The 115,343-nt window shown below is 66.8% G+C and carries 99 protein-coding genes and 2 tRNA genes (1 of these 101 running past the window's edge); 58 read left to right on the top strand and 43 right to left on the bottom strand.

All coding sequences use genetic code 11. The annotated features are described in order from the left end of the window. Positions 1-1,032 carry the 5' portion of a type III PLP-dependent enzyme gene (locus J2S73_RS00505; RefSeq protein ID WP_306883465.1) on the bottom strand. 102 nt of this gene lie to the left of the window's left edge, so only the first 1,032 of its 1,134 coding nucleotides appear in the window; the start codon lies at positions 1,030-1,032; the stop codon falls past the left edge of the window. Positions 1,033-1,683: 651 nt separating this feature from the next. Here J2S73_RS00505 and J2S73_RS00500 point away from each other — a divergent pair. From J2S73_RS00500 to J2S73_RS00485, 4 genes are all read left to right on the top strand, one after another. After that, a complete protein-coding gene (locus J2S73_RS00500) occupies positions 1,684-2,349 on the top strand; it encodes an O-methyltransferase (protein ID WP_306883464.1) in 666 nt (221 codons plus the stop codon). A 103-nt stretch (positions 2,350-2,452) separates the two neighbouring features. Beyond that, the gene (locus J2S73_RS00495) at positions 2,453-5,083 is read left to right on the top strand and encodes a cation:proton antiporter (RefSeq protein ID WP_306883463.1); all 2,631 of its coding nucleotides are present in this window, start codon (positions 2,453-2,455) and stop codon (positions 5,081-5,083) included. A gap of 357 nt (positions 5,084-5,440) precedes the next feature. After that, positions 5,441-5,516 (top strand) — tRNA-Phe (locus J2S73_RS00490). Between the two features lie 85 nt (positions 5,517-5,601). Next, positions 5,602-7,263 (top strand): site-specific integrase, encoded by a 1,662-nt coding sequence (locus J2S73_RS00485; RefSeq protein WP_306883462.1) that lies wholly within the window; start codon positions 5,602-5,604, stop codon positions 7,261-7,263. Positions 7,264-8,027: 764 nt separating this feature from the next. Here the strand turns inward: J2S73_RS00485 and J2S73_RS00480 are convergent. The 3 genes from J2S73_RS00480 to J2S73_RS00470 form a co-directional block, all read right to left on the bottom strand. After that, positions 8,028-8,573, bottom strand: coding sequence for a recombinase family protein (locus J2S73_RS00480; protein WP_306883461.1), 546 nt, complete (start codon positions 8,571-8,573; stop codon positions 8,028-8,030). A gap of 141 nt (positions 8,574-8,714) precedes the next feature. Beyond that, positions 8,715-9,104, bottom strand: a complete 390-nt coding sequence (locus tag J2S73_RS00475) for a hypothetical protein (protein ID WP_306883460.1) — start codon at positions 9,102-9,104, stop codon at positions 8,715-8,717. A 295-nt stretch (positions 9,105-9,399) separates the two neighbouring features. Next, positions 9,400-10,257 carry a ParB N-terminal domain-containing protein gene (locus tag J2S73_RS00470; RefSeq protein WP_306883459.1) on the bottom strand — a complete coding sequence of 286 codons (858 nt, stop codon included), beginning with the start codon at positions 10,255-10,257 and terminating at the stop codon, positions 9,400-9,402. A gap of 160 nt (positions 10,258-10,417) precedes the next feature. Between J2S73_RS00470 and J2S73_RS00465 the strand changes: the two genes are divergently transcribed. Further along, positions 10,418-10,867 (top strand): hypothetical protein, encoded by a 450-nt coding sequence (locus J2S73_RS00465; RefSeq protein WP_306883458.1) that lies wholly within the window; start codon positions 10,418-10,420, stop codon positions 10,865-10,867. 369 nt (positions 10,868-11,236) lie between these two features. Here J2S73_RS00465 and J2S73_RS00460 read toward each other — a convergent pair whose 3' ends face one another. The 4 genes from J2S73_RS00460 to J2S73_RS00445 all read right to left on the bottom strand — a co-directional run bounded on the left by J2S73_RS00460 (position 11,237) and on the right by J2S73_RS00445 (position 15,980). Next, positions 11,237-13,018 (bottom strand): DUF6351 family protein, encoded by a 1,782-nt coding sequence (locus J2S73_RS00460; RefSeq protein WP_306883457.1) that lies wholly within the window; start codon positions 13,016-13,018, stop codon positions 11,237-11,239. A 75-nt stretch (positions 13,019-13,093) separates the two neighbouring features. Then, the gene (locus J2S73_RS00455) at positions 13,094-13,978 is read right to left on the bottom strand and encodes a LysR substrate-binding domain-containing protein (RefSeq protein WP_306883456.1); all 885 of its coding nucleotides are present in this window, start codon (positions 13,976-13,978) and stop codon (positions 13,094-13,096) included. Beyond that, complete coding sequence (locus tag J2S73_RS00450) at positions 13,978-15,024, bottom strand: YeiH family protein (protein WP_306883455.1); 1,047 nt, start codon at positions 15,022-15,024, stop codon at positions 13,978-13,980. Before J2S73_RS00450 ends, J2S73_RS00455 begins: the two co-directional genes overlap by 1 nt. Before the next feature lie 188 nt (positions 15,025-15,212). Then, positions 15,213-15,980 carry a GntR family transcriptional regulator gene (locus J2S73_RS00445; RefSeq protein ID WP_306883454.1) on the bottom strand — a complete coding sequence of 256 codons (768 nt, stop codon included), beginning with the start codon at positions 15,978-15,980 and terminating at the stop codon, positions 15,213-15,215. Positions 15,981-16,079: 99 nt separating this feature from the next. Between J2S73_RS00445 and J2S73_RS00440 the strand changes: the two genes are divergently transcribed. The 8 genes from J2S73_RS00440 (at position 16,080) to J2S73_RS00405 (ending at position 24,101) form a co-directional block, all read left to right on the top strand. Then, a complete protein-coding gene (locus tag J2S73_RS00440; protein WP_306883453.1) occupies positions 16,080-16,367 on the top strand; it encodes a UxaA family hydrolase in 288 nt (95 codons plus the stop codon). A 12-nt stretch (positions 16,368-16,379) separates the two neighbouring features. Continuing rightward, positions 16,380-17,561: a UxaA family hydrolase gene (locus J2S73_RS00435; RefSeq protein WP_306883452.1), complete on the top strand. Its 1,182-nt coding sequence runs from the start codon at positions 16,380-16,382 to the stop codon at positions 17,559-17,561. 188 nt (positions 17,562-17,749) lie between these two features. After that, complete coding sequence (locus tag J2S73_RS00430) at positions 17,750-18,712, top strand: Bug family tripartite tricarboxylate transporter substrate binding protein (RefSeq protein ID WP_306883451.1); 963 nt, start codon at positions 17,750-17,752, stop codon at positions 18,710-18,712. A 192-nt stretch (positions 18,713-18,904) separates the two neighbouring features. Further along, positions 18,905-20,407, top strand: a complete 1,503-nt coding sequence (locus J2S73_RS00425; RefSeq protein WP_306883450.1) for a tripartite tricarboxylate transporter permease — start codon at positions 18,905-18,907, stop codon at positions 20,405-20,407. Further along, positions 20,397-20,870 carry a tripartite tricarboxylate transporter TctB family protein gene (locus tag J2S73_RS00420; RefSeq protein ID WP_306883449.1) on the top strand — a complete coding sequence of 158 codons (474 nt, stop codon included), beginning with the start codon at positions 20,397-20,399 and terminating at the stop codon, positions 20,868-20,870. The genes J2S73_RS00425 and J2S73_RS00420 overlap by 11 nt, the downstream gene beginning before the upstream one ends. A gap of 127 nt (positions 20,871-20,997) precedes the next feature. Continuing rightward, positions 20,998-22,167 (top strand): mandelate racemase/muconate lactonizing enzyme family protein, encoded by a 1,170-nt coding sequence (locus tag J2S73_RS00415; protein WP_306883448.1) that lies wholly within the window; start codon positions 20,998-21,000, stop codon positions 22,165-22,167. A gap of 3 nt (positions 22,168-22,170) precedes the next feature. Beyond that, positions 22,171-23,106 carry a hydroxyacid dehydrogenase gene (locus J2S73_RS00410; protein WP_306883447.1) on the top strand — a complete coding sequence of 312 codons (936 nt, stop codon included), beginning with the start codon at positions 22,171-22,173 and terminating at the stop codon, positions 23,104-23,106. After that, a complete protein-coding gene (locus J2S73_RS00405; RefSeq protein ID WP_306883446.1) occupies positions 23,103-24,101 on the top strand; it encodes an Ldh family oxidoreductase in 999 nt (332 codons plus the stop codon). The genes J2S73_RS00410 and J2S73_RS00405 overlap by 4 nt, the downstream gene beginning before the upstream one ends. 120 nt (positions 24,102-24,221) lie before the next feature. On the opposite strand, the gene J2S73_RS00400 is transcribed toward J2S73_RS00405, so the two are convergent. Next, on the bottom strand, positions 24,222-24,893 hold the full coding sequence (locus tag J2S73_RS00400) for a FadR/GntR family transcriptional regulator (protein ID WP_306883445.1): 672 nt from the start codon (positions 24,891-24,893) through the stop codon (positions 24,222-24,224). A gap of 161 nt (positions 24,894-25,054) precedes the next feature. On the opposite strand from J2S73_RS00400, the gene J2S73_RS00395 reads away from it, so the two are divergent. From J2S73_RS00395 to J2S73_RS00340, 12 genes are all read left to right on the top strand, one after another. After that, positions 25,055-25,930, top strand: coding sequence for a fumarylacetoacetate hydrolase family protein (locus tag J2S73_RS00395; RefSeq protein WP_306883444.1), 876 nt, complete (start codon positions 25,055-25,057; stop codon positions 25,928-25,930). Further along, positions 25,927-26,706, top strand: coding sequence for an alpha/beta fold hydrolase (locus J2S73_RS00390; protein ID WP_306883443.1), 780 nt, complete (start codon positions 25,927-25,929; stop codon positions 26,704-26,706). The genes J2S73_RS00395 and J2S73_RS00390 overlap by 4 nt, the downstream gene beginning before the upstream one ends. Positions 26,707-26,839: 133 nt before the next feature. Next, positions 26,840-28,165 (top strand): metal-dependent hydrolase family protein, encoded by a 1,326-nt coding sequence (locus J2S73_RS00385; protein WP_306883442.1) that lies wholly within the window; start codon positions 26,840-26,842, stop codon positions 28,163-28,165. Continuing rightward, on the top strand, positions 28,162-29,208 hold the full coding sequence (locus J2S73_RS00380; RefSeq protein ID WP_306883441.1) for a branched-chain amino acid ABC transporter permease: 1,047 nt from the start codon (positions 28,162-28,164) through the stop codon (positions 29,206-29,208). The genes J2S73_RS00385 and J2S73_RS00380 overlap by 4 nt, the downstream gene beginning before the upstream one ends. Then, the gene (locus J2S73_RS00375; protein WP_306883440.1) at positions 29,205-30,227 is read left to right on the top strand and encodes a branched-chain amino acid ABC transporter permease; all 1,023 of its coding nucleotides are present in this window, start codon (positions 29,205-29,207) and stop codon (positions 30,225-30,227) included. Before J2S73_RS00380 ends, J2S73_RS00375 begins: the two co-directional genes overlap by 4 nt. A 44-nt stretch (positions 30,228-30,271) precedes the next feature. After that, positions 30,272-31,522: an ABC transporter substrate-binding protein gene (locus tag J2S73_RS00370; protein ID WP_306883439.1), complete on the top strand. Its 1,251-nt coding sequence runs from the start codon at positions 30,272-30,274 to the stop codon at positions 31,520-31,522. A 27-nt stretch (positions 31,523-31,549) separates the two neighbouring features. Beyond that, positions 31,550-32,341 carry an ABC transporter ATP-binding protein gene (locus J2S73_RS00365; protein WP_306883438.1) on the top strand — a complete coding sequence of 264 codons (792 nt, stop codon included), beginning with the start codon at positions 31,550-31,552 and terminating at the stop codon, positions 32,339-32,341. Beyond that, positions 32,334-34,547: an ABC transporter permease gene (locus tag J2S73_RS00360; protein ID WP_306883437.1), complete on the top strand. Its 2,214-nt coding sequence runs from the start codon at positions 32,334-32,336 to the stop codon at positions 34,545-34,547. Before J2S73_RS00365 ends, J2S73_RS00360 begins: the two co-directional genes overlap by 8 nt. Then, positions 34,548-35,396, top strand: a complete 849-nt coding sequence (locus J2S73_RS00355; protein ID WP_306883436.1) for a phosphoenolpyruvate hydrolase family protein — start codon at positions 34,548-34,550, stop codon at positions 35,394-35,396. A 59-nt stretch (positions 35,397-35,455) separates the two neighbouring features. Continuing rightward, positions 35,456-37,663 carry a flotillin family protein gene (locus J2S73_RS00350; RefSeq protein ID WP_306883435.1) on the top strand — a complete coding sequence of 736 codons (2,208 nt, stop codon included), beginning with the start codon at positions 35,456-35,458 and terminating at the stop codon, positions 37,661-37,663. A gap of 168 nt (positions 37,664-37,831) precedes the next feature. Further along, positions 37,832-38,269 carry an SRPBCC family protein gene (locus J2S73_RS00345; protein ID WP_306883434.1) on the top strand — a complete coding sequence of 146 codons (438 nt, stop codon included), beginning with the start codon at positions 37,832-37,834 and terminating at the stop codon, positions 38,267-38,269. Positions 38,270-38,312: 43 nt separating this feature from the next. Beyond that, on the top strand, positions 38,313-39,845 hold the full coding sequence (locus J2S73_RS00340; RefSeq protein WP_306883433.1) for an SRPBCC family protein: 1,533 nt from the start codon (positions 38,313-38,315) through the stop codon (positions 39,843-39,845). Positions 39,846-39,906: 61 nt separating this feature from the next. Here the strand turns inward: J2S73_RS00340 and J2S73_RS00335 are convergent, their stop codons facing one another. Beyond that, positions 39,907-41,364 carry an aminotransferase class V-fold PLP-dependent enzyme gene (locus J2S73_RS00335; protein WP_306883432.1) on the bottom strand — a complete coding sequence of 486 codons (1,458 nt, stop codon included), beginning with the start codon at positions 41,362-41,364 and terminating at the stop codon, positions 39,907-39,909. A 151-nt stretch (positions 41,365-41,515) separates the two neighbouring features. On the opposite strand from J2S73_RS00335, the gene J2S73_RS00330 reads away from it, so the two are divergent. Next, on the top strand, positions 41,516-41,968 hold the full coding sequence (locus J2S73_RS00330; RefSeq protein WP_306883431.1) for an Lrp/AsnC family transcriptional regulator: 453 nt from the start codon (positions 41,516-41,518) through the stop codon (positions 41,966-41,968). 28 nt (positions 41,969-41,996) lie between these two features. On the opposite strand, the gene J2S73_RS00325 is transcribed toward J2S73_RS00330, so the two are convergent. The 8 genes from J2S73_RS00325 to J2S73_RS00290 form a co-directional block, all read right to left on the bottom strand. Further along, positions 41,997-43,220, bottom strand: a complete 1,224-nt coding sequence (locus J2S73_RS00325; RefSeq protein ID WP_306883430.1) for a D-amino acid dehydrogenase — start codon at positions 43,218-43,220, stop codon at positions 41,997-41,999. An 8-nt stretch (positions 43,221-43,228) separates the two neighbouring features. After that, positions 43,229-44,008, bottom strand: a complete 780-nt coding sequence (locus J2S73_RS00320) for an SDR family oxidoreductase (RefSeq protein WP_306883429.1) — start codon at positions 44,006-44,008, stop codon at positions 43,229-43,231. Further along, positions 44,008-46,257: a molybdopterin-dependent oxidoreductase gene (locus J2S73_RS00315; protein WP_306883428.1), complete on the bottom strand. Its 2,250-nt coding sequence runs from the start codon at positions 46,255-46,257 to the stop codon at positions 44,008-44,010. The genes J2S73_RS00320 and J2S73_RS00315 overlap by 1 nt, the downstream gene beginning before the upstream one ends. Before the next feature lie 4 nt (positions 46,258-46,261). Beyond that, a complete protein-coding gene (locus tag J2S73_RS00310; protein ID WP_306883427.1) occupies positions 46,262-47,200 on the bottom strand; it encodes a dihydrodipicolinate synthase family protein in 939 nt (312 codons plus the stop codon). A gap of 4 nt (positions 47,201-47,204) precedes the next feature. Next, the gene (locus J2S73_RS00305) at positions 47,205-48,506 is read right to left on the bottom strand and encodes a TRAP transporter large permease (RefSeq protein WP_306883426.1); all 1,302 of its coding nucleotides are present in this window, start codon (positions 48,504-48,506) and stop codon (positions 47,205-47,207) included. After that, positions 48,503-48,973, bottom strand: a complete 471-nt coding sequence (locus J2S73_RS00300) for a TRAP transporter small permease (RefSeq protein WP_306883425.1) — start codon at positions 48,971-48,973, stop codon at positions 48,503-48,505. The genes J2S73_RS00305 and J2S73_RS00300 overlap by 4 nt, the downstream gene beginning before the upstream one ends. A gap of 54 nt (positions 48,974-49,027) precedes the next feature. Continuing rightward, positions 49,028-50,023 carry a TRAP transporter substrate-binding protein gene (locus J2S73_RS00295; RefSeq protein ID WP_306883424.1) on the bottom strand — a complete coding sequence of 332 codons (996 nt, stop codon included), beginning with the start codon at positions 50,021-50,023 and terminating at the stop codon, positions 49,028-49,030. 88 nt (positions 50,024-50,111) lie between these two features. Continuing rightward, a complete protein-coding gene (locus tag J2S73_RS00290) occupies positions 50,112-51,029 on the bottom strand; it encodes a LysR substrate-binding domain-containing protein (protein ID WP_306883423.1) in 918 nt (305 codons plus the stop codon). Positions 51,030-51,375: 346 nt separating this feature from the next. On the opposite strand from J2S73_RS00290, the gene J2S73_RS00285 reads away from it, so the two are divergent. The 6 genes from J2S73_RS00285 to J2S73_RS00260 all read left to right on the top strand — a co-directional run bounded on the left by J2S73_RS00285 (position 51,376) and on the right by J2S73_RS00260 (position 56,965). Beyond that, positions 51,376-52,332, top strand: a complete 957-nt coding sequence (locus J2S73_RS00285) for a hypothetical protein (protein ID WP_306883422.1) — start codon at positions 51,376-51,378, stop codon at positions 52,330-52,332. A gap of 141 nt (positions 52,333-52,473) precedes the next feature. Next, the gene (locus J2S73_RS00280; protein ID WP_306883421.1) at positions 52,474-53,691 is read left to right on the top strand and encodes an MFS transporter; all 1,218 of its coding nucleotides are present in this window, start codon (positions 52,474-52,476) and stop codon (positions 53,689-53,691) included. Positions 53,692-53,693: 2 nt separating this feature from the next. Then, a complete protein-coding gene (gene rfbF, locus J2S73_RS00275) occupies positions 53,694-54,512 on the top strand; it encodes a glucose-1-phosphate cytidylyltransferase (RefSeq protein WP_306883420.1) in 819 nt (272 codons plus the stop codon). Further along, complete coding sequence (gene rfbG / locus J2S73_RS00270) at positions 54,505-55,578, top strand: CDP-glucose 4,6-dehydratase (protein ID WP_306883419.1); 1,074 nt, start codon at positions 54,505-54,507, stop codon at positions 55,576-55,578. The genes rfbF and rfbG overlap by 8 nt, the downstream gene beginning before the upstream one ends. After that, complete coding sequence (locus tag J2S73_RS00265; protein WP_306883418.1) at positions 55,575-56,018, top strand: cupin domain-containing protein; 444 nt, start codon at positions 55,575-55,577, stop codon at positions 56,016-56,018. The genes rfbG and J2S73_RS00265 overlap by 4 nt, the downstream gene beginning before the upstream one ends. Then, positions 56,015-56,965 (top strand): NAD-dependent epimerase/dehydratase family protein, encoded by a 951-nt coding sequence (locus J2S73_RS00260; RefSeq protein ID WP_306883417.1) that lies wholly within the window; start codon positions 56,015-56,017, stop codon positions 56,963-56,965. Before J2S73_RS00265 ends, J2S73_RS00260 begins: the two co-directional genes overlap by 4 nt. Before the next feature lie 19 nt (positions 56,966-56,984). On the opposite strand, the gene J2S73_RS00255 is transcribed toward J2S73_RS00260, so the two are convergent. Continuing rightward, positions 56,985-58,112 carry a family 8 glycosyl hydrolase gene (locus J2S73_RS00255; RefSeq protein ID WP_306883416.1) on the bottom strand — a complete coding sequence of 376 codons (1,128 nt, stop codon included), beginning with the start codon at positions 58,110-58,112 and terminating at the stop codon, positions 56,985-56,987. A gap of 109 nt (positions 58,113-58,221) precedes the next feature. Continuing rightward, positions 58,222-59,595, bottom strand: coding sequence for an MFS transporter (locus tag J2S73_RS00250; RefSeq protein ID WP_306883415.1), 1,374 nt, complete (start codon positions 59,593-59,595; stop codon positions 58,222-58,224). 372 nt (positions 59,596-59,967) lie between these two features. On the opposite strand from J2S73_RS00250, the gene dctP reads away from it, so the two are divergent. From dctP to J2S73_RS00235, 3 genes are all read left to right on the top strand, one after another. Next, entirely contained in the window at positions 59,968-61,008 is a 1,041-nt protein-coding gene (gene dctP / locus J2S73_RS00245) for a TRAP transporter substrate-binding protein DctP (protein ID WP_306883414.1), read from the top strand. Between the two features lie 104 nt (positions 61,009-61,112). Further along, positions 61,113-61,661: a TRAP transporter small permease gene (locus J2S73_RS00240; RefSeq protein ID WP_306883413.1), complete on the top strand. Its 549-nt coding sequence runs from the start codon at positions 61,113-61,115 to the stop codon at positions 61,659-61,661. Beyond that, positions 61,658-62,962, top strand: coding sequence for a TRAP transporter large permease (locus J2S73_RS00235; protein WP_306883412.1), 1,305 nt, complete (start codon positions 61,658-61,660; stop codon positions 62,960-62,962). Before J2S73_RS00240 ends, J2S73_RS00235 begins: the two co-directional genes overlap by 4 nt. A gap of 75 nt (positions 62,963-63,037) precedes the next feature. Here J2S73_RS00235 and J2S73_RS00230 read toward each other — a convergent pair whose 3' ends face one another. Genes J2S73_RS00230 through J2S73_RS00200 form a run of 7 tightly spaced genes read right to left on the bottom strand, consistent with a single transcriptional unit; the run spans position 63,038 to position 70,331 of the window. Further along, a complete protein-coding gene (locus tag J2S73_RS00230; protein ID WP_306883411.1) occupies positions 63,038-64,018 on the bottom strand; it encodes an ornithine cyclodeaminase family protein in 981 nt (326 codons plus the stop codon). Next, a complete protein-coding gene (locus tag J2S73_RS00225; protein WP_306883410.1) occupies positions 64,015-64,869 on the bottom strand; it encodes an alpha/beta fold hydrolase in 855 nt (284 codons plus the stop codon). The genes J2S73_RS00230 and J2S73_RS00225 overlap by 4 nt, the downstream gene beginning before the upstream one ends. Continuing rightward, positions 64,866-66,320 carry a M81 family metallopeptidase gene (locus J2S73_RS00220; RefSeq protein ID WP_306883409.1) on the bottom strand — a complete coding sequence of 485 codons (1,455 nt, stop codon included), beginning with the start codon at positions 66,318-66,320 and terminating at the stop codon, positions 64,866-64,868. The genes J2S73_RS00225 and J2S73_RS00220 overlap by 4 nt, the downstream gene beginning before the upstream one ends. After that, on the bottom strand, positions 66,317-66,877 hold the full coding sequence (locus J2S73_RS00215) for a TRAP transporter small permease (RefSeq protein ID WP_306883408.1): 561 nt from the start codon (positions 66,875-66,877) through the stop codon (positions 66,317-66,319). Before J2S73_RS00215 ends, J2S73_RS00220 begins: the two co-directional genes overlap by 4 nt. Beyond that, complete coding sequence (locus J2S73_RS00210; RefSeq protein ID WP_306883407.1) at positions 66,874-67,851, bottom strand: TRAP transporter substrate-binding protein; 978 nt, start codon at positions 67,849-67,851, stop codon at positions 66,874-66,876. Before J2S73_RS00210 ends, J2S73_RS00215 begins: the two co-directional genes overlap by 4 nt. Before the next feature lie 51 nt (positions 67,852-67,902). Then, positions 67,903-69,192 (bottom strand): TRAP transporter large permease, encoded by a 1,290-nt coding sequence (locus J2S73_RS00205; RefSeq protein WP_306883406.1) that lies wholly within the window; start codon positions 69,190-69,192, stop codon positions 67,903-67,905. Beyond that, entirely contained in the window at positions 69,189-70,331 is a 1,143-nt protein-coding gene (locus J2S73_RS00200; protein ID WP_306883405.1) for an NAD(P)/FAD-dependent oxidoreductase, read from the bottom strand. The genes J2S73_RS00205 and J2S73_RS00200 overlap by 4 nt, the downstream gene beginning before the upstream one ends. 117 nt (positions 70,332-70,448) lie before the next feature. Here J2S73_RS00200 and J2S73_RS00195 point away from each other — a divergent pair, with 117 nt between their 5' ends. After that, positions 70,449-71,036, top strand: coding sequence for a helix-turn-helix domain-containing protein (locus tag J2S73_RS00195; protein WP_306883404.1), 588 nt, complete (start codon positions 70,449-70,451; stop codon positions 71,034-71,036). On the opposite strand, the gene J2S73_RS00190 is transcribed toward J2S73_RS00195, so the two are convergent. Next, entirely contained in the window at positions 71,033-72,037 is a 1,005-nt protein-coding gene (locus J2S73_RS00190) for an AraC family transcriptional regulator (protein WP_306883403.1), read from the bottom strand. The genes J2S73_RS00195 and J2S73_RS00190 overlap by 4 nt on opposite strands. Before the next feature lie 138 nt (positions 72,038-72,175). On the opposite strand from J2S73_RS00190, the gene J2S73_RS00185 reads away from it, so the two are divergent. Next, positions 72,176-72,622, top strand: coding sequence for a cupin domain-containing protein (locus tag J2S73_RS00185; protein ID WP_306883402.1), 447 nt, complete (start codon positions 72,176-72,178; stop codon positions 72,620-72,622). 37 nt (positions 72,623-72,659) lie between these two features. Then, a complete protein-coding gene (locus J2S73_RS00180; protein ID WP_306883401.1) occupies positions 72,660-74,147 on the top strand; it encodes a flavin-containing monooxygenase in 1,488 nt (495 codons plus the stop codon). Between the two features lie 45 nt (positions 74,148-74,192). Here J2S73_RS00180 and J2S73_RS00175 read toward each other — a convergent pair whose 3' ends face one another. The 4 genes from J2S73_RS00175 to J2S73_RS00160 form a co-directional block, all read right to left on the bottom strand. Further along, a complete protein-coding gene (locus tag J2S73_RS00175; RefSeq protein WP_306883400.1) occupies positions 74,193-76,931 on the bottom strand; it encodes a cation-transporting P-type ATPase in 2,739 nt (912 codons plus the stop codon). Between the two features lie 118 nt (positions 76,932-77,049). Then, a complete protein-coding gene (locus tag J2S73_RS00170; protein ID WP_306883399.1) occupies positions 77,050-77,382 on the bottom strand; it encodes a chaperone modulator CbpM in 333 nt (110 codons plus the stop codon). After that, positions 77,379-78,317 (bottom strand): DnaJ C-terminal domain-containing protein, encoded by a 939-nt coding sequence (locus J2S73_RS00165; protein WP_306883398.1) that lies wholly within the window; start codon positions 78,315-78,317, stop codon positions 77,379-77,381. Before J2S73_RS00165 ends, J2S73_RS00170 begins: the two co-directional genes overlap by 4 nt. Positions 78,318-78,461: 144 nt before the next feature. Further along, positions 78,462-79,100 (bottom strand): class I SAM-dependent methyltransferase, encoded by a 639-nt coding sequence (locus J2S73_RS00160; protein WP_306883397.1) that lies wholly within the window; start codon positions 79,098-79,100, stop codon positions 78,462-78,464. A 353-nt stretch (positions 79,101-79,453) separates the two neighbouring features. Here J2S73_RS00160 and J2S73_RS00155 point away from each other — a divergent pair, with 353 nt between their 5' ends. Beyond that, positions 79,454-81,586 (top strand): putative bifunctional diguanylate cyclase/phosphodiesterase, encoded by a 2,133-nt coding sequence (locus tag J2S73_RS00155; protein ID WP_306883396.1) that lies wholly within the window; start codon positions 79,454-79,456, stop codon positions 81,584-81,586. A gap of 322 nt (positions 81,587-81,908) precedes the next feature. Here J2S73_RS00155 and J2S73_RS00150 read toward each other — a convergent pair whose 3' ends face one another. Then, a complete protein-coding gene (locus J2S73_RS00150; RefSeq protein WP_306883395.1) occupies positions 81,909-82,394 on the bottom strand; it encodes a Crp/Fnr family transcriptional regulator in 486 nt (161 codons plus the stop codon). Continuing rightward, positions 82,391-83,101 carry a response regulator transcription factor gene (locus tag J2S73_RS00145; RefSeq protein ID WP_306883394.1) on the bottom strand — a complete coding sequence of 237 codons (711 nt, stop codon included), beginning with the start codon at positions 83,099-83,101 and terminating at the stop codon, positions 82,391-82,393. The genes J2S73_RS00150 and J2S73_RS00145 overlap by 4 nt, the downstream gene beginning before the upstream one ends. 221 nt (positions 83,102-83,322) lie before the next feature. Between J2S73_RS00145 and J2S73_RS00140 the strand changes: the two genes are divergently transcribed. From J2S73_RS00140 to J2S73_RS00095, 10 genes are all read left to right on the top strand, one after another. Next, on the top strand, positions 83,323-83,847 hold the full coding sequence (locus J2S73_RS00140) for a L,D-transpeptidase family protein (protein ID WP_306883393.1): 525 nt from the start codon (positions 83,323-83,325) through the stop codon (positions 83,845-83,847). Between the two features lie 21 nt (positions 83,848-83,868). Beyond that, complete coding sequence (dapF, locus tag J2S73_RS00135) at positions 83,869-84,756, top strand: diaminopimelate epimerase (protein ID WP_306883392.1); 888 nt, start codon at positions 83,869-83,871, stop codon at positions 84,754-84,756. A gap of 190 nt (positions 84,757-84,946) precedes the next feature. Continuing rightward, complete coding sequence (mtaB, locus tag J2S73_RS00130) at positions 84,947-86,158, top strand: tRNA (N(6)-L-threonylcarbamoyladenosine(37)-C(2))-methylthiotransferase MtaB (protein ID WP_370874397.1); 1,212 nt, start codon at positions 84,947-84,949, stop codon at positions 86,156-86,158. After that, positions 86,155-87,459 (top strand): signal recognition particle-docking protein FtsY, encoded by a 1,305-nt coding sequence (ftsY, locus tag J2S73_RS00125; protein WP_306883391.1) that lies wholly within the window; start codon positions 86,155-86,157, stop codon positions 87,457-87,459. Before mtaB ends, ftsY begins: the two co-directional genes overlap by 4 nt. Positions 87,460-87,637: 178 nt before the next feature. After that, a tRNA-Arg gene (locus J2S73_RS00120) sits at positions 87,638-87,714 on the top strand. 352 nt (positions 87,715-88,066) lie between these two features. Further along, entirely contained in the window at positions 88,067-89,272 is a 1,206-nt protein-coding gene (gene proV / locus J2S73_RS00115; RefSeq protein ID WP_306883390.1) for a glycine betaine/L-proline ABC transporter ATP-binding protein ProV, read from the top strand. After that, the gene (gene proW / locus J2S73_RS00110) at positions 89,265-90,476 is read left to right on the top strand and encodes a glycine betaine/L-proline ABC transporter permease ProW (protein WP_306883389.1); all 1,212 of its coding nucleotides are present in this window, start codon (positions 89,265-89,267) and stop codon (positions 90,474-90,476) included. Before proV ends, proW begins: the two co-directional genes overlap by 8 nt. 118 nt (positions 90,477-90,594) lie before the next feature. Next, positions 90,595-91,620, top strand: a complete 1,026-nt coding sequence (gene proX / locus J2S73_RS00105) for a glycine betaine/L-proline ABC transporter substrate-binding protein ProX (RefSeq protein WP_306883388.1) — start codon at positions 90,595-90,597, stop codon at positions 91,618-91,620. A 251-nt stretch (positions 91,621-91,871) separates the two neighbouring features. Continuing rightward, positions 91,872-92,447, top strand: a complete 576-nt coding sequence (locus J2S73_RS00100; RefSeq protein ID WP_306883387.1) for a cache domain-containing protein — start codon at positions 91,872-91,874, stop codon at positions 92,445-92,447. 60 nt (positions 92,448-92,507) lie between these two features. After that, a complete protein-coding gene (locus J2S73_RS00095; protein ID WP_306883386.1) occupies positions 92,508-94,160 on the top strand; it encodes a methyl-accepting chemotaxis protein in 1,653 nt (550 codons plus the stop codon). Between the two features lie 418 nt (positions 94,161-94,578). Here the strand turns inward: J2S73_RS00095 and J2S73_RS00090 are convergent, their stop codons facing one another. The 4 genes from J2S73_RS00090 to J2S73_RS00075 form a co-directional block, all read right to left on the bottom strand. Beyond that, complete coding sequence (locus J2S73_RS00090; RefSeq protein ID WP_306883385.1) at positions 94,579-97,824, bottom strand: efflux RND transporter permease subunit; 3,246 nt, start codon at positions 97,822-97,824, stop codon at positions 94,579-94,581. Then, positions 97,821-98,816, bottom strand: a complete 996-nt coding sequence (locus tag J2S73_RS00085; RefSeq protein ID WP_306883384.1) for an efflux RND transporter periplasmic adaptor subunit — start codon at positions 98,814-98,816, stop codon at positions 97,821-97,823. Before J2S73_RS00085 ends, J2S73_RS00090 begins: the two co-directional genes overlap by 4 nt. Positions 98,817-98,933: 117 nt before the next feature. Then, on the bottom strand, positions 98,934-99,137 hold the full coding sequence (locus tag J2S73_RS00080; protein ID WP_306883383.1) for a YgaP family membrane protein: 204 nt from the start codon (positions 99,135-99,137) through the stop codon (positions 98,934-98,936). 27 nt (positions 99,138-99,164) lie between these two features. Continuing rightward, positions 99,165-100,457 carry an NAD(P)/FAD-dependent oxidoreductase gene (locus J2S73_RS00075; RefSeq protein ID WP_306883382.1) on the bottom strand — a complete coding sequence of 431 codons (1,293 nt, stop codon included), beginning with the start codon at positions 100,455-100,457 and terminating at the stop codon, positions 99,165-99,167. Between the two features lie 213 nt (positions 100,458-100,670). Here J2S73_RS00075 and J2S73_RS00070 point away from each other — a divergent pair, with 213 nt between their 5' ends. Then, positions 100,671-100,973, top strand: a complete 303-nt coding sequence (locus J2S73_RS00070) for an ArsR/SmtB family transcription factor (RefSeq protein ID WP_306883381.1) — start codon at positions 100,671-100,673, stop codon at positions 100,971-100,973. Positions 100,974-100,991: 18 nt separating this feature from the next. Here the strand turns inward: J2S73_RS00070 and J2S73_RS00065 are convergent, their stop codons facing one another. Further along, on the bottom strand, positions 100,992-101,825 hold the full coding sequence (locus J2S73_RS00065) for a beta-keto acid cleavage family enzyme (protein ID WP_306883380.1): 834 nt from the start codon (positions 101,823-101,825) through the stop codon (positions 100,992-100,994). Positions 101,826-101,955: 130 nt separating this feature from the next. Between J2S73_RS00065 and J2S73_RS00060 the strand changes: the two genes are divergently transcribed. From J2S73_RS00060 to J2S73_RS00040, 5 genes are all read left to right on the top strand, one after another. Next, entirely contained in the window at positions 101,956-102,420 is a 465-nt protein-coding gene (locus J2S73_RS00060) for a carboxymuconolactone decarboxylase family protein (protein ID WP_306883379.1), read from the top strand. Between the two features lie 12 nt (positions 102,421-102,432). Further along, on the top strand, positions 102,433-103,359 hold the full coding sequence (locus J2S73_RS00055) for a sigma-70 family RNA polymerase sigma factor (protein ID WP_306883378.1): 927 nt from the start codon (positions 102,433-102,435) through the stop codon (positions 103,357-103,359). Between the two features lie 306 nt (positions 103,360-103,665). Continuing rightward, positions 103,666-104,481 (top strand): PRC-barrel domain-containing protein, encoded by an 816-nt coding sequence (locus tag J2S73_RS00050; RefSeq protein WP_306883377.1) that lies wholly within the window; start codon positions 103,666-103,668, stop codon positions 104,479-104,481. A gap of 231 nt (positions 104,482-104,712) precedes the next feature. Continuing rightward, positions 104,713-105,351 (top strand): hypothetical protein, encoded by a 639-nt coding sequence (locus tag J2S73_RS00045; protein ID WP_306883376.1) that lies wholly within the window; start codon positions 104,713-104,715, stop codon positions 105,349-105,351. 61 nt (positions 105,352-105,412) lie between these two features. Then, complete coding sequence (locus tag J2S73_RS00040) at positions 105,413-106,126, top strand: DUF4396 domain-containing protein (RefSeq protein WP_306883375.1); 714 nt, start codon at positions 105,413-105,415, stop codon at positions 106,124-106,126. A gap of 82 nt (positions 106,127-106,208) precedes the next feature. Here the strand turns inward: J2S73_RS00040 and katE are convergent, their stop codons facing one another. Both katE and J2S73_RS00030 read right to left on the bottom strand, forming a co-directional pair. Then, a complete protein-coding gene (katE, locus tag J2S73_RS00035; RefSeq protein WP_306883374.1) occupies positions 106,209-108,332 on the bottom strand; it encodes a catalase in 2,124 nt (707 codons plus the stop codon). Positions 108,333-108,456: 124 nt separating this feature from the next. Continuing rightward, on the bottom strand, positions 108,457-109,737 hold the full coding sequence (locus tag J2S73_RS00030) for a polymer-forming cytoskeletal protein (protein WP_306883373.1): 1,281 nt from the start codon (positions 109,735-109,737) through the stop codon (positions 108,457-108,459). Between the two features lie 413 nt (positions 109,738-110,150). Between J2S73_RS00030 and J2S73_RS00025 the strand changes: the two genes are divergently transcribed. Both J2S73_RS00025 and J2S73_RS00020 read left to right on the top strand, forming a co-directional pair. After that, a complete protein-coding gene (locus tag J2S73_RS00025; RefSeq protein WP_306883372.1) occupies positions 110,151-110,435 on the top strand; it encodes a (2Fe-2S)-binding protein in 285 nt (94 codons plus the stop codon). A gap of 226 nt (positions 110,436-110,661) precedes the next feature. Further along, entirely contained in the window at positions 110,662-111,684 is a 1,023-nt protein-coding gene (locus tag J2S73_RS00020) for an extracellular solute-binding protein (protein ID WP_306883371.1), read from the top strand. A gap of 61 nt (positions 111,685-111,745) precedes the next feature. On the opposite strand, the gene J2S73_RS00015 is transcribed toward J2S73_RS00020, so the two are convergent. Next, on the bottom strand, positions 111,746-112,576 hold the full coding sequence (locus J2S73_RS00015) for a patatin-like phospholipase family protein (RefSeq protein ID WP_306883370.1): 831 nt from the start codon (positions 112,574-112,576) through the stop codon (positions 111,746-111,748). A gap of 102 nt (positions 112,577-112,678) precedes the next feature. Further along, the gene (locus J2S73_RS00010; protein WP_306883369.1) at positions 112,679-114,373 is read right to left on the bottom strand and encodes an ABC transporter permease; all 1,695 of its coding nucleotides are present in this window, start codon (positions 114,371-114,373) and stop codon (positions 112,679-112,681) included. A gap of 361 nt (positions 114,374-114,734) precedes the next feature. Between J2S73_RS00010 and J2S73_RS00005 the strand changes: the two genes are divergently transcribed. Continuing rightward, on the top strand, positions 114,735-115,172 hold the full coding sequence (locus J2S73_RS00005; RefSeq protein WP_306883368.1) for a baeRF12 domain-containing protein: 438 nt from the start codon (positions 114,735-114,737) through the stop codon (positions 115,170-115,172). Positions 115,173-115,343 lie beyond the last annotated feature (171 nt).

The raw sequence follows: 115,343 nt of genomic DNA, 5'->3' as shown, positions 1-115,343 counted from the left end.
CTCGAGCGAGATCGGCAGCGGATAGGGCGTCTGCTCGTAGAGCACGTCCGCCGAATCGCAGGTCGGGCCGGCGATGACGCAGGGGGTGGCCTGCGCACCGTCGTGACGGGTGCGGATCGGGTAGCGGATCGCCTCGTCCATGGTCTCGGCGAGACCGCCGAACTTGCCGATGTCGAGATAGACCCAGCGGGTCTCGTCCACGGCGTCGCTCTTCTTCGAGATCAGCACGACCTCGGCCTTGATGACGCCCGCGCCGCCGACCATGCCGCGGCCCGGCTCGATGATCGTCTCCGGGATGCGGTTGCCGAAGTGCCGGCGGACGGCGCCCATGATGGCACGGCCGTAGGCCTCCGCCGACGGGATGTCCTTCAGGTACTTCGCCGCGAAACCGCCGCCGAGATTGACCATCTTCAGCTCGACACCGCGCTCCGCCAGGCTGTGGAACAGGCCGGCAGCCACCGACAGGGCACGGTCCCAGGCTTCCGTGTCGCGCTGCTGGGAGCCGACGTGGAAGGAGATGCCGTAGGGCGTGAGGTTGAGATCGCGGGCGTGGGTCAGCACGTCGATGGCCATGGACGGCTCGCAGCCGAACTTGCGCGACAGCGGCCATTCGGCGCCTTCGCCGTCGCACAGGATGCGGCAGAACACGCGCGCACCCGGGGCAACGCGGGCCACCTTTTCCACTTCCTCGACGCAGTCCACCGCGAAGAGGTCGACGCCGAGGGCGAAGGCCCGGGCGATGTCGCGCTCTTTCTTGATGGTGTTGCCGAACGAGATGCGGTCCGGGGTCGCGCCGGCGGTGAGCGCCTGGTCGATCTCGACCACGGACGCGCAGTCGAAGTTCGAGCCGAGCTCGGCCAGCAGCGACAGGATTTCCGGCGCCGGGTTCGCCTTCACGGCGTAGAAGATGCGGGTGTCCGGCATCGCATGAGCAAAACCGAGATAGTTTTGACGCACGACGTCCAGGTCGACAACGAGGCACGGCCCGTCAGGGCGGCGCGTGCGAAGAAAGTCCAGGATGCGATCGGTCATTGTCGCGACTCCCCCTCGTGAAGAGGTTGATCCAACCGAGCCGCACGCACGACGTCACGAACCGCGATGGAGACGGTCGAACGTAGCCGTTGGGCTCGAAGCCGGTCCGAAGACCGGCCATGCTCATTGCGCTGACCGAACCGTCGATGAGGGAAAACCCATCTCAATACGGATCGATCGTCGAAATGCCGCCGATTGGAACGGGAGATCCCGATCCGCACGCCTGGCAAGGATGTAGTCGCCTCTTCAGTAACCCCGGCCTTTGGAGAGCCGGCAGAGACCAAAAAAGCCCTCTACGTCGTTGCTTCAAGTCGCGCTGCAAGCGAAGTCGGCTTGCAGGGTCCGGTTTGCTCCGGAAGACCGGTCTTGCCCTGTCTTGTTATCGACTGACCGGCACGCGACCACAGGCACGTGCGAAATTGGGCAAGACGGCAAATAGGGAAAAAAGCCCGGCAGCGCAAGGGGAAATTCGCATCTGGCGCCAAATTCATCATGCCCTGGACACGCCCGCAGGCGTCCGGGTGGAACACCGTGGCCCTTCGACCTCAAAATGCCGCTCTTGGTCGCCATCAGGCCGGAAAGCGGCCCCGGGGCCGATTCGACGGATGCAAACCGGGCAGGACGGACCATGGCGGGAAGGGAGCTGGACAGATGAGCGAGACGATGTGGGCCGATGTCGACCGGTTCTTCGAGGACAGGCTCCTGGGGGCGGACGAGGATCCGGCGTTCGCGCTGGAGGCGAGCCGGGACCGGGGGTTGCCCGAGATCGCCGTGTCGCCGGGCCAGGGCAAGATGCTGATGCTGCTGGCCCGGATGAGCCGGGCGGCCAGGATCCTGGAGATCGGGACCCTGGGCGGCTATTCGACGATCTGGCTGGCGCGCGCGCTGCCGGCCGATGGCACCCTCGTCTCCTTGGAGATCGAGGCCGCCCACGCGGACGTCGCGCGCGACAACCTCGCCGCGGCCGGTCTTGCGGACCGGGTCGAGGTGCGGCTGGGTCCGGCCGTCGAAAGCCTCGAAGCGCTCGCCGGCGAAGGGCAGCGTTTCGATTTCATATTTGTTGACGCCGACAAGGCAGGATTGCCGGACTATTTCCGTTTGGCGATGGAGGTGGCGCATACTGGCACCGTTCTCGTGTTCGACAACGTCGTCCGCCGCGGCCGGGTTCTGGACGAGAGCGGCGGCGATCCGGGCGTGGAAGGAGTGCGCCGACTGACCGACCTGATCGCGGCCGAGCCCCGCGTCTCCGCCACCAGCGTGCAGACCGTGGGCGCCAAAGGCTATGACGGTTTCACCCTGGCCCTCGTGACGGGCTAGAAACATCCCGATCCGGAGCCGTGTCCGTTTCGCCCGCAGGGGCGTCCGAGCGGAAGAGGCTCCGGGTCCCGACCTGGACCCCGGATAACCAAGCGGCATCACAATGAGCCTGCCCTATGTCCTCGCCGCGGTCGCCGGCCTGCTGGTGATCATCGGCCTGACCGAGCCGCTCGCCCGGCGGCTCAAGCTGCCGCCTTCGGTGCTTCTGGCCGGGGTCGGCATCCTTTTGGGCGGCGGGGCGTCGCTGCTGCTCTATTCCAACGTGCTGTTCGGGCTCGACAACATCGCCGTCGTGTTCGCGTTCCCGCCGCTGAACTCCGAGGTCTTTCTCTACATTCTGCTGCCGGCCCTGCTGTTCCAGGCGTCGCTGTCGCTCGACGTCCGCCGCCTGATGGAGGACGCCGCCCCGATCTTTCTGCTGGCGGTGGTGGCCGTGATCGTGTCGACCTTCGCGATCGGCTACGCGGTGGCGCCGGTCTCCGGCGAGCCGCTGCTTCTGTGCCTGCTTCTGGGAGCGATCGTGGCCACCACCGATCCGGTGGCGGTGATCGCGATCTTCCGCGATCTCGGCGCGCCGGCGCGGCTGACCCGTCTGGTGGAGGGCGAGAGCCTGCTCAACGACGCGGCGGCCATCGCCCTGTTCGTGCTGCTGCTGGAAGCGCTGACCAGCGGCACCGACATCACGCCGCGCGCCGCGGCGGAGACGCTCGCCTTCTCCGCCGCTGGCGGCCTCCTGGCAGGGCTGGTCGGCGGCTGGTGCGCGCTTGCCCTGTTCAACGTCGTGCGCCACGTCCCGGCGGCGCTGATGACGATCTCGCTGGCGCTGCCCTATCTCGTCTACGTGGTCTGCGAACTTGCGCTGGACGTCTCCGGCGTGATCGCCGTGGTTGCGGCCGCGCTCGTGGTGGCCACCGGCGGACCGACCCGTGTCCCGCCGGACGCATGGACCCAGGTCAAGGCGATCTGGGATCAGCTCGCCTTCTGGGCAAGCTCCCTCATCTTCGTGCTCGCCTCGCTGCTGGTGCCGAAGCTTCTCGGCGGGGTCGATTTCGGCGATCTCCTGAGCCTGGTGGTGCTGATCGCCGCAGCGCTCGCCGCCCGGGCGGCGGTGCTGTTCCTGCTCGCGCCTGTGCTGACGCTGGCGCGGCTGTCGGAACGCATGCCGCCATCGATCAAGGCGGTCATCCTCTGGGGCGGCCTGCGCGGCGCCGTCACCCTGGCGCTGGCCCTGGCAGTGACCGAGAACACGATGCTGGACCAGGACCAGAAGCGCTTCATCGCGGTGCTGGCGACCGGCTTCACCCTGTTCACCATCCTGGTCAACGGCCTGTCGCTCAGGCCGCTGATCCGGCTCCTGCGCCTCGACCAGCTGTCGCCGTTCGACCGGGCGCTGCGCGACGAGGTGCTGGCGCTGGCGCTGGGCAACGTGCGGGAGACGGTGGCGACTGCTGCGGACGAATACGACATCGCGCCGGCGGTCGCCCGGGAGGCCGGCCGGCCCTACGACGCCCGGATCGCGGCCGCCAAGGCGGATGCGGACAAGGCGGCCGACATTCTCGACCGCGACCGGGTCACGCTCGGGCTGGTGGCGCTGGCCGACCAGGAGCGCTCGATCCTGCTGGAGCACGTCAACGACCGGACGGTGTCGCTGCGCATCGTCTCCCAGCTCATCGTCGATGCCGAACGGATGCGGGAGAACGCGCGCGCCAGCGGCCGCGTCGGCTACCGCCGCGCGGCGCGGCGTTCACTCGGTTATCCGATCGCCTTCCGGGTCGCGCTGCGGATCCATCGCTACACCGGCTACGACCGCTGGCTGATCACCGAACTGGCGGAGCGGTTCGAGCGGCTGCTGGTCAGCCGCATCGTGCTCGGCGAGCTGGTCCCTTACGTGCGCAACCGGCTGGCGCCGCTGCTCGGCGAGCGCGTCGGCGAGATCGTCGAGGACATCCTGGCGCTGCGCCGGGAATCGGTGGCCAAGGCGCTGGCGGCGCTGCGTCTGCAGTACCCCGACTACGCCAACGATCTGGAGCGACGCTTCCTGCTGCGCATCGCCACCCAGCACGAGGACCGCGAGTACCGCAATCTCTACCACGACCATCTGATCGGGGCGGAGCTCTACTCCGCGCTTCAGCGCGGCATCGAGCAGACCCGGGAGAGCGTCGAGCGCGGACCCCGGCTCGATCTCGGCATGCGCACCCGCGACCTGATCGCCCAGTTCCCGCTGTTCAAGGGTCTGACGCCGGACCAGATCGACCGGGTCGTCCGGTTGCTGCGCCCGCGCTTCGCGGTTCCCGGCGAGCGGCTGATCCGCAAGGGCGACCGGGGCGATTCCGTCTATTTCATATCGTCGGGCGCGGTGGAGGTTGCCGCCGAGGAGCGGCGCGTGCGGCTCGGCCGCGGCGATTTCATCGGCGAACTGGCGCTGCTCTATGGCGGCCGTCGCAATGCCGACGTGACGGCGCTCGGCTACTGCCAGCTTCTGGTGCTGGAAGGCGAGGCCTTCAAGAAGCTGGTGGATCGCTATCCGGAAATCGGCGCGGAGGTGGAGCGCGTCGCCCAGGCCCGGCTCGCGGCCAACCCGGCGACCGATCACGGGGTGGAGATCTCCGGCCCGGGCCGGCCGGACGGCGGCGGCAGCCGCGCCAGCTATGACGACGACGATGACGAGGAGGAGGATGCCTCCGCCCGCCGGTTCGCCGCGCTCATGCGGTGGCGCTCGCCCGGCGGAAGCTAGGGCAGTGTCCGATCAGGCCAGACCACCGGATCGAGACGAGAGGGCTCCGGGTTCAGCAGGCAGCGCAATTGCGTTCCGGACTGACATGTCCGAGCGACAGCAGGCGGCGCGGAATTCCATGTCGAACACGGTCTTGTCGTTCAAATCGAAGCCGTCTGAACAGGACCCGACTGCAGGGCGTTCCGATCTTGCGGATCGCCGGGACGGGCGGGCGTGCGCGACCGAATGGAACGGATTCCGGGTGTCGGCCGGCAAAAACGCCGATCGCCCTTGCAGGGGCTGGACAGGCCGGAGCCGACTTTCTATAAACCGTCGCTCTGAGGGATGCAGGCGGTCTCGCCTGCCGTGGTCCCGGTCGCCCAGGTAGCTCAGTTGGTAGAGCATGCGACTGAAAATCGCAGTGTCGGTGGTTCGATTCCGCCCCTGGGCACCATCATCCCCAAAAGTCCTTTCCGTTGAAATAGTTGAGTGATTTCCAGGGCATAGCCTCGCCCGACTGGTACACAAAGGTGGGGCACATGCTATGGGCGATCGTGAAGCCAGTGAGACGGCCCGAGTCCCGATTTCCCCTCTTCCGCAAGCGCATCCCGCAGGACGTCCTGCCGAAGCTTCAGGGCCGGACGCTGACGATCCAGGTCGGTGACACGTCGGTTCCCTGCCGGATCACCGAGAAGACCCGCGAGATCAAGGTGTCTCTCCGGACCGCCGAGCCGGGTGAGGCGAAGGAACGGCAGGCGGATATCTCCGCCCAGCTTGAACGGCAATGGCGAGCGATCCGGAACGGACCGCAGCGGCTCACTCAAAAGCAGGTCGTTTCGCTTGCCGGTGAGATCTACGGGCTGGTGGTCGATCGATACGAGGACGATCCAGAGACGCCGGAAAGGTGGGATGCCGTCATCGAAGGAAACCGGCTCGCCAAGGAAGGGCGCTGGCCGATCCATATCGGCTCCACGGATGCTCAAATCCGGAATGCCTATGAGCACACCTTCGGCCCGTTAGCGGACCTCGTGCTATCCAGGCGCGGCCTTGAGATCGACGACGACAGCCGCGACCGGCTTCTCAGGAGAACGGGCGACCTGCTTGACCGTGCGGCCGAACGGCTGAAGCGGAACGCGGAAGGGGACTATTCGCCGGACGAGGTGCGGAAGGGCTTCCCCTCCTGGACGTCGGCGGCACCGAAGCGTGCTGCGCCTGCGGCGAACACACAGGCCCGTGTGAGCCTTCAGAAGCTTCTCGACGACTGGTGGACCGAAGCCAAGGCGCTTGGCCTCAGTGGGGCGACACGGGAATCCTACAGCCATGCCGTGGGTAAATTCCGTAAGCACCTCAAGCACGACGATGCGGCACGGGTCACGCCTGAGGACGTGATCGCCTTCAAGGACGCCCGACTGAAGGAGGTCAATCCGAGAACCGGCAAGGTGGTCTCGCCGAAGACCGTCAAGGATTCCGATCTTGCCGGCCTCAAGACCGTGTTCGGGTGGGGCGTTCGGAACCGGCGTATCGAGACCAACCCGGCTGAGGGCGTCACCGTGAAGCTTCCCAGGGCGGCACGGAAGCGCTCCAAGAGCTTCTCCGACGAGGAAGCCCGCTTGATCCTTGACTTGTCCTTGGCCTACCGGCCCGGTCGCCGCGAGCGTCCGACACTAGCCGCTGCCAAGCGGTGGGTGCCCTGGCTGTGTGCCTACACCGGGGCTCGCGTCGGCGAGATGGTCCAGCTCCGCAAGCAGGACGTCCGCAGGGATGCCGGCGGGTGGTACATCCGGATCACGCCGGATGCCGGGTGGGTGAAGGACAAGGACATGCGGGACGTGCCCTTGCATCCGCATTTGATTGAACAGGGCTTTATCGAGTTCGTTGAAGGTGCGCCGGATGATCGCCTGTTCGTGACGCCCGACAAGGTCGGCGACATCACCGCATCATGGCGCACCACAAAGACCCGGCTGGCAGAGTTTGCCCGAAAAGTCGTGCCGGACCCGGACGTCCAGCCGAACCACGCATGGCGGCACCGGTTCGTGACCGAAGGAAGGCGTGTTGGCGTCCCGGAACGGGTCCTCCACGAGATCACCGGCCACGCACCGTCAAACGTCGGCGAGGCTTATGGTGAGGTGCCGATGAGCACGATGCGGGAGGGAGTTGAGCGATTTCCGGGCTACTGGCAGTATTATTCTGTATCGGCCTAAGCGATGTGCCCTTAGTCGCGCACCAAGGACGCCATTCAAGTGGACAGGTCAAACAGAAGCCCCCCTCCCGGCTGGGGCGATGACAAGCTAACAGCATACATAGAAAATTTCCGCGCAAACCAGTTCGCTACGTTTCATCACAAAAAAACAGAATTTGGCGACGCCTGTAATGTTGACAATCTATTTTTAAGATTTCTCGACGGGGCGATGAACCCGACTCCTTTTCCGCCAGTGAATTTCCTTTTGCGAGCCCACTCGTCTTTTCGGGCCTCTGTAAGTTCGGTTATGGGAGGTCAAGTTTATGAAGCCTATGCCATACTCCGCGTATGCTTAGAACAGGCCGCTTATGGCTTTTACATTGGATCTGACTCGGCTCGGTGGGAATTATGGGCGCAGAGAGGTGAGTCGAAGGAGAGTCGAGCCGCTGTTCGTAAAGAATTTACGGCCGGTAAAATAATCCGACATCTCAGAATGATGGCCCCGAATATCGCAGGAAAATATGAAAGACTATATGAGAGGCTTATTGACTACGGAGCTCACCCAAATGAGCAAGGATTCGTTTTAAGCTCAAGCATGGTTCGGTCTGAAGACATAATTCAGTTCAATTCAATATATCTTCATGAGGACGGGCATCCGCTCGAATTTGCTCTAAGTACCTGCGTCCAGGTTGGAATCGGAGCCCTTCAAATAGCGCAACTCATATACCCGACGCGCTTCATGCTTCTGGGAATTGGGGAGGAACTAACTTCGCTCAGAAGTCGGTATTAGCTCTGGTGGGCATTGGCGAGGCACCGGTAGACACTGGCGCGGCCGATCCCGAGACGTTCGGCGATGGCCGTTGCTCCGAGGCCTTCAGCCTTGAGCCGGGCGATCTCTGCCGTGTCGATTGACGGCTTGCGGCCCTTGTAGACTCCCCGCGCCTTGGCCTTCTCAATCCCCTCCATCTGACGTTCCTTCCGAAGGTTCGTCTCGAACTCGGCGAACACCCCGAGCATGTCCAGGAAGGCCTTGCCGGCTGCCGTTGAGGTATCGATGGGCTGCTCTGTGGCGACGCCCTTCTGCCGGAGGTCCCGAACGATGTCCTGAAGGTCCCCGATGGACCGGGCGAGCCGATCGACCCGCGTGACCATGAGCGTGTCGCCCTCCTTCAGGAAGTCCATCAGTATGCCCAGCTCGGTACGGTCCTTGCGGCTGGTCCCGCTGCGCTTCTCCTCCCGGACGCACTCACAGCCGTGCGCCTTGAGGGTCTCCACCTGGGAGGACAGGTCCTGATCGATGGTGCTGACGCGGGCGTATCCGTAGGTCGACATGGCGAGGCTCCAGGTGTCTCGTTTGGCTCTAGACCATCCGCACCTAGCGTCTCAGAATCCAAATATCAACCCTTATGGGACGCGGAAAGTGTCTCGCCGCGATGTCTCGCAGGGGTATACGTCATTGACACATCAAGACGGCTAACCTCGATTTCTTGCCCAACGGACTATTAAGAATATCAGCGAAAGAAGTATCGTTGATATAGCATACAGCAGAAGTCCGAAGAGGGCGGCTTCGTCGTAAGCCATTCGGGAAGTGCTATCTGAAGCAATTATAAAGCCTCCGATGCCAAAGAAAATTGATATCACGGATGCATATACGATCTCGGTGATTATATCTTTTTGGGACCGGTATAGTTTTTTAATCTTGTTCTCAGTCAGGAGGATGTAGCCAATGCCGGCGAGGAAGAGAAGTACTAAATGTGAGTAAATGACAAATGTGTTTCGGCTTGGTGAAATGAGGCCGAGTAGAGCTACTATTGGAACGCCGATGCCGAAAAGGCCGAAGACGACCCTATCATTCCTGCCCATGTTGTCCCCGTAGAACTTATACAGCTGGAACTCTAAACGCGCTGGTTAGCGTAACGTGCTCAATGTACAGCCTGTCTCAGCTGTGGCACGATCTTGCAAGTTCAGTCTGCGCAAAAACACCTATTCTCGCACACAAACAGCAACGGCCAGACACCCCCACCATGGGGGAACTGAGACGGCGCTCATAGTAACAAATGCCCTCTCAGATTTTCCCGCCGCATATTCCGGAAGTAGTCTGTGAGCCAGATGAAGCCGTCTGCCTGTACATTCTGGACAGCCAAGGGGTGTACAGACCTTACTCGTCTTCCTCGCCGAGGATTGCTTCAATTGCTTCGCGGTGTTCCTTGGCGTAGTCCTGTACGATGGCCCTCACGGCCGATGGACTGAAGTTGCCTAAGGCGGTGGCGAACAGGCTGGCGTTCTTGTGGAGGCTCTTGCCGAACTCCTTGGAGAGTCGCCGCTCGAAGTCGGCGATCTGCCGGTCCTCCCAACCTTCGTCCCGGTCGGCGGACGTGTCACTCAGGAAGCTCATGGCTTCCCGGTAGGTCATCCTTTCGGGCTTCTCACCGACAGCTTCGATGTCTTCGCGCATCTTCCGCATCTTCCCGACCTGGGACGTGGAAATGCCGGCCTCCTGGGAGACCTCCCGCTTCGACCCGACCCGCTGGGTCGTCATGCGCCACGCGAGGTTCATTCGGTCCCGCTTGGTGAAGGAGAGCTTTGCCTTCGTGTTTTCCCGAGCGGCTGCCCTGAGGGCGTCATCCACGGAACCCTCGAACGCCTGCACCGGTGCTCTGGTCACGCCGGCCTTCTCGTAGGCGGCGAGCCGGTGATGGCCATCAATACAGACCCACTGATCCTCCAGCCGCTTGACCAGGATCGGGTCGAGGGTCCGGTCCTCCGGCGGCTTCTGCTTGAGGGCGATCGCGAGGTCTTTGGCGTGCTGTTCGCGCTCCAGCTCGGTCCCTTCGTCAACGCGGTGCTGGAAGACGTTCTCCAGCGTGACGATGTCGGCGACCGGCAGGCTTTCCGGTGAGGTATCGCCCGGAACGACAATGGATTCCGCCGATCGAAGCAGGTCGAGAGCGACATGGAACGGCAGTTGCCGCAGGTCGTCGATGGTGCGGCTGGCGATGGTCTGCTGTCCGCTCATAGGGTCAGGTCTGGCCTCATTGCAGGATAATCCGGAGCCGCCTCTATGAAGGTCCGCCAAGCCTCCTGACAACCCCGCTACGTAGAGCACTCAGGACCGCGCGGGAGGTTGTCCTCCCTGTATAGTGTGCAACGGAACGAGCCTGTGTTTGGGAGATGACATGGCCGCCAAGCCCTACACCACGAAGCAGTTCGGCGACGCCTGTGAGCTGCTTGTTGCCGCCGAGCTAACCTTCGCCGGTATTCCGACCATGAAGGCCCCGGACTATTGGCCGGGCTATGATCTCGTGGCCCAGCCACCGGGCACGCTGCCGCAACGGATCTCCGTCAAGGGACGGACATTCTCGAAGGGCTCGGCTTTCGTCGACTACCGCAAGTACGACGTCTTCGACTGGCTGGCGATCGTGATCGTACCGAGGGAAGGGGCTGGCGAGCGAGGCATCTATCTGGTCCCCCGCGATGTGAGTGACGCGTGCGCCCGAACGTACAAGGGCAAAGGGGTAGTCGATGTCGCCGAGTTCCGCATCGACGAGGTGGCGGACCTGTTCGATAGCTACCGCAACAACTTCGCCCTGAGCCGTCCTGAGCCTTCGGCGGCCCGGCGTCGTTAGGTCATAGCCGAAGTGCTGTCTGTGGTTCGATTCCGGGGGCGGAATCCAACTGCCCGATCGGTTGCCGGCTGGTCGCACAACTGGTACACATACGCTGAAGAGGCTCCTCGGAAAAAGCCTTTTGGATCAATGGCTTGATGCTCTGATCGGCATAGTCCGCCCCTGGCACCATTTCCCCAAAAAGTCCTTTCCGTTGATGCAGGGCAGGCCGGCCTGAAGGCCTTGGACGACCGCTGCTGAGGGTGCTCGGCGACCGGCGCGCCGCGCCATCTCCCGCTGCCGAAACCCGGCCGGGTTGGCGCATGTGGCAGGCGGGGCGGGCCCGCCTGCCTTGACCGGTTGAAGCGTTGCGTCGGGCCGCGCAGGCGTCTAGCGGGCGCAGTTCCAGTTCTCCGCCTTCATCGGGCTGCCTTCGCCGGAATAGGTCACCTTCTCCGGGTAGGGGCAGAGCAGCTGCGTGGCGCCGTCAGGCTTGCCCCGGGTGGTCGCGATCAGACGATCGGGTGCGACACCGCCCTCGACCCAGTCGACCATGGCCGCCATCGCGTCGATTTCTTCCGGACCTACGCCGCCGCGGCAATGGAACATGCCCGGCACCATGAAGAGCCGGTAGGTGTCAGCGGTGGCGTTACCCATTTTGGACATGACGTCCTCGTAATACCCGATCCCCATCATCGGATTGAGCGCCGTGTCGGCCCAGCCGAAGTAGGTGAGCATGTGTCCACCAGCCTCGTGGAAGGCGCTCAGATCGGGGTTGGTCGTATCGAGAAGTTTGCGGATCGTCGTGATCTGGGAAGGGTCTTTGTCGAAGTCGAAAGAGCGCCAATCACGGTCAGGGTCGTCCGGCAGGAAGGCCATGTTTTCCATGAACGACCGGCCGTACTGGGCCTGGCGGCTCGGCCCATCACTGACCAGCCAGCCGTTCCAGCCGGAATTGCCTTTCGCGTCGGCACGCTCTGCGCTCACCGGCTGGCCCGGAAAGTAGGTCCTGCCGTTGCTCATCGTGCCGCCGTACACACGGCTGACGGCGTCGACCTGCGCCTGCGTCAGGCAGGAATCCGACGCCTCGCCGGTGCAGACGGGCAGGTCCGTCGCCGGATCGAATGCGCATTGGCGCGGATCCCGGATCAGGCCGTCCTGGGCGCCGTCGACCGCGTCGCATTTCTCGTAGACGACGTCGGACATCGTTTTCAGTTGCCCGGCGGTCAGCGTCTCGGCGCTCTCCAGCGCCAGGGTGTTCCAGACGAACTCGATCATGATGTCGGTGAAGTTCAGCACCGGAGCGCCGGCGACGATGCCGTCGAAGACCGTCGGGAAGCGCTGGGCAAAGACCAGGCCCTGCCGGCCGCCCGTGGAACAGCCATCCCAGTAGGAATAGCTGTCGGGCTGCCCGTAGTAGTCGGCGACCAGATCCTGGGCAGTGATTGCCGTGAGATAAATGGACCGGTAGCTGTAATCGACTTCAGCCGCCATGTCCTTGAAGGCGAACGTTGCCAGCGGGAACACGTTGGAATCGTGCCCGGTGTCGGTGTAGGCGGTGGCGAACCCCTGGGCGAGGGCGGCATCGCGGGTCGCGCCGCGGCTGCCTTGCCCGGGCTGGGTTCCCGCAAAGCCGCCGTTGCCGTGCATGTAGAAGCGGCCGTTCCAGTCGGTCGGCAGGTTCACCTCGAACCGGATTTCAGGCCGGATGAAGCCGTCGAGCCGGCAATGCTCCGGTGTCTCACCCGATGCCGGAACGAGTTCGGCGCCGAAGATCGTGTAATCGTAGGTGGTCAGGAATGCCAAGTCGTCGCAGGCCTTCGCCGGTCGCGCCGCGACCTCCGAGAGATCGACCGTCGCCGGCCCCTGCGAGAAGCTGTGCATGTTCTGGGCCGAGGCGATCGTCGGCACCAGCAGCGACCCGGCCGCTAGGCAAAATAACGCATATCTCGATTTCATCTCAGGCATTTCCTCAACTTTTTTTGTTCTGATGGCCTGAGGTTGAAACCGATTGTCGGCTTCGTCAATCGCATCATGCAATATAATGCCGAAATCTGAGATGGCCGGGTCCGGGCTGGCATCGGGGATCGTGTCGTCGGAAGGATGTCGGCGCGCCGTGCCGTGTGCGGGCGGGCGGACCGGACCCGACGCGACGCCGGCATTGGCAGGCACCTTTTCGGGCCGCAGGCGGCCGGTCAGCGCGACGACGGTTACTTTCGGCGATGAAATGCGCTCGCGCGAAGGGGCCTACGGCGCCGGCTCGGTGTCCGCGACGAGCCGGATGAACTCCTTCTCCGCGCTGGTGACGAAGCGCTCGCGGTGCTGAACCATCGAGAAAGTGCGGCGCGGGAAGGCGTACGCGATCTCGACGACCCGGCCCGCCGCGACGCTCGGTCCGACGACCAGCTTGGAGAGAACGGCGGCCCCGTGTCCGGCGGCGACGGCATTGAGCACCGCCTCGTTGGAGGGAAGGACCAGGGCCGCAGTCGCTTTGTCGACCCCGTGCTCGCGGAGCACCGTTTCGAGAATGGCGCGGGTGCCGGAGCCGCGCTCGCGCATCACCCAGTCGTCCGTGCGGAAGTCGAGGGTTGTCGCGTCCGCTCCCGCCCAGCGATGGCCGGGAGAGACGATCAGGCTCATCTCGTCTTCCGCGATCACGCTGGTGACGAGCGCGGGGTCGTCCACCTCGCCTTCCACCAGACCGATGTTCGCCTCGCCGGCCTTCACCCATCCGGCGACGGTCTCCGTGTTGCCCAGGGAGAGGGTGACGGAAAGGCCGGGGAAGGCCGTACGGAAGCGCGTCACGAGGGGCGGCAGCCAGTAGTTTCCGACGGTCTGGCTCGCGGCCAGCGACAGCGAGCCGATCTTGAGGCCGGCGAGATCGGACAGCACAAGTTCCGCCGCTTCCGCCCGCGCCAGGACGGCGCGCGCCTCGGCAAGGAAGAGACGTCCGGCCGACGACAGGACGATGCGCCGGCCGATCCGGTCGAACAGCTGGATCGCATAGCGCGATTCCAGCGCGGCGATGGCCGCGCTGGTGGCGGATTGGGTCAGGTTGAGATCCCGGGCTGCCTGGGTCACGTGCTCCCGTTCGGCGACCGCAACGAAGATCCGCAGTTGTTCGAGCGTCATCAGCCGAATTGCATCTTCAGTTCGAGGAGCCCCAGACTGAAGGCAGCGATAAACAAAGTCGACAGCAGTGCAAGTCCGAGCGGTCGGAAGCCCTTGCAGCGGATCGCCGAAACGTCGGCGGTGAGGCCGAGGGCGGCAAGACCGACAGTCAGAAGGGCCGTCGTCGCGGTCGCCATCGCCAGGCGGAACTCAACGGGAAGTTCGAACAGGCTGTTGATCGCCACGGCCGCGACGAATCCGACGATGAAGCCGGGGACCGCGGGCTGGCGCCCCAGGCCTGGATGATCGGCGTGGAGAAAGAAGCCGAGGGACAGGACCACCGGTGCCAGAAGCGCCACCCGGACCAGCTTGGCCGTGGTGCCGATCTCGCCCGCCTGGTCGCCGAGCTGGAAACTCGCCCCGACCACCTGGGCCACTTCATGGATGGAGGCGCCGGCCCACAGGCCGAAGGTGGCGGGATCGAGGTTCAGGAGCGGCGCAAGCAGCGGCAGCCCGATCATCGCAAGCGTCCCGAACAGGGTGATTGCGGCGACCGCGTAGGCCACGTCGCCCTCCTTCGCGCGCACCACGGTGTTCGCCGCAACGATGGCGGACGCCCCGCAGATCGAGGTGCCGGCGGCGATCAGGAGGCCCAGATGGTGATCGACCCGGAGGACACGCGCGGCAAGGACGGTAAAGACGAACGTCGCAGCGAGGGTGAGCGCCACGATCCCGACGCCGTCGAAGCCGATCGCAAGGATGTCGCCCAGCGTGAGCTGAAATCCGAGCAGGACGATCGCAAGGCGCAGAACCGGCCTCTGGGCGAAGGCGACGCCGGGGCGGGCGTGGACATCGAGGCCGACGATGTTGGTGTAGAGCGCGCCGAGCCCGACGGCGATGATCATCGGGCTGATCAGGCCGAGCGCCGGAAGACGGTGCAGATAGAACGCGCAGCAGGCCACCAGGCCGGCGATGAAGAGACCCGGGAAAATCGCGCGCAGACCCGGTCCGGACCAGGGAAGGCCCCTCAGGCGACGCTGGTCATGATGGGTCGAGGCGGATGACACCAAAGATCTCGGATCAATTTGCGATCCGGGGACTATTCCGTTTCGGTCCAGTGACTTCCAACGCATTAATTTTGTCACATTGATCGCCGGGCCAGATCATAGCGGCGGCGATGGAGGTACCGGCGGGATCCGGAACCGCGTGCCGGCCGGACAAGGCCGCGACCGGTCGGGGCGCGGCAAGCGGTGGGTCAGCGCATGTCGGAGGCGTAGTGGAGGTCGTCCGTCAGACAGAGGCTGCGCCGCCACTCCACCGCCGCGCCCATGACCGAATAGGCCGTCCGCTCGATCGCCAGCAGCGGCGTTCCGGTTTCGATGCCGAGCTGCCGCGCGGTTTCCCCGTCGGCGGCCACGGCCTTCAGCCGTTCCGACGTTCGCGCAATGCTGACGCCGAACTTCTCGGCGAAGATCCCGTAGAGATTGTTCGGCAGATCGAGGCGGTTCTCCATGCCGGCGAATGTCTCGGCCGGCAGGCTGATGTGCTCGGCGATCACCGGCCGGCCACCGAGGCTGCGGGTGCGCCGGATCCGGACCACGGTGGCCCCGGGTGGCAGGCCAAGGGCTGCGGCCTCTTCCGGCCGCGCCTCGCCGATCCCGGTGTCCTCCACCTCGCTCTCGGGAAAGACATGGCTGCCGTCGTCGCCGGTGATGCGGAAGAAATGAAACAGCACGCGCTCGTCGTCCTGACGGGCCACGAAGGTGCCGCGGCCCTGGCGCCGGACGATCAGGTTCTCGGCCGCCATGGCATCGAGCGCCTTGCGCACCGTTCCCTGGCTGACGGAGAGCGAGGCGGCGAGCTCCTGCTCGCTTGGCAGCATCGCTCCTGGGGCCCAGAAGCCTTCGGCCAGCCGGCGCGTCAGGAGATCGCGCACCTGCTTGTAGAGCGGCCGGAAGCCCGGAGAGCCCTCCGGATCGGCAACCAGCTGCGCCGTTTTCCCGCCTGCCTTGACCGCATTCATCGCTCGCAACTCACCGGCATTGACAACTGCTTTCCTATCTTATGTCTTATATAAGACCTGCCCAGAACCCTACACAATATTAGCGGGAGTTGAAACGAGATGAGCGCTCCGCACCTTCTGGTGCACGACAAGGCCGACAACGTTGGGGTCGTCGTCGTGGAGAACCTCAAGGCCGGCACGGACATGCTGTGCGTCGTCACCGAGGACAATTCGGACTTCCACCTCACGTCGAAGCACGACGTGCCGATCGGGCATAAGATTGCGCTCAGGGCGATCAAGGCGGGCGACACGGCGACCAAGTACGGTCAGGATATCGGCAAGTTCGTTCAGGATGTGGACGAGGGCGGGCACGTCCACGTTCACAACCTCAAGACCAAGCGCTGGTAGGGGGCGAGGCAGATGGCAAACGCATACGGCGATCAGACTTTCCTCGGCTACCGGCGCGAGAACGGGCGCGTCGGCGTCCGCAACCACGTCGTGATCCTGCCGGTCGACGACATTTCGAACGCCGCCTGCGAGGCGGTGGCGAACAACATCAAGGGCACGCTCGCGCTTCCCCACGCCTACGGACGGCTGCAGTTCGGCGAGGACCTCGACCTGCATTTCCGCACCATGATCGGCACCGGCGCCAACCCCAACGTGGCAGCCTGCGTGGTCATCGGCATCGAGCCCGGCTGGACCCAGGTCATCGCCGACGGCATTGCCAAGACCGGCAAGCCGGTGGCCGCGTTCTCGATCGAGCAGAACGGCGACCTGAAGACGATCATGGACGCTTCGCGCGCCGCCAAGGACTTCGTGCACTGGGCCACGGAGCGCCAGCGCGAGGAGTGCCCGATCTCCGACCTCTGGGTCTCCACCAAGTGCGGCGAGTCCGACACGACGACCGGTCTGGGCTCCTGCCCGACCGTCGGCAACATGTACGACAAGCTCATCCCGAACGGCATCTATGGCTGTTTCGGGGAGACCTCGGAGCTCACCGGCGCGGAGCATCTGTGCGAGGCGCGGGCGGCCAATCCGGAAGCGGCGAAGAAGTTCAAGGCCACTTGGCAGGCCTACATGGACGAGGTGATCGAGCCCTTCAAGACGAGCGATCTCTCCGAGTCCCAGCCGACCAAGGGCAACATCGAGGGCGGCCTCACCACCATCGAGGAGAAGGCCCTCGGCAATCTGGAGAAGATCGGCCGGGAGTGCTCCTATATCGACGTGCTCGAGCCGGCCGAGGCGCCAGCCAAGGGGCCGGGCCTCTACTTCATGGACACGTCGTCGGCGGCGGCCGAGTGCGTGACGCTGATGGCGGCGGCCGGCTACGTGGTGCACACCTTCCCGACAGGCCAGGGCAACGTCATCGGCAACCCGATCGTGCCGGTGGTCAAGATCACCGCCAATCCGCGCACGATCCGAACCATGTCCGAGCACGTCGATGTCGACGTCTCCGGCATCCTGCGCCGCGACATGACGATTTCGGATGCGGGGGACGCCCTGATCGATACGGTGGTTCGCACGGCCAACGGACGCGCCACGGCGGCGGAGGCGCTCGGCCACCGCGAGTTCGTGATGACCAAGCTGTACAGGAGCGCCTGACCAGAAACCGACGCCCGGGCCGGCCGCGGTCCGGGCGCTTTGTCGTCTGACGCCAGATTTCTTGCCAGCGTTCCGTCAGAGAGAGCGGCAACCGGATTTTCCCCGAACGGGGCAACAAGGGCATGCCCGGCGGCAACCCCGCCGGGCGCGCGAGAAAAACCATTCGATAGTCTTTGGGAGGAGACACGATGAAGACACGTCATCGTCTGATCGCGGCCGGCATCGCGCTGGCCTTTACCGCCGGCGCCGCAGGCTCGGTGCAGGCACAGGACTTTCCGAACAAGTCCGTGGACTACGTGATTCCGTTCGGACCCGGCGGCGAATCCGACATCTCGGCCCGCCTGCAGCAGCCTCACTTCAAGGAAATGTACGGGGAGGACCTGGTCATTTCCTACAAGCCGGGCGGCGGCGGCGCCGTTGGCTGGTCGCAGCTCAATTCGTCCGACGGCGACGGCTACACGATCATGGGCATCAACCTGCCGCACATCGTGATTCAGCCGGCCACCAAGGACGTCGGCTACACCACCGACGACGTGACCGGGATCTACTGGTTCCACTACACGCCCGACGCGATCGTCGTGCCGGCCGACAGCGACTTCCAGTCCCTGCAGGACCTGATCGACTACGCCAAGGAGAACCCGGGCAAGGTCACCATGTCCGGCTCGGGCAAGGGGACGGCCAACCACCTCGCCTCGATCCGCTTCGACGAGATGGCCGACATCAACACCACCTACGTGCCGTTCAAGGGCACGGGGGCTGCGGTGACCGCGCTGCTCGGCAATCAGGTCATGGCCGAGTGGGGTTACACGACCGTCGGTGCCCAGCAGGGCGACAAGGTCCGCATGCTCGCCGTCGCGATGGAGGAGCGTCATCCGTCGTTCCCGGACGTGCCGACCTTCAAGGAGCTCGGCTTCGATCTGGTCGGCGGGGCCTATCGCGGCGTCGCGGTTCCGAAGGATACCCCGGAGGAGCTGCGCCAGAAGTGGTCGGACATCATCGGTTCGATCAATTCCGACGAGAAGTTCAAGCAGCAGATGCTCGACGGCGGCTTTGCGCTGATCGACGTGCCCTACGACGAGGTCCCCGCCTTCATGGAGAAGCGCAAGGCGGAGTATCTGAAGGCCGCGAAGTCGGCCGGTATCGTCGACTGATCGGCGCTTTGCCGGATGCGTGATCCGGTCTCCCGGCGGCGGCAGTCAGCCGTCGGGAGATCGGACCCCAACCCGCCGGATCCCGCGGCCAAGGCCGGTCGCGGCAATCCCAATCACCCTTGATCGACAGTTTCCGTCGGGACTGCACGGGCTCGCCCCGTTCCGTCCGGCTGGCAGAGGGATGAGGCCCTGATGCTCGGAGAGCACCTGGCGCAGGCATTGACGCCCCTGAACGTGCTGTTGGCACTGGGCGGCGTCGCTGCGGGAACGATCATCGGGTCGATCCCCGGACTGACGGCCACCATGGCCGTGGCGGTCCTCGTACCGCTGACCTTCACGATGGATCCCGCATCCGCGCTCATCCTGCTCGGGGCGATCTATACCGGCGCGATCTATGGCGGGGCCTATTCGGCGATCCTGCTCAACACGCCCGGCACGCCGTCGGCGATCGGCACGACGTTCGACGGCTATCCGATGGCCAAGTGCGGCGACGGCAACCTCGCCGTGACGGTCGCCTGCCTCGGCAGCGTCGTCGGCGGTCTGGTGGGGGCGTTCTTCCTGCTGACCCTGTCGCCGCCGCTCTCCGAAGTGGCGCTGGCCTTCGGGCCGGTGGAATATTTCTGGCTCGCTATCTTCGGCCTTTCGCTGATCGCGGCCCTCTCGGAGGGCGCGTTGGCCAAGGGGCTGATGGGGGCCTCGCTCGGCCTGCTCCTGTCCTGCGTCGGCGTCGCCGAGATCAGCGCCGACGTCCGGCTGACCTTCGGCAGCCAGACCATGATCGGCGGCATCGAGGTCGTCTCCGCCCTGATCGGCCTCTACTGCATTCCCGTCCTGATCGATCTGGTCGCCACCCCCGACCGCCATCTCAAGGTGGAATCGGAGCAGCGCGGTTTCCGCCTGTCGGAGGCGATCCCGATCATGTGGCGCGAGAAGATCAACGTGGTGCGTTCCTCGGTGATCGGCACAGTGGTGGGGATCCTGCCGGGTGCCGGCGGCTCCGTGGCCGGTCTCGTCGCCTATGCCGAGGCGCGCCGCGCCGCCCGCCAGGGTCAGAAATACGGCACCGGCGAACCCGGCGGCGTGATCGCCACGGAATCCGCCAACAACGCCACCGTCGGCGGCGGCCTGATCCCGACGCTGGTGCTGGGCATCCCCGGTACGCCGCCGGACGCCATCATCCTCGGCGCGCTGCTGGTGCAGGGGGTGCGGACAGGACCGCAGCTGTTCGAGTCCCAGGGGTCGATCGTCTACACCTTCATCTACGGCCTGTTCCTGGCGACGCTTCTGATGCTGCCGGTCGGCCTTCTGGTCGGCCGCTATGCCTACAAGACGGTCGTGACCCTCCCGAAGGCGCTGCTGGTGCCGTCGGTGGCGTTCATGACGATCATCGGCTCCTACGCCATCCGCAACTCCGTCTCCGACGTGATCATCATGATCTCGCTCGGTGCGGTCGGGTGGGTGCTGGCCCGGTTCGGCATTGCCGCCTCGCCGATCGTGCTCGGGATCATTCTCGGGCCGATCGCCGAGCAGGGCTTCGTCCAGGCGTGGACGATCGGGTCCGCCACCGGCGACCTCGCCGGCATGTTCTTCGGACGGCCGATCTCGCTCGCCATCATCCTGTTCACGCTGTTCACGCTCTTCCTGCCGCTGTTGCAGGCCCGTATCCGTGCGCGGAGGATGCCCAATGCAGAGTGATGCCCCAACCACCGAAGGCCGCGACGTCGGCGGGCTCGTTGCCGCGATCGTCCTCGTCCTGATCGGCGCCATCGCGCTCTACGACACGACCGGCTATGCCGACATGGACTCCGTCGTGTTCCCGAGAACCGTCGCGATCGCGCTGATCCTGTCCTCGCTCGGCTACATCGTCTACGCGATCCTCCGCCGGCCGCCGGCCGAGGCGCACAACACGGGTTCGACGTTGCGGCGCGTCTCCCTGGTCGCCGTCATGCTCGTCTCTGTCGCCGCGATGCCGTGGATCGGTTTCGTGGCGTCCGGCATCGTCGCCTTCCTCTGCCTGATCCTCGTTGCCATGCACGACCCGTGGACCTGGCAGAAGGCGATCGTCTACCCGCTCGTCGGCATCGCCATCGTCGTCGGGTTCTTCGCACTGTTCCGCTACGGTCTTCTGGTGCCCCTGCCCAAAGGCCGCCTGTTCTGACATCCGAAGCGGGACGGGCCGGCCTTCCGGTTGCCGCCCGCCCGTTTCGCCCTTGGCTCCGACCACGGCGGGGATGCCGGCCTTCGCCGCCGCTCCACCATGGTCCAACCCGGCACGGGACTTTCTCATGCGCATTGTGGACATCCGCGAGCGATCGGCCTCCATCGAGTCCGACATCGCCAACGCCTACATCAGCTTCTCGAAGATGACCGTCAGCGTGGTCGCGGTCGTGACCGACCGGATCGTCGACGGAAAACCGGTCGTCGGCTTCGGCTTTTCCTCAAACGGCCGCTACGCCCAGGGCGGCATCCTGCGCGAACGGCTGATCCCGCGGATCATGGAGGCCGATCCCGACAGCCTGCTGGATGCCGACGGTCTCCTCGATCCGATCGCCGTGTCGAAGGCGGCGCTCTCCAACGAAAAGCCCGGCGGCCACGGCGACCGGGCAGTCGCCATGGGCGCGCTCGACATGGCGGTCTGGGACGCCACGGCGAAGGCCGCCGGCCTGCCGCTGTGGAATCTGCTCGCCGAGCGCTATTCCGGCGGCCGCGCCGACGAGACCGTGATGGTCTATCCCGGCGGCGGCTACTACTACCCCGGCAAGGGCCTCGACGCGCTGCAGGACGAAATGCGCGGCTATCAGGATGACGGCTATTCGGTCGTCAAGATGAAGATCGGTGGCGCGCCCCTGAAGGACGACGTGGAGCGCATCGAGGCGGTGCTGAAAGTGGTGGGCGGCGGCCACAACCTGGCGGTCGACGCCAACGGCCGCTTCGATCTGGAGACGGCGCTGGCCTATTCCAGGGCGATCACGCCCTTCGATCTGTTCTGGTACGAGGAGATCGGCGACCCGCTGGACTACGCCCTCAACGCGACCGTTTCCGAACTCTATCCCGGGCCCATCGCCACCGGCGAGAACCTGTTCTCCCACCAGGACCTGCGCAATCTGCTGCGCTATGGCGGGATGCGGCCCGACCGCGACTGGATCCAGCTCGATCCGGCGCTCTCCTACGGCCTGACGGAATATCTGACCGTGCTGCAGGTGGTCGACCAGATGGGCTGGTCCCGGCGCCGCTTCATTCCCCACGGCGGCCATCAGCTCGCGCTCAACATGGCGGCGGGGCTCGGCCTCGGCGGATCGGAGTCCTATCCCGGCGTCTTCCATCCATTCGGCGGCTTCGCCGACGACTGCGTCATCCGCGACGGGCGCGCCACCCTGCACGACACGCCCGGCCTGGGCGTCGAGCTCAAACAGGTCCTGCACGCCCACCTCCGCAGCATTCTGGAGCTCGACTGATCCATGGCCGACGTCGTCATCACCGAATTCATGGATGAAGCCGCGGTGGACCTGATCCGGGCCCGCCACTCGGTCCACCACGATCCGGCGCTCGCTGACCGACAGGACGATATTCCGGGCCTGATCGCGGATGCGCGCGCGCTCATCGTGCGCAACCGGACCCAGGTGACCGACGCGCTGCTCGCCGCCGGGCCGAAACTGGAGGCGGTCGGCCGGCTCGGCGTCGGCCTCGACAACATCGACATGGCGGCCTGCAAGGCGCGGAACGTGACGGTGTTTCCGGCAACGGGCGCCAACGCGATCGCGGTGGCCGAATATGTGATCGCCACGGCGCTTGTGCTGGTGCGCGGCGCCTATCGCTCATCCGAGCGGCTGGTCGGCGGGGAGTTTCCCCGGGCGGAGTTCACGGGCGGGGAGCTCTACGGCCGCCGTCTCGGCCTCGTGGGCTTCGGCGGCATCGCGCGCGAGGTGGCGTTCCGCGCCCGGGCCCTTGGCATGACGATCTCCGCCTATGATCCGTTCGTGGCGGCCGACGATCCCGTCTGGGAGGGCGTCGAGCGGGTCGACGACATCGACCGGCTGGCGGCGGACTCCGATGTCATTTCCCTGCACGTTCCGCTGACCGACGCGACCCGCAACCTGTTCGGAGCGAAGACGATCGCGGCCATGAAGGACCGCGCCATCCTCATCAACACGGCCCGCGGCGGCATCATCGATGAGCCGGCGCTGGTTGCCGCCCTCAAGGCAGGCACGCTGGGCGGCGCTGCGATCGACGTGTTCGCGTCGGAACCGCTGAACGCGGAGACGGGCGCGACCTTCGCCGACTGTCCGAACCTGATCCTTACCCCGCACATCGGCGGCCTGACCGACGAGGCCAACGAGCGCGTCAGCCACCTCACGGCCGAAAACGTCCTGAAAGCCCTGGAGGCGGGCCGATGAGCGGCAAGACCGTCTCCCTCGACGACGCGATCGCCTATGTCGCCCGCGTGCTCGAGGCCAACCGCACCAGCGGACCGAACGCCCGCCGCGTTGCCGAGGCGCTGGTGCTGGCGGAGGCCGACGGGCTGAAGGGTCACGGGCTGTCGCGGCTGGACTCCTACGCGGCGCAGGCGGCGTCCGGGAAGGTCGACGGGTTCGCCGTGCCGTCGGTGGACCGGCGCGCCAGCGCGGCGCTTGCCGTCGACGGAGCCAACGGCTTCGCCTATCCGGCGATCGATCTCGCCATCGACGGGCTGGCGGGTCTGGCTCCGGTGACGGGGGTCGCGGCTGCGGGTATACGGCGGTCGCACCATTGCGGCGCGGCCGGCCACCATGTGGAACGCCTGGCCCAAAAGGGGCTGGTCGCGCTCCTGTTCGCCAACACGCCCGAGGCGATCGCGCCCTGGGGCGGTTCGAAGGCCGTCTTCGGGACCAATCCGATCGCCTTCGCCACGCCGGTGGCCGGCGAACTGCCGATGGTTGTCGACCTGTCGCTGTCGAAGGTGGCGCGCGGCAACATCATGAAGGCGAAGCAGGAGGGCCAGCCGATCCCGGAAGGGTGGGCGCTCGGTCCCGACGGCGCGCCGACCACGGACGCGGAGACCGCCCTGAAGGGCACCATGGTCGCCATGGGCGATGCCAAGGGCGCGGCGCTGGCACTGGTCGTGGAGATCCTGTCGGCCGGACTGACCGGCGCCAATTTCGCCACCGAGGCGACCAGCTTCTTCGATGCGGAAGGGGCGCCGCCCGGAACCGGCCAGCTCATCCTCGCCTTCGATCCGAGGGCCTTCGGCGGCGACGGGTTCGCGGCCCGCATGGCCGCGCTGGCGGAGTTGATCGAGGCTCAGGACGGAACGCGGCTTCCGGGCCGCCGGCGCATCGCGAACCGGGAAAAAGCGAGGCAGGAAGGCCTTGTCCTGCCGGCGGCGATGCTGGAAAAATTCGGGCCGGTCTAGATGCCAGTTCCGGCCGGGTGTGCTGTCTCTGGACGACCACCGCGCGCTACGCCGGCACGGGGGCCAATCAACAGATCCCGCGCCGACGGCAGGTCGGACAAAGGTGCGATCCAGGGCCTGTCAGGGGCGTCCGAACAGGGTGATCTGGATCGCCTCCAGATGGACGCGCATGGCGGCGGCCGCGCCGTCAGCGTCGCGTCGGGTCAGCGCGGCGAGGATCTCCGCGTGGTGGTCGCAATAGTCGAGCCGGCGGTTCTCCGAGAAGGTCTTTTTCTTCAGCTCGATCCAGGTGTTGCGATTGCGGATCGTGCGCAGGATGTCGTGCAGGCTCATCAGAAGTTCGTTGCGGGCGGCGGCGAAGATGCGCTGGTGGAACTCCGCGTCCCAGTGCTCGAAGCGCTCGGTCTCCCGGGCGCGCGAAGCCTCCTCGTGCGCCTCGGCGATGGCGTCCAGATCCGCCCGGCTCGCCATGGTCGCGGCGACGGCCGCCGTCGAGGGCTCCACGATGAAGCGGACCGCCATAAGGTCCGCCGGGGAAACCCCGGTGGTCCGCTGGACGATCCGGGCGATGTCCTCGTGATCCCGGGCGATGAAGCTGCCGCGGCCGACGTGACGGCGGATGGTGCCGTCGGCGACGATGGCCTCGACGGCCCGCCGCACCGTGTTGCGCGCCACGCCGTACTCCGCGGCCAGGTCGCGTTCGGGCGGAAGCCGGCTATCGCTTGCCCATTCACCCGCGGCGATGCGTGCGCGCAGGGACGTCTCGACATCGGAGGAAATCAGCTTCGGCACGGCTTGGTCCAATCTGATCCAATCATGAGCCAATTAGCGGGAAACAGCCCCGTCCGCAAGAACGACACCGTCTATTTGCCAGAATCCGGTTGCGGATACGCGGGAAGTGTGCGGATATTGGCTCAACAAAAACGAGATTGGTTCAAATAGGGGGAGGGGCGATGAAGGTCGCAACGGTGTCCATCGCCGGTGAGCGGCGGGTCGGCGAGGTGAGTGCGGACGGCCAGTCGATCGCCCCGTTCGATCTCCCCGTGGCCGAAGCCGACGACGGCGTTCTGGCCTTGATCCGGCGGGCCGGCGAAACCGTTCCAACCCACTCTCCGATATCGTTGTCTGAGGTGCAACTGGAGGCGCCGATCCCGCTGCCGAAGCGGAATGTCTTCTGCGTCGGCAAGAATTATCACGATCATGCCCACGAGTTCGCGCGCTCCGGGTTCGACTCCTCCGCCGCCTCCGGCGCGGTCCCCGCGCATCCGATCATCTTCTCCAAGGTACCGCAGTCGGTGGTCGCCAACGGCGCGGACGTAATCGTCGATCCGTCGGTGACCCAGGCCGTCGACTACGAGGCGGAGCTCGCGGTCATCATCGGCAAGGGCGGCCGCGGTATTCGTGCCGAGGACGCGTTCGACCACGTCTGGGGCTACACCATCGTCAACGACGTGACCGCCCGCGATCTCCAGGGCCGCTACAGCCAGTGGCTGATCGGCAAGTCCCAGGACACGTTCTGTCCGATGGGGCCGTTCGCGGTCACCCGCGACGAGATCGACATCGCCGACACGGAGATCTCCTGCACCGTCAACGGCGAGCTGCGCCAGCAGTCGAACACCCGGCTTCTGATCTTCGACATCCCGACCATCATCGAGACGATTTCCGCCGGCGTGACCCTGGAGCCGGGCGACGTCATCGCGACCGGTACGCCGGCCGGCGTCGGGATCGGCTTCGATCCGCCCAAATATCTCAAGTCCGGCGACGTGGTGCGCGTGGAGATCGCCGGCATCGGCGTCCTGGAGAACACGATCGTGGACCGCCGGCCATGACCACGGTCCGCGTCTCGGGGCTCGCGATCGAAACGGAGGGGGATGGCCCGCCGGTCGTTCTGGTGCACGGCCTCGGGGGGACATCCAACAGCTTCCAGCCCCTTCTCGGTGCGATGTCGGGCTTTCGCCTGGTCCGGCCGGACCTGCCGGGCGCGGGCCGCTCGGCCCTTCAGGCCGGAAAGCCGTCCGTGGAGGCGATCGTGGACGCGCTCACCGCGGCGATGGGGCATCTCGGGATATCCCGCGCCCACTTCGTGGGGCATTCGTTCGGCACGCTGGTGGTCCAGCATCTCGCGGCCCGGACCCCGGAGCTGGCGGCGAGCCTGACCCTGTTCGGCCCGATCCTGGAGCCGCTCGATGCGGCGCGCGACCGGCTTCGGGCCCGGGCGGATCTGGCCCGGCGCGACGGCATGGACGTCGTCGCCGACCAGCTGATCGAAGGCTCGCTGTCGGGTGCGACCCGGGCCGACAACCCGCTCGCCGCCGCCTATCTGCGCGAGACCCATATGCGCCAGGACGCGGAAGGCTTCGCCCGCTCCTGCGAGGCGCTGGCGGGCGCCGAAAAGGCCGATCATCGGCAGATTTCCTGCCCGGCGCTGATCGTCACCGGCGACGAGGACGGGGTGGGCCCGCCCTCCGTGGCGCGCGAGCTGGGAGACTGCCTGGCACAGGCCAAAGTGGTGGTGCTCGACCGCTGCGGACACTGGACCCCCCTCGAAAGACCGCGAGAATGCGGTAGGCTCCTGTCGGAGTTCGTGAGGGGACTGCCGATCTAACGCCGGCAAGAAGACCGGCGGCCACGGTGCGACATCGGCGCAAAAAGCCGAGCGCCCGTCGGTCGAAACGAGGAAACGCTTGCAGTGTGCCGCCGAAGAATGCGGCTGCTGCCTCTATGGGAGGAGACCGTCTATGGCGGACGATGCGTTCGGCTGGAACGGCAATGGCAGCGGTGCCGTCCTGTTCACCAATGTGCGGGTGCTCGACGGTACGGGGGAGTATCCCTACACCGGCGAAGTCCTGGTCCAGGGCAACCGGATCAAGCAAATCACCCGCGGCTCGTCCCGCTTCGGCTCGCCCTCGGTGAGCGGCGGCGTGACCCAGATCGACGGCATGGGCGCGACGCTGATGCCCGGCCTCATCGACGCCCATCTGCATCTGTCCTGGAACAACGCGCCGGGCATCGATCCCATCCAGATGATGGAGCTGGAAGAGCACATGCTCGTCACCATGGAGATGGCGAAGCTGGTGCTGGACGCGGGCTTCACGGCCGGGCGGGGGGCGGCGGCGGCCAAGCCGCGCCTCGACGTGGTCGCCAAGCGCTTCATCAACGAGGGCCGCTTCCCCGGCCCGCGCTATCTGGCCGCCGGGCCGGAAATCACCACCGTGGGCGGGCTCGGCGACGCCGCGCCGTCCCACATTCCCCACGAGGGCCTCAATCTCGGCATGGTGGTGTCGGGGCCGGAGGAGGTGCGCCGCACCGTGCGGCTCCTGATCAAGTACGGCGTGGATTCCATCAAGCTCAACCTGTCCGGCGAGGAGATCACGGGCATGGGCGCGGAAGAGACGCCGATGTCGGAAGAGGAGGTGGCGATGGCCGCCTCCGAGGCGCGCTGCCGCAACCGCGTGCTGTCGGCCCACGCCCGCTCGTCCGGCTCGGTCAAGCAGTGCATCCGCCACGGGATCCAGAACATCTACCACGCCTCGTTCGCCGACGAGGAGGCGCTCGACATGCTCGAGGCCGCCAAGGACAAGCACTTCGTGGCCCCCGGCATCGCCTGGCTGATTCACACGGCCCGCCACGCCGGCGACTACGGGATCAAGCCCGGCTCGCCGGTGACCCAGCTCTACGAGCGCGAGCTGGAGATGTGCGTGGAGACCATGAAGAAGATGCACCGGCGCGGCATCCGGGTCTGCATCGGCGGCGACTACGGCTTCGCCTGGACGCCCCAGGGCACCAACGCCAAGGACCTGGAATATTTCGTCAACCTGCTCGGCTTCTCGCCGATGGAGGCGATCCTGGCCGGCACCAAGTACGGCGGCGAGATCATGAACATGGGCGATGAGCTCGGCATGGTGAAGGAGGGCTACCTCGCCGACCTGCTGCTGGTCGACGGCGACCCGGTCGCCGACGTGCGCATTCTGCAGGACAAGAGCCGTCTGCTGGCAATCATGAAGGACGGCAAGTTCCACAAGGCGCCGAAGATGAACGAGCAGCGGCGGCGGCTGAGCGCATGAGCATGCGCGACTCCGCCTCCACGGCGATCGCAGCGGCAAGCCTCGGCCGCAGGCCGCTCTGGGTGGGCCTGGCGCTCGTCGGCGCCGCCATCCTGGTCTGGCTGGTGGTCGGGCTGTGGCCGGACTGGCTGAACGCCATCCTCCTGTCGAAGAAGGCGTTCGTGAGCGCCATCCTCAACGGGCTGACGCTCGCCGGGCTCTATTTCCTGGTCGCCAGCGGCTTCACGCTGGTGTTCGGGCTGATGCGCAACGTCAACCTGGCCCACGGCTCGCTCTATCTGCTCGGCGCCTATATCGGCTACGAGGTCGCCACCCGGACCGGCTACTGGCTGATCGGGGTCGCGGCCGGCTTTCTGGTGCTCGCCGTGGTCGGCATCCTGATGCAGGTGATCGTGTTCCGCCGGCTGGAGGGCGATGACCTGCGCCAGACGCTGGTGACCATCGGCATCTCGATCGTCGCCGCCGACCTGATGCTCGCGGTCTGGGGCGGCACCACCTACCAGATCACGCCGCCGCTCTGGCTGGAGGGCGCGGTGCAGACGCCGATCCTGCTGGCCGTCCGCTCCAACGGCAGCCCGGTCTATCTGCCCTATCCGTTCTTCCGCCTGGTCGTGCTGTTCCTCGCCATCGCGATCGGCGTCGGACTGTGGCTGATGCTGAACAAGACGCGGGTCGGCATGATGATCCGCGCTGGCGTTGACGACCGGGCGATGCTGTCGGCCTCGGGCGTGAACGTCCACGCGGTCTTCGCCATCGTCTTCGCGGTCGGCGCCGGGCTGGCGGGTCTCGCCGGCGTCATTGGCGGATCCGCCCTGTCGGTCGCGCCCGGAGAGGACGTGCGCTATCTGCTTGCATCCCTCGTCGTGGTCATCGTCGGCGGCATGGGCTCCATCATGGGTGCGGCGATCGGGGCGCTCCTGATCGGCCTCGCCGAGCAGATCGGGCTGATCTACTTTCCCACCTACGGCGTCGTGCTGACCTTCGTCATCATGGTGGTGACGCTGGCGATCCGGCCCCAGGGCATCATGGGGAAAGCGCGATGACGCTGGTGGCCACCGACCGGACCCGCACGCCCGGCCTTCTGGAGCGCATCGGCGCGCCGCATCTGGCGCTGGGCGCGCTGCTCCTGCTCTATCCCGCGATCGCCTCCGACTTCTTCCTCACCCAGATCGGCGGCTTCTCGCTGCTCATGGGCCTGCTCGGCCTCTCGCTGATGCTTCTGGCGGGCTACGGCGGCATGGTCAGCCTCGCCCAGATCACGATTGCCGGCGTCGCCGCCTATTCCGTCGCGATCTTCGGCGAAAACAACACCGGCGTGCTCGGACTGGGCTGGCCGTGGTGGCTCACGGTGCCGCTGGCGGTCGGTCTCGCCGGCATCGTCTCCGCCCTGATCGGCGCGATTTCGGTGCGCACCGAGGGCATCTACACGATCATGATCACCCTCGCGATCGCGACCGGGTTCTACTACTTCACCAATCAGAACTACGCGATTTTCAACGGCCATTCCGGGTTCGCGGGCATCAAGGCCCCGGTCTTCTGGGGCATCAACTGGCGCGATCCGCTGCCGTTCTACTATCTGTGCCTCGCCGTCGCCGTGGTCTGCTACGCCGCCGTCCTCTACGGCGCGCGCTCCACCTTCGGACTGACGCTGCAGGCCGTGCGCGACAACCAGCGCCGGATGCGGGCGATCGGCTACGACGTGACCGCCCACAAGGTGTTCGCATGGTTCCTGGCCGGTATCATCGCCGGGCTCGCGGGTGTGCTCCTGGTCTGGTTCAACGGCCGCGTGTCGCCGGGAACCGTCAGCGTCCAGGCCGCCATCAGCGTGCTGGTGATCGCCGTGGTCGGTGGGCTCCGCCATCCGATCGGCCCGTTCCTCGGGGCCCTGATCTACGTGATGCTCGAGGTGTTCGCCATCGATCTGGTCGGCGCGGAACGCTTCAACACGCTGATCGGGCTCGTTTTCCTGCTCATCGTCTTCGTATCGCCCGACGGGATCCTCGGCCTATTGCGCCAGATCGGTCCCGGACTGGCGGACAAGCCGCTCCGCCCCGACGACTAGAGGGCGGAGACCGGAACCATAAAGAAAACGCAAGGGAGGATACCATGCAGCTACACAGAAGGACGGTTCTCGCGCTGGCGCTGGCCACGGGGCTCGCCGCTCCGTCGGTCGCCATCGCCCAGGACAGCGACACCATCAAGATCGGCGTTCTCGCCACGCTGGAAGGGGCCTTCACGGTCCTCGGCGAGGACGGACTGCGCGGCGCCATGACGGCGGTGGACGAAAACAACGGCGAAGTCGCCGGCAAGAAGATCGAAATCGTCCGCGGCTCGTCCGACGCGTCCCCCGACAGCGCCGTCCAGGCGGCCCGCAAGCTGGTCGAGCAGGAGGGCGTGAAGGTCCTTGTCGGACCGCTTTCTGGTGACGAAGGCATCGCCATCAAGGAGTACGCCAAGACCCAGCCGGACGTGACGTTCCTGAACGGCACGTCGGCCGCCCAGGACACGACGCTGCGCGAGCCGGCGGAGAACTTCTTCCGCTTCTCCACCGACGGCGCCCAGTGGATGGCCGGTCTCGGCGAGTATGCCTTCAATGAGAAGGGCTATCGCAACGTCGCCACCGTGGCGGAAGACTATTCCTTCCCCTACACCCAGGTGTTCGGCTTCATGGCCGAGTTCTGCAAGGAAGGCGGCAAGGTGCCGTCCAAGTCCTGGGTTCCGATCGGCAACAAGGACTACTCCTCGGTGATCGCCACGATCCCGGCCGATGTCGACGCGATCTACGTCGCGCTGGGCGGAGCCGACGCGGTCAACTTCCTCAGCCAGTACCAGCAGGCCGGCGGCACCGCGCCGCTCATCGGCGGTTCGATCACGGTCGACCAGACGGTGCTGACCAGCAAGGGCCGGATCCACGACATCCTGATCGGCACGCCCTCCGCCGGTCCGATCGCCGACAGCCTGGATACGCCGGCATGGAACGCCTTCGTCGAGGACTACAAGAAGCAGGACGGCGCGTTCCCGTCTCCGTCGCTCTTCGCCCACGGCTACTACGTCAACATGAAGGCGTTGCTGGCGGCCCTTGAAGAGGTCAACGGGGACGTGTCCGACGGCGGCGAGAAGCTGCGGGCCGCGCTTTCCGACCTGACCGTCGACACGCCGACCGGCGAAGTGTCCGTCGACGACAACCGCAACGCCATCGCCAACATCTACATCACCGAAGTGGCCGAGCGGGAAGACGGAACCCTCTACAACAAGCTCGTCGAAACGGTAGAGCAGGTGAACCAGACGCTCGGGATCCCGCAGGACGAGTTCATGGCCCTCGGCCAGGTCAGCCGGGACAATCCCAGCTGCGAATAGGCTGAGCGAACGGAAGCGACGAGGGCAATGACCGTGGCGGAACCTGGTCTCGCGACCCGCCTCCAGAGCACGGGCGCGCATGCGCTCGACCTCGACGGCGTCGGCCGTCACTTCGGCGCCCTCGTCGCGCTTTCCGGCATCACCATGCGGATCGGTGCCGGGGAGCGCCGGGCCGTGCTCGGCTCGAACGGGGCCGGCAAGACGACCCTGTTCAACACCATCACCGGCGATTTCCTGCCGAGCGAGGGGCGCATCCGTTTCTTCGGCGAGGACATCACCGATCTTCCGACCCACGAACGGATCCGCCGGGGCCTCCGGCGGACCTACCAGATCTCCCAACTGTTCGGCAGCCTGAGCGTCCTGGACTCCGTCTATCTGGCCTGCCGCGGCGTGTCCCGGCGGCGGTTCTCTCTCCTCAGGCCGCGGCGTGACGACGTGAACATGGCCCAGGCCGAACTCATCGTGCACGCCACCCATCTGGACGACGACCGGGAGCGGCAGGTGGCGACGCTGAGCCACGGTCAGCAGCGCCAGCTGGAAATCGCGCTGGCGCTGGCCGGCGCGCCCCGGTTCATTCTCTTCGACGAGCCTGCGGCCGGCCTCTCGCCGACCGAGCGCCGGGATCTGGTCGAGATCCTCAACGCGCTGCCGTCGCATATCGGCTACATCATCATCGAGCACGATCTGGACGTCGCCCTGCGGGTCTCCGACTACGTGTCGATGATGCACGGCGGCGAACTCTTCAAGGAAGGCACGCCGGACGAGATCGAGCAGGATCCCCAGGTCCAGGAAATCTATCTGGGAGGCGGCCATGGCTGATCGTGCCGCTCGCACCCCGGCTCTCAAGATCGACGATCTGCAGGTCTATTACGGCGAATCCCATGCGCTGCAGGGGGTCACGCTGACGCTCGAGGCGGGCGTTCTGGCGGTGGTTGGCCGAAACGGCATGGGCAAGACCACGCTGTGCAACACCATCGTCGGGCTCAAGGCCGCCCAGGGCGGATCGATCCGCATGTCCGGCCGCGAGATTTCCCGTCTCGAGCCGCACATGATCCAGCGGCTCGGCGTCGGCTACGTGCCCCAGGGCCGGCGGGTCTGGCCGAGCCTCTCGGTCGACGAGCATCTGCGCCTGGTCGCGCCGCGCAATCCGGACGCGAGCTGGACCGTGGACCGGGTCTACCAGACCTTCCCCCGGCTCGCCGAACGGCGGACCAGCGGCGGCTCGCAGCTCTCCGGCGGCGAACAGCAGATGCTCGCCATCTCCCGCGCCCTGCTCGGCAATCCGAAGCTCCTGATCATGGACGAGCCGACCGAAGGCCTCGCGCCGGTCATCGTCGAGCAGGTCGAGAGGATGCTGGTGGAGCTGGGCGAGGAGGGCGAGATGGCCGTCCTCGTGATCGAGCAGAACATCGGCGTGGCCACCGGTGTCTCCGACCATGTGGCGATCATGGTCAACGGGCAGATCAACCGGATCCTTGAGGCGTCCGCGCTGGCGGCGGACCGCGATCTCCAGCAGCGGCTGCTGGGGGTTGGACGGCATGCCGAGGAAGCCGCTCCCGAGCCCGAGCCGCACCCGTCCGGCGAAAGCGTCCAGGACACGCTTGCGGAGGTCTACCGGGTCGAGCGCGGCGGCACCAGCGGTCTGGTCCAGGGCGACGGCAACATGGCGCTCGCCTCGTCGCTGCCGAACCGCTGGGCGATGCCGGCGGAAAGCCTGCGCCGGCCAGCCGCGTCGGCTCGGGAGGAGGCGAAGAAGCCGGCGGACATCTTCGCGGTGCCCTTCTCCGAACGGATCGGCAAGACGGCCATCGTGGCGGGAACCTTCGATACCAAGGGGCCCGAGCTCATGTTCGTCCGCGACCGGCTCAAGGCGCTCGGCATCGCGGTCAGGACCGTCGACCTGTCCACGTCCGGCAAGCCGTCCCGGGCGGACGTCACGCCGCTCCAGGTTGCGAGCCAGCACCCGCTCGGCTCGTCGGCGGTGTTCTCCGGCGATCGCGGCGGCGCCGTCACGGCGATGGCGGAAGCGTTCGCGCGCTGGGTCGACCGGGAGCGGCACATCGGCGGCATCATCTCGGCCGGCGGGTCCGGCGGGACGTCGCTGGCCACGGCCGGAATGCGGGCGCTGCCGGTCGGCATTCCCAAGGTCATGGTGTCCACCGTGGCGGCCGGCGAGGTCAGCCAGTATGTCGGCGCGAGCGACATCCTGATGATGCACTCGGTCGCCGACGTGCAGGGGCTCAACTCCATCACCGAGCAGGTGCTGTCGAACGCGGCCCATGCGCTGGCCGGAATGATCGCGCAGATGCCGACGCGGGAGGCGTACGAGGCCAAGCGCAAGCTCGCCCGCCCGGCCCTCGGCATCACCATGTTCGGCGTCACCACGACCTGCGTGCAGGGGCTGGTGAAGCGCATGGAGGGCGAGTTCGACTGCCTCGTCTTCCACGCCACGGGAACCGGCGGCCGCGCGATGGAAGCGCTCGGCCATTCGGGCCTGCTGGCCGGGTTCCTGGACGTCACCACCACCGAGGTGGCCGACATGCTGGTCGGTGGGGTCTTCGCGGCCGACGAAGAGCGCTTCGGCGCCGCGATCCGGACGGGCCTGCCCTATGTCGGCTCGGTCGGGGCACTGGACATGGTCAATTTCGGTCCCCGGGACACCGTCCCGGAGCGGTTCCAGAGCCGGAAGTTCGTGATCCACAATCCGAACGTGACCCTGATGCGGACCACCCGGGACGAGAACCGGCAGATCGGTGAATGGATCGGCGAGCGGCTGAACCGGATGGAGGGGCCGGTCCGGTTCCTGTTGCCGGAAGGCGGCGTCTCGGCCCTCGACCGTCCGGGCCAGCCCTTCCACGACCCCGAGGCCGACGCGGCCCTGTTCGAGGCGCTGGAGCGGACCGTCCGACAGACCGGGCGGCGGCGGATCGAGCGGGTCTCCGCCAACATCAACGACGACACTTTCATCGATGCGCTCGCGGCTGCCTACCGCGCGATCGCATCGCCGGTGAGCATGAGGGCCTAGATGCGGTTTGAGCGAAGCGATCTCGTAGCGAGATTTCAGGAGATGAAGCGGGCCGGCCAGCCGATCGTCGGCGGCGGCGCCGGAACCGGGTTGTCGGCCAAGTGCGAGGAAGCCGGCGGGATCGACCTCATCGTGATCTACAATTCCGGCCGCTACCGCATGGCCGGCCGCGGCTCGCTGTCGGGCCTCCTCGCCTACGGAAACGCCAACGAGATCGTCGTGGAAATGGGCCGGGAGATCCTGCCGGTGGTCAGCCGGACGCCGGTTCTGGCCGGGGTCAACGGTACCGATCCGTTCTGCCTGTTCGACAGCTTCCTCGATCAGCTCAAGGCGATGGGGTTCGCCGGCATCCAGAACTTCCCGACCGTCGGACTGATCGACGGCACCTTCCGGGCCAATCTGGAAGAGACGGGCATGTCCTATTCGCTGGAGATCGATCTGGTCCGGCTCGCCCATGAGAAGGACATGCTGACGACGCCTTACGTGTTCTCCGCCGACGAGGCCACGGAGATGGCGAAGGCGGGCGCGGACATCATCGTCTGCCATCTCGGCCTGACCACCGGCGGATCGATCGGCGCCCACACGGCCCTGAAGCTGGAGGACTGCCCGGCGCTGGTGGACGAATGGGCGGAGGCCGCACTCGCCGTCAACCGCGATGCGATCGTGCTGGTTCACGGCGGGCCGGTCTCGTCGCCGGAGGACGCGGCCTACGTGCTCGCCAACACGGAGTACTGCCACGGCTTCTACGGCGCTTCGTCGATGGAGCGGCTTCCGACCGAGACGGCCCTGACCAAGCAAACGCGCAGGTTCAAGGCGATCGCCGAAACGGCCGGCAAACAGACAAGTTAGAGCAAAAGTGTCCGGCGCCCGGACGGGCGGAACGGACGCGGCTCGGGGAGGAGAAAGAGATGGACGCAAACACGTTTGGAACCCTGCTGCTCTGGCTGATTGCGGCAGCCATCGTCGTCATCGTGCTGGTCTATCTGCTGCGCTGGCTCTACCGGCGATCGACCAAGGAGACCGCGTTCGTCCGCACCGGCTTCCTCGGTGAGAAGGTGGTGGTCAACGGCGGTGCCTTCGTGATCCCGGTGCTGCACGAGATCACCCCGGTGAACATGAACGTGCTCAGGATCGCGCTCGCCCGCGAGCACGACCGGGCCCTGATCACCAAGAACCGGATGCGCGTCGACATCTCGGCGGAGTTCTTCGTCCGCGTGCAGGCGACCCGCGAGGCGGTGGGGGCCGCCGCCCAGACGCTGGGTCGGCGCACGCTGCAGGAAGACGGCATCCGCGATCTTCTGGAGGGCAAGTTCGCCTCCGCGATGCGGACCATCGCGGCCCAGATGTCGCTGGAGGAGCTGCACGAACAGCGCCGCGGCTACGCCGACCAGGTCCGCGAGCTTGCCGGCGAGGCGCTCGCCGCCAACGGCCTGGAGCTGGAAAGCGTCGCGATCGTCGATCTGGACCAGACCAGCCTGGACCATTTCGATCCGGCCAACGCCTTCGACGCGGAAGGCCTGACCCAACTCACCGAAGCGATCGAGAACCGCCGGAGGATGCGCAACGAGATCGAGCAGCGGTCGCTGGTCGATATCCGCAACCAGAACCTGGAGTCCCAGCGGAAGGTCTTCGAGATCGAGCGGGAGACCGAGTATGCCCGGCTCGAGCAGGAGCGGGAGGTGGAATCCCGCCGGGCGGTCCAGCGCGCCGAACTGGCCAAGGAGCGGGCGCTGCGCGAGCAGGAGGCCGAACAGGCCCAGCTGTCCTCCCGCGAAGCGATCGAGAAAGCCAGGCTTGCCCAGGAAACGGCAATCACCGAAGAGCGCATCCGCAACGAGGAGGAGACCCAGCGCCGGGAGATCGCGCGGCGCAGGGCGCTCGACGAGGCGGAACTGAAGACCCGCGAACTTACCGAGCGCGAGCAGATCGGTCTCGAACTCGCGCTGGAGAAGGCCCGGATCGATCGCGAGCGGGAACAGCGCGAGATGGAGATCGCGCGGCAGAAGGCCCTGGAGATCCTGGAATACGACCGGCAGATCGCGCTGGCCGAAAAGGCGACCTCGGTCACCCGGGCCGAAGCGGAGAAGCGCCGCATCGAGATCGTGGAAAACCAGCAGACCGAAGCCGAGCGCATCGCCCAGGAGCGGGCGGTCGACGAGGTGCGGATCGCCCGGGAACGTCATCTGGAGGGTCTGCAGATCGCCAAGCGGCAGGCCTTCGAGGAGGCGGAGATCGCCTCTGCGGAGGAGGTCGAGCGGGCCCGCATCGCCACCGAGCGCGGGCTCGAGGAAGCCCGGATCGCCAAGCAGCGCGACCTGCGCCAGCTCGAGACCGAGCGGGACAAGGCGATCGAACTGGCCGAGATCCTCAAGGCGATCGAAGTGGCGAAGAAGTCCCAGGAGCGCTCGTCGGCGCTCGCCGCCGCCGAAGCCGTGCGGGCCAAGGTCATTCAGGCGGAAGAGCAGGCGATCACCACCCGCGAACGGGAGATCGCCGAGCGTCGCAAGCTCACCGACCTGATTTCCGCGGCCAAGGAAGCCGAGCGGGAGGGACTGCGACTTACCGCGCGGGCGGATGCGGAGATGAAGGCGGCCCGAAGCCGCGCCGAGGCGGAGAAGATCACCGCGGAAGCGTCGGCGGAAGCGGAGAAGATCCGCGTGCTGGCCGCCGCCGAGCGGTATCAGGTCGATGCCAAGGGCGCCAAGCAGATCAACGAGGCGGAGAACGTCCTCAGCGAGGATGCCCGCGCCGGACGTCTCCGGGAGAAGCTCCTGGAACGGCTGGAGGGGATCGTGCGCGAGAGCGTGCGGCCGATGGAGAAGATCGAGGGCATCAAGATCCTCCATGTGGACGGGGTCACCGGCGGCGGCGACGGTGGCGGCGGCAAGAACGTCACCGACGAGGTGATCGATTCCGCGCTGCGCTACCGGGTCCAGGCGCCGATGATCGACAATTTGATGAAGGAGATCGGCATCGAGGGCGGCAGCCTCGGCCGGATGACCGACGTGCTCCGCGACGCCAAGGACATCGCCCAGCTCAGCAAGGGCAAAGGCAAGGGCGGCGATGCAAAGGGACAGGGCTCGGAGAAGGACGATGACTCGGACCGGGATCGGTAGAGCAAATCCAGGAAAAGTGGGGACCGGTTTTGCCGCGAGGGCTTTTCTCGCTCACGCCGGCTCGCTCGGCTCGCGGCTCCGCGAGGGCGGCCTCTCGGCCGGCGCGCGGTCGCGCGCTGGCTCCGCAATTCCGGCAAAAGCGGTTGCCGGTACTGGAGGCCATCGCCCATGACCAAGGTCTACATTTCCTCGGTCATCCCCGCGCCGGCCGCCGACGTCTGGCAGGTGATCCGGGACTTCAACGGCCTGCCGAGCTGGACGCCGTTCGTGGCGGAAAGCCGCATCGAGCAGAACGATCCGTCGGACCGGGTCGGCTGCGTGCGGAACTTCCGTCTCAAGGACGGCGGTCTGATCCGGGAGCGGCTGCTGGCGCTGTCGGACTTTGACATGTCCTGCACCTATTCGATCCTGGAAAGCCCGATGGGGGTGGAAAACTACGTCTCGACCCTGTCGGTCACGCCCATCACCGACGGCAACCAGACCTTTGCCGAATGGGAGGCGGATTTCGACGCCCCGCCCGACCGGGAACGCGAGCTGGTCCGGCAGATCGGGACAGGCGTGTTCCAGGCCGGCCTCACCGCCCTGAAGGAGCGCTTCCGGCGGTGAGATCCGGGCGGAGACATGCCGCACGGCCGGGGGCCGAGCCGTAATGGTGAGCATCGTCGAAAGCACGGTGATCGAGGCGCCGATCGAGGCGGTCTGGCGGGTGCTGCGCGACTTCAACAGCCACGTCCACTGGCATCCGGCGATCGCTGCGAGCGAAATCGAGGGCGGCCTGGCCCCGGATGCGGTCGGTGCGGTCAGGCGGTTTCACCTGGCCGATGGCGCGATGCTGCGCGAACAGCTGATCGATCTCGACGACCGCGCCCGCGAACTCACCTACTGCCTCATCGAGGGGCCGCTGCCGCTGTTCGACTATGTCGCCTCGATCCGGCTGCGGCCGGTGACTGATACCGGGTCGACCTTCTGGGAGTGGCGCTCGACCTTCCGTCCACCGCCGGGCGAGCGCGACGCGCTGACCGCGCTGGTGCGCGACCAGATCTACCGGGCAGGTTTCCGGGCGCTCGGACCGTATCTGGGGGCCGGGGCGCGGCCGTCTCACCCGGTCGCGCCCCGGCCTGCAGCTCCGGCCTCCGAACCGCAGCCGTCCCGTCCGGTGGAACGCCCCGCTCCGGCTCCTTCAGTCCAGTCCGGCCCGGACAACGAAACACAAGCGATCGTGGTCGATCGCTATGGCGGACCGGAGGAACTGGTTCCCCGCCTGGTTCCCGTCGCGCCGCCGGGGCCGGGCGAGGTCCAGATCCGTCATGCGGTCGTCGGGGTGAACTTCATCGACATCTACTGCCGCACCGGCTTCTTCGACCTGCTGCAGCCGCCGGGCGTCCCGGGCATGGAGGCTGTCGGCCGGATCGTCGCGGTGGGGGACGGGGTCCACTCCGTGCGGCCGGGCGACCGGGTCGGCTATGCCTGTCCGCCGGTCGGGGCCTATTGCGCGCTTCGGACCATGGCGCCGGATCTGATGGTGCGGCTGCCCGATGCGCTCGACGACGAGACCGCCGCAGCCGGTCTTCTGAAGGGGGTGACGGCGAGCTTCCTGCTCCACGAGGTGCATCCGGTGCGGCGCGGCGAGGTCGTCGTCGTGCATGCGGCCTCGGGCGGCGTCGGAACGCTTCTGACCCAATGGGCCGTGGCACTGGGCGCGCGGGTGGTGGCGACGGTCTCGACCGAGGCCAAGGCGGGAATTCCGAGGGCCGCCGGCGCGGAACGCGTCGTCGTGCGGGAGCGGGAGGATTTCGTGACGGCGGTGCGCGAGGTATCCGGCGGGCGCGGCGCGGATGTGGTGTTCGACGCGATCGGGCGGGACAGCTTTCAGGCGTCGGTGGACGCGCTTGCGGTCACCGGCCATCTGGTCAGCTTCGGCCAGGCGTCTGGGCCGATCGGCGACTGGGACATCGGCAGCTTCGCCTCCAAGTCGGCCCGCATCTCGCGACCCAACTACGGCCACTATACCGACACAGCGGAGAAGATGAGCCGGCACGCCAGCCGGTTCTTCGCGGCGCTGGAGGCCGGGATCCTCCGCGTGGCGCCGCCCACCCGCTATTTTCTCGACGACGCGGCGGGCGCCCATCGCGATCTGGAGAGCGGCCGGACCACGGGCTCCATCGTTCTGATCCCCGACTGATCCTTCGCCGGCTTAGAAGCTTGGGCGCCGCGGGGTTTTGGGCCGCGCCTCCGCGGAGCGCTCACTCGGCTGCGACGGCCTCTGCGGCTACCCGAAAGCGGGCCGTGGCGGGATCGGCGTCGTAAAATCGCGTATAGCGCTTCGCGTTTCGCGCCAGCCAGGCAACGTCCTCGATGAGGCCGTCGGCCTTCGCGTCGCTCATCAGATACGAAAGGTTGAGCCGAACCCAGCCGGGCTTCTCCAGTTCGTGGCCGGCCTGAAGCTGATCGAACAGGCGCTCGGAGGTGGCGCGATCGATCCCGAGCAGACGGTGACCGTAGGGTCCCGCGCAGGCGCATCCGCCGCGCGCCTGGATGCCGAGAACGTCGCTCAGCATGCGGGTGAAAAGCTGCTGGTGGACCGGGGTTCCGGCTGCCGTCGTCACCTGGAACGAGAAGATGGGCAGCCGCGGTCCGGCCGTCGGGGAGCCGAGAAGACGGATCTCGCTCACGTCGCGCCAGGCTCCGAGCGCCCGCGCGACCAGCTCGGTGTTGCGGGCGGCGATCCACTCCGCTCCGATGGCGTCCTTGACCATGACCGCGAGTGCGGCGCGGATGTCGCCGATCACGTTGGGCGTGCCTGCTTCCTCGCGCGCCTCGACGGCGCGGCTGTAGGCGTGGCCCCAGGGGGAGACGAAGGAGACCGAGCCGCCGCCCGGCGCGGTGGGGGTCGTCCGACGCACGATGCTGTCGCGCACGGCGAGCACGCCGGAGGCACCGGGGCCGCCGACGAACTTGTGCGGCGAGAAGACAATGGCGTCCTTCAGCGCGTCCGGCGCCGGCGCCATGTCCATGGGCAGGTAGGGACCGCCGCCGGCATAGTCCCAGATGGCGATCGCCCCGTGTGCCTTCAGGCAGCGGGTGACAGTGACCGTATCGGTCAGGATGCCGGTCACGTTGGAGGCGGCGGAGAAACTGCCGACGATCAGGTCGGCTCCCGCAGCCGCCTTGAGCGCGGCGGTCAGGGCCGCCATGTCGACGCCGCCGTCGGCCGCTTCCGGGATCTCCTGGACTTCCGCTCCGCATTCGCGCCAGGGCAGGATGTTGGAGTGGTGCTCGTAGGGGCCGGTCAGAACCATGACCCGCTCGCCGCTCGCGCAGCGGCGGGCGATGTCGAGCAGGCCGACGATCCGGTTGATGCCCGACGTCGCGCCGCTACCCGTGAAGATCACGTGGCCGTCGGCCTCGACGTTCAGCGAGGCGGCGATGGCCGCCCGTGCCTCGGCCCGCATCCGGGTCATCGTCTCCCCGCAGAACGAGGCTTCGGTGTGGCTGTTGGCGTAGAAGGGCAGGACTTCGTCGCGGACGAAATCCTCGATCTGCGCGAGCGCGCGCCCAGACGCCACGTAGTCGGCGTAGAGCAGCGGCTTGCGCCCGAAGGGCGTCTCGATCTCCACGCCTTCGCCGATCAGGCCGGCCCGGAGCGCGTCCACGAGGTTCGGGATCTGAAGCGACCGGCGAAAGCGCGCAAGCGGGGTCATGGGGGCGTTCCTTCGAATGGCGGTGAAACCGGCGCATCCGCCCTCAGGCTGATGCGATCCGACGAGGGTGCCCCAAGCGATTCGGAATTTTGGTCGAAATGACCCACAGATTTGATCTACCTTCGATGAAATGATCGAAGAAAGGCCGAATATGGATGAGATTGATCTGAAAATTCTGGCCGCGCTCCAGCAGGCGCCGGACCTGTCCCAGCGCGAGCTTGCCGAGCGGGTCAGCCTGTCCCAGAACGCCTGCTGGCGGCGGCTGCGAAAGCTGGAGGAAAGCGGGGTGATCGTCGGTCGGAGCCTCAGGCTCGACCGCAGCGCGCTCGGCCTGGATCTGATCGTCTTCGCGATGCTGCGCACCCGGAGCCATTCGGCGGACTGGCTGGAGAAGTTCCGGCGCCACGTCGCCACCATCCCGGAGGTGATCGATTTCTACCGGATCAGCGGCGACTACGACTACATGCTGAAGATCGCGGCCCGCGACATGGCGAGCTACGACCGGGTCTATCAGCGGCTGATCGAGAAGGTCGAGCTGGACAACGTCACCTCCTATTTCGCGATGGAGGCGATCTTCGACAATCGGCCGCTGCCGTTGCGCTGAGGCGGTGCCGGCCGGACCGGGGCGGTGGTCAGAGAACCGGGTTGGGCCGTTCGGCGACCAGCTCGGTCAGGATCCGGCCGGTTCCGCAGGCCTGGGTCCAGCCGTTGGAGCCGTGGCCGACATTGAGGAAGAGATTGGGGTACCGGGTCACCTCCACCCGGGAGGGACCATCCGGCGTCATCGGCCGGAAGCCATGCCAGTACTCGGCGGTGCCGAAATCAGCCGCATCGGGAAACAGGGCTGCCACCCGGTCGCGGAGGCCGTCGAGGGCCGGCTTCGGCATCGCCGGGTCGAAACCCGCGAGTTCGGCGACGCCGGCCGCGCGAAGGCGGTTGCCGAGCCGGGTGATCATGACCTTGGAATGCTCGTCCATCACCGAGGACCGCGGCGCGCCGTCCGGGTCGGTGATCGCCGCGGTCAGCGAATAGCCCTTTACCGGATAGATCGGAACGCGGATCCCGAGCGGGTCGAGCAGCTTCGGCGCCCACGGCCCGGTCGCGACCACCACGGCATCGGCATCCACCGGGCCGAGCGGCGTCTCCACACCCGTCACCCGGCCGGCATCGGCGCGGATCCGGCGGACCTTCGTGCCGAACCGGAAACGGCAGCCCCTGGCTTCTGCCAGGCGCGCCAGTTCGCGGCAGAACAGATGGCAGTCGCCGACCTCGTCGGTGGGAAGCTGCAGGGCGCCGGTGAGGGTCTCGCGCGACCGCGCCAACGCCGGCTCCACCGCGATCGCCTCGTCCGGCGACAGGAGCCGGTGCTCGATGCCGAGATCGGCCAGCACCTTCGCCGAGCGGGCGCCGCCCTCCGCCTCCTCCTGCGTTGCGAAGATCTGCAGCACCCCGCCGGTCCCGTGGTCGTAGGCGATCCCGGTTTCTTCGCGCAGCTCGACAAGACAGGCCTTGCTGAAGTGGGCGACGGCCTGCATCCGCGCCTTGTTGCGGGCGAACCGGTCGGACGTGCAATTGGCGACGAAGTGGGCGAGCCAGCGCCATTGGGCCGGGTCGAGCCGGGGCCTCAGCTTCAGGGGCGCGCTCTCCTTGGCCATCCACTTGAGCGCCTTCAGCGGCATGCCGGGCGCGGCCCAGGGACCCGCGAAGCCGGGGCACACGCCGCCGGCGTTGCCGAAGCTGGTTTCCCGTGCGACGCCGTCGCGGGCTTCCAGAACGGTCACTTCGTGGCCGTCCCTGGTCAGGTACCAGGCCGAGGTGACGCCGACGACGCCGGCGCCGATGACCACAATCCGCATCGCTGGCCTCAGTAGGTGCCGGGGTAGCTGCCGCCGTCGATCAGGAGGTTCTGTCCCGTCACGAATCCGGCGTGGGCGCTGCAGAGAAAGGCGAAATAGGCGCCGATCTCCTCCGGCCGGCCGTAGCGGCCGGCGGGGTTGCCGGCGGCGCGCTCGGCCCAAACCTCCTCGAACGACTTGCCCATGTCGTCCAGCATTCCGGCGATGTGTTCGCGCTGGGCATCGCTGTCGACGATGCCGGGCAGGATGGTGTTGACGGTCACGTTGCGGCTGACGGTCTGGCGGGCAAGGCCGGCCATGAAGCCGACCATGCCGGAGCGGGCGCCATTGGACAGACCGAGTTCCAACTGGGGGATTTTCACGCTGCGCGAGGCGATGTTGACGATCCGGCCGAAACCACGGTCCATCATGCCGTCGACCACCGCGCGGGTCATCAGGATCGGCGGCAGCATCATCAGGTCGACGGCCTCGATCCAGCGGCCGCGGTCCCAATCGCGAAAATCGCCGGGAAGCATGCCGCCGGCGTTGTTGAGCAGGATGTCGGGGTTCGGGCAGGCCTCGATCACCCGCGCCCGGCCGGCCTCGGTCGTGATGTCGGCCGCAATGGGCGTGACGGTCACGCCGGTTTCGTCCCGGATGGTGGCCGCCGCCGCCTCGAGCGCTTCTGCGCCGCGCGCCACGATGGTCAGGTCGACGCCCTCGCGCGCCAGCGCCTGCGCACAGGCATAGCCCATGCCCTTGCTCGCGCCGGTCAGGAGCGCGGAGCGGCCGCGAATGCCGAGATCCATCAGGCGGTCCTTTTCAAGGTGTCGGTCTCCGGCGCGATCCGGACCAGGGCGCTGAGCGCCGCGCAGGCCTGGCCGAGCGGCGAGGTCCGGCGGCTGGCGGTCAGAACGTTGGGGTTGCCGTTCCGCTCCACGCCATCGTCGCCCGGGGCGTACCATGCCCCGGTCGCCATGATCAGCACACCGGGTCGAAGGCTGTCGTCGAGCCGGGCGGTGGCGAGACAGGCGCCGCGCCCGTTCCACAGGCGCACGATGTCCCCGTCGGCGATGCCACGGCTGTCCGCATCCTCCGGGTTGATCGCAACCGGCGTCGGGCCGTCGTGGGGGAGCGCCTGGTAGAGCTGTCCGTGAAGCTGCTTAGCGGGCTGGTTGGTAACGAGGTGCAGTTCGTCGGGACCGGCCGCTCCTAGCCACTCGGCGGGCGCAAGCCAGGCGGGATGGGGCGGCACCGTTTCGTAGCCGAACCCGGCGATCGCGGGGGAGGCGAGTTCGATGCGTCCGGACGGCGTGGCGAGCGGGGCCCGGTCCGGATCGGCGCGGAAATCGGCGAGCAGGACTTCCGGCGTGGCGGGCGCCGGCACGCGCCAGAGCCCGTCGGAGCGGAAGGTCTCGAAGTCGGGGACGTTGATGCCTTCGGCCGCGCCGCGCGCCTCAGTCTGGGACCAGAGGCGCCGCAGCCACCCTTCCTCGTCGAGGCCTTCGTCGAAAGCCGCGCGGCAGCCGAGCCGGTCCGCCAGGTCGCGGAAGATGGCGAAATCGTCCCGTGCCTCGCCCACCGGATCGATCATGCGGGGCATCGCGACCACGTAGGGATCGCGCGAACTGCCGCCGATGTCGTTGCGCTCGACCGACGTCGTGGCCGGCAGGACGATGTCGGCGCGCTGCGCGGTCGGGGTCCACCACGGCTCATGCACGATGATCGTTTCCGGTCGCTGCCAGGCCTCTTCCAGGCGGCCGAGGTCCTGGGCGTGATGGAACGGGTTGCCGCCCGCCCAGTAGACCAGCCGGACGTCCGGATAGGTCACGCTGCGCCCGTTGAACGGGATGGCGTCGCCTGGATGAAGGAAGGCGTCGGCGAAGGCGGCGACCGGGATCCCCATGCCGTTCGGATTGGGCAGTCCGGGCATCGCGGGCACGTAGCCCTTGCGGGCGATCTCGCCGACCCCGTTCATCGAGCCGTAGCCGAAGGTGAAGCCGCCGCCGGGCTGGCCGATCTGGCCGAGAAGGGCGGCCAGCGCGATCAGCGCCCAGAAGGGCTGCTCTCCGTGCTCGGCCCGCTGCAGCGACCAGGAGGCGGTCAGCATCACCCGGCCCGTGCGTACCGTGTCCCAGAGCCGGCGGAGCTCGGCGACGTCGAGGTCGGCGATCTCCGCCGCCCAGTCCAGGGTCTTCGGCTGACCGTCACGGTCGCCATTCAGGTAGGCAATGAAGGTCTCCGCGCCACTGGTGTAGCGGTCCAGGAATTCCCGGTCCGCGCGTCCCGTCGCAACCGCCTCGTGGGCGAGAGCCAGGATGATGGCCGTGTCGGAGTTCGGGCGCGGGCGGATTAGGGTCGCGTCCAGTCCCGGCGGCACGTCGTCGGCGAACGGCGAGACGACGGTGAAGCGGACGCCCCGCGTCGCCGCCCTGGCCACCGCCTCGGGCAGATGATGGTCCACCGCGCCGCCGGACGTTATGTGCCAGTTTTTCGGGTTGAGGCCCCCGAAGGCGACCACCGCGTCTCCGGCTTCGGCGATGGTGTCCCAGGCGGTGGCGGCGCCGGAGACGGCGTCGGCGGAGCCCAGTACGTGCGGCAGGATGGCGTGGGCCGCACCCCAGCTGTAGTTGCCGACCTGATCGGTGAAGCCGCCGGCTGCCGCCAGAAATCGGCGCACCTGGGTGCGGGCATGATGAAACCGGCCGGCGCTGGACCAGCCGTAGGAGCCGCCGAAGACCGAGGTCGGGCCAAACTCGCCATGCACGCGGCGCAGCTCGCCGGCGACGAGATCGAGGGCGGTTTCCCAGTCGACCGGGACCATCGGCTCGCGTCCGCGGCCAGCTCCGCCGGCCCGAGGACCGTGCTTCAGGTAGCTTTCGCGCACATGGGGCCGGTCGATCCGATCCTTGGAATAGACCAGCGCGGGCCATGCGCCGATCATGTCCGGATCGGCGCCGCTGCCGGCAAGCGGCTCAGCGGCAACGAGGCGGCCGTCGACGACGGTCGCCTCGAACGCGCCCCAGTGGGCGAGGCCGATCTTGCGGACTTCGCTCAAGCGACTACTCGGCGGCGATCGCCGAGGGCACCTGAAGGCCGTACTTCTCGCCGAGCCCCAGCTTCTCGAATGCGTCCAGGCCCTGCTTGAGCACGTCGGCGGGCGCCGGCTGCAGCGGCTTGCGCAGCGGCCCGGCCGGCAGGCCGATGGCGCGCATCAGCGTCTTGATGGAGACCGGGTTGATGGTCGAGTAGGCGAAGTGGAGCATCGGCAGGTTGGTGAGCCACGCCTCGCGGCAGGCGAACGCGTCCTCGCCGGTCTCCCAAGGCTTGGAGATCACCGCCATTTCCTGCGGGATGATGTTGCCGGTCATGTTGGCCGTGCCGTCGCCGCCGAGCGCCATGGTCGGGATGACGAGACCCAGGTTCGGCGAGCAGCAGCACATGATCGCCATGTCCGGCTTGGCCGCGCACATCTGGGCGACCTGGCCGACGCGGGTGGTCGATTCCTTCAGTACGACCATGTTCGGATGCTCGGCGAGCCGGATCAGGTTGGTCCAGTGCAGGTCGGTCTTCACCCGGGGCGGGTTGTTGTAGAAGCCCATCGCCAGGTCGGTGCTGTCGAGCACTTCGAACGCGTAGTCGGTGATGGCGTCGTTGTCGGCGCAGATATAGGCCGGGGCCGCGAAGATCGCGCCGTCGGCACCCGCGTCCTTGGCGAACCGGGCGTAGTCGATGGTGGTGGCCGTGTTGTTGCCGGTGATGCCGTAATACATCTGCATGGTGCCCGGCTTCATCTTCACCGTCTCGGTGATGATCTGCTTGCGCTCCTCCGGCGAGAGCATGGAGACCTCGCCGGTCGAGCCCATGATCAGCACCGCCTCGGTGCCGTTCTCGGCATGCCAGTTCAGGAGCGTGCGGAAGCCCTCGAAATCGATGCTTCCATCGGCGTTCATCGGGGTGATCAGGGCGACGAACGAACCCTTCGGCTTGACGTGGGCCATGGCATTATCCTCCGGATGCGAAGAGGTCTGGGACTAGGAGTTTCGGCAACCCGAGCACGATGTCGGGGAACCAGAGCGACAGGACCGCGACCAGGATCGTGAGGCCGCAGATGGGCGCGGCGGCAAGCATCGCGCGTCCGAGCGGCGCCTCGGCGATCTGTGAGGCGATCAGGAGGCAGATGCCGTACGGCGGCGTGACCAGCCCGACCGAGAGCACGATGGTCGACAGGACGCCCATGTGCACGGGGTTCATTCCGGCCGTGTCGCCGAGCGCCTGAATGATGGGAAGAAAGATCAGGGTCGCGGAGATCGGATTCAAGACCATGCCGACGAGCAGCAGGAATGCGATCAGGAGCAGCATGATCAGGAACGGGCTGGAGGTCAGCCCGAGAATGAAGGCGACCACGATCTTGGATGCGCCGAGATAGGCGATCAGCCAGCCGAAGATCCCGGCGCCGGCAACCGTGAACATCGGGATCGAGAAGTCGACGACGGCGTCGGCGAGCAGCTTCGGCACGTCGCGCAGCGGCACGTCCCGGTAGGCGACGAGGGTCAGGAAGAGCGCCCAGATGACCGCGATGATGGCGCCTTCGGTCGGGGTGAAGAAGCCGCCGACGATGCCGCCCAGGACCAGCACCGGGATCATCAGCGGTGCGGAGCCGCGCACGAGCACGCGGCCCATCTTGCGCACGCCGGGGAACGGGTTCGCCGGATAGCCGAACTTCACGGCGAGCACGTAGGTGTAAATCATCATGAACAGCGCGATCAGCACGCCCGGCACGACGCCGCCGATGAACAGCGCCCCGATCGAGACGTTTCCGAACGCGCCGTAGACGATCAGGATGATCGAGGGCGGGATGATGACGCCGAGCGTGGACGAGGCGGCCGTGAGGGCCGCGGCGAAGGCGGGCGGGTAGCCGGCCTTCTTCATCGCCGGAATGAGGATCGAGCCGACGCTTGCGGTGTCGGCAGCGGCCGATCCGGACAGGCTCGCGAACACCATCGAGACGAACACGTTCACGTGGCCGAGGCCGCCGCGCACGTGGCCGACGGTCGCGTCCGCCACTTCCAGAAGCCGGTTGGTGATAGAGCCGGCATTGAGGATCCGGCCGAGCAGCATGAAGAACGGCACCGCCATCAGCGTGAAGGAATCGATGCCGGCGTACATCTGGTTCACGGCCGAGACGAGCGGCAGCCCTTCGGTGAGGATGACGATCGCCGAGGACAGGATCAGCGAGAAGCCGATGTTCACCCTGAGCGCGATCAGCACGAAGAAGGAGAGGAGGAGCAGGACCAGCGGGTTCATGCGCGCCGTCCCGTCACCAGCGACTGCAGCATCTCTGCAAGGAACACCAGCATCAGCGCGCCCGAGGCCGGCAGGGGCAGGAACATCCAGAAGCGGGAGATGCCGAGCGACTGGACCGTGCCGGTCGAGCGGACCTCGGCCAGCATCCAGCCGTAGCGCAGCAGCATGTAGGCCACGGCCACCCCGGCCAGAAGGCTGAGCCAGTCGGCGGCTGCCTTCATCCAGGGGCGGTTGTCGGGCAGAAGATCGACCACGTAATGGACCCCGCTCCTGAGGCCGACGGCGGCGCCCACGAAGATCAGCCAGGTGAAGAGCAGCTGGGCCACGTCGCCGGTCCAGATCATGGGGACGCCGAGCACGTTGCGGGCGAGCACCTGCAGCGCGACCGTGGCGATCATGGCGGCGAAGCCGAGCCACATGAGCCCGCGGGCGAGGATCACGACACCGTTGCAGAGGCGGGTGAGCACGTTGCTTGTCCCATTGGCCGCTCCGGACGCCCGGAGCGGCCCTGTCTCGAGGGATCAGTTCTTGAGGAGCTCGTATTCCTCGGAGAGGTCGAGTTCCTTCGCCAGTTCCACCTGGAGCGGGGCGAGGATCTCGATGAACGGCTCCTTCTCAGGGCGGGTCAGCTCGACGCCGTGGTCGGAGACCAGGCGGTCGACCAGCGCGCCGTCATATTCCTTGGCCTTCTCCACCCCGTAGGCGTTGGCGGAGACGGCCGCTTCCTGAACCACCTTCTGAAGGTCTTCCGGCAGCTTGTTCCAGGTCGGCTCGGAAATCGAAGTGTGGTTGACCTGGATGGTGTGCTCGGTCAGGGCCAGGTTCGGCGCCACCTCGTAGAGCTTGGAGCCGGTGTAGCCCGGCAGCGAGCTTTCCATGGCGTCGGCGACGCCGGTCTGCATCGCGGCATAGAGCTCGCCCCAGGCGACCGTCACCGGCAGCATGCCGAACGCCGACCAGGTCTTGGCGTCCATCGGCGACGGCGGGGTCCGCATCTTCAGGCCCTTCAGATCGTCGGGACCGTTCACGACGGTATCGGCCGTCGACATGTTGCGGGTGCCGGACAAGCCGAGCGCCAGCAGCTTCATGCCGACGCCGCGCTCCTCGTAGACCTTCTCGAAATGGGCCTGCACCGGGCTGCCGGGACCCACCTTTTCAAGCGCCTCGTCCATGCTGGTGAACAGGTACGGCATCGTGAAGATGGCGTATTCCGGGATCTGCTGGACGGCGTTGGACGTGGTGGAGATCATCAGGTCGATGGTGCCGAAGCCCATCTCGCCGATCACCGCCGGGTCCTGGCCGAGCTGACCGGAATCGAAGATCTCGACGGCGATCTGCCCATCGCTCTTCGCCTCGATCTCCTCCTTCATGGCGGCGGCCATGTCGTTGTAGGGATGCGGCGATTTCACCAGGGTGTGGATGCGCAGCGTGTAGTCCGCCGCGAAGGTCGGGCCAGCGGCGGCCAGAGTGAACACGCCCGCCGTCAGGGCGAGAAGGGTGCGTCTGCCAAGCGTCATCTGAATCTACCTCTGTTGAAGATTTTGTTGTTTGGCACGTATCAACTCGTGCCTGCGAGATAAAATCAAATACAAATCGCGGGTGGGGTCATGTGGAAATCTTATGGACCAGCCGCCCATAGTCCGGCCGGTCGGCGATCGTGGCCAGGAGTTCCTGGAGGAATCGGTCGGCGGGACGGGACAGAGGCATCTCGTTCGGCTTCAGGATCTGGAAGTCGAACGGGACGCGCGGTTCGAACGGGATCGAGATCAGCGCGGGGCCGAAGATCTCAGGCGTGATCGGGTCGACGATCGCGATCCCGATGCCCAGCGCGGCCAGTCCGCAGGCCGAATAGGAGGGCTGGGTTTCGGCCACGACGTTGGGCACGATTTCCGCCTCCGCGAACCGCTGAGACATGTGGCCGGACGTGATGGTGCGGTGGGTCAGGGCGACCAAGGGCGCGTCCTTGAGGTCCTGCGGCGTGAGGACGGCGCGCTGAGCCAACGGATTGTCGGGTCGCATGACGCAGACGCAATCGGTCCGGAAGGCGGCGAGAACCGAGAGATCCTTGCGGTCCGGGTGGGTCTGCCCGATCCCGAGATCGATCTGATGGGAGGCGAGGAGATCAAGGATCCGCGGCGAGGTGTGCACGTCGTGGGTGACGCTGACGCCCTGATAGCGGTCGATGAACCGCTTCATCGCGCGCGGCACGATGTCGAAGGAGGCCATCGGCATGGTGGCCACACGAAAGGCGGCGCGGCGGAGATCCCGGATCTCCTGGGCGACCAGGGCCAGTCGGTCGAGCCCGTAGAACATGCGCTCGACTTCCTGAAAGAACTCGTGGGCTTCCGGGGTCGGCTGTGCCTTGCCACCGAGCCGCAGAAGCAGCGGAAAGCCGAGATCCGCTTCGAGATCGGCGATCAGGCGGCTGACGGCGGGCTGCGACAGGTTCAGCGCCTGGGCCGCAGCGGTGATCGAGCCGTGCCGCATCACCATGCGAAAGGCGTTGACCTGCCTCTGGTTCATATCCGTTTTCCGAAGCTGCGCCGTCCGCCTTTCGCGCCGAGCGGTTCGCCGCATCGGTCACGGTCAGACGATGGCCCTTCGCGCGCCCCGGAACAAGTGGGCGGCTGTCGGCGCCTTTGGATTGCGATAGTCTTGAGCTGTTCAAGCATTCCCAGTCCAGCCGGAATTAAGAATACGTAATCATTCGGCTTGTTTTGTTTGTCGTGGAGAGGTGATAAGAAGAGACGGCTTTATGGGGGGAAGCTGGCCGCGTTTGCGGCTTGCCGTACGGCAGCATCGTTCGATGACGATGCCGGGTGCCACCCGTTGAGATCAAGATCTGACCGGCGCCGGGGTGGCAGCGAAAATGATTATCGTCAGTGCGTCTTCTGCAGAGTTCTTCCATTTCCTGCAGGGAATGGTGCTCTCCATTCGCGAAAAGCCCGAAGGGTCGGCGATTGCGCTCGGGTGCTTCGATCTGGGCCTGTCCGAACCTCAGAAGGTCTGGCTCGCAGAGCAACGCGTCGAGACCGTCGTTCCGGACTGGCCCTACGGACTGAGTGAGTCAGCCGGGGTGCCGCTGCCGTTCAAGGCGATCCTCTCCCGCCCGCTCCTGCCCCGCTACTTCCCGGGACACGACATCTACATGCACATGGACGCCGACGCCTGGGTCCAGGACTGGGAGGCGATCGAGCTCTACAGGGCGGGCGCGGCGCGCGGGCTGCTCGCGATCACGCCGGAAATCGACCGGTCCTTCATCTCCAACTACGGCACGGCGGACTCCTACCGGGCCTTCATCGTGAAGGTCTACACGGACCTGTGCGGAGCCGAGGCCGCCCAGAAATTCCGGAATTATCCGATCCTCAACACCGGTGTCTTCGCGGTGCCGGCCGGCTCTCCGATTTGGGACCGCTGGGCCACGCGGATCGAGGAGAACCTCCACAACGGCCGCAATTTCCACATCGAGCAGGCCTCGCTGAACTACGAGGTTTTCGAGCATCTCGATGACGATCTGGCCGCGGGGCTGGAGCTTCTTCCCGCCCGCTGCAACTGGGTCTGTCACCAGGCGCTGCCCAAGTTCGATGCCGAGCGCGATCGTCTGGTCGAGCCGTTCCTGCCGCACACGCCGCTCGGCGTCGTCCACCGGGCCAGCGACGACTTCAAGCAGAAGAAGACCGGGCAGATCGCGCTGACTTCGGGCGGGACGCGCGAGATGAACCTGAAATATCGCGAAGGGCGCTACGGCCTCGGGTCGTCCGACGAGCCGGAGCATCTTCAGCGGTGGCAGGACGCAGGCTTCGAGTGGACCGAAAAGCCCACCTAGCCTCAACAGATTGCGGAGGCCGGCACACCGATCGAACGACCCCATGACCCGTAGAGGCGGGAGACTTCCCTTCGACCGTGTGCCGTCGGCCGGTCGGAAGGGGCCGCGGGCCGCTCGGCCCGGCTCCCGAAAGGCATGTTGATGACCCAGACGACCACGCGCGCTTTTCCGATCGGCCAGCTTCTGCCCCTGTGCCTGCTTGTGTTCGTCGATGCCATGGGCTTTGCGATGATCGTTCCGATCCTCGCTTCCAATCCGCTGTCGGACAACCCGCTGCTGCAGTCGATCCTCTACGGCATCGCGGTTGGTATCTATCCGCTCGCCACCTTCTTCGCCGCGCCGCTCCTCGGTGTCCTGTCCGACCGGAAGGGGCGTCTGCCGATCATGCTTCTTTGCGGCGCGGGGCTGATCGCCAGCTACGCGGGGATCGCCATCGGATTCGAGGTCGGCTCGCCGACGCTGGTGATCGTCGGGCGTCTCGTCGGCGGCCTGACGGCGGCGACCCAGGCGCTTGCGCTGGCCGCCCTGTCCGATCTCGGCGATCGCGAGAGCAAGGACGCGCGCATCAATCTCGGGCTGCTGGCCTCCTCGCTTGGCTTCGTGCTCGGCCCGCTTCTGTCCGGTGTCCTGGCCCAGCTCGGCGGGTCGGCCCAGTTCGACCGGATTGCGCCGCTGGTGGCGGTCATGGCGCTGGCGGCGGTCACGCTGGGATGGCTCGCGACCAGCTATCCCGACAAGGGGGCGCCGGAGCGTGTGGAAGACAATCCGCTGGATTTTCTGGGCAGCGTGCGTGAGCTCCGGCTCGCCGTGGCCTCTCCGGTGCTCCGCCGGCTGTCGGCGATCTTCCTGCTGCAGCAGCTGGCCTGGGGCGGCTTCTTCTTCTTCATGGCGACCTTCCTGATCAGCCGCTTCGCGATGAGCAACTACGAGGTCAGCTATTTCATGGGCGTGCTCGGCGTCGGATTCTGCCTGAGCTTCGCCGTGGTGACGCCGCTGCTGCGCAAGGCGTTTGCGGCCTATCCCGTCGCGCTCGGCGCGATGATCGTCACCACTGTCTGCATCGCCGTCGCGGCCGCCGGCCAGAGTGCTCACTGGGAGTGGCTGCTCGCCATCCCGATTTCGACCGGCGTCGCCGTTGCCTACGGTGCCGTCATCTCGCTCTTCACCGACCAGGCGGACGGCAACGAGGGCGGCATTCTCGGCGTGACCGCGTCGATCAACGCGCTCGCCTTCGGGCTCACCTCACTCGCCGGCGGTGTCATCGCCGGCGGCGCGGCGGTCGGGCCGATCGTCTTCGCGGCAATTCTCATGGCCGCGTCGACCCTTCTTCTCACTGGACTGCGCAAAAACAGGGGCTGACCATGAAAACAGTACTTCTCGCCGGAGGTTTCGGAACGCGGCTGTCCGAATACACCGAAGATATTCCGAAGCCGATGGTGCCCGTCGGCGGGCTGCCGATGCTCTGGCACATCATGAGCATCTACTCCCACTTCGGGCACAACGAGTTCCTTCTGGCGCTCGGCTACAAGGCCGACTACGTCAAATCCTTCTTCGTCAACTACGAGACGCTGCACTCCGACTTCATCCTGGACATGGCGACGGGCAAGTCTCGAGCCGTTGAGCGTCCGGGCGTGAACTGGAAGCTCGGCCTGATCGACACCGGTCTCAACACCATGACCGGCGGTCGCATCAAGCGCCTGTCGAGCTGGCTGGCGGACGAGACCTTCATGGCCACCTACGGCGACGGCGTGTCCGACGTCGACATCAACGCGCTTCTCGAGTTCCATCGCAGCCACGGCAAGCTGGTGACCATGACGCTGGCGCGGCCCGCCGCGCGCTTCGGCATCGTGGAGTTCGAGGAGGGCGGTCTGGTGCGCTCGTTCCAGGAGAAGCCGCTGGACAGCGCCGGCTACGTCAATGCCGGTTTCTTCGTCATGGAGCCGGGCTTCCTGGAATTCATCGACGGCGACGACGCCATCCTGGAGCGCGACCCGCTGGAGCGGGCGGTCGCCGAGGGCGAGGTCATGGCCTACGTGCACAACGGCTTCTGGCGGCCGATGGACACCAAGCGCGACGTCGATGATCTCAACAAGATGTGGGACACCGACGAGGCGCCCTGGAAGCGCTGGTCGCTGGAAAGCAGCAGCGCCCGCAAATCGCGGGGGCACTTCGATGTTTGACGACATCTATCGCGGCAAGCGGGTTCTCGTCACCGGGCACACCGGCTTCAAGGGGTCCTGGCTCTGCGCCTGGTTGCTGGAGCTGGGTGCCGACGTCTCCGGCTTCGCGCTGCCCCCGGCCTACGAGAACAGCCATTTCGAGCTGCTCAGGCTGAAAGACCGGATGCGCCACATCGAGGGCGATCTGCGCGACGCCGACGCCATCAGCCGGGCGATCGACGAGGTCCGTCCGGAGATCGTGTTCCACCTGGCCGCCCAGGCCCTGGTGCGTCCGGCCTATGCCGATCCCAAGGGCACGTTCGACACCAATGTCGGCGGCGCGGTGAACCTGCTGGAGGCGATCCGGAAGAGCGACAGCGTGCGCACGCTCGTCTTCATCACCTCCGACAAGTGCTACCGCAACGTCGACTGGGAGTGGGGCTACCGGGAGACCGATACGCTCGGCGGACGCGATCCCTACAGTGCCTCGAAGGGCTGTGCGGAGATCGTCTTCGACGCCTACTGGAACTCCTTCCTGAAGGGGCAGCTGCGGGCGGCGACCACCCGGGCGGGCAATGTCATCGGCGGCGGCGACTGGGCCAAGGACCGACTGATCCCCGACTGCATCCGCTTCCTCAGGGCCGGAGAGACCATCGTCATCCGCAGCCCCGATGCGACCCGTCCCTGGCAGCACGTTCTGGAGCCCCTGGGCGGCTATCTGCTGCTCGGCCGCAAGCTGGAGGGGGACGATGGCGACGCCTTCTGCAAGAGCTGGAACCTCGGGCCGGGACATGGCGCGAACCGGATGGTCGAAGAGGTGGTCCGCAAGGTCATCGACATCTGGGGATCGGGCGAGCTGTCGGTCCAGCGCGACCCCAACGCGCCCCACGAGGACCACTGGCTGCAGCTCAACACCGACCGGGCGAGCCATTATCTGAAGTGGGAGCCGGTATGGGGCTACGAGGAATCGGTGGCGGAGACCGTCGGCTGGTACCGGGCGTGGAACGACGGGGCAGATGTTCCGGAGTTCACCGGCGGTCAGATCGCCGCCTACGAGTGGGCATGGAAGGAGCTCGGCCGCCCATGAGCGCGGAGCCGAGAGAGGGGGCGGGGTGGTCGTTGCGGCCGCTCCGCCAGTTTCCCGACGATCGCGGCGCCGTGCTGCACATGCTGCGCGCGACCGACCCCCATTTCGAGGCGTTCGGCGAAATCTACTTCTCGACGATCCGCCAGGGGGTGGTGAAGGCCTGGCACATGCACCGCTCCAAGACGGTGAACCTGGCGGTTCCGATCGGCGAAGTCGCCGTCGTGCTCTGGCATCCGGACGCAGATCCGCAGGAGCTCCGGCTCGGCCGGGAGACCTACGGTCTGCTGACCATCCGGCCGGGCGTCTGGTACGGCTTCAGGGGGATCGGGGCGGGCGAGTCCCTGATCGCCAACTGCGCCACGGAACCGTTCGATCCGGCGGAAGGCGACGACCTGCCGCCGGATACCGACCGGATTCCCTATCGCTGGGAGGCCGCGTGAAGGTTCTGATCACCGGCGTCACGAGCTTCGTCGGCTACCATCTGGCGGCCGGCTTCCGCGCAGAAGGCCACGAGGTGATCGGGGCGGTCAGCCGTCCGGGAATGCTGGAGGGGATCCGGGGCGAGCGGACCCGGCGCCTTGCGGCGGCCGGCGTGCCGCTTGAGCCGCTCGACCTGACGCGGCCGGAGGAGATCGCGGACCGGGCGCGGACCGTGCAGCCGGATCTCTGGATTCAGCATGCCGGATACACGAAGAACTACGCCGGCGCCGATTACGACCTGACGGCGGGACATGCGCTCAACGTCGCCCCCCTCGGCCCGATCTTCGCGGCGATGGTGGAGCTCGGCGGTGCGGTGATCGTGACCGGGACGGTGTCCGAATATGCCGACGGCGACGCACCGCATACGGAGGACGAGGCCTGTCTTCCCTCGACGCCCTACGGCCTGTCGAAACTGACCGAAACCCTGTTCGCGCGGCAGCTTGCGCTGCGCACCGGAGTACCCACCCGGGTGGCCCGGCTGTTTCTGCCGTTCGGCCCGCTGGAGGCGCCGGAAAAGCTGCTGCCCTCGGTGGCGGCCGCCCTTCGGGACGGGCGGGAGGTCGCGCTGTCGCCCTGTCTGCAGCGCCGCGACGTCCTGCCGGTCGAGGACGTGGTCGCGCTCTATCTCGCGCTGGCCGATGACCTGCCGCGGACGACGTTCGATCTCTTCAATGTCTGTTCCGGAGAGGCGCCGGCCCTCAGGGACGTGGTGCTGGCGATCGCCGACACGCTCGGGGCCGATCCCACGCTCTGCCGGTTCGGGGCGCGGCCGATGCGGCCGGGCGAACCCGACATCATCGTCGGGTCGACGCACAAGGCGCGACAGCTTCTCGGCTGGTCGCCCACTCCCTGGCGCGAAGCAGTGGAAACCTGGGTCCGGAGCGAGAGCACTTCCGCGACCACCTGAGCGGCAAGGGCGCCGGATCTCACAGCCGGATGCAGTTCGGGTGCTTGGTGTAGAGCTGGTGGATCACCATCAGATGCAGCGCCGAGCCGAAATAGGTCTCCGGCCGGAAGTTGAGCAGCTCGAGCGGGACCGGATTGCCGTCCGCGACGCAGTCGATCGCGGCGGCGATGATCCGGTAGCCGCTGTTGGTGAGGTTTCCGGTCCGCTGGCGGCTGACGGGATCGTAGATGCCGGGCAGGCCGCCGTTCTGCTCAAAGCGGTTGTCGATGATGTCGAGGATCTGCGGGTGCGCCGCCCATTCCACCGAGAGGATGTTGATGGGAGCCCGGATCGCATCATAGGAGGACCGCTTGGCGAAATTCTGCGCCGGCACTGGATGGTTCGGATCTCGGACCGACGTCCAGTCGCTCGGGTTCCACTCCGCAAGCACCCGTTCATAGAAGACCCATCCCGCCTCGATCGCCTGACGCCACGGCTGGTTGGGCGCGAGGTCGGCCACGATCTGCATCATGTCGAAGTGATAATAGGAGAGGTTGATCACGGGTCCGTCGGGCTGTGAGGGCGGCATGAAACCCTGCCTGCCCGGCAGCATGACCACGTAGCCCTGATGGTCGACCAGCACGGCGTTGCCGAGCGCCTGGGCGGTCTCGGCGGCAAAAGCGAGATAGTCGCCCCGGTTCCAGCGCTTCGCGGCGAGACTCAGCATCGCCGCGATGATCAGGTCGGCGTCGGTGGCGTTGTTGCGGTCGACGACGCCCTGATAGGGATCGTATTTCCAGGCGTGCAGGCCGTCGGGATTTCGCAGCGTCTTGCGGGTCCACTCCCACACCAGATCGAAGGTCTCCGGTGCGTCGGCGGCAAACGCGATCGCCATGCCGTAGGCCTGGCTTTCCGAGTGACTGATCCCGCCGTTCTCGGGGTCGAAGATGCGCCCGTCCGGTTTCATGTAGCGGGTGAAGAAGGGCGTGGCCTGATAGCGGTGCCAGTCGTAGAATTCCGGGCTCAAACGGGTGGCGACTCGGCCCTGGTAGAGGTCCTGGGCCGACAGCGGTGCGGGACCGAGCCCCGACCCCACCGCCACGGCTGCCACCGCCCAGGCGATCAGTCGGCTGGTCACCACGGAACGCAGCCTCGGAATGCGCGACATGTCAGCCCTCCCGGAAAGCGAAGCCCTGACAGTGTAGCAGCATTTGACGGTCTGAAAGCCTGAATGGCTGCCGCCGGAAAATGCATCCGGAGATTGATCTGGCCGGATGTCAGCCCGTCGGCCAGTGCGGATGATGGTCGTCGATCACGAACGGATGGGCGTGGCGCAGCGGCTCGTGGCGGTGCGCGTGGCGATGCGGCTCTCCGTTCTCCGACCCGTCGTGGGCATGCTGGTGATGATCGTCGTGAACGTGCGCATGAGTGTGCCGCATCTCGGCGTGTTCGTGCTCGATCACCTCCGGGTCGTGACGGGGCCACAGCACGGCGGCGACGAGCGTTCCCGCAAGCGCCCCGGCCGCCATGACCACGAAGGCGGTGTCGAGCCCGAGCCGGGCACCGATCCAGCCGGCCGCCGGATAGGTGACCAGCCAGCCCGCGTGAGACAGCGCAAACTGAGCGGAGAAGATCGCCGGCCGGTCTTCCGCGTGGGCGGAGCGGCGCAACAAGAGGCCGGACGGGGTGAGCACCAGAGCTGCGCCGGCCCCGAGCACCGACCAGAGCCCGAAGGCCACGGCCGGGTAGGGGTTGGCGGTCGCTGCCAGCAGTGTGGTGCCAAGCACCGCTCCCCCCGCCAGCATCACCGTCCGCGGCACCAGCCGGTCCAACAGGCGTGGCAGGGCGAGGGCCACAGCCATAGAGCCGAGGCCATAGGCGGCAAAATAAACCGCCACGTCCTGATCGGTGCCGCCGAGGACATCGCGGACATAGACGACGGTGTTGACGATCACCATGGCGCCGGCTGCGGAGACGGCGAAGCTCAGCGCCAAAAGGCCGCGCAGGCGGGGGGTCTTCAGATAGATCCGCATGCCGCGGGTTATGCGGGCATGGACCCCGCCTTCATGGGCCAGCCTCTGCGCGGCGGGCAATGCCACGGACACCACGAGCGCGGCGGAGGCCAGAAAGCCGATGGCCGTTCCCGCGAACAGCCAGTGGAAGCTGATGAGGCTCAGGAGCAGGCCGGCCAGCATCGGGCTGATCAGGGATTCCAGATCGTAGGCGAGCCGGGAGAGGGAGAGCGCGTTGGTATAGTCCCGCTCGTCGGGAAGGATGTCCGGAATGGTGGCCTGGAAGGTCGGCGTGAAGGCGGCGGAGAAGGACTGGAAGGCGAACACCAGGGCGTAGATCTGCCAGACCTCGGTCACGAAAGGGAGCAGGAGCACCAGCACGGCCCGGCAGAGGTCCAGCGTGACAAGGAACGTCCTGCGTGGCAGCCGGTCTGCGAAGGCACCGGCGATCGGCGCGATGCCGACATAAGCGATCATCTTGAGGGCGAGCGCCGTGCCGAGCACGGCCCCGGCGTCCGGTCCGGCGATATCGTAGGCGAGCAGCGCGAGGGCGACCGTGGTCAGCCCCGTGCCAACGAGGGAGAGCGCCTGCGCGGCGAAGAGGTGGCGGTAGGTCCTGTTGCCGAGTACCTGAAGCATGGGATCCCCGCCCTGCCGCGGACATCGGGGCCGGTCGAACGCGCCGACCGCGCCGCGCACCGAGGATGTTCGCTGGCGCGTCCCGCGTGCAGCCAACCGGGATCTGCCAGATTCCGGGATGCGGAAAGCATTTTGCAGCGCGGAATGATCGAATCGCGCCGCACACGCGACAATCCGGCACGACTCAAGTGTTGCAATATCCGCGCCGGTGGGCAACAGGTCGTGGTCAAGGTTCGCGGGCGCGCGCCGGGACAAGTCGGCTCCCGCCGCGCCGCCGTCGAGGACGCACCGGCCCGCAGACCAGTGAGTGCCACAGTCGTGTGCGCCGATGACGACCATCGGAGAGCGCGACCAACTCGGGAGGATCCGAACATGGCCTTCAAGACCAACCGCAGAACGTTCCTGGCCGGAACGGCCGCTGCCGCCGGCGTGCTTGCCATGCCGGCCGTTCTGCGTGCCGAGACGATCAAGCTGGACATCAGCCACTACCTGCCGCCGACGCACGGGTTCGAGGTGGACATGCTCCGCCCCTGGGCCGAGGAGCTGCGCGAGAAATCCGACGGCCAGATCGACTTCGAGATCCATGCCGCCAACAGCGCGCTCGGCAAGCTGCCGCGCCAGGCCGACCAGGTCCGCGCCGGCGTTACCGACGTGGCGCTGGGTCTCGCCGGCATTCCGCGCGGCCGGTTCCCGCACACTTCCATCATCGAGCTGCCGTTCGTTGTGGAGCGGGCCGAAGCCGGCAGCCGCGCGCTGTGGGAACTCTACCAGACCAACCAGCTCGGCGGTGAGTACGACGACTTCAAGGTGCTCGGTCTGATGACCCACCACGGCGCGCTGTTCCACACGGTGGACCGGCCGATCCGCGAGCTGTCCGACCTCAAGGGCCTGCGCATCCGCTCGCCCGGCCCGGCGGTCAACGCCATGCTCGAGTTCGAAGGCGCGAGCGCCATCGGCATGCCGCCCTCCCAGATCTACGAGGCGCTGCAGAAGGGCGCGATCGACGGCGTGGCCACCACCTGGGACCTGGTCGGCGCGATCAAGCTGAACGAGGTGCTCAAGTACCACACCGACGCCCGCGTCTATGCGGCCGCGTTCTACGTGGTGATGAACCCGCGCACCTATCAGAACATGCCGGAGAACCTCCGCACCCTGATCGACGAGACCACCGGCGAAGCCTGGCAGTCCAAGATCGGCCCCTGGTGGGACAAGTGGGATGCCGCCGGCAAGCAGGACGCCATCGATCGCGGGCAGGAGGTCATCGAGATCTCCGACGCCAAGCGCGACGAATGGCGCCAGCAGCTCGAGCCGATGATCGACTCCTATCTGGAGAGCCTCAAGTCCGAGGGCGTCGAGAACCCGCAGGAGCTCTACGAAAAGACCCGCGAGCTGGTGCAGAAGTACCAGTCCTGATCGCGCGGGACTGAAAGCCCGGCTCCGCTTGTCGGAGCCGGCCAACCGGATGGCCCTGGACCCGGTCCAGGGTCATCGTGCGTCTTAAGAGGCCTTCGTCCGCGATGAGTGAACTCGATCAACTGGACGGTGACATCCGTTCGACCGGCGGTATGCACCTGACGGCGACCCGCGCGCTCGCGCGCGTGACGTTCTGGCTGGGCCTGGCGGGGGTCGCCACGCTGATCGTCGCGATCGTGCTGACCTGCGCCGACATTCTCTGGCGCCGTCTGGTCGGGGGCGCCTTCGTCGACACCTTCGACATCACCAAGCTGTGCCTTGTTGCCGCGGCCTCCCTGTCGATCCCCTACGGCTTCACCCAGGGCGCCCACATCACCGTGGACATCGTCGCCGACAAGTTCCCGAAGCGTCTGCGCCACGTCATCGACATCGTCATTTCCGTCATCTCCGCCGCGCTGATGGCCTTCCTGCTGTGGCTCTCCTGGCAGGCGGCGATGCTCTACTACGCCTATGGCGACACGACCCTGAACCTGCAGCTGCCCATCATCTGGTACTGGGCGATCTTCATGACGGGGCTGGGTCTTGCGGTGCTCGCCGCGCTGGCCCGCGCCATCGATGCCGCCCTGTGCGGGCAACCGGAGCAGTCGTCTTGAGTCCCGAACTTGCCGGTCCGATCGGCTTTGTCGCCGTCATCCTCCTGATCGCGGTCCGCGTTCCGATCGCGCTGGCCATGGCGCTGGTCGGCGTGGTCGGATCGATCCTGCTCGGCGGATGGTCGAGCGCGACCTATGTCCTGTCCAACCTCCCCTACGAGGCGATCGCCAACGACGGCATGGAGGTGGTGCCGCTCTTCATCTTCATGGGCGTGTTCGCCACCTATTCGGGCCTCTCGAAGAACCTCTATGCCGGCGTCCAGGCTCTGATCGGCCACTGGCGCGGCGGCATCGCCATGGCGACCGTGGGCGCCTCGGCCGGTTTCGGCGCGATCTGCGGTTCCTCCCTCGCCACGGCAGCGACGATCGGCCGGGTGGCGATGCCGGAGATGCGGTCGCGCAACTACGCCGACAGCCTGGCCGCCGCCTCCGTCGCGGCTGGCGGAACCCTCGGCGTGCTGATCCCGCCGTCCATCATCCTGATCCTCTATGCGATCATGACCGGGGAATCGATCGGCGCCCTGTTCGCGGCCGCCCTGATCCCGGGGCTGATCGGCACCGTGCTCTACATGGCGGCGGTCAAGGTCCAGGTCATGCGCAAGCCGGAGCTGGGCCCGGCCGGCACGCGCTTCACGTTCAGGGAGAAGCTCGTCGCCCTGTCGCGGGTGTGGGACGCGCTGCTCCTGATCGGGCTCGTCATCGGCGGCATCTACGGCCGCATCTTCTCGCCGACCGAGGCGGCGGCCGTCGGTGCCGGCGGCGCGCTCCTGATCACGGCGCTGCGTGGCAAGCTGACGGGCGCGATCCTGGTCAAGGGCCTCGCCGAAACCGCCAGCATGACCGGCATGATCTTCCTGATCCTGATCGGGGCGTCGCTGTTCAACTACTTTATCGAACTCTCCAACCTGACCGGCGTGCTGACCGACGCGATCCAAGCGTCCGGCCTGCCGCCGCTTGGCATCGTGCTGCTGGTGATCGTGTTCTACGTCATTCTCGGCTGCTTCATGGACGCGCTGTCCATGGTGCTTTTGACGGTGGTGCCGCTCTACCAGCTTGCCACCGGCATCGGCTTCGACGGGGTCTGGTTCGGCGTGCTGGTGGTGACCGTCGCCGAAATCGGCCTGATCACCCCGCCGATCGGCATGAACCTGTTTGTCATCCAGGCGGTGACGCCGAACCTGAGCATCGGCACCGTGATCAAGGGGATCCTGCCCTTCATCACGGCCGACATCGTTCGGGTGGGAATCCTCGTGGCGTTCCCGGCGGTGGTTCTGTACCTGCCGCGCCTGTTCGGGTTCTAGAGCCTTTCCCGTTCACCGGAACCGGATCCGTCGGGCCGGCAACGGTCCGCGCGGATCGGCCCGACGAGCGGTCCCTCAGTCCAGAGGGGCCTCGACGCCGATGCCCCGCGCCTGCGCCTGGCGGTAGCAGAAGTCGGCACAGGCGAGATCCTGGGCCGCGATCCCGAGCGAGCGGTAGAGGGTGATCTCGTCGTCGCCCGTGCGGCCGGGCGCCGTGCCGGCCAGAACTTCCCCGATCTCGGCCCGCACATGGTCCTCGCCGAACAGACCGGTCTTGATGGCCTCGATCACCTCGCCCGCCTGGGCGAACAGCGAGGGGCGATAGTCGGCAAAGAGCGCGGACTTGGCGGCGAGCGCCGTGTCGATTTCCGTCTTCACCGGTACCGAGGCGCCGACCGCGTTGACGTGGGTGCCGGGCCCGATCCAGTCGCCGAACAGGACCGGCGTCTCCGAGGAGGTCACCGTGCAGACGATGTGGGCGCCGTCGACCGCGGCCCGGACGTCGGTCCCGGCGGAAAACGCCAGTGCCGGATGGCGGGCGCGGGCCTCGGCCACGAACGCCTCGGCACGCTCCGCCCGGCGGCCCACGACGCGGACCTCGCGGATCGGCCGGACGGCGGCCATGGCATCGAGATGATGGACCGCCTGCTCGCCGGTTCCGACGATTGCCAGCACCGAGGCGTCGGCGCGGGCGAGCGCCCGCGTGGCCACGCCGCTTGCGGCGGCGGTGCGCACGGCGGTCAGATGCCCCGCGTTCATCATCGCGACGGCCGCCCCGTGCTCCGGCTCGAACAGGACCATGGCGCCTTGATGCGAGGAGTAGCCCGAGGCGGGATTGTCGGGAAACAGGCAGACGAGCTTGATGCCGTAGGTGGCGGGATCGGTCATCGCGCCGGGCATCATGCCGAGCTTGTTCGCCCCGCCGACGGGCATGATCGTGCGCAGCGGCAAGGTCGCGCCGCCGTTGGAGACCGTGATCATCGCGTCCGCGACGATGTCGATCGCCGCGGTCATGGGCAGCAGGCCGGCGATATCGGTTTCGGAAAGAACGATCATTTGACCCGCACCGCTCCCTCGCCCCAGGCCTCGCCGGTCAGCGGCAGGCCGAGTTCGGTTTCCAGAAGCGACACGTAGAGGTCAGGCCGCACGACATAGGGGAAATGACCGCCCCAGCTGAAGTGGTAGGCAGTCCCCGGCTGCAGCAGCGCGCGCGCCTCTTCCCGTATCTCGGCGGTGATCAGCGGATCGTCGTCGCCCTCGATCGTCGCGATCCGGTCCTTTGGAAACGGGAGATCAGGCCGCGGCGGCGCGGTCTTGATGCCCTTCAGCCGGGATCTGAGTTCCGGCTCCGAGATGCGGCCCGACACCTCGCCGAGGAGCAGCTCCACCAGGTCCGCCTGCTCGGGATGAGTGGCGCCCCACTGGCCGAGGCCGATCGCGAACCCGGCGCGCAGTTCCTCGATGGGCGCGGTGTCGAGATCCGACGTGTAGGGCGGCCGAGAGCGGGCGGCATCGGTGGACACCAGCGTGTTCGCCGGCAACAGCCGCTCGACCTTGTCGGGATGGCGTGCCGCGAGAAACTGGACGAGCAGACCGCCGAGCGACGAGCCGAGCACGGTGGCGCGGTCGATCCCGCGCCGGTCCAGGAGCGTGGCCAGATCGTCGGCCCACTCGTCGACACCGCCGGTTGCCGGATAGCTCACGGCAACGATCCGGACCCGGTCCATCAGCGCGCGCATCTGCTGCCAGAAGATGTCGCCCCGGCCAAGGGTGCCGGGCACGAGCAGGAGCGCCGGACCCCTGTCTCCAACCTCCAGAACACCCCAGTCGCGTCCGTTGAGATCGTCGCGGGCTTCGGGATGCTCGCGGGAAAACGCGTCGCGATCGGCGATCAGCGAATTGGTCATGCGAACGGGTTCTCCACTTTGGGCCAGTAGGTCGGCGCGCGCCGTGTGTAGGGGATGTTGGCATAGTCCGGGGTGATCGCGCCCGGCGTCGCCACGTGGATCACCTCCGAGGCGATCGGCTCGAAGCCCGCATAGAAGTGCTGGGACGACTTCACGCAGACCGCCTTGCGCGTCGATAGATCGATGCCGAGACCTTCGAAGGCCTGAGGATGGAAGGTCTGGGTGCGGTTGTCGTTGATCACGATGTCGACGCCCCGGCATTCGAGCCAGACCGTTTCGCCGAGCGCGGACTCCAGCTTGCCGAAGCGCTGGGTCAGCCCGCTGGCGAGCTTCTTCACCGTCACCTCCAGGTCGAGCGGGTCGCCCGACATGGGACCGCACTTGCCGCCGAGGCGCAGCATCAGCGTCGCCCCCTCGCCCGCTTCCCGGCAGATGCGCACCGCCACCGGGTCCCAGTAGACGCCGGTCGCGATGCCGGTCATCCCGCGCTCCAGAATGGCGCGCAGCAGGAAGGTCGCGTCGCTCGGCGCGCCGCCGCCGGCGTTGTCGGCGGTATCGGCCAGCACCACCGGTCCCGCGGTCGCCGCCTCCACCCGGTCGAGCGCCCCCGCGATGTCCGGGTACGGCCGCGCGATCTCGGTCCGCAGCGAGAAGAGGTGGCGGCCGAGTTCCTCGGCAAGAGTGGCCGCCTTCTCCGGATCGCCGTCGGTGGTGGCCAGCATCCGCGCCCCGCCGCGCGGGTGGTCGCCCCACGGAAAGCCGTGGATCAGCGAGAGCGACAGGATGCCGTCTTCCGTCTCGCGATCGAGCAGGGTGTCGACGAACCCCCGCATGGGTTCGAAGGGCGTGTGCAGCGCGTGGATCATGCGGCAGTCGAAATCGCGCATGACCGGGTGCGTCCGGCCTTCGGCGGCGTCGGCGGCAAGTCGGAACAGGTCGTCGGCCCGATCGGGAATGTCGACGTGCGGATATTCCTTGTAGGCCACCAGAAGCGTGGCCTTCTCGACCATGGCCTCGGTCAGGTGGCTGTGGGGATCGAGCAGACCGCCGATCACCGTGTCCGGTCCGGCCACCTCACGGCAGTGGGCGATCAGGTCGCCCTCGCAGTCGTCGGTGCGGGTCGCGATCATCGCCCCGTGCAGCGACAGCAGGATCACGTCCACCGGCAGCGCGGCCTTCAGGTCGGTCAGGATCTCCTCGCGGAAGGCCTCGTAGACGGATTGCACCGTCGGCCCGGCCGGCTGGGCGTGGGCGGTCAGGCTTTCGACGACCTCCCATCCCTTGGCCTCGGCCGCATCCCGCCAGATCTTCATCTGGGCCGACCAGTACTGGACCGGGTGCCGGGAGGCATCCCCATGGGCGATCGCTCCCTCCTCGAAGCTCAGGTGACCGGTCGGCAACGGCGAGAACGAATTCGTCTCGGTGGAGACGCTGGCGAGAAAAATCTTCATGCGGGCTCGTCTTCGGCATGGTGCCGCTCGTCGGGCGGGGCACCGGTTACAAGATACTGAGTGAGGGAGGCGGCGAGGTGGACCAGGATGATCAGGAAAGCCGCGGGCACCGCCGCGGTGAACCAGATCATCGGCACGGCGAGCATTTCCGCCTCGCGGCCGAGGCTGCGCCCGAGAAAGCCGCGGGCAAGGGTCCAGTTCGGTCCGAACAGCGAATAGTAGAGCACCGGCAGCGCGAAGACGGTGACGCCGACACCCCGGATCACCGCCAGAAGCCGGCCGAGATTGCCGACGGTTCGGGCCAGCCCTGGAAACAGCGTCGGATCCGACCGCTCGTGGAAGGCGACCGAGGCCCCCAGCATGCCGGCCCACACCATGGCCCTTCGCGCCAGCTCCTCGGTCCAGATCGGCGGCGAATCAAAGATGTAACGGGCGATCACCTGATAGCCCGCCGACCCCGCCATCACGACGAGTGCGAGCACGGCCCCGATCAGCGCCAGCCGATTGAGACCGTCGGAGAGACGGGTGAGAGTGGCGACCGCCCGCACGCGCCTCACTCGCCCTTCGCGGCTTTCCACATTTCGACCTGTTCGGCGGTCAACAGCCCGCTGTCATAGGTCGTGGCGGACGCCTTTTCGAACGCTTCCCGGGCCTCCGGCGACAGCTCGGTGATCTCAACGCCGGCCTCCTTCAGCCGGTCGAAGGTGCCGCCCTGCTGCTTCAGCCAGTCCCGGTTGGCCTTGTTGGCCGCCTCGACGGCGGCATCGACGGTCTTGCGGTCGGCGTCGGACAGCCCCTGGTACCAGTCCTCAGAGGCGATCGCGACGCGCAGCGAGGGCGAGATCTTCGCGTCGGTGAAGTACTTGATGAAGTCGGTGTGGCCGAACAGCAGCGGCACGATCGGCGGGTTCAGATAGCCGTCGGCGACACCCGTCTGAAGCGCGTTCGGCACCTCCGCCCAGCTGACGATCGTGCCGGTCGTGCCCCAGGCCTTGTAGAGCTCGATCTGGCTCTCATCGAGCGCGCGCATGCGCAGGTCCGACATGTCCGACATCTGATTGACGGGATGCTTGGTGTTGAAGATGCCGACCGGCTGACCGACCGTATCGACGGCCAGCACGCGCACGCCGCTGGGCGTCAGCTTCTCGTTGATCTTCTCCAGCATGCCGCCCTCGTAGAGCGCGCGGTCGACCTCCTCCATGCTTTCGAAGAAGTAGGGAAGGCGCAGGCCGTAGATGAGATCGTCGACGGAGGTCGTGATGCCGAGCGGCGACATCGACACCTCCAGGAGCCCCTGGGAGACCTGGTCAAACAGTTCGTCGTCGCCACCGAGCGCACCGCGCTCGTATTCCTCGGCCTCCAGGCCGTTGGCGTTCAGATATGTCGTGAAGGCGTTCGCCCAGGCGTAGCTGCCGGACTCCTCCACGCTGGGCGGACTGTCCAGGGCGACCTTGATCTGGGCGAAGGCCGGGCCGGACGCCGAGAGGGCGGCGGCAAGGGCCGCCGCGGCGGCAAGACGGGTCATCTGCATGTTGGTTCTCCTGTTCCCCTTGGTTTTTATGATCGGTCCGGCGGCGGCTCCTCATCCGCCGCCGATAACTCCGAACGCCCGCGGTATCGCGAGACTGATCTCCGGCACCGCGATCAACACACCGAGCACCACGATCTCCACCAGGACGAAGGGCAGCACGGCGCGGGCCAGGCGCCAGTAGCTGGTCTTCGTCACCGCTGCGACCACGAGCAGACAACCGCCGAGCGGCGGCGAGACCAGCCCGATGCACAGATTGAAGCAGAGCACGATGCCGAGATGGACCGGATCGGCCCCCTGTTCGAGCGCGACCGGCGCAAGCAGCGGGACCAGAAGCGCCAGCGCCACCGGCACGTCGAGCACCATTCCGGCCAGGATGAAGAGCACATTGATCAGGAGCATGTACTCGACCGGCCCGAGCCCAAGCTCGGTCACGCCGGACGAGATCGCCTGGGGCAGACGTTCCAGCGCGCCGAGATAGCCGAGGGCGGCGACCGCGGTGATGATCATGAAGATCGAACCGGACAGGGTCACCGTGCGCCGCAGTCCCGCGGCGAGTTCCGGAAACGACAGCCCGTCATAGGCCCGTGTCGCGGCGAGGGCGACGAACACGGCGACGGCGGCGGCCTCCGTCGGCGTCATCCAGCCCAGCACGATGCCGCCGACGATGATCAGCGGCAGGAGCAGCGCCGGCGCGGACCGCAGGACCGTGCGGCCGAGCGGCGGCGCCTCGTGGGCCTCCATGCGCGGGTGGTTGTCCTTCCAGGCAAAGAACGCGTTCACGGCGAACAGGGCGCACGCCAGCAGCAGCCCGGGCAGGATGCCGGCGAGAAAGAGCGCGGTCACCGAGGTCTGCATCAGCGCGCCGTAGAAGATCAGGATGATCGACGGCGGCACGATGGGTCCGATGATCGAGGAGGCCGCGGTGATGGCGCTGGCATAGGTGTCGGAATAGCCGCGCTCGCGCATGGCCGGCACCAGCGTGTTGGAGAGGGCTGCGGCATCGGCGACGGCCGACCCGGAAATGCCGGCGAAGAAGACGCTGGTCATGATGTTGACGTGGCCGAGACCGCCCCGCAGCCGGCCGACCAGCGCCATCGACAGGTCGATCAGGGCGCGGGTCACGCCGCCCCGGTTCATGATCTCGCCGGCCAGGATGAACAGCGGCATCGCCATCAGCGCGAAGACGTCGATCTTGGAGAAGATCTGCTGCGGCAGGATCGCGAGATAGCGCCCCTTCTCCACCGCCAGGAAGGCAAGCACGGCAGAGCCGCCGATCACGTAGGCGATCGCCAGTCCCGAGGCGAGAAAGACGACCGCCGCGACCGGGACCAGCGCGATCATGCCGCCAGGTCCAGCCGTTCGGGCCGCAGGTCGGCCTCGGTGACGCCCTGATCGGCGATGTCGGCGGGGATGGGCCGCCCCTGCAGCACCGAAGCGGCAAGCCGGGCCAGGGCAGGGGCCGACTGGATGCCGTATCCGCCCTGACCGGCGAGCCAGAAAAAGCCCGGTACGTGCGGATCGAAGCCCACCACCGGCGTCTTGTCGGCGACGAAGCTCCTGAGCCCCGCCCATCGGCTCTCGATGCGCCGGACAGACAGATCGAACGCGGTCTCGACGCGGTCGACGCACAGGGCGACATCGTATTCGTCGGGCTGGGCGTCGCAGGGCGGCGACGGTGTCTCGTCGGCCGGCGAAATCAGGAGGCGGCCGGCGTCGGGCTTAAGGTAGAAGTCCTCGTCGACGTCCACCACCATCGGCCAGGGATTGGGGTCGGAGCCCTCCGGTGCGGCGACGGTCAGGGCGGTGCGCCGCTTCGGGACGAGGCCGACCGGCGCGGCCCCGGCGAGCCCGGCGATCTGATCGGCCCAGGCGCCGGACGCATTGACGACCACGTCCGCCCGGACCTCGCCGCGGCTGGTCTCGATCCGCCAGCCGGCACCGTCCCGTGTCAGCGCCCGCACGTCCGCATCGGTCAGGAGATCGCCGCCATGGGCGCGGAACCAGCGCAGGTAGCCGTGATGAAGCGCATGGACGTCGATGTCGCGGGCGCCCGGCTCGTGCATCGCGGCCGCGACATAGTCGGCGCGCAGAAGCGGGGCCATGGCGCGGGTCTCCTCGGCGCTCAGCCGGCGCACGTCGCCCAGCGGCGCCACCTCCGCGATGAGACGGTCGAGGCTCGCGAGCTGGTCCTTGCGGGCGATCATCAGGACGCCGCGAGGCGTGAGCAGGGGATGGTCGGAAAAGCCCCCGGGCGGGGCATCGAAGAACGGAGCCGAGGCCCGGCTCAAAGCCCGGATCGCCGGCGGACCATAGGTTTCCGTGAACAGCGCCGCGGACCGGCCGGTGGTATGGTAGCCGGGCTGTCCCTCGCGCTCGATCAGCACCACGCGCTGCGTCGCGGACAGCTCGGCGGCAACAGAAGCGCCGGCGATCCCGGCACCGATCACGGCGATATCGGCGGACTTGGACGGCTCAATCATCCGATCAGCCTAACAAAGCTTTTTCCGATCGGAAAAGGAATTTTTCCAATCGGAAAATCGTGATGGACGGGCCGGTCCCGCACCCGCTAGAACCGAAGGATGGTTGAGACGGCAAGCGTGAAATCGGTAGCGGACGCCCGCCGTGTCCGCATGGGAGAGCGGCTGCGGGCGCTTCGTCATGCCCAGGGGCTCACTCTTGTCGAGGTGGCCGCCCGCTCCGGCCTCGCCGTGTCCACGGTTTCCAAAGTCGAGCGCGGTCTGATGGCGCTGACCTACGACCGGTTTGCTCAGCTTGCCGATGGTCTCGGCGTCGACGTCGCCGAGCTTTTCTCAGAAGAAGGCAGCCGGTTCCAGCCGGGCCAGGTCGCCGTCGCCCGCAGCGGCGAGTTCGCCGAACATGTGACCGAAAACTACGTCTACGAAATGCTGTTCGCCGACGTGTGGAACAAGGCGATGGTGCCCATGCTGGGCACCCTGCAGCCGTCGGAACGCATGAACTTCGATCGGTTCGTCAGCCACAGCGGCGAGGAATTCGTGATGGTGCTGGAGGGCCGGCTGACCGTCACCTTCGAAGACCGGCCGCCGCTGGTGCTCGAGGCCGGCGACAGCGTCTATTTCGACAGCAATCGCGGCCACCTGTACGCATCCGCCGGATCCGAGCCGGCCCGCATTCTTGTCGTCTGCGCCAACGTCGACGCGCCCTAGGCCCGGTCCAGCGGCCGGGTCTCGCTCGGCAGACAGCCATATTCCCGGCGATAGAGGTCGGAGAACCGGCCCATGTGCGAAAATCCCCACCGGGTGGCGATGTCGGCGATCGGGGTCTCCGGGGGTCGCGTCAGGAGCGCGGACCTGACCTGCTTCAGCCGCTCGCGCCTGAGCACCTGGAGCGGCGTCATGGCGAAGGCGTCGCGAAAGGCGAGCTGCAGGGTGCGTCCCGTCACGCCGGCTGACGCAGCGATATCGCCGAGGGACAGCGGCTGGTCCAGGTTGGCCCGCATATAGGCGAGGGCGCGCTTGACGTGGCGCGGATGCAGCCGGTCGCCGGGCGTGTCGATCAGGTGGCGCACGTTGCTGGGCTGGAGAGCGAGCAGCGCGCCCATCAGCTCTTCCTCGCGCATCCGCTGCCAGGGATCGCCCGGACCGGTGAACGCTTCGCCCCGGTCGGCGGCCTGGAACAGGGCGCGCACCCGGCGTCCCCAGAGGCCCATGCCGGGCCGCGTGAAATCCAGCTCGGGATCGAACAGGACGGAACCTGCCAGGGCGTGACCGGACAGCGTCTCGACCAGGCCGGTCAGGGCCGCCTTGTCGATCTGGATCAGGATCTTCTCGCAGCCGGAATGCCAGCGCATGGCGGTGTGACGGTCGGCGTTGAGCAGGCTGGCCCGCCGCGGCGTGGCCTCGAGGTTCTGCCCTCCGTGCCGGATGGTTGCCTCGCCGCGGATCGGAATCTGGATCAGGTAGAACGATCCCAGCTCGCCCGGCTCGATCGAAACGTCGGCGCCGTAGCGGATGTAGTTCAGGGACAGGGTCTGGCCGCGTACGTGATTGTGGCAGGCGTCCAGGCGCTCGTCAGCGCGGGTCTGGCCGAGGCTGTGATCGCAGAAGGTCCGGGCGACGAAGCTGCGCGCCTCGTCGAGATCGCTGCTCGCAAAGTGCGGAAACGCACCAAGCGGGACAGGTCCGGGCCTGATCTCGGTCGTTGCCATGCAAAAATCATGCGGAGCTGGCCAGCGGCGTGTCAAGCGGCCGCAGCTGCACGTGCGGATTGATTCGTTTTCCGGATACCGGGCGCGCGCATTGCGCCGTTAGGTTCGACCCACAACCAAAAAGGGGAGCCTTCATCCATGAAACTGCAAGCAGGCGTTACCAAAGCCCCCGACGGGCTGAACGACACCGCGTGGAACGTGGTCGGTCACACCTACACGCCGAAGCTTCTGTCGGACAACGCGTTCGTGTGGCACGCGGTCATCCCGGACGGAACCTTCGTGCCGCCGCACATTCACACGACCCAGGACGAATGGATTGTGGTTCTGGACGGAGAGCTCGAGCTCGAGTTCGGCCCGGACAAGCACGTCGCCAAGGCCGGCGACACGGTGCGCATGCCGCAGAACGAGGCGCACGGGATCTTCAACCGCTCCGGCGCCACCGCGACCTGCATCTTCGGGGTCGCCCCCGCCGGCCGGCTCTACGAGCTGTTCACCAAGCTCGATAACGTGACCGACCCGGCCGAGCTCGTGCGCATTTCCGCCGAGCACGACGTCGACTTCCTTCCGCCGCCCGACGCCGCCTGAGCACCCGGCCCAGCGCAGCGCAGACGGAGGACAGGACATGGTGACGAAAAAGAAGGTCGCCGTGATCGGCGGCGGCGTGAGCGGACTTGCGTCCGCCAAGGCGTTCAAGGAGCGGGGCCACGAGGTCCACGCCTTCGAGCGCAGCCACGACATCGGCGGGGTCTGGGAGCCGTCGCGCTCCTATCCGGGCGTGCAGACCCAATCGCCCAAGGATCTGTACCGTTTTACCGACCATCCGATGCCGGATGACTATCCGGAGTGGCCGAAAGGGCCGCAGGTGCATGCCTATCTGCATTCCTATGCCGACAAGCACGATCTGAAGCCGCTCTTTCATCTCAACACCAACGTGGCGTCGATGACCCGCCGGGCGGACGGCAAGCCGGGCTGGACGCTGACGCTTCAGGGTCCCGACGGGGAGCGCTCGGAAGACTTCGATTTCGTCGCGATCGGGACCGGACAGTTTTCCGACAAGAACATCATCTCCCATCCCGGCCAGGACGACTTCGTGGCGGCCGGCGGCAAGGTGATGCACTCCTCGGAATACACCGATCCGGAGATCGTGCGCGGCAAGCGGGTGATCGTGCTCGGCGCGTCCAAGTCGGGCACCGACATCGCCGTGAACGCGGCGCAGAACGGCGCGGAAGCCGTCACGCTCGTCTATCGCGAGAATGTCTGGCGGGTGCCCTATTTCGTGGGCGGCATCAACTTCAAGCGGCTGCTCTACATGCGGGCGCAGGAGAGCCAGTTCAACGGCTGGGGCCGGGGGCCACTGGCCCGGGCGCTCGCCGCCGCCACCAAGCCGCTGGTCTGGGCCAACTTCCGGGGCCTGGAAACGCTGCTCAAGCTGCAGCTCGGGCTGAAGAAGTGGGACATGGTGCCCGACACCCCGATCGAGAAGGCGGTGTCCTGTTCGCTGCCGATCGTGACGCCCGGCCTGTTCGAAGCGTTCAAGGACGGGTCGGTGGTGCCGGTGCGCGGGACGATCGATCGCTACGAGGTCGACACGGCGGTGCTGACCACGGGCGACCGGGTGAAGGCGGACATCGTGGTACTGGCGGTCGGCTGGAAGCTGGGCGTGCCCTATCTCGATCCCGCCTATCGGGAGAAGCTGATCGAGGCGGACGGCCAGTACCGGGTCTACCGGCTGTCGGTGAACCCGGACCTGCCGGAGATGGGCTTCGTCGGCTTCAATTCGTCCTTCTGCAGCGTGCTGTCGGCGGAGATGATCGCCAACTGGCTGGTGCGCTACGCCGATGGCCAGCTGGCCCATCAGCCGACCCGGGCGGAAATGGAGGCGGACATCGAGGCCAACCTCGCCTGGCGCCGTGCCGAACGGCCGGCGGCTCAGGTCTATGGCGGCCTGTGCTCGGCGCCGTTCCACTTCCGCCATTTCGACGAGGTTCTGGCCGATATCGGAGCCAGCAAGCGCAAGCGGTCCAATCCGATCGCCGAGCAGTTCTCCTATCCGAACGCGTCCGCCTACGGCGACTTCCTGGCGTCGGCACCCCAGTACAGGGTGCAGTAGATCTGGTGCCGGCCGGGTCGGGTTCCCGGCCGGTGACTGTCCGCGTCAGGGTCGGGAGATCCGGGCCGCGATCCGCTTTTCCAGCTCCACGATCGCCAGCAGCGCGATCCCGATGGCGATGATGAGCGCGCCGTCGGCGAGGCCGATAGGCCGGCTGTCGAACACGGCCTGCAGCGGCGGCAGATAGGTGAATGCGAACTGGCCGACCACCACGATCGCGACCCCGATCAGCACCGCGCGGGTACCGAGCACGCCTTCCAGCGTGATCGAGGCGCCGTGGACGTAGCGCACCGAGAACAGATAGAAGATCTCCATCACCACCATGGTGTTGACGACCATGGTGCGGGCGGTTTCCACGTCGTGGCCGTTGAGGGTCGCCCAGGTGTAGATGCCGAAACCGCCGGCGACCATCAGCCCGGAGACGAACAGGATCCGCCACAGGAGCCGTCCGGAGATCAGCCGCTGGCCCGCGGCGCGCGCGGGGCGCGACATGGCGCCGGCCTCCGTCGGTTCGAAGGCGAGCGTCAGACCGAGGGCGACGGCCGTGATCATGTTGATCCAGAGGATCTGGACCGGGGTCACCGGCAGGGTCAGCCCGAACAGGATGGCGAGAATGATGGTCATCGCCTCGCCGCCGTTGGTCGGCAGCGTCCAGGCGATCACCTTGGTGAGATTGTCGTAGACGGTCCGGCCTTCGCGTACGGCGGCCACGATCGAGGCGAAGTTGTCGTCGGCGAGCACCATTTCGCTCGCCTCCTTCGCCGCCTCCGTCCCCTTGTTGCCCATGGCCACGCCGACATCGGCGCGCTTCAGGGCCGGAGCGTCGTTCACGCCGTCGCCGGTCATGGCGATGGTGGAGCCGTCCGCCTGCAGGGCCTGCACGAGGCGCAGCTTGTGCTCCGGACTGGTGCGGGCGAAGACTGACGCCTGACGCGCCTCCGCGGCGAAGGCGCCGTCGTCGAGCCCGTCCAGGTCGCGGCCGGTGACGGTGCGCGGATCCTCGGCAAGGCCGAGCTGGGTCGCGATCGCGCGCGCTGTGGCGGCATGGTCGCCGGTGATCATCTTGACCGAAATGCCGGCGCGCCGGCACTCCTCGATCGCCGCGACAGCCTCCTCCCGGGGCGGATCGATCAGGCCGACGAAGCCCAGCAGGCAGAGGTCCCGTTCGACGCTCTCCGGTGCGATGTCGCTGGTGCCGGCCGGTGCGACGGTTCGGGCGAGCGCCAGGACCCGCTCGCCGTCGGCGGCGAGGTCCGCGAGCCGCGCCTCCCAGTACTCCCGGTCGATCGGACGCGGGCCTTCCGGGCTGGCGGCGCTGTCGCACATCTCCAGAAGCCGCTCCGGCGCCCCCTTCACGTAGATGGTCGGCTCGTATCCCTCCCGCCGGTTCAGGGTCGCCATGTAGCGGTGACGGGAATCGAAGGGGATCTCGTCGAGGCGGGCAATCTCGGCCCGGGCGGCGTCGGGCTGGTGCCCGGCCTTGGCGGCGAGCGCCACGAGCGCGCCTTCCATCGGATCGCCGACGACCTGCCAGCCGGCCTCGCCTTCCCGCAGATGCGCGTCGTTGCACAGGAGGCCGGCGAGTGCGAGTTCCTCCAGCACCCGGAAGGTGGGCGGGTCGATGGAGATACCGCCGACCACAATGCCGCCGTGCGGGGCATAGCCGGTGCCCTCGACCGTGAAGCGCTCTTCGGCGGTGACCACGTCGCGGACGGTCATCTCGTTGCGGGTGAGGGTGCCGGTCTTGTCGGAACAGATGACGGAGACCGAGCCCAGCGTTTCGACGGCCGGCAGCCGCCGGATGATGGCGTTGCGCCGGGCCATCCGCTGCACGCCGACGGCAAGCGTGATCGTCATGACGGCCGGCAGGCCTTCCGGGATCGCCGCGACGGCCAGGCCGACGACGGCCATGAAGGCGTCGTCGAGGCCGTAGGTGATGACATAGACGGCGTAGGCGAACACCAGCGCCGAGACCCCCAGAACGGCGAGCGTGATCTGGCGGGCGAACTGGTCCATCTGCCGGATCAGCGGCGTGGCGAGCTGTTCCACGGCGCCGATCATCGCACTGATGCGCCCGAGCTCCGTCGTCGCACCCGTTGCCACCGTCACGCCGATGCCGGAGCCGGCGGTGACGAAGGTTCCGGAAAAGGCAAGGTCCAGCCGGTCGCCGAGAGCGGCGGAGGCGTCGACGGCTTCGGTGGTCTTGTCGACGGGCACCGACTCGCCCGTCAGCGCGGCCTCGTCGATCCTCAGGTTGCGGGCCCGGATCAGCCTGAGGTCGGCCGGGACCCGGTCGCCGGCCTCCAGAAGGACGATGTCACCCGGCACGATCTCGTCGGCGGCGATACTGAGCCGCTGCCCGCCGCGCAGGACGGAGGCGTGCGGGTCGATCATGCTCCGGATCGCGTCCAGCGCCCGTTCGGCCCGGCCTTCCTGGACGAAGCCGATGACGGCGTTGATGACCACCACCGCGAAGATCACGCCGGCGTCGGTGCCGTGGCCGATCAAGGCGGAGACGACCCCGGCGGCCAGAAGCACGTAGATCAGGAGATTGTGGAACTGGAGCAGGAAGCGGACCAGTGTGCTGCGCTGGCGTGCTTCGGGGAGACGGTTCGGACCGACCTCCGCCAGGCGGCGCGCGGCTTCGTCCGCATCGAGACCGGCGCGGGAGGACGACAGACGGGTCAGCGTCTCTTCGACGGCCAGCGCGTGCCAGTTGGCGGCATCCGGCGCGGCGCGCGCGCCGTGTGTACGGCCTTGCTCGTGAGGTGTGTGCGACGTCATGGATCTGCTTTCGAGGGACCGTCGATGCGTATGCTGCATCTGCGAAGACGGGATGAAAAGCGCTCAGATCGGATAGGTGGCAAATGCCGCAGGCGGACGGGCGGAGACGGAACGCCGTTCAGCCGGTCCGGTCCGGCTCAAGCTCACGCCGAATGGCGTCCCGGACCGTCTCCGGCTGCCGTTCAATCGCGCCGGCCAGCCGCTTGAGTTCGCCCCTCAGGCCGTGGACCTGGTCCAGAAGCGACAGGATGACGGGGACCGCCTCTTCGCCCACGTCCAGCTCGTCGGTCAGGTGACACACCAGCCGCACCCGGGCGACGTCGATCTCGGTGAAGGTGAGCACCGCCTCGCCGGTGGCCGGGATGATCCATCCTTCCGCCACCCAGCGGCGCAGCCGCTCGACGGACAGGGTCTCCACCGTGGCGACGACCTGATCCTCGGTATAGCTCATCGGCCCGCCTCCATCGACTTGCGGGGATTGTAGCCGTGGCCCTCGCGCCAGCGTTCCATGAAGGCGGCGAGCTCGTCGTCGATCGTCTCCGGCAGGCGCACCTGGAGGCGGACGAGCTGATCGCCGTGGCCGCCGCCCTGGCGCCGCTTGATCCCCTTGCCGCGCAGCCGGAGCGTCTGTCCGCCGCTCGCCCCCTTCGGGACCGTCATCGTCACCCGGCCAGTCGTCGTCGGCACCTCGACCCTGGCGCCGAGCACGGCCTCGTCGAGGGAGATCGGCAGGGTCAGGACGATGTCGTCCCCCTGGCGCTCGAACTGCGGATGCGGCCGGACGCTGATCTCGACATAGGCGTCGCCGGCAGGGCCGCCGCCAAAGCCGGGTCCGCCCTGGCCTTTCAGGCGGATCGTCTGTCCGTCGCGCAGGCCCTCCGGAACTGCGATATCGAGGGTCTTGCCGTCCGGCATGGTGACCCGCTTGGTCGCGCCGGACACGGCCTCCAGGAAATCGATCTCCAGATGATAGCGCACGTCCGGCCCGGGCATGCGCACGCGGCCCCCGCCGGCTCCTCCTCCCGCCTGGGCGCGGCGGCCGAAGATGTCGGAAAAGAAGTCCGACATGTCGCCGAGATCGTCGTAGCCGGCCGACGAGGCGTAGTGATGCCCTGCACCCTGATCGGCGAAGTCGCGGTAATACTGGTGCTGGGGCCGCTCGTCGCCGCTGGCGTCGATCTCGCCGCGATCGAAGCGGCCGCGCTTGTCCGGGTCGCCGACTATGTCATAGGCGCTCGCCACCGCCTTGAAGCGGTCGGCCGCGGCGGCGTTGCCCGGGTTGAGATCCGGGTGAAACTGCTTCGCGAGCTTTCGATAGGCCTTGCGGATCTCGTCCTGGCTCGCGTCCGGAGCGACGCCGAGAACCTCGTAGGGATTGTCTGCCACGGGCTCACCTTCCCAAAAATGGCCGGCCGGATGCTGCCGTCACTTAAGGGGTCAGTTAGGAGATCGGGCGGGCCTTCGTCCAGAGGGTGCGTGCGGCGACGGCGCCGCAGGACGCGCCGGAGCGCCGATACGCCTGGTTTCCGCTCAGGCCGCCTGAGACCGGATCAGGCGGCTCGGGATGCCGGCTGCGGCCAGACGGTCGACCGTGTCGTTCGCCACCGCGGGCGATTGCGTGAGGACAAAAGCGGTGTCGGGGGCCAGGGTGACAGGGTCCACCGGATGCAGTTCGACGACCAGGCCTTCGGGGGCCGCCCGGGCGAACCGGTCGACGACGTCGGGACCGTAGATGCGCCAGTGGCCGTGCTTGTCCTCCCGGGCGCGGCCATATTCGCGGGTCGCCTCGACGCGGGCGGGATCGGGCACGGAGAGAAAGACGAAGCCCTCTTCCCGGACGACCCGGTGCAGCTCGGCAACGGCGGCGATGTCGTCTTCCACGTGTTCCAGAACGTGGTTCACCACGATCACGTCGTAGCAGTCGTCGGGCCGTTCGATCGCCTGGAGATCCAGCTCGGTTTCCGTTCCGAACTCCGAAATTTCATGGGCGACAAACCAGTCGGGCTCCACGACCTTGTCCGGGCTGAACTGGAGGGCGGACAGCGCCGAAAACCGAGCCGGATCGAGCGCCTGGAAAGCCGTACGATAGGCGCGGTGCCGCTCCAGCGACCCGCAGTCGGCGCAGCGCGGCGGCGACCCGTCGGGTGACAGCCTTTCCTTGGGGCCCAATACAAATCGGGTTCCCTGGCAGATGGGACAGACCTGGGTATCCGGTTCACTGATCAATGTTTCGACTTTCGAGGACAGGATCGAAGCTTACAAATACGTAATGCTGCTTGCGCGAGAGGCAAAAAAAAGCGCTTCTAGACATGATTTTTCACGGATGGCCTGTTCCATTTTTCATAAATTGCCGCCATATTCGTACATTCGAATGGAAGCGCACGGCCTCCGCGAACAGGCGGTTGACCGTAGGCGACCGGACTCTGCGGCGGATATGATATCGGCACATATAGGGGTCCGGCTTCGCTTGGAAGTGCTGCTGCTTTCGATTGCCCACCTGACAGACCATTAGCGACCCGCTTATGACACATGCAAAGGGTGACCTAGCTGACGCGCCGAAAGAACTCGGCGAGCTGGAGTCCGTCGCTGCCGTTCTCCGTTCTGTTCTGGGCGGAGCAGGCGCGGGAATTGCTCTTGCCGCGGAAGGTCGTGTCTGGGTCGGTGTGAATGCCGACAATCCGCAAGTCGCCGGCAAAATCGAAGCGGCGCTTGTCCTGAAGCCCGAGGCCCCGGAAGAGGCGGCAGCGGACGGCTCCCTTCTGGTGAGCGACATGCAGCTGACCGATGAGGGCGCTTCGGTCCGGATCGCCGTCGACGGCGATGCGGAGGATGCCGGGAACAGCCTCGAGCGGGCGTTGCCGAGCATCGGCGCCCTCGTACGTCAGGTGGTTGGCAAAGTTCAGGAAATCGGGGCCCTGCAGCGCACCGTTTCGGTGATGACCCGGTTCGAAACGATGTCGCGGACCGGGCGGTGGCAACTGGACCTGGACTCCCGGGCCCTCACCTGGTCCGACGAGGTCTACCGCATCTTCGATCTGAAGCCCGGCGACCCGATCTCGCTGGAACGGGCCTTGAGCTTCTATCCCAAGGAGGCGCAGGCCAACCTCCGCGGCAAGTTCGAGGAAGCCATGCAAACCGGCGCCGGCTTTACGCTGGCGATGCCGGCCGAGACCGCGTCCGGGACGCGCAAGTTCGTCCGCGTGATGGCGGAGCCGGAGCAGGTCGACGGCGGAACCGCCTCCCTGTTCGGTGTCATCCAGGACGTGACGGAAGAAAAGGAAGCCGAGCGCCGGCTGTGGTGGACGGCCAACCACGATCCGCTGACGGGATTGCCGAACCGCATGCTGTTCCAGGATCGCCTCAGCCGGGCAATCGAACACGCAAAACGGTTCGACGAGGAAATCGGGCTCGTCATCTTCGACGTCGACAACTTCAAGATGGTCAACGACGTCTACGGCCACGAGGCCGGCGACCTGCTGCTCAAGCACATCTCCGACGTGCTGCTCGACACCATTCGCGCCACCGATTCCATCGCGCGCCTGGGAGGTGACGAGTTCGCGGTCATCCTCGGCGATCTCAGGGGCGAGGGCGATGTCTATCCGCCACTGGAACGGCTCAGCCAGGCGACGGACTTCAAGTTCGACTATCGCGGCACGGTCATTCCGGTGCGCATGAGCATGGGGGTTGCGTTGTTCCCGACCCACGGCGAGAGCGGCGAGGATCTCTACCGGAACGCCGACATTGCCTTGTTCCGGACCAAAAACAATCACGACCGGCGGATGACGCTTTACGAGTCCCGCTTCGGCTATGAGCTGCAGGCCCGGGACGAGCTGCTACGGGACGTCCGGCAGGCACTCGAGGCCGATCTGATCGTTCCGTTCTACCAGCCGCTGTTCGACCTGGAGACCGGGGCGATCGTCGGTGCGGAAGTTCTCGCGCGCTGGCGACGGGCCGAGGGGACCCTGGAGGCGGCGTCGTTCATCGCCGCCATCAACGACTACGAGACCGCGCCGCTGGTGGGCGCCGGAATCCTTCGCCAGGCTGCCGCCGACATGGCCGCCTACAAGGCGGAGTTCTCCGACTCCGTGCCGTTTTCGCTGAACGTCTCACGCAGTCAGGTGCGCAATCCGGAGTTCGTCGCGCTGGTGGCGGCCAGCCTGAACGACGACGAGATTGGCTTCTCCGATTTCATTCTCGAGATTTCCGAGGACGCCGTCGTCGAACGGGATCACTTCCAGGTCGCGGACAGTCTCGCCGATCTGGCCGAGAAGGGGCTCGGCTTCGCGTTCGACGATTTCGGCAACAGCTTTTCCTCGCTGATCCACATCAACTCCTATTCGGTGCGCCAGGTGAAGATCGACCGGAAGCTGGTCGACGACATCAATATCGATTCCCAGAAGCTCGCGATTGTGGACGGGATTCTGCGGATCTGTTCGTCGCTCGGGATCGATGTGGTCGCCGAATGCGTGGAACGCGAGGATCAGGTGCGCGCGCTTCGCCAGCTCGGCGTCCGGCATGCCCAGGGTAATTTTCTGGCTCGGCCGATGACGTTTTCGGACTTCATCGATCTCAACCGGTCCGGCCTGCGCAGCGGTTACGAGGTGAGCCCGCATCTGCTGTCCCATACGGGCAAGCCGGCCAACCCGAGCTGCTGACGCAAATCCCAGGAAAAGTGGGAACCGGTTTTCCGTCCGGGATTTGCGTTGAAAGAGTAGCGCTCACGCCAACTCGCTTCGCTCGTGGCTCCGCGAGGGCGGCCGTTTTTGGTGTCCCGGTCGCTTCGCTCCGCGCCTCTTGATCGGCCGGCGCGCGGTCGCGCGCTGACCAGCAACGCCAGGAAAAGTGCGTAGTGGTTTTCCGCCCGGGCGTTGCGCAGGAAAAGACAAATCCCAGGAAAAGTGGGAACCGGTTTTCCGTCCGGGATTTGCGCTGGAAAAGACGGATCCCGGGAAAACGGGAGCCGGCGATCCGGTGCCTCTACTCGTCCCGACCGCCGTTCAAGAGCCGGTCGACCTCCGAGAGGCGGGTGCTGACGGCGTCGAGATCCTGGGTCATGGCCATGAGATTGCGCGACAGGCGCTCCTGGAGGTCGCGGGCTGTCTCCGGGTACTCGATCAGGATGCGGCGGAACTGGGCGCGGCCCAGGAGGATCACTTCCGAGGGCGCCGTTGCCACCGCGCGCACGCTGGGGCGGTTCTCCAGAAGCAGCGACACACCGTTGATCATCCCGCCGGGACCGAGCGCGTCGCGGCGCGGGCGGGTGCTGCCGGGATCCGTCACGGCAATGGCGCCGCTGGCCACGACGCCCGCCCCCGGTGCAGCGGAATTCATCTCGAACAGCACCTCGCCCGGACCGAGATGCCGGGTTTCGCTGGAGAAGGCGAGCAGGCGCAGGTGCTCTTCCTCAAGCCCCGCGAGCATGGGTGTCTTGCGCATCACCGCGATGTCGCGGGACAGGCTCATACGGCGCTTGCCTCGCCGCCCGGTTGCGGGACAAGCTTGTAGCCCCCGCCCTCTGTGACCAGCAGCTCGGCGTTTGACGGATCGCGCTCGATCTTCTGGCGGAGCCGGTAGATGTGGGTCTCCAGCGTGTGGGTGGTGACGCCGGAGTTGTAGCCCCAGACCTCGTGCAGCAGTACGTCCCGCGTCACCGAACGCTGGCCGGCCCGGTAGAGATATTTGAGGATCGCGGTTTCCTTTTCGGTCAGCCGCACCTTCGAGCCGCGCTCGTCGACGAGCAGCTTGGCGGCGGGCCGGAAGCTGTAGCGCCCGATCGCGAAAGTCGCGTCCTCGCTCTGCTCGTACTGGCGCAGATGGGCACGGATCCGGGCCAGGAGCACCGCGAACTTGAACGGCTTGGTGACATAGTCGTTGGCACCCGCCTCGAGCCCGAGGATCGTGTCGGAATCCCCCTCTTGGGCGGTCAGCACGATGATCGGCGCCTTGAAGCCGGATTTGCGCAGCAGCTTCACCGCTTCGCGCCCGTCGATGTCGGGCAGGCCGACATCCATCAGGACGACGTCGGCGCGCTCCTCTTTTGCGGTTTCGATTCCCGCAGTAGCGTTGGCGGCCGTGAAAATCTGGAACTCGTCGTAAAGGGCGAGTTGCTCGGCGAGGCCCTCCCGGAGGTCCTCGTCATCGTCGACGATCAGTATCTTGCGGGCGGTCATCGAACGTCCTCTGGTGCGCCGGCATGCCCAACGAATCATCAAGAGAGGCATAGGCCTATGCAAGTCCTAATATGCGAAAGGACAACGTGCGTCGCACAAGTCAAGGCCCGGTAGGGGCACCCGTCGTACCCGGGCTCCGGTCGCGGGCCAGAAAGAAGCGGCCGGCGCAGCCGATCCTGGTGCGTCGGCGTCCCGGAACGACCACCCAGGGACTCCTGTCGGTGGACGGGAGGACCCTTCCGTGCGCCCTCGGCAGCGGCGGACTTGCGGTGCGGAAGCGCGAGGGAGACGGTGCCACGCCGATCGGTCGATTTTGGCTGAAGGCGGCGCTTTTCCGCGCCGACCGGGTGGCCCCGCCGGCGGGCGATCTACCGATCCGCGCGACCCGTGCCGACGACGGCTGGTCCGACGATCCCGGCTCCGCCCTCTACAACCTGTTCGTCCGGCTGCCCCAGACGCTGTCGCACGAACGCTTGATGCGGACCGACCATCTCTATGACGTCGTCGTGATCACCGACCACAACCGGACGCCCAGGGTTCGCCGGCACGGCAGCGCGGTGTTTCTGCATTGCAGCCGGGAAGGGCTGACGCCGACGGCCGGCTGCGTCGCCCTGCCCCGCGAAACCTGGCGGCGGCTGGGGGCACATCTCGTCCGCAACCGGCCGATCGACATCGACGCCGTGGCCCGTCCCGTGCGGCGCCGGCGCGCGCGCCCCTTTTTCCGGCGCACGAGATCGGCCATATAGCCGGGAAACAGGACGCGACCCATGACCGCCTCGATCCCCTTCGTGAAGATGAACGGCCTCGGCAACGACATTCTCGTGGTCGACGGACGGACCGTGCCGACGGGACTGACCGCCGACGCGATCCGCCGGCTTTCTCCACGGGCCGGCGGCATCGGCTTCGATCAGGTGGTCACCCTGGAGCCGGATCCGGCCGGGGCGGACGTGTTCATGCGGATCGCCAACGCCGATGGCGGCGAGGTCGAGGCCTGCGGAAATGCGGCCCGGTGCATCGCCGACCGGCTGTTCGCCGAGACCGGCGCGGCATCCCTGTCGATCAACACGCTCGGCGGCCGCCTGTCGGCCCGCAGGCGGGACGACGGCATCGTGGCGGTTGACATGGGCCACGCCCGCTTCGGCTGGCAGGACATTCCGCTCGCCCGCCCGGTGGACGACACCATGGCGGTCGGCGGGGTCGCCGCGGCGGAGGCCGCAGGCCTCGGTCCGGGATCGGTGGCGAATGTCGGCAATCCCCATATCGTGTACTGGGTCGAGGATCCGGACGCGATCGACCTTGCCCGGCTCGGACCCGAGATCGAGCACGACGCGCTTTTTCCCAACCGTATCAACGCGACGCTCGCTCACGTCGTCGACCGCGCCCGTATCGATGTCCGCGTCTGGGAGCGCGGCGCGGGTCTGACGCGCGCCTGCGGCACCGCGGCCTGCGCCACCGCGGCATTGGCTGCGCACACGGGACGGACCGGACGCCAGGTCACGATCGGCCTGCCGGGCGGCGATCTGGAGATCGCGATCGGCGATGACCGGTCCATCCTGATGGCCGGCCCTGTCGCCACCGATTTCACCGGCGCGCTCGATCCCGTGGCCGGCACCTTCGTTTTCGACGGGACCCCCGAGCCGGCCGCCGCGGGTTGACACGACGCAAGCCGCCGTCGAGACCACTAGTCGAGCCGCTCGCCCATTGCAGTCGGCCGAAACGAGAGATCAGGGTTTGACCGTTCCGACCACAGCCATCGAGGCGCCTGAGAGCGACCCGCCGGCCCGGCCGACCGCCGGTGTCGACGTGGTGACGCTCGGCTGCCGGCTGAACACTCTGGAATCGGAGATGATCCGCCGCGGGGCCGAGGCGGCCGGCCATTCCGATCTGGTCGTGGTGAACACGTGCGCCGTCACCAGCGAGGCCGTGCGTCAGGCGCGCCAGACCGTGCGCCGGCTCCGCCGGGAACGCCCCGGCGCGAAGATCGTGGTGACCGGGTGTGCGGCGCAGACCGAGCCGGAGACGTTCGCGGGGCTCGATGCCGTCGATCTGGTGCTCGGCAACGACGCCAAGACGGAACCGGAGACCTGGCGCGATCTCGCCCGCTTCGGGGTCGATGCCGGCGAGCGGGTGCGCGTCAACGACATCATGAGCGTGCGCGAGACGGCCGGCCATCTGGTCGACGGCCTGGAGGGCCGGGCCCGGGCCTTCGTCCAGGTTCAGAACGGCTGCGACCACCGCTGCACCTTCTGCATCATTCCCTATGGACGCGGCAATTCGCGCTCGGTGCCGATGGGCGCGATCGTCGACCAGGTCCGCCGCCTTACCGACAATGGCTATCGGGAGGTCGTGCTGACCGGCGTCGACCTGACCAGCTACGGCCCGGACCTGCCCGGCACACCGAAGCTCGGCGATCTGGTCCAGCGCATCCTGAAGCTGGTGCCGGATCTGCCACGGCTGCGGCTGTCGTCGATCGATTCCATCGAGGTCGATCCGGCACTGATGGAGGCGATCGCGGGCGAGCCCCGCCTGCTCGGCCACTTTCATCTGTCGCTCCAGGCCGGCGACGACATGATCCTCAAGCGGATGAAGCGCCGGCACCTGCGCGACGATGCGATCCGGTTCTGCGCCGATGTCCGCGCGCTGCGTCCCGACGTGGTGTTCGGCGCCGATCTGATCTCCGGCTTCCCGACCGAAACCGACGCGATGTTCGACAACACCCTGGCGCTGGTCGCCGATTGCGGGCTGACCCATTTGCACGTCTTCCCCTTCTCGCCCCGGCCCGGAACGCCGGCGGCCCGCATGCCCCAGCTGTCCCGCCAGCTGGTGAAGGATCGCGCGGCGCGACTGCGCGCGGAGGGCGAGCGCGCTTTTGCCGCCCACCTGGCGACGGAGATCGGGCGCGTGCGCCAGGTGCTGGTCGAACGCGACGGGCTCGGCCGGACCGAAGGCTTCACTCCGGTCAGCCTGCCCGGTCGGGCGGGCGACCTCATTGCCGCGCGCATGGTTGCGGCCCGGGATGGCGCGCTCGTGGGCGAGCCGATGGCGGAGGCGGCATGAGCAGCGACCAGAAGGGCGGCCTCTGGCGCCGCATGTTCGGCCGGCGCGCCGAGGACCAGGAGCCTGCGCCCGAAACCGAAGCGCCGGAAGATGCGGCAGCCGCGATCGAAACCGAGGATCCGTCCGGGGGCGAGCCTTCCGGGGAAGAGCCGCGCGGCCCCGACCCGGACGACGCGATCGTCGAACCGGTCACGTCCGGCTTCGAGCCCGAGGCAGCGCCCGAGCCGGTGGACGCGGAGCGCGAAGCCCCGGCGGACCCTCCCGCCACGGCTAGCGAAGGCCCGGACCCGATCGAGACGCGCGTCGGCGAGAGCACGGAAGCGGATCCGGACCCCGAGCCCGAAGACGTCCTGACGCCCGCCGAACCGGAAACCAAGGCCGGCTTCTTCCGTCGCCTGATGAGCGGGCTGGACCGGACCTCGTCGTCGCTGACGGAAGGGGTCACCGGCCTCTTCACCAAGCGCAAGCTGGATTCGGAGACGCTGCAGGATCTGGAGGACGTCCTGATCCAGGCGGACCTCGGCGTCGAGACGGCCATGGCCGTGACCGACCGCCTGTCGGAATCGCGTTACCAGAAGGGAATCGAGCCGGACGCCCTGCGCAGGATCCTCGCCGAGGAAGTCGCCCGGGTGCTCGAGCCGGTCGAGAAGCCGTTCGAACTCGATCGGACCAAAAAGCCGTTCGTGGTGCTGGTGGTGGGCGTCAACGGCACCGGCAAGACCACCACCATCGGCAAGATCGCAGCCAAGCTGGTCCGCGACGGGCGAAAGGTGGTGCTTGCCGCCGGCGACACCTTCCGCGCCGCCGCCGTCGAGCAACTCAAGATCTGGGGCGAGCGGACGAAGAGCCACGTGGTCGCCCGGGAGACCGGATCCGATGCGGCCGGCCTCGTCTACGACGCACTCGAGGACGCGGCCGCCGCGGGTGCCGACGCGCTCCTGATCGACACCGCCGGACGTCTGCAGAACCGCACCGAGCTGATGGCCGAGCTGGAGAAGGTCGTCCGCGTCATCAAGAAGAAGGTGCCGGACGCGCCCCACGCCGTGCTTCTGGTGCTTGACGCCACCACCGGGCAGAACGCGCTCAACCAGGTGGAGATCTTTTCCAAGGCGGTGGGCGTGACCGGGCTCGTCATGACCAAGCTGGACGGCACGGCCCGCGGCGGCATCCTGGTGGCGATCTCCGCGCGGCACCAGCTGCCGGTCCATTTCGTCGGCGTTGGCGAGGGGGTCGACGACCTGGCGCCGTTCTCCGCCGACGATTTCGCCACCGCGATCGCCGGCCGGCCCGAGGGCGGCTAGGGCCGTTCCACCCACGCTGATGGGTTCTGGTGGAAACGGCATCCGGCGACCTTCCGACAGAAATCGGCGGTTCGGGCCAGCATGGCGTTGATGCCTGCGTCGGCTTCTTATATGGAAGGGGCTCGCGCGTGATTTGCCGCGTGGCACTTGCGAAGCGCGGGATCTATTTCCGCGCCGGGCACCCGTAGCTCAGCTGGATAGAGCGCTGCCCTCCGAAGGCAGAGGTCATAGGTTCGAATCCTATCGGGTGCGCCATACCCTGACATGTCCGAGACCCGTCCGACCGGCTGCCGCAATTGGCCGGTTCGAGGCCGGTTGCGTGCTTGCAGCGCATGCTGCGTCGCTTCGTCGCTCGTGTCCGGACCTGCAGGGGTGGAGCCGGTGTCTCACCCGTGACGCGCGGCAAAAGCCGGAAATTGGCTTCGGATCAGGAACCTTTCGGATCTGCCGGCGTTGGCCGATGTAATCCGAAAGTCTACGTTGTCCCTGAGTTTCCCTTTCGGTTCACATTTCATAATCGAGCGGTTGACAAATCGGCCTATTTTGCGGCTTTTTCCCGGTGCCGATCCGGCAGCAGCCATAACGCGTATACGTGAGGATCAACCACTTGGGTGAGAGCGACGCGCTCGTCGTAAAAGATCTGTATAAAGTCTTCGGAGATGATCCGAAGGAAGCGATCAAACTGCGCGAGCAGGGCCTCAGCAAAGACGAAATCTTCGAGAAGACGGGTATGGTGCTGGGCGTCAGCGCCGCCAATTTCACTGTCCGCGAAGGCGAAATCTTTGTCGTCATGGGCCTGTCCGGCTCCGGCAAGTCGACGCTGGTGCGGATGCTGAACCGCCTGATCACCCCGTCGGCCGGCCAGATCATCGCCAACGGCAGTGACATCGCCGCGATGTCGGAGACCGAACTGCAGGAGTTCCGCCGCAAGCACATCGCGATGGTGTTCCAGTCCTTCGCGCTCCTGCCGCACCTGACGGTGCTTCAGAACGCCGCCTTCGGTCTGGAGCTGTCGGGCGTCCCCATGGGCCAGCGCAACGAGCGCGCCCGGGCCGCGCTCGCTCAGGTCGGGCTCGCGGCCAACGAGAACAGCTATCCCAACGAACTCTCCGGCGGCATGCAGCAGCGCGTGGGTCTGGCCCGTGCGCTCGCCAACGACCCGACGATCCTGCTCATGGACGAGGCCTTCTCCGCGCTCGATCCGCTGATCCGGAGCGAGATGCAGGACGAACTCCTGACGCTGCAGGCCGAACACCAGCGCACCGTCGTCTTCATTTCCCACGATCTCGACGAGGCGATGCGCATCGGCGACCGGATCGCGATCATGGAGGGCGGCGAGGTCGTTCAGGTCGGGACGCCGGACGAGATCCTCAACAACCCGGCCAACGACTACGTGAAGTCGTTCTTCCGCGGCGTGAACGTCTCCAGCGTCCTGACCGCGCGCGACGTGGCGCGGAAGCGGCAGGTGACGGTGGTCGAGCGCGAAGGCAACCTGCGCAGCGTGCTGCAGCGGATCGCCGACGCGGACCGGGACTTTGCCTACGTCGTCGACAAGAAACAGCATTTCCACGGCGTGGTATCCGTGGCGTCGCTGGAGGCCGAGCTCAAGAAATCCGAGCCGCGGATCCAGAACGCCTTCCTGCCGGAGGTGACGCCGATCGAGGCCGACACCAAGATCGGCTCCATCATCGGCACTGTTGCCCAGGCGCCGTGCGGCCTCCCGGTCGTGGACGACCAGGGGCGCTATCTCGGCGTCCTGTCCCGCGCGCTTCTTCTCGAGGCCCTGGACCAGGAGGGCACCGAAGATGCCTGAACATGCCATGACCAACGACGGCGCCGCCGGCCCGATCGTTCTCGCCCAGGACAGCTCCAATCCGTGGGCTTCCGGTGGCGAGGGGACCGGTTCCGAAGCACCGGCCGGCGCCGGTGGCGGCGACGCGGGCGCGGACGCCGGCTCGAACCCCTGGGGCGGCGGTGGATCCGACACCGGCGGCGGGGCTCCGGCCAGCGATGCGACGCCGGACTGGCTGACCCAGGCCGCCCCGGCCGAAGAGCAGAGCTTCGATATCCTGCATCCGTTCGACCACGCGGTCATTCCGCTGGACGTTTGGGTGGAAAACGTCCTCGACTGGGTCGTCGCCAACCTGCGGCCCGTGTTCCAGGCGATCCGCTGGCCGATCGACGGGGTCCTCTCCGGGGTCGATGCGGCCCTTCTGGGCACGCCCGCGCTGGTGATGCTGATCATCATCGGCCTTCTGGCCTGGCAGGCGGCCGGGCCGCGCCTCGGCATCGGGGCCGTCGTGTCGATGATCTTCGTCGGGCTGATCGGCGCCTGGGAGGAGGCGATGATCACCCTGTCTCTGGTGATCACGGCGGTCTTCTTCTGCACCCTGATCGGCCTGCCGACGGGCATATGGCTCGCCCGCAACGACCGGGCGGCCCGGTCGGTGCGACCGATCCTCGACGCCATGCAGACCACGCCGGCCTTCGTCTATCTCGTTCCCATCGTCATGCTGTTCGGCATCGGCAACGTGCCGGGCGTGGTGGTGACCATCATCTTCGCGCTGGCGCCGATCGTGCGCCTGACCAACCTGGGCATCCGCCAGGTTCCGGTCGATCTGGTGGAGGCGGCCCGCTCGTTCGGCGCGTCCGACCGGCAGCTGCTCTACAAGGTGCAGCTTCCGATCGCCATGCCGACCATCATGGCCGGTCTGAACCAGACGCTCATGCTCGCGCTCTCGATGGTGGTCATCGCGTCCATGATCGCCGTCGGCGGTCTCGGCCAGATGGTGCTGCGTGGCATCGGCCGGCTCGACATGGGGCTGGCGACGATCGGCGGCATCGGCATCGTCATCCTGGCGATCATCATCGACCGGATGACCCAGTCGCTCGGCGTGTCCAAGCGCGACCGCGGCAATCTCGCCTGGCACGACACCGGCCCGGCGGGGCTCGTGAAGCGGCTGGTGCGCAAGGGCGATGCGAACACCGACGCCGCGGGTGCGCCGGAAAAGGCCTGACCTGACACCGTTTCTGCGGACCGGGTGCGCTCGTGCCATACGGGTCGCCTTCCGCCGAACTCGCAGGGCGCGCCTTCCGGGCGCGGCCCTCTCTTTCACCACTGCAAAGGAGATCGACATGACCAAGCCGATCCGCAAGACGACCCTCAGGAGCCTGGCCGCGTCGGCCGGCATCGCCGCGCTTCTTTCCGCCGGTGCCGCCACCGCCCAGGACGCGCAGCCGGGCGAAGGCGCCAACGTCGTGCCGCTCAAGTCATCCATCGCCGAGGAGACCTTCCAGACCCTCCTCGTCATGAAGGCGCTCGAAGAACTCGGCTACGACGTGGAAGACATCAAGGAGCTCGAGTACGCCGCCGGACACGTGGCGATCGCCAATGGCGACGGCACCTTCATGGCGGACCACTGGGATCCGCTGCACGTCGACTTCTTCGAGGAAGCCGGCGGTGACGAGAAGATCTACCGTGAGGGCGTCTACTCGCAGGGCGCGCTGCAGGGCTACCTGATCGACAAGAAGACGGCCGACGAGCACAACATTACCAATCTCGGCCAGCTCAAGGATCCGGAGATCGCCAAGCTCTTCGACAACAACGGCGACGGCAAGGCGGATCTCGCCGGCTGCACGCCGGGCTGGGGCTGCGAAAAGGTGATCGAGCATCAGCTGGACGAGTTCGGCCTGCGCGACACGGTCACCCACAACCAGGGCTCCTACTCCGCCATCATCGCCGACACGATCACCCGCTACGAGCAGGGCGAGCCGGTGCTCTACTACACCTGGACCCCGTACTGGGTGTCGGGCGTCATGGTCCCGGGCAAGGACGTCACCTGGCTGAACGTTCCGTACTCGTCGCTGCCGGGTGAGCGTTCCGACGTGGACACGGCGCTTCCGGATGGCTCGAACTACGGCTTCCAGGCCAACAATCAGCGCATCATCGCCAACAAGGCGTGGGCGGAAGAGAATCCGGCGGCGGCCGAGCTGTTCTCCATCATGAAGCTCTCCGCCAACGACATCAGCGCCCAGAACCTGCTGATGCAGCAGGGCCAGGACAGCGAGGCCGACATCGAGCGCCACGCCGACGCCTGGATCAATGCGCACCAGGACACCTGGAACCAGTGGCTCGACAAGGCGCGTGCCGCAGCGCAGTAAACCGCGCATCGCATGACCTGAAAAAGCCGGCGGCAACGCCGGCTTTTTTTTGGCCGGAGGTCCCGGTGACGATGGTTCGAGAGTGCCGATCCCGAGCGAGCGGGTGCCCTTGGTGCAGTGCACACAAATTCTGAGTCTGCGGATGGGTCGTTGCGCCTGCAACTAAAAGTGTCGTCGGAGTCCAGCTTCACGCAAGGCACGCTGATTAGCGCTTACTAATTCGCGTCTTTTACAGAAGAAGGGAACAACTGATGAAACGCTCATTGCTTGCCGGCGCCTGTGCTCTGGCCCTCCTCGTGTCGCCTGTTGCAGCGAACGAATTCGAGGCTCCGCTCAAGGAACTGGCCAATTCGGAAATCATCGCGATCGCCGCGGCCCCGGAAGTCATCGCCGCCGTGAAGGCTCAGAATGCAGAGACTGCCGGCTATGATCAGGCGACCATCGACGCCGCCGACGCCACGTGGCGGGAAGAGGTTTCCGCGAGTTCGAGCCCGATGATCGACGCGGTTCTCGCCCGCCCGGCCTCCTCGTTCCTCGCGGCCAAGAAGGACGGGTCGTCGGGCCTCTACACCGAGATCTTCGTCATGGACGCCAAGGGCCTGAACGTGGCTCAGAGCGACGTCACCTCCGACTACTGGCAGGGCGACGAGGCGAAGTGGCAGGAGACCTACGGCAAGGGTGCGGATTCCCTGCACCTGTCCGACGTCGAGCTCGACGAGTCCTCCCAGACCTACCAGAGCCAGGTCTCCGTACCGGTCGTCGACGAGAACGGCGACGTCATCGGCGCGCTCACCGTGGGCGTGAACGTCGAATATCTGATGATGTAGTCCGGACGGTCGCACGGCGGCCGATTGATCACGACCTCCTTCCGGCAGGCGGAGAGAGTTATGTCGAACGAGAAGACTGGGGCTGCGCCGGGCGCGCATGCCCCCACAAAGAGGAAGACGCTTCGCACCCGCGTGGCGCTGGTGGTGTTTGCGGCCGTGGCCGTCGGCTTCATGCTGACGACGGCGCTCAACTATTTCAACGAGTCCAGCCGCAAGGAGGCCGACCTCGTTGAGACGCACAAGCAGATGACGTCCCTGTTCGCCGCCCAGCTTTCCGGCGCCGTGCGGTTCGGCAAGGCGGAGGCAATCGACGAAGCCGCCGACAAGCTGATCGCCAGTGAAGGAAGCTATGCGGACTATGTCGCGTCCGTCGCCGCGGATGGCGCGCCCATCACGCAAGTCGGCCAGGATGCGACCGGAATTGGGCTCGTGGTCGCCGAGCGGGCTGTTGCCGAGAAACAGGTGGTCAATCTCGTCGACGGCGTCATGCATTTCACGGCTGCCCCGGTGTATTTCGGGGCGGACGATGCCGTGATCGGCAGCGTTGTCGTCGCCTGGGACAACAGCGCTTCGTGGGCTGCGCTCCGAAACCGGTCGTTCCTCAGCATCGGCGAGGCGATCATCATCGCCATCGTCGTGGCGCTTCTGATCGACTTCGCCATGCGGCGTTGGATGAGCCGTCCGATCGCAGGCGTCGTCGCCATGATGGATCGGCTCGCCTCGGGTGACACCGACTTCGAACCGGAGGGAACCGAGCGGAACGACGAGATCGGCACGATGGCCCGATCCGTGGCCGTGTTCCGCGAGAACGCGATCGAACGGCGTCGGCTCGCCGAGGCCCAGGAGATCGAGCAGCGCGAGCGCGAGGCCCGTCAGCAGCGGACAGATGCCCTGATCGCCGGCTTCCGCGAGGAAATCCGGGGCCTGCTGGGCCAGATCGGCACCAACATGAGCCAGATGCAGTCGACCGCGTCGGAGCTGATGGGCATTGCCGATACCGCCAGTGACGGGGCGTCCGGGGCGGCGGCCGCCTCCCAGTCCGCCTCCGACAACGTCCAGAACGTCGCCAGCGCGTCGGAAGAGCTTGCGGCTTCGATCGGCGAGATCGGGCGGCAGGTCGCCGACACCAACGACGTGGTGGCGCGTGCCTCGGAAGGCACCCGCAGCACCAACGAGAAGATCTCCGGGCTCGCGGAATCCGCCCAGAAGATCGGTGAGGTGGTGGAACTCATCTCCGACATCGCCGCCCAGACCAACCTCCTGGCGCTGAATGCGACCATCGAGGCGGCCCGGGCCGGCGAACACGGGAAGGGCTTCGCGATCGTCGCCGCCGAGGTGAAGACGCTGGCCAGCCAGACCGCCAAGGCGACCGAGGAGATCAGTGCCCAGATCGCCGCGGTCCAGACCTCCACCAATGACTCCGTCGCCGCGATCCAGTCGATCAGCGACATCATGGAGGAGGTGATCCGCTGCACCGCTGCCATCGCGGCCGCAGTGGGACAGCAGGGTCAGGCGACGGCCGACATCTCGCGCAACGTGGCGGAAGCAGCCTCGGGCACCCGGGACGCCGCCGAGCGGATTTCCGGGGTGACGGCGGTTGCCGCCCAGACCACGGAAGCGGCCGCCGCCGTGGAAACGACGTCCAGCGGCGTCGCATCGCAGACGGACGAACTGCGGAGCGTCGTTGACCGTTTTCTTGCCGACGTTGCCTAATCCTCAGCCGCGTACGTCTGCAAGAAGCGAGCGACCCGGGCATCCCACGCAATGCCCGGGTCGTTTTGCGTTACGGGCCCTGATCTTCCCGAGGGCTCGGGAACCCTCGGGCCGGCTCTCTCGTTGAACCATTAAGATACCTGACGCCGATGCCCTATTCGTCCCGCGTTTTTAGGTTGTTTTAGGCAAGGCTCACGCAAGCATTGGCTGGCAATACTGATCGTGTTGAAGCAACGGAGCCCGCGACGCCCCCTCGGCGCGGATCCGGCAAAAAAAGACCGCAGCGCCTGCTTCCCCCTCCAGGCGCGCGGTCCAACAACCCGGACGTCGCCCGTGTCCCCTCCCCCACGTGGCGCGGCGTCCTCCTCAAGGCCCGGACCAAGCAGAAGTGCGGTCCGGGCCTTTTTCTTTTTCGGCGTCAGACAGATGTCTCGGGCGGGCTCGCCGAAGGGGTGGTCGCCGGATCCCGTCCGCCGCGCAGTGCCACGTAGATCGCCGGAATCACCAGCACCGTCAGCAGGGTCGAGGACGCCAGCCCGAACAGGAGCGAGATCGCCAGACCCTGAAAGATCGGATCGGTCAGGATCACGGCTGCGCCGATCATCGCCGCAAGGGCGGTCAGGAGGATCGGCTTGAACCGGATGGCGCCGGCTTCCAGCAGCACGTCGAGCAGCGACCGGTCCGGCGCGCGGGTGTGGCGGATGAAATCGGCCAGCAGGATCGAGTTGCGCACGATGATGCCGGCCAGCGCGATGAAGCCGATCATGGAGGTCGCGGTGAACGGAGCCTGGAACAGCCAGTGCCCGATCATGATCCCGATCAGGGTGAGCGGGATCGGAGTCAGGATGACCAGCGGCAGCTTGAACGATCCGAACTGGGCCACGACCAGGATGTAGATGCCGAGAATGGCGACGCCGAACGCGGCCCCCATGTCCCGGAAGGTCACCCAGGTCACTTCCCACTCACCGTCCCACAGAAGCGTCGGGGTGCTCTCGTCCTCCGGCTGGCCGTGCAGCTTGATGGCCGGCTTCGGCACGTCGCCCCAGTCGATCTCGTCGAGGGCGTCCCGGACGGCGAGCATGCCGTAGATCGGCGCCTCGTACTCCCCGGCGAGCTCGGCCTGCACCATCTCCGCCGCGCGACCGTTATGCCGGAAGATCGGATAGGACGCCGACTCGCGGTGCACCTCCACCACGTCGCCGAGCTCCACGATCGAGCGGTCGCCGGGCAGGGCGTTGGCGGCGACGGGCGTGGCCAGCGTGCGCTCGTCGACGACCTTGCCGCTCTTGTCGAGCGCGACGGTGATCGGGATCGGCTGCCGGCCGCCGCCGCGATGGGAATAGCCCACGGTCCGCCCGCCGAACAGCGCGCCGACGGTGTCGTACACGTCGGCCTGCTCGACCTTGTAGTATTCGAGATTGGCCTGATCGATGGCGACGCGGACCCGTTCGGCCGGCGTGCCGAAGGAATCGTCCACGTCGACGATGAACGGGACGCTCTCGTAAGCTTCGCGCACCTTGGCTGCGACCGCGCGCCGGGTCTCCGCGTCCGGACCGTAGATCTCGGCCAGAAGCGTCGCCAGAACCGGCGGACCCGGCGGCGGTTCCACCACCTTGAGCGATGTGCCGGCGGGCATGTCGAGCCCCTCGAGCCGCGCACGCATCTCCAGCGCGGTCTCGTGGCTGGTGCGGTCGCGCTCCTCCTTCGGCAGGAGATTGACCTGGACGTCGCCCATTTCCGGCGCGCTGCGCAGATAGTACTGGCGCACCAGGCCGTTGAAATTGAACGGCGCCGACGTGCCGGCATAGGTCTGGAAAGAGACGGCCTCCGGCAGGTCCGCCAGCCGGTCCACGACCTGCTGCAGGACCCGGTTCGTGTCCTCGACGGACGAGCCTTCCGGCAGATCGACGACCACCTGCAGCTCCGTCTTGTTGTCGAACGGCAGCAGCTTGACGGTGACGTCCTTGGTGTAGAGCAGCGCCATGGAGGCCAGCGTCGCGATCCCGACCAGGATCAGGAACAGCCAGGCGCGCACCCGGGTGCGGATGATCGGGCGGGCGACCGCGATATAGACGCGGCCGAGGGCGCTCGTCCCGCCGCCGTGGGTGTCGCCGGTGTGTGCGTGCGGCTCCTTCGGCCCGAACTTCATCATCAGCCAAGGCGTCAGGATCACGGCGACGAAGAACGAGAAGACCATCGCCGCCGACGCGTTGGCCGGGATCGGCGCCATGTAGGGACCCATCAGCCCGGACACGAACAGCATCGGAAGCAGCGCGGCGATGACCGTCAGGGTCGCCACGATGGTCGGATTGCCGACCTCCGCGACCGCCTCGATCGCCGCCTGGACCCGGGATCGTCCGTCGCGCATCGCCCAGTGCCGGGCGATGTTCTCGATCACCACGATGGCGTCGTCCACCAGGATGCCGATGGAGAAGATCAGCGCGAACAGGCTCACCCGGTTGATGGTGTAGCCCATGATGTTGGCGGCGAAGAGGGTCAGCAGGATCGTCGTCGGGATGACGACCAGCGTCACCATCGCTTCGCGCCAGCCGATCGCGAAGCCGATCAGCACCACGATGGAGACGGTGGCCAGGCCCAGGTGGAACAGGAGCTCGTTCGCCTTCTCGTTGGCGGATTCGCCATAGTCCCGGGTGATGGCGACGTCGATGTCCTCGGGCAGGATCTGGCCGCGCATCAGGTCGAGCCGGTGCAGGATCTCCTCGGCGATGACGACGGCGTTGGTGCCGGGGCGCTTGGCAATCGCCAGCGACACGGCGGGGACGCGTGAAAGGTCGCCGCCCTCGCCCACACGCACGTCGTTGACGCGTACCTCATTGGGGCTGGTGGCAAGCGTCACCTCGGCGACGTCGCGGACATAGACCGGGCGGCCGTCGCGGGCGGTCAGGAACAGGTTGCCGATCTCCGGGCCGGTCTGCAGCGTCTGCCCGGCCACGAGCGCGCGCTGCTGCTGCTCCTCCCGCACCCGGCCGATCTGGACCGACTGGTTGGCGCCGCGGATCTTCTGGGAGAGTTGCTGCAGCGTCACCCCGTAGAGGGAGAGCTTTTCCGGATCCGGCTCCACCCGCAGTTCTTCCGGCTGCTCGCCCACGATGTAGGTGAGGCCGACATCCGGCAGCTTGGCCATCTCGATCTGGAGTTCCCGGGCGAGACGGGTCAGTCCGTTCTCGGTCCAGCGCCCGGCCGCCTCCGGCTTCGGCGTCAGCGTGACGACGACGATGGCGACGTCGTCGATGCCGTGACCGACGATCAGCGGTTCGGGAATCCCGACTGGAATCCGGTCCATGTTGGCGCGCACCTTCTCGTGCACGCGCAGGATGGCCGCGTCCTGGCTGGTCCCGACCAGAAAACGGGCCAGCACCACCGCCCCGTCGTCCTGGGTGCGCGAATAGACGTGCTCGACCCCGTCGATGCTCTTGATGATCGTCTCGAGGGGTTCGGTGACCAGCTTGACCGCATCTTCCGCCTTCAGACCGTTGGCCTGGACGTGGAGCTCGACCATCGGCACGGAGATCTGCGGCTCCTCCTCGCGCGGCAGCGTGATCAGGGCGACGATGCCGAGCGCGAACGAGGCCAGCAGAAAAAGCGGAGTGAGGGGCGATGTGATGAAGGCCTTGGTCAGGCCGCCGGCAATCCCGAGCTTCATGGCAGCACCACCTGATCGCCGGCGTGCAGTCCGGTGAGGATCTCGATGCGCTCCGCACCGTCGATGGTGACGGGCTCGCCGATGATGACGGCGACATCCTGCTCGCCGGCCTCGCCGGCAATGCGCACATAGTCGATGCCGTGGACCGTCTTGATGGCCCCGGGCGGCACGGCGATGACGCTGCGCTTGCCGACGGGAATGCGCACCAGCGTGCGCTCGCCCACGAAGTAGTCGCCGAGGGTCGTCACCTCGACGTCGGCGATGACGCGCCCCTCCTCGATTTCCGGATAGACCTTGGCGACCCGCCCTTCCTTGGCGGCGCCGACCTGGGCCGCCTGCGCCGGCGACAGGCCACGCTGTCCGATCTGGACCGCCTGACCTTCCTCGATCTCGGAGGCATGCCGCTCGGGAAGGGACAGCCGCAGGAAGTAGCCGCCGCTCGCGATCCGAGCGATCTCCTCGCCGGCGAGAACGACGGATCCGACCGTCAGGGGCACGGTCAGCACCCGGCCGCTGGCCGGGGCGAGCACGTTGCCCTCCCGTGCGCGCTGTTCGATGACGGCCTTTTCGGCCTGGGCGGCGGCGACCTGATTGACGATCACGTCATAGGCGGTCTGCGCCTCGTCCAGCCGGCTCTGGGCCGCGACGCCGCGTTCGAGGAGCTGCTTCGCCCGGCCGAGTTCGGTCCGGGCGTTGGTCATCTGGGAATCCAGCGCCTTGATCCGGGCCTCGGCGGCGGACATCTCGATCGCGATCTTGTCGTCGACCACGACCGCGATCACGTCGTCCTTCCGGACCTGGCTGCCCTCCGTCACGCGGATCTCGCGGACGGTTCCGCCGATGCGGGCGCGGGCCGGCGTCACGGTCCGGCTCTCGACGCGGCCGAAGACGGCCTTCATCTCCGGTACGACGACCGGTTCGATCACCAGGTTTGCCGCGGCTGCGGGAGTTGCCGCCAGCAGGCTCAAGGCGAGAAGGGACGCGCGCATCATCACGAACTCGGCGTTGTCCGGTCCGGCGGGTGCCGGAACGGGCGAGGGATGGGGCCGGCGCGGAGCCGGCATTGCGGAAAGAGGGGCGGCCGGACGCGGGTCGGTCCGGCCGGCCGGTCACTGGAAGGCGCAGCCGGTCTTGATGCCGAGCCGCTTGAAGATGATGGCGGCCGGGCAGAAGCCGGTCATCGAGGCCTGGATCAGGTTCAGACCGACGAAGGCCGTCAGCAGGTACCAGTACGGCGACACGGAAAAGCCGAGCGCCAGCGAAACGAGGATCACGAAGCCGGCGAACATCATCACGGCGCGGTCAACGGTCATGTCAGTCTCCAGGTGTTGGCCGAAAGTCTATTCGGCGGGTTCGATGTGGATGTCCTTGAGCTTCTTCACGCCAAGAAGGTCCAGGGCGAGATTTTCGTAGAAGGTCTCGCTCTTTCCCTGGCGCACCTTGTGCAGGAAGTACTTCTCGAAACCGATCTTGGCGGCGTGGACCCAGCGGCCCTGGGAGGACCAGTTCACGTTGCGCGGCGGGAGCTGCGGCTGGGCGACGAACGCGATGCCGCTGTCGCCGAAATCGGCCAGACAGACCGCATTCCAGGTGGCGACGGCACGGGGCTCTTCGCCGGCCACGAGGGCCGCGATGTTGTGGGCCGTGGCGGTGACCATGGATTCGATCATGAAGCCGGTCTTCGGAACTCCGACGGGCAGCGGCGTCTTGCCGACCGGCGGAATGGCGACACACACCCCGATCCCGAAGACGTTCGGGAACGCCGGGTTGCGCTGGTGCTTGTCGATCTGGATGAAGCCGCGCGGATTGGTCAGCCCGTCGATGCCGGCAACGGCGGCCACGCCGCGAAACGCCGGCAGCATCATCGAGTAGGCGAACGGCAGCTCGTGCTCGGCCTTGACGGCCCCGTCGTCGCCGACCTCCTCCACGTGCATCACCCCCGGGGCGACCTTCGCCGTTCGGGCGTTGGTGATCCACTTGATGTGATGCTCGCGCATGGCGCTCTCGAGGAGCCCCTTGGTGTCGCCAACCCCGTCGAGGCCGAGATGGCCGACATAGGGTTCGGGCGTGACGAAGGTGATCGGCACCTGGTCGCGGACCTTCGCCTGCCTCAGCGCGGTATCGAGGACGAACGCGAACTCGTAGGCGGGTCCGAAACAGGACGCGCCCTGCACCGCGCCGACCACCACCGGGCCGGGCTTGCGGACGAGCTCGTCGAATGCGGTCCTGGCGCGCTCGGCATGGTCGACCATGCAGATCGACTGGGTATTGCCCTCCGGGCCGAGCCCTTCGATCTCGTCGAACGCCAGATCCGGCCCGGTGGCGATCACGAGATAGTCGTAGCTGAGCTCGGTTCCGTCGTTGAGCTCGATCCGATTGTCTTCCGGATGCACGCGCCTGGCGCCTTCGGGGCGGAAGCCGATGTCGCGCTTGGCGAGAATCGGCGCCAGCTCGACGGTCACGTCCGCCGTTTTGCGCCAGCCGACCGCGACCCAGGGATTGGACGGGACGAAGGAATAGGTCGGCCCGTTGTTGATGATGGTGACGTTGCCGCCGCCGCGAAGCTTGTCCTTGATCTCGTAGGCCATGATGACCCCACCGAGACCTGCACCAAGTATGACGACCTCTGTCATGGCCGTTCCTCCCTACGGTTCTGCGTTTTTTGGGCAGTTAACCAGCGTCCAGCTTGCGGCCTTTCGCGCGGCGTATCCTTGAGCGAACGCAACGTCCGGTGTTGCGGATTTGGCGGGTCGGACGGGGCGCGGCCCATGACCGATCCGCCGATCACCGTGGAGTTGCATATAACATTAGAGAATGCTAAATTCAATACTATGAATGTAATGGACATGAAGCCTGCCGCCGGCGAGGCGGCCGAACTGATGCGCAGCCTCTCTCACCCGCAGAGGCTCCTGGTCCTGTGTGCGCTCGGTCGGGAGGAAAAGTCGGTGAGTCAGCTCCGGGCGGAGCTCGATGTGGCGCAGGTCCCCATGTCCCAACAGCTCATGCGGCTGAGGGCGGACGGGCTCGTGGAATCCCGCCGCGAGGGCACCACCCAGTATTACCGGATCACCCGGCCGGAAGTGCTGATCATCGTCGACGCGCTCCATTCGGCGTTCTGTCCGCCGCCGGCCGCGGGGGAGGGCGTTTAGGAACCTCGGGGACGGCGATCAGTCAGCCTGCCACGCCCGGCGCAGGTCGTCGGCGGTGGCGAGCTCCAGGCCGCCTGCCGTGACCAGCTCAGCCGTGGCGCGGACGATCGACGCGTTGTCGGGCGCGGTCGTTCCGTCCGGAAGGTGCAGATTGTTCTCGAAGCCGACCCGCATGTGGCCGCCGAGAAAGGCGCCGGTGGCCACGCAGGCCGCTTCCCGGGGCCCGAACGCACAAACGCTCCAGTGCCCGAACGAGGGCTGGCCCGGTGCCAGGAAGGGCAGCAGGTCGGCCGGCGCAGAGCGCTGTCCGGGCGTGTAGCGACCGAGCACGTAAAGGACCGGCACGTCTGCGGCCGCCAGAACGCCCCGATCGCGAAGGGCGGCCAGCCGGACCGCGTCCTCCGGCGCATAGAGAATGATCTGCGGGACGATCCGCTCCCGCGCCATGAAGGTCATCAGGTCGGCGAAGGCGGGAACCGCGGCCTCGTCGGGGCAGATCTCGCGGAGCGCCAGCGAGGCCGCCTCGGGCCGGAGATCGCGCACCAGGGCAATCTGCTCTTCCGGCGAATAGATGCCGAGCGCCTCGGTCGTGATCTGGACGACGAGACGGTCGCCGACGGCCTCCCGGATCGCCGTCGTTGCCGCGCGATAGGCGTCGGCATCGAGGAGGTGCCCGCCATTCCCGTCGCGGACGTGGACGTGGATCATCGCGGCGCCTGCATCCGCGGCCGCTTCCGCCGTCGCCGCCAGATCCGAGGGCGTCAGCGGGATGGCCGAATGGTCCGCCCTGGTCCTCCGGCCCCCGTTGGGAGCGAGCGCCAGCGCGACGGGTGACCTCGGTTCGCTCGTCATCCTTTCCGTCTTCGCCTCCTTCTGGCGCCCGCATGTCACAATCGGCGCATTCGTCTCGTCATGGTCGTGCGCGCCGAGCGCCACGGCTCCGGCCGTTCGGACCGTGTCGATACCGACTGGAGAACGCAAGATGCATCCCCGACTGAACTTTGCCGAAGCCTCCCCCGAAGGCCTCAAGGCCATGCGGACTTTCGAATCCTATGTCCGCAATTGCGGTCTGGAGACCAGCCTGATCGAGCTGGTGAAGACCCGCGCCTCCCAGATCAACGGCTGCGCCTACTGCATCCACATGCACACAAGCGACGCCCGAGCGGAGGGCGAGAGCGAGGAGCGGCTCTATCTGCTGTCCGCCTGGCGGGAGTCCCCGCTCTACACGGACCGCGAGCGGGCGGCGCTGGCCTGGACCGAAGCACTCACCCGGCTTGCGGAGACGGGTGCACCGGACGAAGACTACCGGGCCATCGAAGACGCCTTCACCGAAAAGGAGCGCGTGGATCTGACCTATCTGATCGGCGCCATCAATGTGTGGAACCGGCTGGCGGTCGGAATGCGGGCGATCCACCCGGTGGCGACGGCCTCCGCCGCGGCGGAGTGACGGACGGGCGGAATGACTCTGGAGCCACAGGAGGGATCGGTGTCCACGCCGGCACTTGATGCGTTCGAAGCCAATCGGGTCCGCCTGTTTTCGATCGCCTACCGGATGCTCGGTTCGGTTGCCGATGCCGAAGACGCGGTCCAGGACGCGTTTCTGCGCTGGCACGGTGCCGACACGGAAAAGGTCGCGGAGCCAGCGGCCTATCTCACCCGTGTCGTCACCCGGCTCGCACTGGACCGGCTGAAGAGTGCAAGCCGCAGGCGCGAAACCTATGTCGGCCCGTGGCTGCCCGAACCGATCGTCGAGGACCCCGATCCCTCGGCGGACCTCGATCCGGTCGGCGAAGGTGTCTCCATCGCGCTGATGCTGGCGCTCGAGCGGCTGTCCCCGCTCGAGCGTGCGGCCTTTCTCCTGCACGACGTCTTCGACATCGGTTTCGACGAGGTCGCGACGGCGCTCGGCCGGACGCCCGCCGCCTGCCGCCAGCTTGCCAGCCGGGCCCGGTCGCAGGTGCGCTCGGAGCGGCCGCGCTTCGTTCTCGACGCCGTTGATCGGGACCGCATCGCCGACGCCTTCTTCGCGGCGGTCAGAAGCGGCGATGCAGCTCACCTGCAGGCTCTTCTCGCCGAAGACGCAACCCTGCGGACGGACGGGGGCGGCCGCGCCCGGGCGGCCCTCAACGTCATCGCCGGCCGGGACCGGGTGGCCCGCTTCTTCGCCGGGCTGGCGAAAAAGGCGGGCGCCGGGCCGCCGCGCTTCGTCCGGCCGATGCGGATCAACGGGCTTGCCGGACGCTTTTCGGTGGAGGCGGACGGGGCCCGCCAGACGATGGCGCTCGACATCGAGGACGGGCGGATCCGTGCCGTGTACGTGACGCGCAATCCGGACAAGCTGCGGCATCTGGAACGGTTTCTGCCGCCCGGCCTGGCGGAGGAATGAGGCCATCCCGGACCGGCATCGCCCGATGCCTTGAAGATTTCTTCTCAGAAATTTTGGAACAACGGTCTGAATTCGTCGTTAGCCGACACGACAAAGCGAGCGCATTGCTCGCAAGTCGAAGGATAGATTGAGATAGGTTAAACCGATCTCATCAAGGGAATTCATATTCCAGATCCGGAATATGCGAAATTTAGCTGAATTGGAAGTAAACCGTGGTCCGGTCAAGGCGGCCGGTCGATGGTTTGCGCCCGAAATACCTCGCCCTAAGAGGAAGCCGATTCACATTTGTGAAAAGGAGGCATGCATATGTTTTTGAAGACCACGTCCGTCGCCGCCGTCGCGCTGTTCGCCGGGATGAGCGTTCCCGCCATGGCGCAGAGCGACAACTCCAACATGAACTCGGGTGACTGCAGCGTCGTCAATCAGCAGATCGAGCAGCAGTTCGCCAACAATCCCGAGCAGCGGGCCGAGTACAGCGGTCAGATGATGCGCGATCTGCGCGAGCTGCGGGATGCGGCCCAAACGCTCCAGGCCTACGGCAAGACCGAAGCCTGCCAGTCGATCGCCGATGCGGTTCACGACATCACCGAGAATCCCGGGGATGCGAAGCAGTCGCGGATGGACCAGACCGGCAATCAGCAGTCCGGGAACCAGCAGAACGCGCAGACCCAGCAGCAGGCCAGCAACAGCCAGCAGCAGAACATGAACGCTGACCAGGCTCAGGCCCAGGGTCAGCCGACCTTCCAGAACGCCACCGCGATCGGAGAGATGGACGGTCAGGTGCGCGCCGACAACATTCTCGGCGCCGATCTGCGCAGCCGCGACGACGAATGGATCGGCGAAGTCGACGATCTCGTTCTCGGCAACCAGGGTCATCCGACCTATGCGGTCGTGACCTATGGCGGCTTTCTCGGCCTCGGCGAAGAAGCCTCCGCGGTTCCCTTCGAGATGATCCACGTCGCGCAGGGCGATGAAGTCTACTACCTGCCGATGTCGGAAGAGCAGCTCGAAGACGCGCCGCGCTTCGATCAGGGCAATTTCGAGTGGACCCGTGACGAACAGTGGCGCACCCAGAACGACGACTACTTCAATTCGCTCGGCAACGAGCAGAACGCCGGGTAAGCGTCCCGCATGATCATGGCGCGCGGTCGCTGATCGGGCCCCAATCGGGCCGATCGACCTGATCGCCGCGTCGAAATGGACCCGTCGGCCCTCGGTCGGCGGGTCTTTCGCCGTCCGGGGCCATGGCGGCAGAAGCCGGACGAGCGGGAAACCTCTTCGTCCTCGCATCGTTGACGGGGCAAGCTCCGCCAATTGCGTCAGGGACGGCGATCCTCTGGACAGGAGGAAATCATGAGCAGCGACGCCAAAGACAGGAAAGCGCAGGCCCGGCGGTTTATCTCCGGCGCCCGAACCTACTCCGAGGAGCTGGGTCTCGATCTGTCGCGCAACACGCCCTCGCCGCTGTTCCGCTGGCTGGTCGCCTCGTTGCTCTTCAGCACCCGGATTTCCGCCGATCTCGCCATGTCCGCTGCCGAGGCTCTCAGCCGGCAAGGCTGGACCACGCCGCAGAAGATGAAGGCCGCGACGTGGGAAGACCGCACCCGCGTTCTGAACGAAGCCGGGTACGCTCGCTATGACGAAAGCACGTCAGAGCGGCTCGAAGACTTGTCCGACAAGCTGATCCGGGACTATGGCGGCGATCTGAGGAAGCTCCGCGAAAAGGCGGACGGCGATCCGGCCACGGAGCGCCGGCTCCTCAAGGAATTCAAGGGGATCGGCGACACCGGCGTCGACATCTTCTGCCGGGAAGCGCAGCTCGCATGGCCCGAACTGCATCCCTATGTCGACCGGAAGTCGCTCGAAAGCGCGCGGAAGCTGGGGCTGGCGGAAACCGGCGAGGATCTCGCCAAGCTGGTCGATCGGGAAACGTTTCCGCGCCTGCTCGCTGCGCTCGTCCGCGCGGACCTGTCGAAACAGAACCGGTCCTGATCCTGCGGCCTGCGCGGTGCGCGCGGTCGCCATCTGGCAAGGTTCAAAAAAGGAGACCCGAATGGTCCCGATGTGGCTTCACTGGCTCGCAATCGTCTCGGTCGCAGCCGGCATCGTCTGCGCCGTCTGGATCGCGCTCGACGAGCGCAAACATCCGCAGCACATGTGGATCATGAACCTGGTCTGGCCGCTGGTGGCGCTGTCCGGCAGCCTCTTCGTCCTTTGGGCCTATCACCGGATCGGCCGCAATGTTTCCTCGGGCGAGGGCGGCCAAGAGGGCGGACACGGCGATAGCTCCTTCCCGGTCTCCGTCGGCAAGGGCACCTCGCACTGCGGCGCCGGCTGCACGCTGGGCGACATCGTCGCCGAATGGCTCGTGGTGCTGGTTCCGGTGATCGCGGTCTGGTTCGGCTACCGCTCGATCTTCAGCGAGAAGATGTTTGCGGTGTGGATCGTCGATTATCTGTTCGCGTTCGGGTTCGGGATCGCCTTCCAGTACTATTCCATCAAGCCGATGCGCGGACTGTCGCCCTGGCAGGGGCTCGTGGCCGCGGTGAAGGCCGACGCGCTGTCGCTGACCGCCTGGCAGGTCGGCATGTACGGCTTCATGGCGGTCGCCCATTTCTGGCTGTTCGGAGCGCTTTTGGGAGCGAAGCTCGAGGTTGTCTCCATCGAGTTCTGGTTCATGATGCAGATTGCCATGATCTGCGGCTTCGTGACGGCCTATCCGGTCAACTGGTGGCTGATCCGCTCCGGCATCAAGGAAGCGATGTAACTCCCGGGCCAGCACCGCAGGACACAAAAAAGGCCGGCCGTGAATTGCGGCCGGCCTTTCTTTTTGCGGAGGCGACGATGGATCAGGCCGAGGCTGCGTGGGCCTTCGGTTCGCGCTCCCAGAAGCGCACGCCGCGGCAGGCCTCGACGAACCCCTTGGCATCGCTCCCCGACGTCAGCGCGAAGAAGCCACCGTCCAGTTCGTCGACGCCGGCGCGATCGAACAGCGACGTCGCCGGCTTGTTGTAGGCGATGAACTTGGCGTGGGCGAAGGCGTCGGAGACGAAGTCCTTGGCGGTGGCCTCGTTCTCCAGCGTCTGGACGCCCTCGGCGCTGGTGAGGATCGCGACGGCATCGTAGAGCAGCGAAGGGCCGCCGTTCACCTTCTGCTGCGCCTCGATCCAGGTGCCGTCGGAGGCCTCGACGCCGCCGACCTCCGGGGCGACGAACTCGATCAGGGCCCCTTCGGCCTCGAGCGCCTGCTTCAGGCCCTTCACCAGATCGATATCGACCCCGTCGGTCACCAGGCAGCCGACCTTGCGGCCCTTGAAGCTGTCCGGTCCGTTCAGCAGGATGGAGAGCTTCGGCGAGGCTTTCAGGTCGGTCTTGGTCGGCTTCGCCGCATCGGCGGGCGCGGGCATCTCCTTGAGCCGCAGGCCGCCGGCGACCTTCTTGGCGAGATCCTCGTCGATGTTGAGGAGATGCGACACGACCCGGGCGCGGATGGCCGGAGTTTCCACCTTGGACAGCTCGAAGATCAGGGCATCGGCGATGTGCCGCTGCTCGGTCTCCGTCTGGGAGATGTAGAACTGGCGGGCCTGGCTGTAGTGGTCGGCGAACAGCTCGGCGCGGACACGCCGTTTCTCCCCTTCCATCGGCTCGGGATGGGAGCGGAACCCGCGCTCCGGATCCTCGCGCGGACCGCCTTCTTCCGGACCCCACGAGTTCGGCTCGTAGTTGGCGCGGCCCTTCGGGTTGGTGAAGGCCATGTGGCCGTCCTGCTGGAAGTGGTGGAACGGGCAGCGCGGCGCGTTGATCGGCAGGTGGGAGAAGTTCGGACCGCCGAGGCGCTTCAGCTGGGTATCGAGATAGGAGAAGTTGCGGCCCTGCAGCAGCGGGTCGTTGGTGAAGTCGATCCCGGGAACGATGTTGGCGGTATGGAAGGCGACCTGCTCGGTCTCGGCAAAGAAGTTGTCGACGCAGCGATCCAGCACAAGGCGTCCGACCGTGCGGATCGGCACATCCTCCTCGGGAATGAGCTTGGTCGCGTCGAGCACGTCGAAGTCGAACTTGTCGGCGAAATCGTCGTCGAAGAGCTGCAGGCCCAGCTCCCACTCCGGATAGTCGCCCATCTGGATCGCGTCCCACAGGTCGCGCCGGTGGAAGTCCGGGTCGGCGCCGTTGAGCTTCAGCGCCTCGTTCCAGACAACCGACTGCATGCCGAGCTTCGGCTTCCAGTGGAACTTCACATAGGTCGACTTGCCCTCCGCATTGATCATGCGGAACGTGTGGACGCCGAAGCCTTCCATGAACCGCAGCGAGCGGGGGATCGTGCGGTCGGACATGATCCACATGACCATGTGCATCGCTTCCGGCATCAGCGACATGAAGTCCCAGAAATTGTCGTGGGCGGTCTGGGCCTGGGGGAAGCCGCGGTCCGGTTCCTGTTTGGCGGCATGGATCAGGTCGGGAAACTTCATCGCGTCCTGGATGAAGAACACCGGGATGTTGTTGCCGACGATGTCCCAGTTGCCTTCCTTGGTGTAGAGCTTCACCGCGAAGCCGCGCACGTCGCGGGCGAGATCGGCCGAGCCCTTGTTGCCGGCAACGGTCGAGAAGCGGACGAAGGCGTCGGTCTTCTCGCCGGCGCGCTGGAAGATGTCGGCCGAGGTGATGTCGGAAAGCGACTCGTAGGTCTCGAAGAAGCCGTGGGCGCCGTAGCCGCGGGCGTGCACGATGCGCTCGGGAATGCGCTCGTGGTCGAAGTGGAACATCTTCTCGCGGAAGTGCTGATCCTCCAGCAGGGTCGGGCCGCGCGCGCCGGCCTTCAGCGAATTCTGATCGTCGGAGACGGGCATTCCCTGCTGGGTGGTCAGCGGTTTGACGTCGCCGCCCGCGACCTGATGGGTCTCGCCGCCGGTGCCCCTGAGCACCTTCTGGTCGGCGAAGGCGGTATCCTTGAGTTCGGATGCCTTGGAAGTGGCCATCTGCGGCTCCCTGGTTTCGTCGGAAGGTCGACTGTCGGAGCCCCTCAGCCCTTGACCTGTTCCAAAGAAACCAAGGAAGGCGGGACGACGTTCCCGCACCTCCCGCCGATTTTCGCGGCTGCGGCTATTGCGCCTCGCCGCCCGGTCGGAGCCTGACCCACGCCTCCGCCATCATGGCGCCGATGCCGGCCAGCAGGACCAAGAGTGCCACGAGCCCGCCGACGAACGGGATGAACAGCACCAGAACCAGCACGATCGTGCCGGCGATCAGCCAGCCGATCTGGCTGCCCACGCCGGGGATCCCCGGCCCGCGCAGGGCGCGGCGCAGCAGAAGTCCGACGGCGAGAGAGGCGGCAGCGAGGCCGAACAGCTTGATCATCGCAAGGGCCGGCAGCAGCGCCAGGCCGGCAGGGAGACCGAGCACCGAGACGATGAGCGTCATCGAGAGGACGAGTCCTCCGAGGACCACGGCCACGCCGAGCCCCAGACTGGCCAGGGGCCGGTCCAGCGCCCGGGTGGCGGCGCCCAGACCGAGACCCGGAAACGCCGCCTGAATCAGGCTCAGCATGGCGATCACGCAGATGAGCCAGGAGACGGCGAGGACCAGGCCGATCCCGATCAGGGCGAGCCCGATCTTGCGCAGATCCGGCAGGTTCAGTTCCTTGCGGGTGATCTCCCCGTCGATCTGCGCGCCTTCGGCGATCTGAGGCGGATCGGGGCTTCGATACTCCAGTCCGCCACGCAACTGCGCGTTTTCGCCGATCACGATGTGTTGGGCGATCACGTCGATCCTGGTTTCGAAGGTGCCGTTCAGCACGATGCGCCGTGCGGCCGCCTTGAGGGAGCCGGCCATCCGCCCATCGATCTGCAGCGTTTCGGCGGCCAGCCGGGCGTCCCCGGTGACGGTGCCCGAGCTGGTGATTGCGATGCGCCGGGCTGCGGCGATCATGTCGTCCTGGACTTCGCCGGAAATGGACAGCCGGTCGGCCACCGAGATCAGGTCGGAGGCCGCCCCGCTGACGAGCGACACCTCGTAGCCGGCGATGATCGCGGTCCCCACTTCCGCTCCGTCGATCGTCACGTCCTGGCCGGCGGCCACCACATCGTTGCGCACGTCGGCGGAAATCGTGACGGAGCGGCCGGCCAGGAACTGCATGTCGTCCCTGCTCGCGGAGAGCACCACCTCCTCGCCCGTGCCGGGGACCGTCTGTGCATGGGCCGCCGCGCCGCCGGAAAGGGCGGCGACGATCACCGCGCCCGCCTGAAGGGCCGCCGCAACCGCTTTGCGAATGGTCAGCCCCCGGCAGACCGCACGCCTCAGCCGTCCGTCGGGCTCCACGTCCGGCCGGTGCCGCCCACCCCGGTGCGTCGGTCGGAACCCCTCGTCAGCCCGCTTCGGTGCCATTGCCCCATCTCCGATGATCGGCCGCGCGATCCGGCACGTCTCAGCCTGGGTCGACCATGACTCCACTATCCGTCCGCGCACAATGGCGTATTGCACCATGCCGCTCCGCCGTGTCCGGCATCGTGGCCGGTTGTGGGCCGATCTTGATCGCGACACCTTGTCTCCCCATGTCTTCTCCTACCCGTGGTAGATCGCGGGAACTGCCGGGTCGGCTCCGTTGTATTTTCAGCCGAATTCATAATTTAGAATTATTTTAACTTGAAATCGGCCGCCTGCCGGCATCTTAGATGCGATTTGTTCTAATTTAGACTTGTCTTTTTCTTCTTGACGAGAAGGCGGTGGCTTGTGTTTTCTCAGGTCACTGAATGCGGCCGGGCAATCGCAGGTTGACCGGTCGGAGTGTTGAGGCGTTCATGATCGTTTGCTCCTGCAACGCATTGTCCCACCACGATATCCGTGAGGCGGTCTCACGGGTCCGAGCGGTTCGTCCGGTCGGCCCGATCACCGTCGGCCAGCTCTATCGTGCGCTCGGCAAGCGTCCGAAGTGCGGGAACTGTCTCAGCCACGCCACCGAACATGCCCGCCTGCACGACACCGCCGGTGGCGGCGAATGCTGCAAGTGCCCGGGTGCGCGCTGCTGGAGCTGCGAGCGGGTCGAGGCGGCCGACATTCTCGATGTCGACGGCGCCGCCGCCTGAAGATCTTCCGTCCTAATTGGAGCTGCGTGAGTCGGGATTAATCGCCGATAGGGGCGTATTGTTTTCCGAAACAGGTTTAGCCGGGTAGTATATTTTAATTATTCTATTTACTGTCTTTTCGGTTATTGTTGACTTTGCTGGCTAATGCACAACATTCCTCCGCGGGAGGCCGCTGGCGATAGGTCGAGCGGTTGCTTTCTGTGTGAATTCGATCCAGGAGGAAACAATGCTGGGCAGTACTCTGCGGCTGACGGTTGCCGCGGCCATCGTGGCGTCGATCCCCGCCGCGGCCGCCGCGCAGGGCGAGGTGAACATCTATTCCTCGCGCCACTACGACAATGACGAGCAGCTCTACAGCGGGTTCGAGGAAGCCACCGGCATCAAGGTCAATCGGATCGAGGACAGCGCCGACGTTCTCATCGAGCGGATGAAGAGCGAGGGCCGCAACAGCCCGGCCGATGTCTTCATCGCCACCGACGCCGGCCGTCTCTGGCGCGCCGAGGAGGCGGGCCTCCTGCAGCCGGCCCATTCCGAGCTGATCGCCGAGCGGGTGCCCGAGCATTTCCGCCATCCGGACGGCCTTTGGACCGGCTACTCCAAGCGGGCGCGGATCATCTTCTACGACAAGGACGGCGTGGAAGACGTGCCGGAGACCTATCAGGATCTGGCCGACCCGAAATATGAGGGCATGGTCTGCACCCGGTCCAGCTCCAACATCTACATGCTGTCGCTGCTCGCCTCCATCATCGAGAATGAGGGCGAGGACGCGGCCGAGGAATGGGCGCAGGGCGTCTGGAACAACCGGGCCCGCGATCCCCAGGGCGGCGACACCGACCAGCTGCGCGGCATCGTCTCGGGCGAGTGCGACATTGTGCTGGCCAACCACTACTACTTCGTCCGCGGCGTCGCCGGAGACGTGTCGGGCCTGACCGGGAGCACCGACGAGATCGGCGTCGTCTTCCCGAACCAGGACACGACCGGCACCCACGTGAACATTTCCGGGGCGGGCATGGCGGTGAACGCTCCCCATCCGGACAACGCGCTGGCCTTCCTGGAATATCTGGCGAGCGCCGACGCCCAGGAATATTTCGCGGCCGGCAACTATGAATTCCCGGTGTCCTCCGACGTCGAGAACGCGGGTCCGGTGGCCGATCTCGGCACCTTCAAGGAGGACGAGATGAACCTGTCGAAGCTCGGCGAAAACCAGGCTGCGGCCCAGGCGATCTACGACCGGGTCGGCTACAAGTAAGATCGGCCCTTGCCGATTGTTCCATCTGGGCCGGGCGCCGAAAGGCGCCCGGCCTTTTTCGTCACGCAGCCTTCCGTTGGGCCCGCAGGAAGGCGTGGCCGTCGTCGCAGCCGAGCTCGAACGTCCGGCGGACACCGTCCGGATCGCTGAAATCGGCCTTGTCGGTCGGCACCTCTTCGGACGGATAGACGTAGACGCAGCCGTCCCGCTCGGGGATATGGCGGTAGCGCCGGGTCAGGAGCATCAGACAGGTCTCCCCGTCCTTGCAGTCCGGGCGCGGCGCATTGTCGATCACGCCGCCGTCGATCACCTTGTCGCCGTCCCAGTGGCGGATCGGAAACAGCGGTGGCACCGCGGCGGCCGTCACGATCAGGTCGACGAGCCGTCCGTCCCGTGCCGCCTGGCGGCCATCGACGATTATCGGCTCGGCGCCGGCCCGCCGCGCATAGAGCTGGTGCGGCGAGGAGCGCCAGTGCAGATCGAGTTCGTAGACGGCGATGGTCGCAACGGCGCCGAGACGTCCGGGTCCCTTCAGCGGACGGGCCAGATGGACGGAGAATGCGGGCCCCTCGGCCACTGCCTCGACAGCCTCCTTTTCCGCGAAGGTGGACTCCACGATGTCGCGATAAAGCGAGTGGTGCGGAAGCACGTCCCTGTGATCGGTGATCGCTTCCGGATCCATGTTGGAATCGCGCCGGGAAAACCGGTCCGTCATGATGTCGAGCAGGCGGTTGGCGAGGCCGGCGGTGTAGACGCTGGCGGACAAGGCGCCGCCGCTGACCGCCGCGATCCTGTTGGGCCTGAGCCCGATATCCTCGGAGACCGCGGACAGAAATCCACCCTGCCAGAAGCAGCGGGTCCCCCCGCCGCCGAACGTGACCGCTTCGTACATGATGTCGGGCTCCCCGTTTGCGTCAGGGGAGGAAACCGCCAAGGTGGTGGAAAGATCCGTCCGGGGTTCAATCGGAAGGCGAACCGGCTGGCGGCATCGCTGCTACCGCGCGCCGGGGCGGCTCCTGGCGATCTGGCGGCTGAGCAGGATCACCGGCAGAAGCCCCACCGCCATAATTACCAACGACGGGGTCGAGGCCTCGGCAAGCCGCTCGTCGGAGGCGAGCCGGTAGGCCTGGATCGCCAGCGTGTCGAAGTTGAACGGCCGCATGATCAGGGTTGCCGGCAACTCCTTCAGGATGTCGACGAACACGATCAGGGCGGCCGTCAGCATCCCGCCGGAAATCAGCGGCAGGTGCACCCGGAACAGGGTGGCGCCGGGTCCGGCGCCGAGGGTCCGCGCGGCGGCGTCGATCGATGGCGTGATCTTGCCGAGGCTGGCCTCCAGCGTGTTCAGCCCGACCGCCATGAAGCGGACCATGTAGGCGAAGACCAGCGCGGCGATCGTGCCGGTCAGGAGCAGGCCGGTGGAGATGTCGAAGGTCGCGCGCATCCAGGAATCAAGCGCGTTGTCGAAGGTGGTCAGCGGGATCAGCAATCCGACCGCGATGATCGAGCCGGGCAGCGCGTAGCCAAGGCTGACCAGCCGGTTGGAGAGCGTGGTCATGGCGCCGGGCCGCATCCGGGCGGCATAGGCCAGGATCAGACCCACCAGGACGGTCGCTGCGGCGCCGCTTCCCGCGAGCGTGAAGGAGTTCAGGATCAGCCCGACATACCGCTCGCCGAACAGGGCATGGGCGTTGAGCCAGCTCAGCCGGCCCAGGATCAGGAGCGGAAGGACGAACCCGAGCAGGATCGGCAGCACGCAGGCGACGGTGGCGAGCCCCGCCCGGACCCCGCGCAGCTGGTATTCCGGCAGCGCGTCGAACCGCCGTCCCGTGTCGAACCCGCGCCCGCCGCGCTGGATGCGCTCGATCAGGAAGATCAGGAGAACCACGCTGACCAGCGCCAGCGAGAGCTGCGCGGCTGCGACCCGGTCGCCCATGGAAAACCAGGCGCGGTAGATGCCGGTCGTGAAGGTCTGCACGCCGAAATGGGCGACGGTGCCGAAGTCGGCGAGCGTTTCCATCAGTGCCAGCGTGATGCCGACGGCGATCGCCGGACGCGCCATCGGCAGGGCGACCCCGAGGAAGGATCGCCAGGGCCCGCGCCCGAGGGTTCGCGCCACTTCCAGCGTACAGGCCGACTGGTTGAGAAAGGCCGTTCGGGCCAGCAGGTAGACATAGGGATAGAGCACGAGGGTGAACATCAGCGCCGCGCCCTCAAGCGAGCGGATCTCCGGGAACCAGTAGTCGTTCGGTCCCCAGCCGGTCGCGGCGCGCAGCCAGGTCTGCACAGGCCCCGGATGCTGCAGGAAGTCGGTGTAGGCGTAGGCGACCACGTAGGAGGGGGCCGCGAACGGCAGGATCAACGCCCATTCCAGGACCCGTTTGCCGGGAAAGCGGCACATGGTGACCAGCCAGGCCGTGCCCACGCCGGTGACGAACACGCCGCAGGTCACCGCCAGCACGAGCAGCACGGAGTTGCGCACATAGGTGGGCAGGACCGTCGACAGAAGGTGGCCCCATGTGCCGGAGTCCACCCCGAAGGCCGCCGCGACGACGGCCACCAGCGGCGAGAGCAGCAGGATGGACAGCGCAAGCGACGTCCAGGCGAGCCAGCCGACCCGGGCCATCGGCCGCGCCTTTCTCCGGCCGGATGCCGGCGTGGCGACGATCTCCTGCGCCAAATCGGTCAACTGAAGCTCCGTACGCGGGTCGGCCACCGCAGCGCCAGGGCGGACGCGGAACCGACGGATCAACTCGCGAAGAAGGGCTACATAGCGGCGCAGGGAGGCGGTGAAAAGCAAAAGGATCCAGGCTTTTACTGGAATAATTAAAGACTGGACGACCTTCCGGACGATGCGCAGAACCCGCCCGCGAGCCCGGCCGACGGAACGACATGTCTCCGACCGCATTGGTAGGGGAAGCCGCTGCCCGGTCCGTCCCGATCCGGCGCGGCGCAATCCCTCCGGCTTCGCGCCCCAGGTGCGGCGCGCCGCGCGAAGCGGAGACCAGAGAGAATGACCTCGACGACGAGGCAACCAGGAGAGTGAGTCCATGAAGGTTCCGCACGACACGCGTATCGTGGTGGCCGACGGCTCCCGCGCCCTCTTTCTGCGCAATGCGGGCGATGACGCCATGATCGATCTGGCGGTCCTCGAAAACGAGGAGCACGACAATCCGCCCACCCGGGAGCAGGGAACCGACAAGCCGGGCCGATTCAACGACGCCGGCCCCGGTCGCAGTGCGGTGGCCGATACCGACTGGCACGAGCTGGAGAAGGAGCGGTTCGCCCATCATCTGGCCGAGAGGCTCCAGAAGATGGTTCACAATCATCCCGAGACGAAGCTGATCCTGGTGGCGCCGCCCAAGGTCATGGGCGAGATGCGGCCGGCTCTTCACAAGGAAGTCACCCAGTGCGTGATCGGCGAGGTGACCAAGGACCTGACCAACCATCCGGTGGCGGAGATGGAGAAGATCCTGAAGGCGGACTGATCTGCGCCTGACGATTTGTTTTTTGGGCCGGCCGGTACCTATCGGCCGGCCCTGTTTCTTAAGGGTGATTCGGCGCCGATCAGGCCGCGCGGACGCGGGAGACGAAGGCGTCGACCTGGGCGCGCAGCGAGGTGGCCTGGTCGGAGAGGTCGGAGGCGGCCCGAACGATCT

Origin of the sequence: Amorphus orientalis, assembly GCF_030814015.1 — a bacterium.
Taxonomy (GTDB): domain Bacteria; phylum Pseudomonadota; class Alphaproteobacteria; order Rhizobiales; family Amorphaceae; genus Amorphus; species Amorphus orientalis.
Note: the sequence above shows the minus strand (reverse complement) of the source record. Positions and strands in the feature narration are given on the sequence as shown.

Bases quoted from the DNA above. Each gene is read 5' to 3' on its own strand.
- J2S73_RS00390 (WP_306883443.1), top strand. From the start codon at position 25,927: ATGACCACGGTCCGCGTCTCGGGGCTCGCGATCGAAACGGAGGGGGAT.
- J2S73_RS00375 (WP_306883440.1), top strand. From the start codon at position 29,205: ATGACGCTGGTGGCCACCGACCGGACCCGCACGCCCGGCCTTCTGGAG.
- J2S73_RS00190 (WP_306883403.1), bottom strand. From the start codon at position 72,037: ATGGCAACGACCGAGATCAGGCCCGGACCTGTCCCGCTTGGTGCGTTT.
- J2S73_RS00180 (WP_306883401.1), top strand. From the start codon at position 72,660: ATGGTGACGAAAAAGAAGGTCGCCGTGATCGGCGGCGGCGTGAGCGGA.
- J2S73_RS00405 (WP_306883446.1), top strand. From the start codon at position 23,103: ATGAGCGGCAAGACCGTCTCCCTCGACGACGCGATCGCCTATGTCGCC.
- J2S73_RS00325 (WP_306883430.1), bottom strand. From the start codon at position 43,220: ATGCGGATTGTGGTCATCGGCGCCGGCGTCGTCGGCGTCACCTCGGCC.
- katE (WP_306883374.1), bottom strand. From the start codon at position 108,332: ATGGCCACTTCCAAGGCATCCGAACTCAAGGATACCGCCTTCGCCGAC.
- J2S73_RS00150 (WP_306883395.1), bottom strand. From the start codon at position 82,394: ATGAGCCTGTCCCGCGACATCGCGGTGATGCGCAAGACACCCATGCTC.
- J2S73_RS00240 (WP_306883413.1), top strand. From the start codon at position 61,113: ATGAGTGAACTCGATCAACTGGACGGTGACATCCGTTCGACCGGCGGT.
- J2S73_RS00055 (WP_306883378.1), top strand. From the start codon at position 102,433: ATGACTCTGGAGCCACAGGAGGGATCGGTGTCCACGCCGGCACTTGAT.
- J2S73_RS00475 (WP_306883460.1), bottom strand. From the start codon at position 9,104: ATGGGCAGGAATGATAGGGTCGTCTTCGGCCTTTTCGGCATCGGCGTT.
- J2S73_RS00335 (WP_306883432.1), bottom strand. From the start codon at position 41,364: ATGACCCCGCTTGCGCGCTTTCGCCGGTCGCTTCAGATCCCGAACCTC.
- J2S73_RS00295 (WP_306883424.1), bottom strand. From the start codon at position 50,023: ATGACGCTTGGCAGACGCACCCTTCTCGCCCTGACGGCGGGCGTGTTC.
- J2S73_RS00025 (WP_306883372.1), top strand. From the start codon at position 110,151: ATGATCGTTTGCTCCTGCAACGCATTGTCCCACCACGATATCCGTGAG.
- J2S73_RS00355 (WP_306883436.1), top strand. From the start codon at position 34,548: ATGCGGTTTGAGCGAAGCGATCTCGTAGCGAGATTTCAGGAGATGAAG.
- J2S73_RS00365 (WP_306883438.1), top strand. From the start codon at position 31,550: ATGACCGTGGCGGAACCTGGTCTCGCGACCCGCCTCCAGAGCACGGGC.
- J2S73_RS00440 (WP_306883453.1), top strand. From the start codon at position 16,080: ATGAGCGCTCCGCACCTTCTGGTGCACGACAAGGCCGACAACGTTGGG.
- J2S73_RS00320 (WP_306883429.1), bottom strand. From the start codon at position 44,008: ATGGATCTCGGCATTCGCGGCCGCTCCGCGCTCCTGACCGGCGCGAGC.
- J2S73_RS00465 (WP_306883458.1), top strand. From the start codon at position 10,418: ATGGCCGCCAAGCCCTACACCACGAAGCAGTTCGGCGACGCCTGTGAG.
- J2S73_RS00210 (WP_306883407.1), bottom strand. From the start codon at position 67,851: ATGCAGATGACCCGTCTTGCCGCCGCGGCGGCCCTTGCCGCCGCCCTC.
- J2S73_RS00425 (WP_306883450.1), top strand. From the start codon at position 18,905: ATGCTCGGAGAGCACCTGGCGCAGGCATTGACGCCCCTGAACGTGCTG.
- J2S73_RS00345 (WP_306883434.1), top strand. From the start codon at position 37,832: ATGACCAAGGTCTACATTTCCTCGGTCATCCCCGCGCCGGCCGCCGAC.
- J2S73_RS00430 (WP_306883451.1), top strand. From the start codon at position 17,750: ATGAAGACACGTCATCGTCTGATCGCGGCCGGCATCGCGCTGGCCTTT.
- J2S73_RS00285 (WP_306883422.1), top strand. From the start codon at position 51,376: ATGATTATCGTCAGTGCGTCTTCTGCAGAGTTCTTCCATTTCCTGCAG.
- proW (WP_306883389.1), top strand. From the start codon at position 89,265: ATGCCTGAACATGCCATGACCAACGACGGCGCCGCCGGCCCGATCGTT.
- J2S73_RS00500 (WP_306883464.1), top strand. From the start codon at position 1,684: ATGAGCGAGACGATGTGGGCCGATGTCGACCGGTTCTTCGAGGACAGG.
- J2S73_RS00060 (WP_306883379.1), top strand. From the start codon at position 101,956: ATGCATCCCCGACTGAACTTTGCCGAAGCCTCCCCCGAAGGCCTCAAG.
- J2S73_RS00145 (WP_306883394.1), bottom strand. From the start codon at position 83,101: ATGACCGCCCGCAAGATACTGATCGTCGACGATGACGAGGACCTCCGG.
- J2S73_RS00050 (WP_306883377.1), top strand. From the start codon at position 103,666: ATGTTTTTGAAGACCACGTCCGTCGCCGCCGTCGCGCTGTTCGCCGGG.
- J2S73_RS00360 (WP_306883437.1), top strand. From the start codon at position 32,334: ATGGCTGATCGTGCCGCTCGCACCCCGGCTCTCAAGATCGACGATCTG.
- J2S73_RS00480 (WP_306883461.1), bottom strand. From the start codon at position 8,573: ATGTCGACCTACGGATACGCCCGCGTCAGCACCATCGATCAGGACCTG.
- J2S73_RS00410 (WP_306883447.1), top strand. From the start codon at position 22,171: ATGGCCGACGTCGTCATCACCGAATTCATGGATGAAGCCGCGGTGGAC.
- J2S73_RS00370 (WP_306883439.1), top strand. From the start codon at position 30,272: ATGCAGCTACACAGAAGGACGGTTCTCGCGCTGGCGCTGGCCACGGGG.
- J2S73_RS00265 (WP_306883418.1), top strand. From the start codon at position 55,575: ATGAGCGCGGAGCCGAGAGAGGGGGCGGGGTGGTCGTTGCGGCCGCTC.
- J2S73_RS00415 (WP_306883448.1), top strand. From the start codon at position 20,998: ATGCGCATTGTGGACATCCGCGAGCGATCGGCCTCCATCGAGTCCGAC.
- J2S73_RS00350 (WP_306883435.1), top strand. From the start codon at position 35,456: ATGGACGCAAACACGTTTGGAACCCTGCTGCTCTGGCTGATTGCGGCA.
- J2S73_RS00100 (WP_306883387.1), top strand. From the start codon at position 91,872: ATGAAACGCTCATTGCTTGCCGGCGCCTGTGCTCTGGCCCTCCTCGTG.
- J2S73_RS00385 (WP_306883442.1), top strand. From the start codon at position 26,840: ATGGCGGACGATGCGTTCGGCTGGAACGGCAATGGCAGCGGTGCCGTC.
- J2S73_RS00085 (WP_306883384.1), bottom strand. From the start codon at position 98,816: ATGATGCGCGCGTCCCTTCTCGCCTTGAGCCTGCTGGCGGCAACTCCC.
- J2S73_RS00330 (WP_306883431.1), top strand. From the start codon at position 41,516: ATGGATGAGATTGATCTGAAAATTCTGGCCGCGCTCCAGCAGGCGCCG.
- J2S73_RS00435 (WP_306883452.1), top strand. From the start codon at position 16,380: ATGGCAAACGCATACGGCGATCAGACTTTCCTCGGCTACCGGCGCGAG.
- J2S73_RS00185 (WP_306883402.1), top strand. From the start codon at position 72,176: ATGAAACTGCAAGCAGGCGTTACCAAAGCCCCCGACGGGCTGAACGAC.
- J2S73_RS00420 (WP_306883449.1), top strand. From the start codon at position 20,397: ATGCAGAGTGATGCCCCAACCACCGAAGGCCGCGACGTCGGCGGGCTC.
- J2S73_RS00290 (WP_306883423.1), bottom strand. From the start codon at position 51,029: ATGAACCAGAGGCAGGTCAACGCCTTTCGCATGGTGATGCGGCACGGC.
- J2S73_RS00175 (WP_306883400.1), bottom strand. From the start codon at position 76,931: ATGACGTCGCACACACCTCACGAGCAAGGCCGTACACACGGCGCGCGC.
- J2S73_RS00200 (WP_306883405.1), bottom strand. From the start codon at position 70,331: ATGATTGAGCCGTCCAAGTCCGCCGATATCGCCGTGATCGGTGCCGGG.
- J2S73_RS00095 (WP_306883386.1), top strand. From the start codon at position 92,508: ATGTCGAACGAGAAGACTGGGGCTGCGCCGGGCGCGCATGCCCCCACA.
- J2S73_RS00495 (WP_306883463.1), top strand. From the start codon at position 2,453: ATGAGCCTGCCCTATGTCCTCGCCGCGGTCGCCGGCCTGCTGGTGATC.
- rfbG (WP_306883419.1), top strand. From the start codon at position 54,505: ATGTTTGACGACATCTATCGCGGCAAGCGGGTTCTCGTCACCGGGCAC.
- dapF (WP_306883392.1), top strand. From the start codon at position 83,869: ATGACCGCCTCGATCCCCTTCGTGAAGATGAACGGCCTCGGCAACGAC.
- J2S73_RS00280 (WP_306883421.1), top strand. From the start codon at position 52,474: ATGACCCAGACGACCACGCGCGCTTTTCCGATCGGCCAGCTTCTGCCC.
- J2S73_RS00255 (WP_306883416.1), bottom strand. From the start codon at position 58,112: ATGTCGCGCATTCCGAGGCTGCGTTCCGTGGTGACCAGCCGACTGATC.
- J2S73_RS00065 (WP_306883380.1), bottom strand. From the start codon at position 101,825: ATGACGAGCGAACCGAGGTCACCCGTCGCGCTGGCGCTCGCTCCCAAC.
- J2S73_RS00455 (WP_306883456.1), bottom strand. From the start codon at position 13,978: ATGACGCTCGAACAACTGCGGATCTTCGTTGCGGTCGCCGAACGGGAG.
- J2S73_RS00445 (WP_306883454.1), bottom strand. From the start codon at position 15,980: ATGAATGCGGTCAAGGCAGGCGGGAAAACGGCGCAGCTGGTTGCCGAT.
- J2S73_RS00380 (WP_306883441.1), top strand. From the start codon at position 28,162: ATGAGCATGCGCGACTCCGCCTCCACGGCGATCGCAGCGGCAAGCCTC.
- dctP (WP_306883414.1), top strand. From the start codon at position 59,968: ATGGCCTTCAAGACCAACCGCAGAACGTTCCTGGCCGGAACGGCCGCT.
- J2S73_RS00070 (WP_306883381.1), top strand. From the start codon at position 100,671: ATGAAGCCTGCCGCCGGCGAGGCGGCCGAACTGATGCGCAGCCTCTCT.
- J2S73_RS00250 (WP_306883415.1), bottom strand. From the start codon at position 59,595: ATGCTTCAGGTACTCGGCAACAGGACCTACCGCCACCTCTTCGCCGCG.
- J2S73_RS00005 (WP_306883368.1), top strand. From the start codon at position 114,735: ATGAAGGTTCCGCACGACACGCGTATCGTGGTGGCCGACGGCTCCCGC.
- J2S73_RS00230 (WP_306883411.1), bottom strand. From the start codon at position 64,018: ATGATCGTTCTTTCCGAAACCGATATCGCCGGCCTGCTGCCCATGACC.
- J2S73_RS00205 (WP_306883406.1), bottom strand. From the start codon at position 69,192: ATGATCGCGCTGGTCCCGGTCGCGGCGGTCGTCTTTCTCGCCTCGGGA.
- J2S73_RS00170 (WP_306883399.1), bottom strand. From the start codon at position 77,382: ATGAGCTATACCGAGGATCAGGTCGTCGCCACGGTGGAGACCCTGTCC.
- J2S73_RS00020 (WP_306883371.1), top strand. From the start codon at position 110,662: ATGCTGGGCAGTACTCTGCGGCTGACGGTTGCCGCGGCCATCGTGGCG.
- rfbF (WP_306883420.1), top strand. From the start codon at position 53,694: ATGAAAACAGTACTTCTCGCCGGAGGTTTCGGAACGCGGCTGTCCGAA.
- J2S73_RS00045 (WP_306883376.1), top strand. From the start codon at position 104,713: ATGAGCAGCGACGCCAAAGACAGGAAAGCGCAGGCCCGGCGGTTTATC.
- J2S73_RS00310 (WP_306883427.1), bottom strand. From the start codon at position 47,200: ATGGCCCACGTCAAGCCGAAGGGTTCGTTCGTCGCCCTGATCACCCCG.
- J2S73_RS00225 (WP_306883410.1), bottom strand. From the start codon at position 64,869: ATGACCAATTCGCTGATCGCCGATCGCGACGCGTTTTCCCGCGAGCAT.
- J2S73_RS00075 (WP_306883382.1), bottom strand. From the start codon at position 100,457: ATGACAGAGGTCGTCATACTTGGTGCAGGTCTCGGTGGGGTCATCATG.
- J2S73_RS00015 (WP_306883370.1), bottom strand. From the start codon at position 112,576: ATGTACGAAGCGGTCACGTTCGGCGGCGGGGGGACCCGCTGCTTCTGG.
- J2S73_RS00090 (WP_306883385.1), bottom strand. From the start codon at position 97,824: ATGAAGCTCGGGATTGCCGGCGGCCTGACCAAGGCCTTCATCACATCG.
- ftsY (WP_306883391.1), top strand. From the start codon at position 86,155: ATGAGCAGCGACCAGAAGGGCGGCCTCTGGCGCCGCATGTTCGGCCGG.
- J2S73_RS00340 (WP_306883433.1), top strand. From the start codon at position 38,313: ATGGTGAGCATCGTCGAAAGCACGGTGATCGAGGCGCCGATCGAGGCG.
- J2S73_RS00155 (WP_306883396.1), top strand. From the start codon at position 79,454: ATGACACATGCAAAGGGTGACCTAGCTGACGCGCCGAAAGAACTCGGC.
- J2S73_RS00080 (WP_306883383.1), bottom strand. From the start codon at position 99,137: ATGACCGTTGACCGCGCCGTGATGATGTTCGCCGGCTTCGTGATCCTC.
- J2S73_RS00485 (WP_306883462.1), top strand. From the start codon at position 5,602: ATGCTATGGGCGATCGTGAAGCCAGTGAGACGGCCCGAGTCCCGATTT.
- J2S73_RS00030 (WP_306883373.1), bottom strand. From the start codon at position 109,737: ATGGCACCGAAGCGGGCTGACGAGGGGTTCCGACCGACGCACCGGGGT.
- J2S73_RS00220 (WP_306883409.1), bottom strand. From the start codon at position 66,320: ATGAAGATTTTTCTCGCCAGCGTCTCCACCGAGACGAATTCGTTCTCG.
- J2S73_RS00305 (WP_306883426.1), bottom strand. From the start codon at position 48,506: ATGAACCCGCTGGTCCTGCTCCTCCTCTCCTTCTTCGTGCTGATCGCG.
- J2S73_RS00470 (WP_306883459.1), bottom strand. From the start codon at position 10,257: ATGAGCGGACAGCAGACCATCGCCAGCCGCACCATCGACGACCTGCGG.
- proX (WP_306883388.1), top strand. From the start codon at position 90,595: ATGACCAAGCCGATCCGCAAGACGACCCTCAGGAGCCTGGCCGCGTCG.
- J2S73_RS00040 (WP_306883375.1), top strand. From the start codon at position 105,413: ATGGTCCCGATGTGGCTTCACTGGCTCGCAATCGTCTCGGTCGCAGCC.
- mtaB (WP_370874397.1), top strand. From the start codon at position 84,947: ATGATCCGCCGCGGGGCCGAGGCGGCCGGCCATTCCGATCTGGTCGTG.
- J2S73_RS00395 (WP_306883444.1), top strand. From the start codon at position 25,055: ATGAAGGTCGCAACGGTGTCCATCGCCGGTGAGCGGCGGGTCGGCGAG.